At 55.8% G+C, this 115,343-nt stretch carries 99 protein-coding genes, 3 tRNA genes and 2 pseudogenes (1 of these 104 running past the window's edge); 52 read left to right on the top strand and 52 right to left on the bottom strand.

The window, feature by feature from the left end:
• Positions 1-1,022 carry the 5' portion of an alpha-hydroxy acid oxidase gene (locus HF327_RS10840; protein WP_198460466.1) on the bottom strand. 157 nt of this gene lie to the left of the window's left edge, so 1,022 of the gene's 1,179 nt are visible here — the first part of the coding sequence; the start codon lies at positions 1,020-1,022; its stop codon lies beyond the left edge, outside the window.
• Positions 1,023-1,220: 198 nt separating this feature from the next.
• Here HF327_RS10840 and HF327_RS10835 point away from each other — a divergent pair, with 198 nt between their 5' ends.
• The 4 genes from HF327_RS10835 to lldD all read left to right on the top strand — a co-directional run bounded on the left by HF327_RS10835 (position 1,221) and on the right by lldD (position 6,849).
• Positions 1,221-2,879 carry an L-lactate permease gene (locus tag HF327_RS10835; protein WP_169108239.1) on the top strand — a complete coding sequence of 553 codons (1,659 nt, stop codon included), beginning with the start codon at positions 1,221-1,223 and terminating at the stop codon, positions 2,877-2,879.
• A 387-nt stretch (positions 2,880-3,266) separates the two neighbouring features.
• Positions 3,267-4,931 (top strand): L-lactate permease, encoded by a 1,665-nt coding sequence (gene lldP / locus HF327_RS10830; protein WP_169108238.1) that lies wholly within the window; start codon positions 3,267-3,269, stop codon positions 4,929-4,931.
• 17 nt (positions 4,932-4,948) lie between these two features.
• Positions 4,949-5,719, top strand: coding sequence for a transcriptional regulator LldR (gene lldR / locus HF327_RS10825; protein WP_169108237.1), 771 nt, complete (start codon positions 4,949-4,951; stop codon positions 5,717-5,719).
• Positions 5,716-6,849 carry an FMN-dependent L-lactate dehydrogenase LldD gene (gene lldD / locus HF327_RS10820; RefSeq protein WP_169108236.1) on the top strand — a complete coding sequence of 378 codons (1,134 nt, stop codon included), beginning with the start codon at positions 5,716-5,718 and terminating at the stop codon, positions 6,847-6,849. The genes lldR and lldD overlap by 4 nt, the downstream gene beginning before the upstream one ends.
• A gap of 63 nt (positions 6,850-6,912) precedes the next feature.
• Here lldD and pbpC read toward each other — a convergent pair whose 3' ends face one another.
• From pbpC to argH, 8 genes are all read right to left on the bottom strand, one after another.
• Entirely contained in the window at positions 6,913-9,339 is a 2,427-nt protein-coding gene (gene pbpC, locus HF327_RS10815; protein ID WP_169108235.1) for a penicillin-binding protein 1C, read from the bottom strand.
• 123 nt (positions 9,340-9,462) lie between these two features.
• Positions 9,463-10,023: an HdeD family acid-resistance protein gene (locus tag HF327_RS10810; protein WP_169108234.1), complete on the bottom strand. Its 561-nt coding sequence runs from the start codon at positions 10,021-10,023 to the stop codon at positions 9,463-9,465.
• 83 nt (positions 10,024-10,106) lie between these two features.
• On the bottom strand, positions 10,107-10,988 hold the full coding sequence (locus HF327_RS10805) for an endonuclease/exonuclease/phosphatase family protein (protein ID WP_169108233.1): 882 nt from the start codon (positions 10,986-10,988) through the stop codon (positions 10,107-10,109).
• Positions 10,989-11,067: 79 nt separating this feature from the next.
• A complete protein-coding gene (locus HF327_RS10800) occupies positions 11,068-11,463 on the bottom strand; it encodes a VOC family protein (RefSeq protein ID WP_169108232.1) in 396 nt (131 codons plus the stop codon).
• 110 nt (positions 11,464-11,573) lie between these two features.
• On the bottom strand, positions 11,574-13,619 hold the full coding sequence (locus HF327_RS10795; protein WP_236024149.1) for a BCCT family transporter: 2,046 nt from the start codon (positions 13,617-13,619) through the stop codon (positions 11,574-11,576).
• A 493-nt stretch (positions 13,620-14,112) separates the two neighbouring features.
• Positions 14,113-20,127, bottom strand: coding sequence for an alpha-2-macroglobulin family protein (locus HF327_RS10790; RefSeq protein ID WP_169108230.1), 6,015 nt, complete (start codon positions 20,125-20,127; stop codon positions 14,113-14,115).
• 151 nt (positions 20,128-20,278) lie between these two features.
• Positions 20,279-21,259 carry a Bug family tripartite tricarboxylate transporter substrate binding protein gene (locus tag HF327_RS10785; protein WP_169108229.1) on the bottom strand — a complete coding sequence of 327 codons (981 nt, stop codon included), beginning with the start codon at positions 21,257-21,259 and terminating at the stop codon, positions 20,279-20,281.
• Positions 21,260-21,357: 98 nt separating this feature from the next.
• Entirely contained in the window at positions 21,358-22,824 is a 1,467-nt protein-coding gene (gene argH / locus HF327_RS10780; RefSeq protein ID WP_169108228.1) for an argininosuccinate lyase, read from the bottom strand.
• Between the two features lie 339 nt (positions 22,825-23,163).
• Between argH and HF327_RS10775 the strand changes: the two genes are divergently transcribed.
• From HF327_RS10775 to HF327_RS10765, 3 genes are all read left to right on the top strand, one after another.
• On the top strand, positions 23,164-24,120 hold the full coding sequence (locus HF327_RS10775; protein ID WP_169108227.1) for a DMT family transporter: 957 nt from the start codon (positions 23,164-23,166) through the stop codon (positions 24,118-24,120).
• A gap of 129 nt (positions 24,121-24,249) precedes the next feature.
• Entirely contained in the window at positions 24,250-25,278 is a 1,029-nt protein-coding gene (locus HF327_RS10770) for a sensor histidine kinase (protein WP_169108226.1), read from the top strand.
• Positions 25,279-25,296: 18 nt separating this feature from the next.
• A complete protein-coding gene (locus HF327_RS10765; protein WP_169108225.1) occupies positions 25,297-26,034 on the top strand; it encodes a LytR/AlgR family response regulator transcription factor in 738 nt (245 codons plus the stop codon).
• 68 nt (positions 26,035-26,102) lie between these two features.
• Here the strand turns inward: HF327_RS10765 and HF327_RS10760 are convergent, their stop codons facing one another.
• The 5 genes from HF327_RS10760 to polA all read right to left on the bottom strand — a co-directional run bounded on the left by HF327_RS10760 (position 26,103) and on the right by polA (position 32,167).
• Positions 26,103-27,014 carry a ZIP family metal transporter gene (locus HF327_RS10760; RefSeq protein WP_169108224.1) on the bottom strand — a complete coding sequence of 304 codons (912 nt, stop codon included), beginning with the start codon at positions 27,012-27,014 and terminating at the stop codon, positions 26,103-26,105.
• A 183-nt stretch (positions 27,015-27,197) separates the two neighbouring features.
• Positions 27,198-28,103: a dienelactone hydrolase family protein gene (locus tag HF327_RS10755; RefSeq protein ID WP_169108223.1), complete on the bottom strand. Its 906-nt coding sequence runs from the start codon at positions 28,101-28,103 to the stop codon at positions 27,198-27,200.
• Between the two features lie 85 nt (positions 28,104-28,188).
• The gene (locus HF327_RS10750; protein WP_198460464.1) at positions 28,189-28,512 is read right to left on the bottom strand and encodes an AzlD domain-containing protein; all 324 of its coding nucleotides are present in this window, start codon (positions 28,510-28,512) and stop codon (positions 28,189-28,191) included.
• Positions 28,509-29,171 carry an AzlC family ABC transporter permease gene (locus HF327_RS10745; RefSeq protein WP_169108222.1) on the bottom strand — a complete coding sequence of 221 codons (663 nt, stop codon included), beginning with the start codon at positions 29,169-29,171 and terminating at the stop codon, positions 28,509-28,511. The genes HF327_RS10750 and HF327_RS10745 overlap by 4 nt, the downstream gene beginning before the upstream one ends.
• Positions 29,172-29,344: 173 nt before the next feature.
• Positions 29,345-32,167, bottom strand: coding sequence for a DNA polymerase I (gene polA / locus HF327_RS10740; protein ID WP_169108221.1), 2,823 nt, complete (start codon positions 32,165-32,167; stop codon positions 29,345-29,347).
• Between the two features lie 100 nt (positions 32,168-32,267).
• Between polA and HF327_RS10735 the strand changes: the two genes are divergently transcribed.
• The 4 genes from HF327_RS10735 to HF327_RS10720 all read left to right on the top strand — a co-directional run bounded on the left by HF327_RS10735 (position 32,268) and on the right by HF327_RS10720 (position 36,900).
• Positions 32,268-32,630 carry a hypothetical protein gene (locus HF327_RS10735; protein ID WP_169108220.1) on the top strand — a complete coding sequence of 121 codons (363 nt, stop codon included), beginning with the start codon at positions 32,268-32,270 and terminating at the stop codon, positions 32,628-32,630.
• 117 nt (positions 32,631-32,747) lie between these two features.
• Positions 32,748-33,704 carry a homoserine kinase gene (locus HF327_RS10730; RefSeq protein ID WP_169108219.1) on the top strand — a complete coding sequence of 319 codons (957 nt, stop codon included), beginning with the start codon at positions 32,748-32,750 and terminating at the stop codon, positions 33,702-33,704.
• A 124-nt stretch (positions 33,705-33,828) separates the two neighbouring features.
• The gene (locus HF327_RS10725; protein ID WP_169108218.1) at positions 33,829-34,656 is read left to right on the top strand and encodes a BPSS1780 family membrane protein; all 828 of its coding nucleotides are present in this window, start codon (positions 33,829-33,831) and stop codon (positions 34,654-34,656) included.
• Between the two features lie 240 nt (positions 34,657-34,896).
• Positions 34,897-36,900: a PhoX family protein gene (locus HF327_RS10720; RefSeq protein ID WP_169108217.1), complete on the top strand. Its 2,004-nt coding sequence runs from the start codon at positions 34,897-34,899 to the stop codon at positions 36,898-36,900.
• Positions 36,901-36,976: 76 nt separating this feature from the next.
• Here the strand turns inward: HF327_RS10720 and HF327_RS10715 are convergent, their stop codons facing one another.
• The 5 genes from HF327_RS10715 to HF327_RS22460 all read right to left on the bottom strand — a co-directional run bounded on the left by HF327_RS10715 (position 36,977) and on the right by HF327_RS22460 (position 43,943).
• A complete protein-coding gene (locus tag HF327_RS10715; RefSeq protein ID WP_169108216.1) occupies positions 36,977-39,460 on the bottom strand; it encodes a UvrD-helicase domain-containing protein in 2,484 nt (827 codons plus the stop codon).
• A gap of 170 nt (positions 39,461-39,630) precedes the next feature.
• Positions 39,631-41,157: a DHA2 family efflux MFS transporter permease subunit gene (locus HF327_RS10710; RefSeq protein WP_198460471.1), complete on the bottom strand. Its 1,527-nt coding sequence runs from the start codon at positions 41,155-41,157 to the stop codon at positions 39,631-39,633.
• Positions 41,158-41,242: 85 nt separating this feature from the next.
• Complete coding sequence (locus tag HF327_RS10705; RefSeq protein ID WP_169108214.1) at positions 41,243-42,409, bottom strand: HlyD family secretion protein; 1,167 nt, start codon at positions 42,407-42,409, stop codon at positions 41,243-41,245.
• A gap of 35 nt (positions 42,410-42,444) precedes the next feature.
• Positions 42,445-43,017 carry a TolC family protein gene (locus tag HF327_RS22465; protein WP_328701771.1) on the bottom strand — a complete coding sequence of 191 codons (573 nt, stop codon included), beginning with the start codon at positions 43,015-43,017 and terminating at the stop codon, positions 42,445-42,447.
• Complete coding sequence (locus tag HF327_RS22460) at positions 42,975-43,943, bottom strand: TolC family protein (RefSeq protein WP_236024140.1); 969 nt, start codon at positions 43,941-43,943, stop codon at positions 42,975-42,977. Before HF327_RS22460 ends, HF327_RS22465 begins: the two co-directional genes overlap by 43 nt.
• Before the next feature lie 107 nt (positions 43,944-44,050).
• Here HF327_RS22460 and HF327_RS10695 point away from each other — a divergent pair, with 107 nt between their 5' ends.
• The 7 genes from HF327_RS10695 (at position 44,051) to HF327_RS10665 (ending at position 48,763) form a co-directional block, all read left to right on the top strand.
• Entirely contained in the window at positions 44,051-44,653 is a 603-nt protein-coding gene (locus HF327_RS10695) for a TetR/AcrR family transcriptional regulator (protein WP_169108213.1), read from the top strand.
• A 242-nt stretch (positions 44,654-44,895) separates the two neighbouring features.
• Positions 44,896-45,873, top strand: coding sequence for a GMP reductase (locus tag HF327_RS10690; RefSeq protein WP_169108212.1), 978 nt, complete (start codon positions 44,896-44,898; stop codon positions 45,871-45,873).
• Between the two features lie 184 nt (positions 45,874-46,057).
• Positions 46,058-46,936 (top strand): NAD(P)-dependent oxidoreductase, encoded by an 879-nt coding sequence (locus HF327_RS10685; RefSeq protein WP_169108211.1) that lies wholly within the window; start codon positions 46,058-46,060, stop codon positions 46,934-46,936.
• A 79-nt stretch (positions 46,937-47,015) separates the two neighbouring features.
• Positions 47,016-47,091: transfer RNA gene (locus HF327_RS10680), tRNA-Lys, on the top strand.
• Positions 47,092-47,143: 52 nt separating this feature from the next.
• Positions 47,144-47,219 (top strand) — tRNA-Lys (locus tag HF327_RS10675).
• A 50-nt stretch (positions 47,220-47,269) separates the two neighbouring features.
• Positions 47,270-47,345: transfer RNA gene (locus HF327_RS10670), tRNA-Lys, on the top strand.
• A 185-nt stretch (positions 47,346-47,530) separates the two neighbouring features.
• The gene (locus HF327_RS10665; RefSeq protein WP_169108210.1) at positions 47,531-48,763 is read left to right on the top strand and encodes a multidrug effflux MFS transporter; all 1,233 of its coding nucleotides are present in this window, start codon (positions 47,531-47,533) and stop codon (positions 48,761-48,763) included.
• Between the two features lie 168 nt (positions 48,764-48,931).
• Here HF327_RS10665 and HF327_RS10660 read toward each other — a convergent pair whose 3' ends face one another.
• Positions 48,932-51,040 carry a DEAD/DEAH box helicase gene (locus tag HF327_RS10660; RefSeq protein WP_169108209.1) on the bottom strand — a complete coding sequence of 703 codons (2,109 nt, stop codon included), beginning with the start codon at positions 51,038-51,040 and terminating at the stop codon, positions 48,932-48,934.
• A 305-nt stretch (positions 51,041-51,345) separates the two neighbouring features.
• Entirely contained in the window at positions 51,346-51,954 is a 609-nt protein-coding gene (orn, locus tag HF327_RS10655; protein WP_169108208.1) for an oligoribonuclease, read from the bottom strand.
• Between the two features lie 30 nt (positions 51,955-51,984).
• Between orn and HF327_RS10650 the strand changes: the two genes are divergently transcribed.
• The 3 genes from HF327_RS10650 to rsgA are packed head-to-tail and all read left to right on the top strand — an operon-like array spanning position 51,985 to position 54,638.
• Positions 51,985-53,286, top strand: coding sequence for a M48 family metallopeptidase (locus tag HF327_RS10650; RefSeq protein ID WP_169108207.1), 1,302 nt, complete (start codon positions 51,985-51,987; stop codon positions 53,284-53,286).
• A gap of 18 nt (positions 53,287-53,304) precedes the next feature.
• A complete protein-coding gene (locus HF327_RS10645; RefSeq protein WP_169108206.1) occupies positions 53,305-53,649 on the top strand; it encodes a 4a-hydroxytetrahydrobiopterin dehydratase in 345 nt (114 codons plus the stop codon).
• A 5-nt stretch (positions 53,650-53,654) separates the two neighbouring features.
• Positions 53,655-54,638 (top strand): ribosome small subunit-dependent GTPase A, encoded by a 984-nt coding sequence (gene rsgA, locus HF327_RS10640; protein WP_169108205.1) that lies wholly within the window; start codon positions 53,655-53,657, stop codon positions 54,636-54,638.
• Positions 54,639-54,729: 91 nt separating this feature from the next.
• Here the strand turns inward: rsgA and HF327_RS10635 are convergent, their stop codons facing one another.
• The 6 genes from HF327_RS10635 to rpsP all read right to left on the bottom strand — a co-directional run bounded on the left by HF327_RS10635 (position 54,730) and on the right by rpsP (position 58,867).
• Positions 54,730-55,716 carry a CobD/CbiB family protein gene (locus HF327_RS10635; protein ID WP_169108204.1) on the bottom strand — a complete coding sequence of 329 codons (987 nt, stop codon included), beginning with the start codon at positions 55,714-55,716 and terminating at the stop codon, positions 54,730-54,732.
• 47 nt (positions 55,717-55,763) lie between these two features.
• Positions 55,764-56,462, bottom strand: a complete 699-nt coding sequence (locus HF327_RS10630) for a CoA pyrophosphatase (RefSeq protein ID WP_169108203.1) — start codon at positions 56,460-56,462, stop codon at positions 55,764-55,766.
• A 112-nt stretch (positions 56,463-56,574) separates the two neighbouring features.
• Positions 56,575-56,961 carry a 50S ribosomal protein L19 gene (gene rplS / locus HF327_RS10625; RefSeq protein WP_099738331.1) on the bottom strand — a complete coding sequence of 129 codons (387 nt, stop codon included), beginning with the start codon at positions 56,959-56,961 and terminating at the stop codon, positions 56,575-56,577.
• Between the two features lie 139 nt (positions 56,962-57,100).
• The gene (trmD, locus tag HF327_RS10620; protein ID WP_169108202.1) at positions 57,101-57,880 is read right to left on the bottom strand and encodes a tRNA (guanosine(37)-N1)-methyltransferase TrmD; all 780 of its coding nucleotides are present in this window, start codon (positions 57,878-57,880) and stop codon (positions 57,101-57,103) included.
• A 51-nt stretch (positions 57,881-57,931) separates the two neighbouring features.
• Positions 57,932-58,501, bottom strand: a complete 570-nt coding sequence (rimM, locus tag HF327_RS10615; protein ID WP_169108201.1) for a ribosome maturation factor RimM — start codon at positions 58,499-58,501, stop codon at positions 57,932-57,934.
• Between the two features lie 111 nt (positions 58,502-58,612).
• Positions 58,613-58,867, bottom strand: a complete 255-nt coding sequence (gene rpsP / locus HF327_RS10610) for a 30S ribosomal protein S16 (RefSeq protein ID WP_169108200.1) — start codon at positions 58,865-58,867, stop codon at positions 58,613-58,615.
• Between the two features lie 281 nt (positions 58,868-59,148).
• Between rpsP and HF327_RS10605 the strand changes: the two genes are divergently transcribed.
• Both HF327_RS10605 and HF327_RS10600 read left to right on the top strand, forming a co-directional pair.
• Positions 59,149-59,634 carry an NINE protein gene (locus HF327_RS10605; protein ID WP_169108324.1) on the top strand — a complete coding sequence of 162 codons (486 nt, stop codon included), beginning with the start codon at positions 59,149-59,151 and terminating at the stop codon, positions 59,632-59,634.
• Between the two features lie 225 nt (positions 59,635-59,859).
• Positions 59,860-61,644, top strand: coding sequence for a putative bifunctional diguanylate cyclase/phosphodiesterase (locus tag HF327_RS10600; protein ID WP_169108199.1), 1,785 nt, complete (start codon positions 59,860-59,862; stop codon positions 61,642-61,644).
• A gap of 99 nt (positions 61,645-61,743) precedes the next feature.
• On the opposite strand, the gene HF327_RS10595 is transcribed toward HF327_RS10600, so the two are convergent.
• The 7 genes and pseudogenes from HF327_RS10595 to HF327_RS10565 form a co-directional block, all read right to left on the bottom strand.
• A complete protein-coding gene (locus HF327_RS10595) occupies positions 61,744-62,754 on the bottom strand; it encodes an inorganic phosphate transporter (protein WP_169108198.1) in 1,011 nt (336 codons plus the stop codon).
• 19 nt (positions 62,755-62,773) lie between these two features.
• Positions 62,774-63,421, bottom strand: a complete 648-nt coding sequence (locus tag HF327_RS10590) for a DUF47 domain-containing protein (protein ID WP_099738344.1) — start codon at positions 63,419-63,421, stop codon at positions 62,774-62,776.
• 501 nt (positions 63,422-63,922) lie between these two features.
• Positions 63,923-64,681, bottom strand: a complete 759-nt coding sequence (locus HF327_RS10585) for an ABC transporter ATP-binding protein (RefSeq protein WP_407927036.1) — start codon at positions 64,679-64,681, stop codon at positions 63,923-63,925.
• 2 nt (positions 64,682-64,683) lie between these two features.
• The gene (locus HF327_RS10580; protein ID WP_169108197.1) at positions 64,684-65,466 is read right to left on the bottom strand and encodes an ABC transporter ATP-binding protein; all 783 of its coding nucleotides are present in this window, start codon (positions 65,464-65,466) and stop codon (positions 64,684-64,686) included.
• A gap of 30 nt (positions 65,467-65,496) precedes the next feature.
• The gene (locus HF327_RS10575; protein ID WP_099738349.1) at positions 65,497-66,576 is read right to left on the bottom strand and encodes an ABC transporter permease subunit; all 1,080 of its coding nucleotides are present in this window, start codon (positions 66,574-66,576) and stop codon (positions 65,497-65,499) included.
• A gap of 9 nt (positions 66,577-66,585) precedes the next feature.
• Positions 66,586-67,515, bottom strand: coding sequence for a branched-chain amino acid ABC transporter permease (locus tag HF327_RS10570; RefSeq protein WP_099738351.1), 930 nt, complete (start codon positions 67,513-67,515; stop codon positions 66,586-66,588).
• Positions 67,516-67,885: 370 nt separating this feature from the next.
• Positions 67,886-68,875: pseudogene (locus tag HF327_RS10565) on the bottom strand (replication-associated recombination protein A); the annotation flags it as partial.
• A 184-nt stretch (positions 68,876-69,059) separates the two neighbouring features.
• Between HF327_RS10565 and HF327_RS22360 the strand changes: the two are divergent.
• The 7 genes from HF327_RS22360 to HF327_RS10530 all read left to right on the top strand — a co-directional run bounded on the left by HF327_RS22360 (position 69,060) and on the right by HF327_RS10530 (position 76,022).
• A complete protein-coding gene (locus HF327_RS22360; RefSeq protein ID WP_169108196.1) occupies positions 69,060-70,340 on the top strand; it encodes a tyrosine-type recombinase/integrase in 1,281 nt (426 codons plus the stop codon).
• Positions 70,341-70,503: 163 nt separating this feature from the next.
• On the top strand, positions 70,504-70,974 hold the full coding sequence (locus tag HF327_RS10555) for an H-NS histone family protein (protein WP_169108195.1): 471 nt from the start codon (positions 70,504-70,506) through the stop codon (positions 70,972-70,974).
• 98 nt (positions 70,975-71,072) lie between these two features.
• On the top strand, positions 71,073-72,170 hold the full coding sequence (locus HF327_RS10550; protein WP_169108194.1) for a DUF3800 domain-containing protein: 1,098 nt from the start codon (positions 71,073-71,075) through the stop codon (positions 72,168-72,170).
• 263 nt (positions 72,171-72,433) lie between these two features.
• Positions 72,434-73,414 carry a replication initiation protein gene (locus HF327_RS10545; RefSeq protein WP_169108193.1) on the top strand — a complete coding sequence of 327 codons (981 nt, stop codon included), beginning with the start codon at positions 72,434-72,436 and terminating at the stop codon, positions 73,412-73,414.
• Between the two features lie 326 nt (positions 73,415-73,740).
• Positions 73,741-74,766, top strand: coding sequence for a hypothetical protein (locus tag HF327_RS10540; protein WP_169108192.1), 1,026 nt, complete (start codon positions 73,741-73,743; stop codon positions 74,764-74,766).
• Entirely contained in the window at positions 74,759-75,439 is a 681-nt protein-coding gene (locus tag HF327_RS10535; RefSeq protein WP_169108191.1) for a hypothetical protein, read from the top strand. Before HF327_RS10540 ends, HF327_RS10535 begins: the two co-directional genes overlap by 8 nt.
• A gap of 73 nt (positions 75,440-75,512) precedes the next feature.
• A complete protein-coding gene (locus HF327_RS10530; protein ID WP_169108190.1) occupies positions 75,513-76,022 on the top strand; it encodes a hypothetical protein in 510 nt (169 codons plus the stop codon).
• 65 nt (positions 76,023-76,087) lie between these two features.
• On the opposite strand, the gene HF327_RS10525 is transcribed toward HF327_RS10530, so the two are convergent.
• Complete coding sequence (locus tag HF327_RS10525; RefSeq protein ID WP_169108189.1) at positions 76,088-76,612, bottom strand: hypothetical protein; 525 nt, start codon at positions 76,610-76,612, stop codon at positions 76,088-76,090.
• Between the two features lie 610 nt (positions 76,613-77,222).
• On the opposite strand from HF327_RS10525, the gene HF327_RS10520 reads away from it, so the two are divergent.
• On the top strand, positions 77,223-77,435 hold the full coding sequence (locus tag HF327_RS10520) for a hypothetical protein (protein ID WP_169108188.1): 213 nt from the start codon (positions 77,223-77,225) through the stop codon (positions 77,433-77,435).
• 172 nt (positions 77,436-77,607) lie between these two features.
• Here HF327_RS10520 and HF327_RS10515 read toward each other — a convergent pair whose 3' ends face one another.
• A complete protein-coding gene (locus HF327_RS10515; protein ID WP_169108187.1) occupies positions 77,608-78,177 on the bottom strand; it encodes a hypothetical protein in 570 nt (189 codons plus the stop codon).
• 321 nt (positions 78,178-78,498) lie between these two features.
• Between HF327_RS10515 and HF327_RS10510 the strand changes: the two genes are divergently transcribed.
• From HF327_RS10510 to HF327_RS10485, 6 genes are all read left to right on the top strand, one after another.
• Positions 78,499-78,834, top strand: a complete 336-nt coding sequence (locus HF327_RS10510) for a hypothetical protein (RefSeq protein WP_169108186.1) — start codon at positions 78,499-78,501, stop codon at positions 78,832-78,834.
• 135 nt (positions 78,835-78,969) lie between these two features.
• Positions 78,970-79,809 (top strand): DNA-methyltransferase, encoded by an 840-nt coding sequence (locus tag HF327_RS10505; RefSeq protein ID WP_169108185.1) that lies wholly within the window; start codon positions 78,970-78,972, stop codon positions 79,807-79,809.
• Between the two features lie 11 nt (positions 79,810-79,820).
• Positions 79,821-80,177: a hypothetical protein gene (locus HF327_RS10500; protein WP_169108184.1), complete on the top strand. Its 357-nt coding sequence runs from the start codon at positions 79,821-79,823 to the stop codon at positions 80,175-80,177.
• A gap of 81 nt (positions 80,178-80,258) precedes the next feature.
• Positions 80,259-80,651 (top strand): hypothetical protein, encoded by a 393-nt coding sequence (locus HF327_RS10495; RefSeq protein WP_169108183.1) that lies wholly within the window; start codon positions 80,259-80,261, stop codon positions 80,649-80,651.
• A gap of 540 nt (positions 80,652-81,191) precedes the next feature.
• Entirely contained in the window at positions 81,192-81,554 is a 363-nt protein-coding gene (locus HF327_RS10490) for a helix-turn-helix domain-containing protein (protein WP_268904681.1), read from the top strand.
• Positions 81,551-82,405, top strand: coding sequence for a hypothetical protein (locus tag HF327_RS10485; protein ID WP_169108181.1), 855 nt, complete (start codon positions 81,551-81,553; stop codon positions 82,403-82,405). The genes HF327_RS10490 and HF327_RS10485 overlap by 4 nt, the downstream gene beginning before the upstream one ends.
• Positions 82,406-82,600: 195 nt before the next feature.
• On the opposite strand, the gene HF327_RS10480 is transcribed toward HF327_RS10485, so the two are convergent.
• The 3 genes from HF327_RS10480 to HF327_RS10470 are packed head-to-tail and all read right to left on the bottom strand — an operon-like array spanning position 82,601 to position 83,379.
• Positions 82,601-82,792 carry a hypothetical protein gene (locus HF327_RS10480; RefSeq protein WP_169108180.1) on the bottom strand — a complete coding sequence of 64 codons (192 nt, stop codon included), beginning with the start codon at positions 82,790-82,792 and terminating at the stop codon, positions 82,601-82,603.
• Between the two features lies 1 nt (position 82,793).
• Positions 82,794-83,066, bottom strand: coding sequence for a hypothetical protein (locus HF327_RS10475; protein WP_169108179.1), 273 nt, complete (start codon positions 83,064-83,066; stop codon positions 82,794-82,796).
• A complete protein-coding gene (locus HF327_RS10470; RefSeq protein ID WP_169108178.1) occupies positions 83,059-83,379 on the bottom strand; it encodes a hypothetical protein in 321 nt (106 codons plus the stop codon). The genes HF327_RS10475 and HF327_RS10470 overlap by 8 nt, the downstream gene beginning before the upstream one ends.
• 470 nt (positions 83,380-83,849) lie before the next feature.
• Between HF327_RS10470 and HF327_RS10465 the strand changes: the two genes are divergently transcribed.
• The 5 genes from HF327_RS10465 to HF327_RS10445 all read left to right on the top strand — a co-directional run bounded on the left by HF327_RS10465 (position 83,850) and on the right by HF327_RS10445 (position 87,276).
• Positions 83,850-84,266: a plasmid mobilization protein gene (locus HF327_RS10465; RefSeq protein WP_169108177.1), complete on the top strand. Its 417-nt coding sequence runs from the start codon at positions 83,850-83,852 to the stop codon at positions 84,264-84,266.
• A complete protein-coding gene (locus HF327_RS10460) occupies positions 84,263-85,633 on the top strand; it encodes a relaxase family protein (RefSeq protein WP_169108176.1) in 1,371 nt (456 codons plus the stop codon). Before HF327_RS10465 ends, HF327_RS10460 begins: the two co-directional genes overlap by 4 nt.
• A gap of 109 nt (positions 85,634-85,742) precedes the next feature.
• Positions 85,743-86,438: a hypothetical protein gene (locus HF327_RS10455; protein ID WP_169108175.1), complete on the top strand. Its 696-nt coding sequence runs from the start codon at positions 85,743-85,745 to the stop codon at positions 86,436-86,438.
• A 32-nt stretch (positions 86,439-86,470) separates the two neighbouring features.
• On the top strand, positions 86,471-86,860 hold the full coding sequence (locus HF327_RS10450) for a hypothetical protein (RefSeq protein WP_169108174.1): 390 nt from the start codon (positions 86,471-86,473) through the stop codon (positions 86,858-86,860).
• Entirely contained in the window at positions 86,842-87,276 is a 435-nt protein-coding gene (locus tag HF327_RS10445; RefSeq protein ID WP_169108173.1) for a hypothetical protein, read from the top strand. Before HF327_RS10450 ends, HF327_RS10445 begins: the two co-directional genes overlap by 19 nt.
• A 79-nt stretch (positions 87,277-87,355) precedes the next feature.
• Here HF327_RS10445 and HF327_RS10440 read toward each other — a convergent pair whose 3' ends face one another.
• From HF327_RS10440 to HF327_RS10415, 6 genes and pseudogenes are all read right to left on the bottom strand, one after another.
• Positions 87,356-88,792: a UvrD-helicase domain-containing protein gene (locus HF327_RS10440; protein ID WP_169108172.1), complete on the bottom strand. Its 1,437-nt coding sequence runs from the start codon at positions 88,790-88,792 to the stop codon at positions 87,356-87,358.
• A complete protein-coding gene (locus tag HF327_RS10435) occupies positions 88,785-90,491 on the bottom strand; it encodes an ATP-dependent nuclease (RefSeq protein ID WP_169108171.1) in 1,707 nt (568 codons plus the stop codon). The genes HF327_RS10440 and HF327_RS10435 overlap by 8 nt, the downstream gene beginning before the upstream one ends.
• A 148-nt stretch (positions 90,492-90,639) precedes the next feature.
• A complete protein-coding gene (locus tag HF327_RS10430) occupies positions 90,640-93,351 on the bottom strand; it encodes a DEAD/DEAH box helicase (RefSeq protein WP_169108170.1) in 2,712 nt (903 codons plus the stop codon).
• 15 nt (positions 93,352-93,366) lie between these two features.
• Positions 93,367-95,064, bottom strand: coding sequence for a site-specific DNA-methyltransferase (locus HF327_RS10425; protein WP_169108169.1), 1,698 nt, complete (start codon positions 95,062-95,064; stop codon positions 93,367-93,369).
• Between the two features lie 69 nt (positions 95,065-95,133).
• Positions 95,134-96,435 (bottom strand): replication-associated recombination protein A, encoded by a 1,302-nt coding sequence (locus HF327_RS10420; protein ID WP_169108168.1) that lies wholly within the window; start codon positions 96,433-96,435, stop codon positions 95,134-95,136.
• Positions 96,436-96,466: 31 nt separating this feature from the next.
• A pseudogene (locus tag HF327_RS10415) lies at positions 96,467-96,889 on the bottom strand (AAA family ATPase); the annotation flags it as partial.
• Positions 96,890-97,295: 406 nt separating this feature from the next.
• Here HF327_RS10415 and brnQ point away from each other — a divergent pair.
• Complete coding sequence (gene brnQ / locus HF327_RS10410) at positions 97,296-98,621, top strand: branched-chain amino acid transport system II carrier protein (protein WP_169108166.1); 1,326 nt, start codon at positions 97,296-97,298, stop codon at positions 98,619-98,621.
• 144 nt (positions 98,622-98,765) lie between these two features.
• Here the strand turns inward: brnQ and lolA are convergent, their stop codons facing one another.
• A complete protein-coding gene (gene lolA, locus HF327_RS10405) occupies positions 98,766-99,401 on the bottom strand; it encodes an outer membrane lipoprotein chaperone LolA (protein ID WP_169108165.1) in 636 nt (211 codons plus the stop codon).
• A 108-nt stretch (positions 99,402-99,509) separates the two neighbouring features.
• Positions 99,510-101,873 (bottom strand): DNA translocase FtsK, encoded by a 2,364-nt coding sequence (locus HF327_RS10400; RefSeq protein WP_169108164.1) that lies wholly within the window; start codon positions 101,871-101,873, stop codon positions 99,510-99,512.
• Positions 101,874-102,131: 258 nt separating this feature from the next.
• Here HF327_RS10400 and trxB point away from each other — a divergent pair, with 258 nt between their 5' ends.
• From trxB to HF327_RS10380, 4 genes are all read left to right on the top strand, one after another.
• Positions 102,132-103,085 carry a thioredoxin-disulfide reductase gene (gene trxB, locus HF327_RS10395; RefSeq protein WP_169108163.1) on the top strand — a complete coding sequence of 318 codons (954 nt, stop codon included), beginning with the start codon at positions 102,132-102,134 and terminating at the stop codon, positions 103,083-103,085.
• Positions 103,086-103,368: 283 nt separating this feature from the next.
• Positions 103,369-103,602: a 50S ribosomal protein L28 gene (gene rpmB, locus HF327_RS10390; RefSeq protein ID WP_066539714.1), complete on the top strand. Its 234-nt coding sequence runs from the start codon at positions 103,369-103,371 to the stop codon at positions 103,600-103,602.
• 22 nt (positions 103,603-103,624) lie between these two features.
• Positions 103,625-103,795 carry a 50S ribosomal protein L33 gene (gene rpmG / locus HF327_RS10385; protein WP_054067538.1) on the top strand — a complete coding sequence of 57 codons (171 nt, stop codon included), beginning with the start codon at positions 103,625-103,627 and terminating at the stop codon, positions 103,793-103,795.
• A gap of 128 nt (positions 103,796-103,923) precedes the next feature.
• Positions 103,924-104,682: a hypothetical protein gene (locus tag HF327_RS10380; RefSeq protein ID WP_169108162.1), complete on the top strand. Its 759-nt coding sequence runs from the start codon at positions 103,924-103,926 to the stop codon at positions 104,680-104,682.
• A 15-nt stretch (positions 104,683-104,697) separates the two neighbouring features.
• On the opposite strand, the gene HF327_RS10375 is transcribed toward HF327_RS10380, so the two are convergent.
• From HF327_RS10375 to HF327_RS10365, 3 genes are all read right to left on the bottom strand, one after another.
• Positions 104,698-106,230 carry an aminotransferase-like domain-containing protein gene (locus HF327_RS10375; RefSeq protein ID WP_407927038.1) on the bottom strand — a complete coding sequence of 511 codons (1,533 nt, stop codon included), beginning with the start codon at positions 106,228-106,230 and terminating at the stop codon, positions 104,698-104,700.
• A 597-nt stretch (positions 106,231-106,827) separates the two neighbouring features.
• Positions 106,828-108,051, bottom strand: a complete 1,224-nt coding sequence (locus HF327_RS10370; protein WP_169108160.1) for a DesA family fatty acid desaturase — start codon at positions 108,049-108,051, stop codon at positions 106,828-106,830.
• A 125-nt stretch (positions 108,052-108,176) separates the two neighbouring features.
• Positions 108,177-109,508 (bottom strand): RsmB/NOP family class I SAM-dependent RNA methyltransferase, encoded by a 1,332-nt coding sequence (locus HF327_RS10365; RefSeq protein ID WP_169108159.1) that lies wholly within the window; start codon positions 109,506-109,508, stop codon positions 108,177-108,179.
• 138 nt (positions 109,509-109,646) lie between these two features.
• Here HF327_RS10365 and HF327_RS10360 point away from each other — a divergent pair, with 138 nt between their 5' ends.
• A complete protein-coding gene (locus HF327_RS10360) occupies positions 109,647-109,904 on the top strand; it encodes a DUF1653 domain-containing protein (protein WP_169108158.1) in 258 nt (85 codons plus the stop codon).
• A gap of 51 nt (positions 109,905-109,955) precedes the next feature.
• Here the strand turns inward: HF327_RS10360 and purN are convergent, their stop codons facing one another.
• Positions 109,956-110,534 (bottom strand): phosphoribosylglycinamide formyltransferase, encoded by a 579-nt coding sequence (gene purN, locus HF327_RS10355; RefSeq protein WP_169108157.1) that lies wholly within the window; start codon positions 110,532-110,534, stop codon positions 109,956-109,958.
• An 85-nt stretch (positions 110,535-110,619) separates the two neighbouring features.
• On the opposite strand from purN, the gene HF327_RS10350 reads away from it, so the two are divergent.
• The 4 genes from HF327_RS10350 to HF327_RS10335 all read left to right on the top strand — a co-directional run bounded on the left by HF327_RS10350 (position 110,620) and on the right by HF327_RS10335 (position 114,642).
• Positions 110,620-111,321, top strand: a complete 702-nt coding sequence (locus tag HF327_RS10350; RefSeq protein ID WP_169108156.1) for a YceH family protein — start codon at positions 110,620-110,622, stop codon at positions 111,319-111,321.
• 242 nt (positions 111,322-111,563) lie between these two features.
• Positions 111,564-112,745: an acyl-CoA dehydrogenase family protein gene (locus tag HF327_RS10345; RefSeq protein WP_169108155.1), complete on the top strand. Its 1,182-nt coding sequence runs from the start codon at positions 111,564-111,566 to the stop codon at positions 112,743-112,745.
• A 127-nt stretch (positions 112,746-112,872) separates the two neighbouring features.
• The gene (locus HF327_RS10340) at positions 112,873-113,988 is read left to right on the top strand and encodes an acyl-CoA dehydrogenase family protein (protein ID WP_169108154.1); all 1,116 of its coding nucleotides are present in this window, start codon (positions 112,873-112,875) and stop codon (positions 113,986-113,988) included.
• Positions 113,989-114,147: 159 nt separating this feature from the next.
• Positions 114,148-114,642, top strand: coding sequence for a nucleoside deaminase (locus HF327_RS10335; protein WP_169108153.1), 495 nt, complete (start codon positions 114,148-114,150; stop codon positions 114,640-114,642).
• A gap of 81 nt (positions 114,643-114,723) precedes the next feature.
• On the opposite strand, the gene HF327_RS10330 is transcribed toward HF327_RS10335, so the two are convergent.
• On the bottom strand, positions 114,724-115,343 hold a 620-nt coding region (locus HF327_RS10330; protein WP_169108152.1), incomplete at its 5' end, for a bestrophin family protein.

Here is a 115,343-nt window from a genome sequence, read left to right as displayed (position 1 = left end):
AGACCATAGAGAAAGCTGCGGCCGATCATCGTGCCTTGCGCACCCAGCGCGCGGGCCTTGAGCACGTCCTGGCCGCTGCGAATGCCGCCATCCATCCAGACTTCGATGTCCTTGCCTGCAGCTTCGACAATCGAGGGCAGGGCCGCAATCGACGAAGGCGCACCATCGAGCTGGCGACCACCGTGATTGCTGACGATCAGCGCATCAGCCCCGCTTTGCGCGGCCAGTCGCGCGTCTTCAGCATCCATCACACCCTTCAAAATGATCTTTCCGCCCCAGAGCTTCTTGATCCATTCCACATCGCTCCAGTTGAGCGAGGGGTCGAACTGATCGGCCGTCCAGGACGACAGCGAAGACACATCGCCCACGCCATCCACATGGCCGACGATGTTGCCAAAAGTGCGGCGCTTGGTGCCCAGCATGCCCATGCACCAGTGAGGCTTGGTGGCTAGATTGATCAGGTTGGCAATCGTGGGTTTGGGCGGGGTGGAAAGGCCATTCTTGATGTCCTTGTGACGCTGACCCAGAATCTGCAAGTCCAGCGTGACCACCAGTGCCGAGCAGTTAGCCGCTTTGGCGCGCTGGATCAGCCGCTCCATGAAGGCCTTGTCTCGCATCACATAGAGCTGGAACCAGAAGGGGTGGCGATCTGTGTGTTCGGCAATATCTTCCAGCGAGCAAATGCTCATGGTCGACAGCGTGAACGGCACGCCAAAGGCCTTGGCCGCCTTGGCCCCCAGAATCTCACCATCGGCATGCTGCATGCCGGTCAGGCCTGTGGGCGCAATCGCCACCGGCATGGCCACATCCTCACCAATCATGGTCGAGCGTGTGCTGCGCCCTTCCATATTCACCGCCACGCGCTGGCGCAACTTGATCTTCTGGAAGTCGTCCTCATTGGAGCGATAAGTGCCCTGGGTGTAGGAGCCCGAATCTGCATAGTCATAAAACATGCGCGGCACGCGGCGCTTGGCCACCACACGCAGGTCTTCAATACAGGTGATTTTGGAGAGATCGCTCACGATTTCTAGCCTTGTTATTGGAACTGGCCTCGATGGTAGCTTTCATCACTGCCACGCGAACAGCTCTTTGGGTTGAAGTGATTTATGCCGGTATTGAAATTTTCTACAGCGGCGTTCAATCAAGGGCTAATGCTAGGTCTATAAGCCCGGTCGCACAGCCACCATCCTCGTCACCCATACAACAAGGAGACAAAGGCAATGGTTTGGCAACAGGTCTACGACCCCCTCTCGAATATGTGGCTATCCACATTGCTGGCGGCCATTCCGGTCGTGGTGATGCTGGTGGGCCTGGGCTTTTTACACATGAAGGCCCACCTGGCCGCAGGAGCCGGGTTGATTGCCGCGCTGGTGATTGCCGTGTTCGTTTACAACATGCCTGCCGAAATGGCTGGCCGGGCTGCCTTGTTTGGCGGCTTCACCGGCCTGCTGCCCATTGGCTGGATCGTGCTGACCATCATCTTTTTGCATCAACTCACTGAGCAAAACGGCAGCTTCAAGGTACTGCAGGATTCGCTGTCGGGCATCACCCCTGACCGACGCATCCAGCTCTTGCTGATTGCCTTTGCCTTCGGTGCCTTCTTCGAAGGTGCAGCAGGCTTTGGCACACCCGTCGCCGTGACGGCCGCCATCCTGATCGGATTGGGCTTCTCTCCTCTGGCCGCTTCGGGGCTGTCCCTGATCGCCAACACCGCACCTGTGGCTTTTGGTGCACTGGGCACGCCAGTGATCACCCTGGCCAAAGTGCATGGTTACGACCTGATGGAAGTGACAGCCATGATTGGCCGCCAACTGCCCTTCTTCTCGGTACTTGTGCCCTTCTGGCTGATCTGGGCTTTTGCCGGACGCAAGGGCATGATGGAAATCTGGCCCGCCATTTTGGTCACCGGCCTGTCGTTTGCCATTCCTCAGTATCTGGTCTCCAACTTCATCGGTCCCGAGCTGGTGGACATCATTGCTGCCATCGTCTCCATGGTCAGCCTGGTGCTGTTCCTGCGCGTCTGGCAACCCAAGAAAATCTGGACCTCGGCCTCGCTGCGTGGCAAGGATGTCAGCGCTGCTGAAGCCAAACCACCCCAGCCCGTGGTCAAGCACAGCCGCTCGGCCCTGATTGCAGCCTGGATGCCCTGGCTGATTCTGTCGGTCTTCGTGTTCATCTGGGGCCTGCCTCCATTCAAGGCATGGCTCAACAGCCTCTTTGCCCCGGCCTTCCCCATGACCGGCCTGCACAATTTGATCGAGAAAATGCCACCTGTAGTGCCCCAGCCCACCAAGGAAGGCGCGGTCTATACGCTGAACCTGCTGTCGGCCACCGGCACCGGCATTTTGCTGTCGGCCGTCGTCAGTGCCCTAATCATGAAGTACAGCCCGGTGGCGATTGTGCGCACCTTCTTCAAGACCATCTGGCTGGTTCGCTACTCACTGCTGACCATTGTGCTGATGCTGGCTCTGGGCACGCTGACCCGTTACTCGGGCACCGACACTACCCTGGGTCTGGCTTTTGCCAATACCGGCATGTTCTACCCCTTCTTCGGCACCTTGATGGGCTGGTTGGGCGTGGCGCTCACGGGCTCGGACACGGCATCCAATGTGCTGTTCGGCGGCATGCAAAAAGTGGCGGCCGAGCAATTGGGCCTGTCGCCCAACCTCATGGGCGCAGCCAATAGTTCGGGCGGCGTGATGGGCAAGATGATCGATGCGCAGTCCATCGTCGTGGCCTCCACCGCCACCCGCTGGTTCAACCACGAAGGCGACATCCTGCGCTACGTGTTCTTTCACTCGATTGCGCTGGCCTGCCTGATGGGTCTGTATGTCACATTGCAGGCCTATGTCTGGCCCTTCCATCTGATGGTCAATTAATCGCTCACTGAGCCATAGCAACGGCCGCAAGCCCTATCAAGGCTTGCGGCTTTTTGCACCCAATTTCTGGCCTGCTGCACCCATTTTTCACGACTTCATCGCCTGCAGCAATATCTCGAAAAAGCTTCACATCACCTCAATTGGTATTACCAATAAATCCAATTTATCAAGGGAAAACCACTAATTTATTCTTTAAAACCAATTTCTATAATGCAATCCACTCGAATTCACCAAAATTGGTCATACCAATATACACCAAAGCACAAGCCACCCAGTACCGGGAATGGCACAGCCTGCTTGCTGCACGGTGTTATTAAAAATTGACGGGAAGACTTCTGGACAGTCAGGAGGCTTGCCCTTCGCGCGCATATTCAGGAGATCAAGGCAATGCAAGAAATCTGGTCGCAGAACTACGACCCCGCAGGCAATGTGTGGGTGTCAGCGCTGGTGGCGCTCATACCCATACTGTTTTTCTTTCTCGCGCTGACCAAGCTGCGACTGAAAGGTTATGTGGCGGGCACCATCACGGTGGTCCTGTCGCTGGCCGTGGCCCTGCTCTTCTATCGCATGCCGGTCGCCAATGCTCTGGCAGCGGGCGTCTATGGCTTCTTCTATGGTCTGTGGCCCATCGCCTGGATCATTGTCGCGGCGGTGTTTCTCTACAAAGTTTCGGTCAAAACCGGGCAGTTCGACATCATCCGCTCCTCGATTTTGTCGGTCACGGAAGATCAGCGCCTGCAGCTGATTCTGGTGGGCTTTTGCTTCGGCGCCTTCCTTGAAGGTGCGGCCGGCTTTGGCGCGCCCGTGGCCATCACGGCAGCGTTGCTGGTAGGCCTGGGCTTCAAGCCCCTGTATGCCGCGGGCCTGTGCCTGATCGGCAACACCGCACCGGTCGCTTTTGGCGCCATGGGCATTCCTGTCATCGTGGCTGGCCAAGTCTCGGGCATCGACCCCATGGCCATCAGCCAGATGGCGGGCCGACAGTTGCCCTTCATGACCATCATCGTGCTGTTTTGGCTCATGGCCATCATGGACGGCTGGCGCGGCGTCAAGGAAACCTGGCCTGCGGTGCTGGTCGGTGGCGGCAGCTTCGCGCTGACCCAGTTCCTGACCGCCAACTACATCGGCCCCGAGTTACCCGACATCACCTCGGCCATCGTCGCCCTGGTGGCGCTGACGACCTTTCTCAAATTCTGGCAACCCAAGCGCATCTTTCGCTTCGAGCCTGAGCCCGGCAGCGTGATCGCCCATACGACAAGCCCCACAAAGCTGACGGCCGGTGTGGTGTTCAAGGCCTGGTCTCCCTTCATCATCCTCACGGCCATGGTGACGATCTGGAGCCTGAAACCCTTCAAGGCGCTGTTCGCCGCAGGCGGCGCACTGTCCAGCACGGTGTTCAACATTCCCGTGCCCCTGCTGCACAACCTGGTGCAGAAGATGGCTCCCGTCGTGGCCACGCCCACGCCCTACGGCGCGGTGTACTCCTTCAACTGGCTGTCGGCCACCGGCACGGCTATCGTGATTGCTGCCGTTCTGTCCATTCTTTATTTGCGCCTCAAGCCTGCGGTCGCGCTCAAGACGCTGGGTGAGACCTTCAAGGAACTGGCCCTGCCGATTTACTCCATCGGCATGGTGCTGGCCTTTGCCTTTATTGCCAACTACTCCGGCCTGTCCACCACGCTGGCCATGGCGCTGGCCCATACGGGCAAGGCTTTTGCCTTCTTCTCGCCCTTCCTGGGCTGGATCGGTGTGTTCCTTACGGGCTCGGACACCTCGGCCAATGCCCTCTTCGGTGCCCTGCAGGCCACGACCGCCGCACAACTGGGCCTGCCCGAAGTGCTGGCCGTGACCGCCAACACCACAGGCGGCGTGACCGGCAAGATGATTTCACCCCAGTCCATCGCCATCGCCTGTGCGGCCGTGGGCCTGGCGGGCAAGGAATCTGACCTGTTCCGCTTTACCGTCAAGCACAGTCTGGCCTTTCTGGTGCTGATAGGCATCATCTGCACGCTGCAGGCCTATGTGTTTCCGTGGATGATTCCCACCACGTAAAACTCCCGGTAGATTCCATGCCCGCCCCACGCCTGTCCGACCGCGTTGCCCAGCAATTGCAGGAGCTGATCCAGAGCACCCATCTCCAAAGCGGCGACAAGCTGCCCACCGAGCGGGCACTGGCCGAACAGCTGGGCGTGTCGCGCACGGCTTTGCGTGAGGCCATTCAAAAGCTCTCCAGCCGGGGCCTGCTCGAGAGCCGTGTCGGTGCCGGCACCTTTGTCTGCGCGCGCGTGCCGCTATGGCATCAGCAGGCTGTCGCACCGCTGGAGCCGCTGCTGCTCGACGATCCGCAGTACCGCTACGATGTGCTTGAAGCCCGCCAGGCGCTGGAACTCAGCACCGCCTGGTATGCGGCACAGCGCGCTACGGCCAAGGACAGGGATCGCATCCGCCACTGCTTTGACGACATGTTGCTCCACCAGCAGGCGCGCGATGCGGCAAGCGCAGCCCGCTCGGATGCCCAGTTCCATCTGGCCATTGCCGAAGCCTCGCACAACGCCGTTCTCGTGCAGCTGATGGGCAGTCTCTTCGAGCTGGTGCTGGGCACCGTGGCCCAGAACCGCCGCCTGATGTTCGTCCACGACGATCCATCGACGCTGGAGCACCTGACCGCCCAGCACCAGAACCTGATGCAAGCCATTCTCGACGGCGAGCCCGAGCAGGCCAGAAGCGCCATCGGTCAGCATCTGGGCTATGTGCACGACAAGCTTTTCGAGTCCGATGCGGACGCCGCCCGGCGCAAGCGACTGGACAGACTCTCATCCAGCACAGGCTTTTTCTCATGATCATCTCCTCCACCACTGACTACCGTGCGGCCGCACAAAAGCGCCTGCCGCCCTTTCTGTTCCACTACATCGACGGCGGTGCCTACGCCGAAAAAACGCTGGCCCGAAACGTCGATGATCTGACCGACGTGGCCCTGCGCCAGCGCGTGCTCAAAGACATGAGCCAGCTCGACACCAGCATCGAGCTGTTCGGCGAAAAACTCTCTCTTCCCGTGGCGCTCTCGCCCGTGGGCCTGACCGGCATGTACGCACGCCGCGGCGAAGTGCAGGCCGCCATGGCGGCCGACCAAAAAGGCATTCCCTTTACCCTGTCCACCGTCTCGGTCTGCCCCATCGAGGAAGTCGCGCCCAGGCTCAGCCGCCCGATGTGGTTCCAGCTTTATGTGCTCAAGGACCGGGGCTTCATGAAGAATGCGCTGGAGCGCGCTCAGGCCGCCGGCGTCTCCACCCTGGTGTTCACCGTGGACATGCCGGTACCCGGCGCACGCTACCGCGATGCGCATTCGGGCATGAGCGGCCCTAACGCAGCCATGCGCCGCTATCTGCAGGCCGTGACGCATCCGCACTGGGCCATGGACGTGGGCCTGATGGGCCGCCCCCACACGCTGGGCAATATCTCGACCTACCTGGGCAAAAACGTCAGCCTCGAAGACTATATGGGCTACCTGGGAGCCAACTTCGACCCCTCGATTTCCTGGTCGGACCTGGAGTGGATCCGTGACTTCTGGAAGGGTCCCATGGTCATCAAGGGCATTCTCGACCCTGAAGACGCCAGGGATGCCGTGCGCTTTGGTGCCGACGGCATCATCGTCTCCAACCACGGCGGTCGCCAGCTAGACGGCGCGCTGTCGTCGGCGCGTGCACTGCCTGCCATTGCCGACGCCGTCAAAGGGCAGATCAAGATTCTGGCCGACTCGGGCATACGCAACGGCCTGGACATCGTACGCATGCTGGCCCTGGGTGCCGACTGCACCATGATTGGCCGCGCCTTCATCTATGCCTTGGCGGCCGAAGGCGGTGCGGGAGTGAGCAATTTGCTGAGCTTGCTCGAGAAGGAAATGCGCGTGGCCATGACGCTGACCAGCGTCAAGAATGTGTCGGAGATCACCGGCGACCTGCTGGTGCGCTGATCATCGCCTGAGTACTGCGCTCATGCTTGAAACCGCGGGTCTTGACCAGCGGTTTTTTCATGCCTATCTTTTTTTCTTGATGTCTTCGGGGCCTGCGACCAGCGCGCCAGCGCCGCGCACTTCGATATAGACACTGTCCAGCAGCTTGCCCGATGCATCGAGCAGCTCCAGTTGATGCCGCCCCGGCCATGGTAACCAACCCACCTGGCTGCCGCGCCCCAATTCTCGGCGCACTTCGCGCATCACAGGTTTGGTGTTGGAGGGCGATCCAGCCGGTGGTGCCGAGTATTGCCGTGTCACCAGCTGCCAGCGCAGGCTGTTGTCATGCCAGGCCTGCTCTGAAGCCATACCGGCCTGCCGCGCAACCAGTTGCACGCGCTGGCTGTCGGGTGGAATGTCTGGGTCCAGCGCCAGAATGGTTCCACTCGCCGGGCGCAAGATACTGGCGGCTTCTTTTATCGGCACGGGGTTTGTTGCAGACTTTGAGTCTTTTCGCCCTCTAGCCTTTGAATGATCAGCGCTAGCAGCTATGGAGTCCATAGCAAACAGCGACTGCTGCGTGCCAGTCACAAACCATTCGCTGCGGGTACTTTCAATTGGCATGTTGCCATTGCTGGCAAGGCCAAACGTCACTTGCTGATTCAGCACTCCGGCCGGTGCCTTGGGTGGCCTGCTGGGGGTGTTACGGTGCAAAAACCCCATCACCTCCGCCCAGATGGGTGCTGCACCGCTGGTGCCGCTGACGGAATGCATGGCCTCGCCTCCCGCATTGCCCACCCACACGCCCACCGTGTAGCGCTCAGACCAGCCCACGGCCCAGTTGTCGCGCATATCTTTGCTGGTGCCGGTTTTCACCGCCGACCAGAAGCGCGTGGCCAGCACACTATCGGTACCAAACGTGGGCGCGCGCGCCATGTTGTCGGAGAGGATGTCGCCCACGATGAAAGCGGCCTGGGCATCCAGCGCCTGCACGGGCTTGTCTTCCGACGAATCACTGGGTTTGCCACCGGCCTTGCGGCTGCCTGCAGGCACCGCCCAGTTCACCGGCTGATAAACGCCGCCATTGCCCAACGCGCGGTAAGCGTTGGTCAGTTGCAGCAGCGGCACCTCGCTGCTGCCCAGCGCCAGACTGAAGCCGTAGTAGCCGCCGCTTTCGCGCAGCGGCAGGCCCAAATTTTTGAGCTGGGTAAAGAATGCATCGGGCGTGACCATCACCAGTGTGCGCACCGCAGGCACGTTAAGCGATGAAGCCAACGCCGTACGGGCCGACACCCAGCCCTTGAAGCGGCGGTCGTAATTCTGTGGAATGTAGAGGCCGTTTTGCGTATTGATCTGGGCCGAAGAATCTTCAATCAGCGATGCCGCCGTGATGCGCTTTTCAGCAATCGCCTGCGCATACAAAAAGGGTTTGAGCGTGGAGCCTGGCTGGCGCATGGCCGTCACGCCATCGACTTCCGCAGCCTGACTCATCGCACCCGATGAGCCCACCCAGGCGAGTATTTCTCCCGTGCGGTTGTCCAGCACCACCAGCGCACCATCTTCCACATTGCGGCCTTGCAGCTCACGCAGATGCTGCTGCAAGCTGCCAACGGCAAAACGCTGCAAAGGCGCACTCAGGGTAGAGCGTACTTGCGCCTGCCCTTTGTTTTGCGGCTGCGCCAGCCAGCGGCGTGCAAAGTGCGGCGCTACGCCTTCACTGGCCAGCCATTGGCGACGCTGCAGCACGCTGGCGGTATAGAGCTGCAGCGCAGAGCCTGTCTCAGCGCAATTGCGCGCCGCCACATCATCAGGAATCATGATCTGCAACACGCCACAGGCACGCTGAGCCACGCGCTCCACCGAGGCATTGGGCGCTCGCACCAGAGCCGCAGCAATTGCAGACTCACGCGCATCCAGCCCATGCGCGGCCTTGCCGTACAGGCTTTGCGACAGGGCATCGATGCCAACGATCTCGCCCCGGAAGGGCACCGTATTCAGATAGGCCTCCAGAATCTGATCCTTGCGCCAGCGTCTGTCCAGCACTTGCGCAGCCACCGCCTGCCCTACCTTCTGCACCACACTGCGCCCGCCCGGCCCCTGGCGCCAGTCGCCATCCAGCAAGCCGGCCAGCTGCATGGTGATCGTGCTGGCACCCCGGGTGCGCGTGTTCCACAAATTGCCCCAGGCCGCAGAGGTGACAGCCGCCCAGTCCACACCGCTGTGTTCATAAAAGCGTTTGTCTTCGCTCAGCACCAGCGCGGTCCGCAAAGCCGGAGACACATCGGCCAGCGGCACCCAGGGGCCGCGGCGCACCGTGCTGTCGGTACGCTGGCGCTGCAGCACCTCACCTTCCCGCGAGAGCAGCAGTGTCTCCGACGATCGATGCTCGCGGCGCACCTCCTCAAAACTGAGGACCGCATGGCTGGCCGCCGCAAGACCGAGCAAGCCCGCCATCACAGCCAAAGAACGCCAGGTCTCTCCCGGCTTCAGGGTCTTGAAATACCGCCACATGCCTTGTTCCATGTCTGTTGTGCACCGTTTGAATTCAGCAAGCATTGTCCCAAAGATGCAGCAGCAGCGACGGGATAAAAAAAGCGGCTCCGGGGAGCCGCTGATGGAACGCGTGTTTCGCTTTTAGATAGCGGTGACCTTTTTGATCTTGAAGGCCAGGATCACCATCAACACGCCAAAGATCACCGCATAGGTTGCCAGAACCCACAGCATGGCCATCAGACCAGCGCCGGGTTGGGCCAGCACAAAAATGCCAAACAGTACCGAGAGCAGACCGCCAAGCACCAATATCCATTCGCCGTCGATTTCCTTGCGCAGACGCAATGCCGCCACGATTTGCAGCACGCCGGTAATCAAAGCCCAGACGCCAATATAAATGGTCAGCACCAGCGCGGTGACTGCCGGATTGATGGCAGTGAGCACGCCCACAATCACGCCCGTCAATCCCCAGATCAGCACCAACCACCAGTGGCGTGACTGCTTGCGGCTCTTGATGGCGGTATAGATGCCCAGCAACCCATCAACAAACACATAGGCCCCGAACACCAGTACCAAGGCCGCTGCGGAAGCCACGGGCTGCATCCAGGTCAGCACACCAAAAATGATGGCCGCCGCACCACGCAACAAGAGCACCCACCAGCTGCGGTGCAACATGATGGACATGGATGGAATTTCTACAGGCATGAAAACTCCTCTCGTAAAGGGTTCAACAACATTGCAGCTTGCGCTGCAGCTCGTCTATTTCAAGCTCGACCATAACGGCTAGTTCAAGCCAGCGTCAACATCACAGGCTGGTGGTCGGACGACTGCGTAGAGCTATCCACCCGCCAAGCTTGCACATATTCACTTAGGCTCTCGCTGACCCAAATCAAGTCACAGGCTCCGGGTTCCGCTCCCCAGGTTCTGTCCAGCAGCCTGAAGGTGGGCGGCTGCGGCGCGTCACCATGCAGCACGCTCCAGCTGTTGAGCCACTGACCGGGCTGCAGACTGCCCTGCTCGCTGGCCGACCAAGGTGCCGACAAGGCCGCATATTCAGTCTCATGCGGCTCAAAGTTGAAATCCCCGCACAACACGGCATGGCGGGTATGTGGCTTGGTCTGATAAGGCGTGCCATCGCTGGCAGGCTGCGGCGGCGCATCGGCCAGCGCGCAAGCCTGTATCTGCAAATCACGCAAAGCCATGGCTTGTTCCATGCGCTGGCGTTTAGAGAAATATTCAAGATGAGTCGTCATGATGCGAACCGGCCCCAGCGCCGTATCCCTCACGGTTACCACCGAGCACATGCGCTGCATGCAGCGCATGTTGGCATCGGCAGGCATGGGCAGCGGGTAGTGCTGAACCTGCAGCACCGGTAGCCGCGTAGCAATCACATTGCCAAACCGCTGATGCCCCTGGGCAGTGAACTCATCAATGGGTGAGCCCAGAAAGACCTGCCAGCCGGGTAGCAGCGCCTGCAGTTCGCTCAACTGGTCGCCGGGCCTGCCCTGAAGACCGGGATAATTGACGGCAATCTCCTGCAGGCACAGCACATCGAGACCACCAGCATCGCCTTGCTCACCCATCTGCAACGCGTGTTGCACGATACGCGCCACACTGACCTTCCCATCCATGCCACAGCACCATTGCGTGTTCCAGGTCAGTATGTTCATCTCTTCGCTTTCTTATGCATTAAAAATGGCTGAGTCGCTTATTTTTAAAGCGCTAGAAGCTATTATTTTTACGCACTGGCTATTGATCTGCGGACAGCTTCTCGCGCAGCTGGAACACATTGCCTTCGCAATCCATGGCGTTACAGGCAGCAAAACCGGGGCCTTGCCAGCGCTCGTCAAACACCTGCCCGCCAAGCTCCTCTGCCGCTATTGCGGCCTCGGCAATCGCAGGCACGGTGATGAAGAACTTAAGGGCCACATCGGCTCGGCGCTGCGGTGGTGTGTCGATGTGAACCTGCGTTGCAATCTCGGCAGGTATGGCGTGAATCACCAACTGCAGCGCGGCGGACTCGAGCACGATGATGTGCTCATCTGCATGCAAGCGCTGCATGTGCAGAACCTGCTCATAGAAGCGAGCCAGACGATGAAAATCCTTGGCATAAATCAGCACACCAGCAGCAGCGGGACCGGCCATCTTCAACTCCTTGAACAAAGCACTGACTATAGACCCGCCCTTTGGCGCACGCGTGAATGAGGCGCTGCACTGAAGCGGCAAACACCTCTCTTTTCACGCGTTGCGCCTGCTCAGCTATGCCCAGGCGCGCGATTGAGCAGCTGTGTGCGCTGATCTGCACTGAGCGACAGATAGCGTTCGTAGTGACGCAGTATGTCGGCAATGATCTCTTCGGATCGCAGGTACTGAATGTCGTAGCCCTGGCGACCATCCTCGAAGAAGGTCATGGGCTCGTAGACATGGCGACGCGTGCTTTCGCTGGCCGCATCCCGCACCATGAAGGTAGGCACGGAACGACGTGTGCTGCGCACGCCATAGACAAAATCACGCAGCGCCGGATTGGGAATCGTCAGGCGCAATTCCCCGTCGGCCACAGACTCCTCGCTGACAACGGCCTGCACGCCCCGCTTTTGCATTTCGACCGCCACCTCTCGCATGGCGGGAAGTACCACGCTCGCAAGAAATTTGCGCACATCCGCACTCGATGGCTGATGCACGATCTGCTCCAGACGTTTGCGCCAGTGCAGGCCGCTCCAGAAACTGGTGGCCGGTGCCAAATCCTGCGTGAAATGCGCACGGTCAGCCAGCAGCCCCTTCCATAACCCATAGCACAGCGCCAGCATGATCATGGTCACAGGCACGGCCGCTACCAAGGTCATCGCTTGCAAGGCCTTGAGGCCTCCCGCCAGCAGCAGCACCAGAGCCGTCAAACCGAGCACCACGGCCCAGAACAGGCGCTGCCAGACCGGCGAGTGCGGGTGACCGCGCGAGGCGATGGTGTCCACCACAAAGGCGCCCGAGTCCGCCGAGGTGACGAAGAACACGGCGATCAGCAAGATGGCAAGCCAGGCCACCACCTTGAACCAGGGCAGATACTCAAAGAAACGAAACAGCAAGGCATCGACATTGCCCACTGTCTGGCCCAGCGCTCCCTGTGCCACATGCGTATCAATCCAGATGGCGCTATTGCCGAAAGCTGTCATCCACACCAGATTAAAGGCCGTAGGCACCAGCAGCACGCCGATGACGAACTGGCGAATGGTGCGCCCGCGCGAGATACGCGCGATGAACATGCCCACAAAGGGGGACCAGGAAATCCACCAGGCCCAGTAAAGAATGGTCCAGCCGCCAAACCAGGCCGGGTCGTTTGCCGGTTCATAGGCAAAGGTGCGCAGCGACAGACGCACCAGATCAGAAAGGTAGTTGCCAATATTCTCACTGAGTGCCTGAAACAGGAACACCGTTGGGCCGGCGACGAGCACAAACCCAAGCAACAGAAAGGACAGCGACAAATTGAATTCACTCAGACGCCTCACGCCCTTGTCCAGCCCCGATACGGCCGAGATACCCGCCAGCACCACCACGATGACGATGACCCCGGCACGAAACCCCATCGTTGACGTGTCCCAGCCCGTCAATGTGTGCAAGCCCGCAGCCAGTTGCAGCGCGCCATAGCCTAAGGTTGTGGCGATCCCCGCGATCGTCCCTACCAGGGCAAAGGCATCGACACCATGACCTATCGGACCATTAATGCGCTCCTTGAGCAGTGGATACAGGCCTGAGCGCATGGTCAGTGGCAGGTTGTAGCGAAAACCAAAATAGGCCAGCACCAGCCCCATGGTTCCGTAGACAGCCCAGGCATGAAATCCCCAGTGAAAGAACGTTGACTGCAAGGCCTCACGCGCAGCAGCTGGCGTTCCTCCCGCAGCGGTAGGCGGTTTCAAATAATGCTGCAGCGGCTCACCAACGCCGAAATACATGAGACCGATACCCATGCCCGCAGCAAACAACATGGATGTCCAGGAGAGAAAACTGAACTCTGGCACGGCATCGTCAGGACCCAGTCGGATATCGCCAAAACGGCTGGCCGCCACTAGCACAAGAAACACCAGAAACAGCGTGACAGAGACTGTGTAGAACCAGTCCAGATGCCCTACCACCCATGCCTGGACACCAGAGAACAAAGCATCGGCACGCTGCGGCATGAGTCCGCAAAACAGGAGCAGAACACCCAGCGCCAATAGCGCAGGAACGACCACCGGCGCGGCGAAGGTAGTGCGCGGAACAGCCTCCTCACCAGCGCCCGCAGACGAAGGCGGAGAGGCAGCAGACGGCATGGAGGTTTCCGTCGCTTTATCACTGGCTTCAGGCATGGATTTCTCCCTTGGCAGGTGCTCCATGATCCAGGTGTCAGATGCCCACCGGCATAGCGGACAAAAGGTCTTGGCGCATTGGGTTGCAGAAGGTCACATTGTGTATGTGCACTACCATAACGAAATGCGTGGGACGGCGGCCAGAAATATCTGACGGCAACATTTTTTTGCGAAGCCGTCTGACTCTCAAGCTAGGACCGATGCGTGCAGGCTGTTCTGGATTCACCCCCTGTGTCGCATGCGTTGCTGGATCTTGGTCTACCCCACAGCAGGGGCATAAATTAAATAGCTCCAGTGCGTGCTCCAGGTCAGCAGATTCATTGCCTTGCTTCTTCTGTATCAAAAAGGCCTGTAGCGCTTATTCATTAATCGTTAGTAGCTCATATTTTTACAGCATCACATAAAAAGCCCCGGCCAGCTTGCGCCAACCGGGGCCTGTCGTCATGACTGCCTGTTTTTACTTGGGCATCACCACCTTGATCTTGGCATTGGGACTCTCGCCAAACATCTCGGGCGCATACAGCGCTTCGGCACGTGTGGGCGGCAGGGCAAATTCACCGGCGTTGTTCAGGCGCACGGTGTATTCGACCTTGGTTGTACCTGCAGGCAGGTACTGGTAGTAAGCGCGGTAGGCCTCGAAGCTTCGCTCTTCATAGGCCAGCCAGCCAGCGCCTTCCTTCTGCTCGCCCTTGGTCGCGATTTCCGAGTCACGGCCCAGGCCACCACCCAGAATAGTCGCACCCGTGGGCACAGGATCAGTAATCGCCACCCAGGTCATATCCGTCTTGGCCTGCACTTCCAGCGTCACGCGCAGCACATCGCCGCGTGAGTACTGGCCGCCACCAAACATGCCCTTGTCCGCCTGATCCACCGGCGTAATGGTCTTCTTGATGGTGTAGCCCGCGCTGAACGGGGCCTTGAGAGCCACGGCCGCCACGGACTGCACGGTCAGCCAGGGCTTGCCTGTGCCTTGCTGAGTCACGCTGAGCTGACCCTTTCCGGCCTTGGCCCAGGGCATGAACATGCTGTTGTTCAGCAAGCCACCTGCACGCACGGGCTCGCCAAAGACGCTGGTGGCATGGGCTGCGCCCTGTACATCTTCAGATGTCGCGCGCTTCACATCGGCCCAGTTCACCTTGGCTTCGTTGCCGTTCATGGTGGCGACTGTCGTACCAGCCACAGCCTCGGACTCAAACTTCTGCGAGAAACGGCGCAGCGCCAGCGCCCCCCAGAGGTTGGCCGTGGTCGTGCTCCAGGCTCCGGCCTGCTGACGGGCAATAAAGCCGCTGACCAGACGAGGCATGTCCTCTGCCCAGGCGGGATCATTGATCGTCACCAGCATCAGGCGTGCGAGGTTCACGTCGGGTCCCTGCATCAGCCACCACCAGCTGTCGTCCTGATCGGTCGAGAAGCCGGCACGTGTGCCGTTGAAAGTCAGGCGCGCACGCAAAATTTGCATGGCCTGTGCCAGGCGTTCATCCCGCTGAGGCGCATCGCTCATGCGCTGCAGCAGCATCACCCAGTCAATGACCGCATGCGTAGGCCACTGGTTGGGCGTGGCGTTGATGCTGTCAAGCATGCGCGGCGTGGCCTTGCCAGACTGCGCCAGCGCAGCAATGGCTGCCAGCTTGCGCATGTCCAGATCCTTGCGCGGGCTCCAGAAGTTGCGCTGAATACGACCTTCCACAAAGGCAATCAGGCCGTCTTCCATGTGCGCACGTTCAGCCGCCGGCAGCACAAAGCGCTTGTCAACGCCCTGCGCCAAGGCAGACAGATTGATCAGGTGCGCCGTCAGCGTATCGCTGCCGCGATTCACGCCCCCACCCATCGATGGGAAGTAGTTGGCCAGACCGTCGCTGTCCAGATAGTTGGGCAGCTGCGCCATGGTGCTAGCCCACAGCTCGGCGTTGTTCATGCCAACGGCCTTGCTGGTGGTCTGCTCCAGGCACGAGTAGGGATAGCGAGCCCACCAGTCACGCACGCCTGGCAGACCTTCGGTCAGCTTGGGCACCAGCGACATCTGCAGGCCACCACGGCCGGGCAACGCATCAGCGGGCGGGTTCACGGGCACGGTGTAGGTGCCGTTCACCTGCACCAGCGTGGCCTGCTGCACCGTCAATGGCACGGCGGGCACAATGCGCTGGCTGATTTTCAGGGCATCCTGCGCAGCGTCTGCACCACCGCTGGTGTCACGCGCGGCGATCTCCCAGATCAGGGCCTCGGCACGCGTGCCTGATAGCTGGGCCGGAGCCTTGACATTCCATGTCACTTCACGCGCTTCACCTGCGGGAATTTCCACGGTCTGTGGCTTGAGTTCCAGCATGGTGGCGCGCGGCGTCACTTCCACCTTCATGGCCTTGGCCGAGGTATTGCGCAGCGTGACCTGGGCAAGGAACTGGTCATCCTCGCGCACCAGAGGCGGCAGGCCGCTGATGATCTGCAGATCCTGCGTGGTACGAATTGCCGTCTGGCCGGTACCAAACAGGCTCACGCCCGCATCGGCTACGGCCACCACCTGGAAAGTGGTCAGCGCATCGTTGAGCGGCACATCGATCAAAGCCATACCGTTGTCATCGAGCACCACATTGGGAGCCCACAGCAACAAGGTGTTCAGCAGCTCGCGCGTGGGGCTGCGGCCACCGCCACCGCCCGCAGGCACGGCCTTCTTGCCATAGTGTCGTCGGCCAATCACCTCCATCTGCGCGGTAGATGTCTGCACACCCCATTCGCGGCGCGTCAGCATGGCGTCCAGCAGGTTCCAGCTGGTGTTGGGCATCAGCTCCAGCAGGGCCTGATCCACAGCGGCCAGCGCCACATGGGCACCTGCCGCCGGCTTGCCGTCAGGCAGCGTGGCCTTGATAGTGACCTTGGCCGTGCCACGCACCTTGTAGCTGGACTTGTCCGAAGTCACCTTCACATCCAGCGTGTGGTTCTTCAGACCCACGCGAATTTCAGACATGCCGAAACGGAAGGCGGGCTTGGAGAGGTCAACCATCGACGTAGGTGCAATGAACTCCTTGCCATCGTTCCAGAACGCACGCCACCACTCCACCGGCGACTTGAAGCCCCAGGTGAAGAAACTGTACCAAGGCACTTCCATCAGGCGACCACGCAGCGCCAGCACGCTGACATAAACATTGGGCCCCCAATTCTCTTCAATCTTGACGTCTACCGTCGGGTTGTCACCCGTCAGCTCAACGACCTGCGTGCTCACCACACCTTCGCGCTCCACTGCCACCAACGCGGTTGCGCGGCGGAAGGGCATGCGCACTTGAAAGCGTGCAGTCTCGCCGGGCTCATAGCTCTTGCGCTCGGACAGCACATCCATGCGGTCATGGTCTTCGCCACCGAACCAGATTTCACCCTTGCCCGTCACCCAGACCGATGCAGCGGCCTGACTGCTGCGGCCTTCTTTGTCAGAGGCCTTGACGATCAGCTCCACCTCACCGGGCTGAGACAGCTGCGCCTCGCACTGCAACAGGCCGTGGCTGTCGCTGGTGCCAGAGCAAATAGTGCCCAAAGGTTTGAGCGTGGTCTGGTTGTCATAACTGTAAAAGCCGCCGACCAGTCGTTTGCGGCTGGAAGTAGTAATGCGCGCAACAGCTTCGACCTTCACAGGCACACCAGCTTGCGGCTTGCCTGCCGTATCCAGTGTCAGCGCCTGAAAGCTGAGCTTGCGATCCACCGAAATCCAGTTTTCGGAACGCACGCCTGCCACCACGGCCGCAGGCCAGATGGTACGAGTGCCGCGCAGCGTCTGCACCTCGCCATTGGGGTCGGCATAAGTCGCTTCCATCAGCAGCTCGCGCGGCTCGGTGGACTTGGGCAGCTTGTCGATGGTGACCTTGCCCAGACCATTCTTGTCCAACGTCACGGGCAGCTTGTCTGCAACCACCTTGGTGTCATCGCTGGCAGTGCTCTCCTCATCATCACTGCTGCCCACATCCTGCGCGCTGCGCGGCGGATTGAAGCTGAAGCCATCCCAGCCAGAAAAGTCTGGCGACTTGGAGCGCAGCAGCGCCGACACCTTGACGGGCAGGTTAGAAGCCGCGCCACCGGAGACATAGTTGATCTGCACTTCAGCAGGAACGCTGCTCGCGCCATACAGCGCATCTTTGCTGGCCGGGCCCACGCGGCCCTCCATCACAGGCAGGCGAAACTCCTCAACGCGGAAAATACCGGTGCTGAAGCTAGAGCGGCGACCGCTGTTGTTGCCATTCTCATAGCCGAGTTCAACCGAATACTCACCCAGCTTCGCCGCCTTGGAGATAGGGAACTCGCTGATCGCGCTGCCATTGGCAGACCAGCTCAAAGCCTGCGTAAAGCGCTGGCCGCTGCCCAGATGGGTAATGGTCAGGCGGTCGGGCTTTTCTGGGGTCTGATCAAAGCCCTTGGAGTTCTTGCCGGCGCCGGTCAATGCACGCAGGTAATGCTTCATGGACACGGTTTCGCCCGCACGGAACAGCATGCGGTCAAACACCGTATGCGCCACTTCGTCGCGCTTGCTGCTGGAGCTGGTCGGCACATTGAAGCGCCAGGACTCAATGCCCTTGTTCCAGTTGCTCCAGACAAAAGCCAGTTCCTCGCCCGCATCGGTCTTGGCGCGGGCACTCACAAAATAAGAAGCACTGCGGTAGTCACCATCATTGCGGCAGTCGGGCGGACTGGGGTTCAGACCGTTGAAGGTCACCACGCCCTGTTCATTGCTCACAGCCGAGGCAATGGCCTGACCACTGCAGTCCGAAACCTGAACCGTGGCACCAGACACGGCCTTGCCCTTGTCCAGCGTCGTCACCCAGGCCACGGAATTTTCACGGCCCAGCTTGAAGTGCACAGCCAGATTGGTCACCAGTACCGAAGTACGTACATACATGGTGCGACCCGCACCATAACCCTCGTCGAGCAGCGACTGCCCCAGCATGGGCGAGGCGATCTCGACGACCTGGAAGCCGGGATTCAGCGGAATGCCCACCACTTCAAACGGACGCGGGTCATTCTTGGCCGCCTTGGGCAACTCCAGCGTCTGCGTCTGGCTTTGCCCGTCCAGCAGCGACAGCATGCGTGTCTGCACCCAGTTCTTTTCGTCATTGATGACCGGAGGCAAAACCTTCACATCGCGGGCAGCGCGCTTACGCTCCACGCTATAGTTGTCATAGCGTTCGACCTTCTTGAGCCAGGCGATGATGTCCGCATCAGAGCCCCCCTTTTTGGTGCGCACCACGCTGGCATCCAGCGACTTGCCAGTCAACTGCGGCTCCACATTGCGCAGCGTCACGGGCAGCAGCGCCGGGCCATTGGGACCTTCGGCAAAGCGCTCCACAATGCCGAAGGGCGAAGCGGCAAACTTCACCAGCGGCGGCATATTGCCCGTGGCCGTGGCCAACGGGAACATGTTGGCGTTGCTCAGCGTGCGACCCGCAGCGTCTTTGAACTGCGGGGGCAGCTCCACCACATACTTGGTGCTGGCCGTCATGGTGGCCGGGAAGGTCACGCTGTCCACCAGTGAGTCTTCGGCCAGCTTGTCGCCATTTTGCTCAATGATGGGAGCGACCGCCGAGGCACCACTCTTCAGGCGAATGCCCTCAATCAGCTTGCGCGGCACAGGCGCACTGAAGGACAGGCGCATGGGGCGAATGGGCAGGCAGGCGGCATTGGCGTTTTCACGCTCGCAGCTGAAATCGGCCGTGAACGGCTGGCGCACCTGATACTGATAACGCTGCTCATCCTTGCTGGCCAGGCCATTGGTCATGACCACACCCTTGCCATAGACCAGGGTCATCTTGCTACCCGAAGTCAGGCGGCGATTACAGGCCAGCACGGCATAGTTCTGCGGGTGCTTGGCAGCATCCTTGTCCCAGTGCCGCTGCTTGAGAACGGCATCGCGATCCTTGCCGTCAATCAGTTGCACAGGAATGCGCTCGCCCACGCCTTCAGACGTACACCAGACACGCTGCTTGAGGCTGTCTGCCGTGGCAGCGCCCGTCAGGCGCAGTGCAAAGTACTGCTGCTCATCCACCTCTTCATAGGTATCCGGCGCGATATCAGCAACCTGCGGGCCACCTGTCTGAAATTGATAGCTGGCAGCGCCCGTCAGCGCTTTGCCATCGACAGCCTTGAACTGAGGGTTGAGCGTAGCCGTGCAGCGCACGCCAGCGGGCAGATTCTGGGTCAAGTCAAACACCCATTCCTTTTCGCTGTTCCAACGGCCTTGCCCCTTGGCCGCCTGAGCATCACTGCACTGCAAGTTGACGGGAGCGGCGGCCTTGGGGTCGCCAAAGCGTACGGCCGCTGCATCAAACTGCACGACCACCTGCCCCACCTTACTCACATCACCCTGCGGACTGAACTGGCGCACACCGGCTGCATGTGCAACCACGGCGCTCAGGCCCCACAGCAAACTCGCATTCAGCAGCATGCGCCAGCGCGGTGCATGCCCCTCCGTTCCGCCCGTCTTTGCATACGGCTTGGTCATACAGTCATCCTTTTTAAAAGCAGGCCCAAGACCTGCTCTGGCTGTTTGAATCTGGAGTCTGGAATCCATCAAGGCAGCACGGCAAGTGCAGCAACAAAAAAGCCCTGCCTCACAAGTGAGCAGGGCTTTGAGCATGTACTGCAAGCGCAAATTACTGCGGCTGGAACCCACTGCGCTGAATGATACCGGTCCAAACGCGGGTATAGGCGGTCTCTCTGGCCGCCAGCTGTGCGGGATTCATATATCCCACTGTAAGACCCAAGGCCGTCAGTTGCGCGTAAACGTCACGCTGCTTAAGCACGTTGCCTACGGCGGCCGAAAAACGATCCACAAACGCCTGCGGCACACCCTTGGGCGCAAAGATGCCGTAGTAAGGCAGCTCTTCAAAACCCTTGATGCCCTGCTCCAGCAGCGTGGGCACATCGGGCATCGATGCCTGACGCTTGGCCCCCAGCACGCTGATCACGCGCAGCTTGCCGGCCTTGTGGTTCTCCATGAAGTCAGGCACCGATGCGATGCCTGCCGGAATCTGATTGCCCAGCATGTCTCCCAGCAGCGGGGCACTGCCGCGGTACGGAGCAGCCACCAGATCGAGCTTGTAGTGGTCCGTCAGAATTTTGACCAGGAACTCTGGCGTGGAGGCCGGAGCTGGTATACCAATCGTGCCGCGCTTGGGGTTGGCCTTGAGCCATGCCACGTACTCGGCCAAATTCTTGCCTGGCGTGTTGCTGGAAACCGCCAGCGCATTCACAAACGTGGCAATGCCTGCCACGGGAATAAAGTCCTGCTGCGGATCGAAGCCGGGCTTCTTCACAACCTGGGGCAGGATGGAAATGGTGTGGTCATGCGTGAGAAACAGCGTATGACCATCGGCAGGCGCGGCCTTGAGCAACTGCGCCGCAATCTGGCCGCCAGCGCCGGGGCGGTTGTCCACGACCACCGTCACACCGCCCAGTTCATCCTTGAGCTTTTCAGCCAGCAGACGTGCAATCGCATCCGATCCGCCACCGGGCGGAAAGCCCACCAGAATGCGAATGGGCTGCCCCGACGAAGCCCAGGCCACCGAACCCAGAGCCGATGCTGCAGCAGCCCCCACACCGGCCTTGAGCAGTTGACGACGAGATTGCGTCATGTGTTTTCTCCTTGTATTTTTTGAGCCTAACCAAAACAAAAGCGCCCGGCAAAGGGCGCTTTCAAGGCGTTATCGTTACGCCACAGTGCGGCGAGTCATCAAGCCAAACGAGCCTGATGCTTGGCCAGCTGGATACGCACCTGAGCCGGAGCCGTGCCGCCCAGCGTATTGCGGGCATTCAGCGAACCTTCAAGGCTCAACGCCTCGAACACATCGGCTTCGATGTTGGGGTTAAAGGCCTGCAGCTCTGCCAGCGGCAGCTCGGTCAGGTCCACGCCCTTCATGGTGGCCAGCTTCACGGCGTGGGCCACGGTTTCGTGGGCGTCACGGAAAGGCAAACCTTTCTTGACCAGATAGTCGGCCAGATCGGTGGCGGTGGCGTAGCCCTTCAAGGCGGCAGCGCGCATGTTCTCGGCATTGACGGTGATACCGCCTTCCTTGGTGCCGGTGGCAGGGTTGAGCTGACCGCCAATCATCTCGGCAAAGATGCGCAGCGTGTCCTTGAGCGTATCGACGGTGTCGAACAGCGGCTCCTTGTCTTCCTGGTTGTCCTTGTTGTAGGCCAAGGGCTGGCCCTTCATCAGGGTGATCAGGCCCATCAGGTGACCGACCACACGGCCGGTCTTGCCGCGTGCCAGCTCGGGCACATCGGGGTTCTTCTTCTGGGGCATGATGGACGAGCCGGTGGTGAAGCGGTCGGCAATCTTGATGAAGCCAAAGTTCTGGCTCATCCAGATGATCAGCTCTTCCGACAGACGGCTCACGTGCACCATGCACAGCGAGGCGGCGGCGGTGAATTCAATGGCGAAGTCCCGGTCAGACACGCCATCCAGCGAGTTTTGCGACACGCAGGCTTCGCCTTGGTCATTCACCATGCCCAATGTCTTGGCCACGCGTTCGCGGTCCAGCGGGTAGGTGGTGCCGGCCAGAGCGGCCGAGCCCAACGGCAGCACATTCACACGCTTGCGCACGTCCAGCATGCGCTCGGCGTCACGCTTGAACATCTCGACATAAGCCAGCATGTGGTGGCCAAAACTCACGGGCTGGGCCACTTGCAGGTGGGTGAAACCGGGCAGGATCACATCCACATTCTTGGCTGCCACTTCCACCAGCGACAGTTGCAGCTCTTTGAGCAGGCCTTCAATCAGGTCGATTTCGCCGCGCAGCCACAGGCGCACGTCGGTTGCGACCTGGTCGTTACGGCTGCGACCGGTATGCAAGCGCTTGCCCGCATCACCCACCAGCGCGGTCAGGCGCGCTTCGATGTTCAGGTGCACGTCTTCCAGATCCAGCTTCCATTCGAAGCTGCCAGCTTCGATTTCCGAAGTGATCTGCGCCATGCCCTTCTGGATCGAGGCAAAGTCGTCAGTGCCAATGATCTTCTGGGCCGAAAGCATTTCGGCATGGGCCAGAGAGCCCTGAATGTCGGCCTGCCACATGCGCTTATCAAAGAACACGCTGGAGGTGTAGCGCTTGACCAGGTCGCTCATGGGTTCAGAGAACAGGGCAGACCAGGCCTCGGCCTTGGTGTCGAGCTGGTTGTGCGAAGGAGCAGATGTAGACATGTAAGGACAGCAATCCCGTAAAACCACAGGCCGTCAATTCAGAAGATGAGTGCGGCAGCTGTGCAAAGCAGAAACAGGGATTTTATCGGCCTGACTCGCCCGCAGTGCCAGACAAGCCCAGAGCCATTGCCTTCAACTGCGACAAAGCAGCTTTCACCACGCAATTCCTCATATTTCAATAGCTTCAATCGCTTTATACATAAGCGTTACAAGGCAATTCAACCTAAATCCTGTGAATCTGGCTGCTGTGCTCTGGTTTTTGACTTGCGCAGAAAATCGCGCCGTCTTCGCTTTCTTTCTCACTGGCCGCAGCCTTCAAGGACTGTGCGCCGCCCCAGCATGCACTCCCGTTCCTCCCTGATTTCTGGCTTTGGCTTTGCGCTGGCCGCCTGCGCGCTCTGGGGCGCTATTTTTCTGGTTCCGGCCATGCTGCCGGAGTTCTCTCCGCTGCAGATCACCTTTGGCCGCTTCGTGCTGTATGGCGTGGTGGCCCTGTTTATTTTTTTGCCTCAGGCGGCTCAACTGCTGCCCAAGCTGAAAAAAGCCGACATCTGGCACCTGATCTGGCTGGCCCTGACCGGCAACGTGGTGTATTTCGCACTCGTCGCCACCTCGGTGCAGTGGATTGGCATGGCCGTCACATCGCTGATCGTGGGGCTGGTGCCTGTCACCGTGCCACTACTGGGCCGCAACACCAGCGGTGCGATTCCGCTGCGCCGCATGCTGGCACCCATAGCACTGATTCTGGCCGGCATTGTGCTCATCAACGCCCACGCATTGACTGCGGTGCCTGAGGGCAGCCAGAGCCGCTATCTGCTGGGCGTGCTGCTGGCAGTTCTGGCCGTGATCTGCTGGAGCCGCTATGCGCTGGACAACACCCGCTATCTGGCGCAAAGCCAGTTCAATGGCACGCAATGGTCCACGCTGTGGGGATTGGTGGTGGGCCTGATCAGCGCCCTGCTCTGGGCCTTGCTGTGGCTGATGTCGCCCGAGACCGATGCCCACGCCGATGTACCCACCATTGCACCCGCGCGCTGGCAGATGTTCTGGCTGCTGAATCTGGCTGTAGCCATCTTTTCGTCATGGCTGGGCAACTGGATGTGGAATGCCGCCAGCGAGCGCCTGCCCATCACCTTTGTCGGTCAGTTGCTGGTGTTTGAGACGCTATTTGCACTGGCCTACCACTACCTGTATGAGCAACGCCTGCCGCAGGCCAGCGAGCTGGCGCCTATAGCTCTGATTCTGGCTGGCGTGGTCTGGTCGCTCAAACGCTTCAAGGCCGTGAAAACCGCTTAACCAAGTACTGCGGCAGCGCAAGGGCTGATGCAACAAACCGACACATATCGGGCTGACAAGGGTCTGATTGCGCCTGCACGCAAGGCTATCGGCCAATAATCCAAGGCATCATCCCGCTTCAAACAGCCTGTGCCCATTTCCCCTGTCACCGCTCACCCCCTCTCGCCACGCAGCGCGCTGGTGTTTGATGCCTGCAATGCCGGCGTGGTGCTGCGTGCCGTGCTGTTTGTGCAAGTTGTGGTGGCCACCGTCGCTATTTACGGTGCGGATTCAATCTGGGAGTGGTTTTCCTCCGCCGCCCTGCTCACCGGTGCCTGCCTGCCCGGCACCCTGGTCTGGCTGATTACGGCCTGCAGCCTCAAGCACCAGTTGCAGCGGCTGGGCACACGCGGCCAATATCTGGCAGGGGTTCTGCTGGGCGCGCTTGCCGGGCTTTATGCCTGCGCAATGCTGGAGTTTGTCGGCATTGGAAAAGCCCCCTGGCTGGCCAGCGCAGTCACCGGCGGCCTGCTGGCCGCCTTGCTGGTGACAGCGCTGGTACTACGCGCTCGCGGCAACACGCCCGCGCAGACACAGGCCCGCCTGACCGAGCTGCAATCGCGCATACGCCCGCACTTTCTGTTCAACACCCTCAACAGCGCCATCGCTCTGGTGCGCGCCGAACCAGCCAAGGCCGAGGCGCTGCTGGAAGATTTGAGCGACCTGTTTCGCTACGCGCTGGCCGAGCCCAATCTCACCACCACGCTGGCGCAAGAGATTGAGCTGGCCCAGCGCTACCTGTCCATAGAGCAGGTGCGCTTTGGCGAGCGCCTGCAAATTCAGTGGCAACTGGACGAAAACGTGCACAGTGCACTGCTGCCACCGCTGCTGCTGCAACCCCTGGTTGAAAACGCCATTCGCCACGGCGTGGAGCCCAACCCGCGTGGCGGCAAGCTGCAGGTGCGCACGGAAAAGCGGGGCAACGAGGCCTTGATTCAAATCATCAACACCATACCGCCCACGCCGTCGGCCTCTTCGACCTCAGGCAACGGCATTGCGCTGGATAACGTCAGGGCCAGACTGTCGCTGCTGCACGATCTGCAAGGCAGCTTCAGCGCCCGCGCGCGCGACGGGCTGTATGTGGTGCGCCTGAGCGTGCCTTTGCCGCAGACCGCTTAAACCCGGGAGAATCGCGCCATGCACATTCTGATTGTTGATGACGAAGCTCTGGCCCGGGGAAGGCTACGTACTCTGCTGAGCGACTGCGCCCATGGCCCGCATCCGGTGCAAGAAGCAGCCGATGCCCAGCAAGCCCTGCGCCTTTTGCAAGCTGCACAGCCCACGCACGTGCAGCTGGTGCTGCTGGATATTCACATGCCCGGCCAGGACGGCCTGCAGTTTGCGCAGACGCTGAGCAGCATGCCCAACCCGCCCGCCATTGTGTTTGTGACGGCCCACGCCAACCACGCCGTGCAAGCCTTTGAGCTCGATGCCGTGGACTACCTGACCAAGCCTGTGCGACTGGAGCGCCTGCAGCAATCCCTGCAAAAAGCAGAGCGCGCGCTCAGCACCCGAAGCGTGGTGGAAAGCGGCCCCGTACTGCTGATTCAAGAGCGCGGCGGCACGCTGCGGCTGCCGCTGTCTGAAGTGCGCTACCTCAAGGCCGAGCAAAAATACATCACCGTGCGCACCGTGCAGCGCAACTACATTCTGGATGGCGCGCTGGCCGATCTCGAAACCCGCCACTGCGAGCAGTTTCTGCGCATTCACCGCAACGCACTGGTGCTGCGTGCCGCCCTGCGCGGGCTGGAAAAATATGACGACCCCGAGGAAGGCGAAGGCTGGGGCCTGCGCCTGCAAGGCATACCAGAACTGCTGCCCGTCTCGCGCCGCCAGCTGGCGCTCGTCAAGATCGAACTCAAAGACGGGGCTTGACCCGCTTCTCCCCCCAATAAAAAACCGGCCTCATCGAGCCGGTTTTTTATTGGGGGTGGGACGCGCTATCAATGCGTGTGTTTTTTCTCGGCATCGTGTGAATGCACGGCCTCTGGTACGCCTTCATGTGCATGGTCATGTTCGTGATCATGCGCATGATTGTGGGCCGCACCACTCATCACCGTCACCACCACAATGCCCACCAGCAGCCAGAAGACTTGCGCAGCCGTTTCTTTGGCACTCAACCGTTTTTGCAGCTGAGGAATCAAGTCAGCCAGGGCCACATAGATAAAGCTGCTCGATGCAATCGTCAGAAAGTACGGCAGCAAATCATGCAGCTGGCCGATAAGGAAGTAGCCCGCCACACCGCCCAGCGTGGTCACGGCCCCGGCCATGGACACTTTGATCAAGGCCACGCGGCGGTTGCTGCTGGACTGGCGCAGCACCACGATGTCACCCATGTGGTGAGGCACTTCGTGAGCCAGTACCGACAAAGCGGCAATCAGACCCAGACGAATATCCGCCATGAAGGCCGATGCAATCAGCACCCCATCGCCAAAGCAATGCACGCTGTCGCCCGTCAGAATGGCCCAGCCGCCCTTGGTATGCGCGTGACCATGAGACTCGTGGTGATCATGCGAATGATCGCCCTGCTCATGCGCATCCACATGTCCGTGGTCATGACCATGCGAATGCTCATGGCCGTGGTGCCACAACTCGGCCTTGGACAGCAGAAAGAAAAACACCAGCCCGACCAACAGCACCACAAACAGGTCGTGCGCCTTGCCGTGGCTTTCAAACGCTTCGGGCAACAAATGCATGAAGGCCGTAGCCAGCAATGCGCCCGCAGCAAGGCTGAGCAGGCGCTGAGGCATGACCCCGGGCGTGCGACCTCCTCCGAGGCTCATTAACAACGCGGCCACCCAGACACTGCCGATACCAGCAGCCAGGGTGGCCAGAATAATTGCTACCAATGTCATAGCTTTATGTGGCTTAACTGCAACCTTTACAGGCGAAACACGGGGATTTTCGCAGAATGTGACAGCCTGAGCGGCTCCATCTGACTATCCCCATACCGTCAGCCCCGGTTGCGCATCATGCATGGATCACGCCCCGGGACTTCTTTCACCTTAGCAAAGCTGTCAACCCCCCCGATCACAAAATCAGGCCACGCCTTGCTTCTGGAACCAGCTCAGCATGTGCGCCCATCCGTCCTGCGCCGCCTGCTCACGGTAGCTGGGACGGTAATCCGCATGAAAAGCATGGGGCGCATCGGGGTAGATCACAAACTCAGAAGCCTTGGCCGCCGCAGATCCGCTCTTGAGTGCGGCCTTCATCGCATCGACCGACTCTTGCGGAATGCCCGTGTCCTTGCCGCCATACAGACCCAGCACCGGGGCCTTGAGCTTCGCAACCAGATCAATCGGATACGTGGGCTGCAGCTCATTCTTGTTACCCTGCAGACGCCCATACCAGGCCACGGCCGCCTTGACCGGGCCATGCGCGGCATACAGCCAGGTAATGCGTCCACCCCAGCAAAAACCGGTAATGGCCAGTTTGCTCACATCGCCTCCATTGGCACTGGCCCATTGCACCGCCGCATCCAGATCACCCATCGCCTGCGCATCAGGCACCTTGGCAATCACCTCGCTCATCAGCTTGGCCATCTCGCCATAGGCCATGGGGTCGCCCTGGCGTACAAACAAATCTGGCGCAATCGCCATATAGCCTGCGCGTGCCAGTCGGCGGCAGGTATCTGCAATGTATTCATGCACCCCAAAGATTTCAGAAATCACCAGCACCACCGGCAGATTCTTTTTGCCCGCAGGCGCGGCGCGATAGGCTGGCAGCTTGAAGCCGTGGACATCAATACTCACCTCGCCCGCCGTCAGGCCCTCGGCAGAGGTCTTGATCGCCGTCTGTGCCATCACCGGCCCGGCCACGCTGGCATAACCCACGCCAAGTCCCGCGCCCAGCGCGGCCCTCAACGCAGCGCGGCGACTGGGTGGAGCGTCGGCATGGGCGCCAAGCAGGCCCTTCATATCCTGAGCGATGTCTTCGTACTTCATGAATCCTCCTCTGGTTGATGGAATCTCAAGCCACGGCAGCGCAATCAGCCAGCCGCCTGCGCCCTGCAGTCTAAAGCCTGCTCATTCAAGCCAGCCAGCGCAGCAGCGCCGAAGCTGCAGCCCCCAGCACCACAACCAGCAAGAATGGGGCGCGCAACCACAGTGCCATCGCAGCCACCAGCAAGGCGCCCAGACGGGCATCCAGCGCCAGCTGCGTGCCACTGGCCACGGTATTCATCACCGTCAGCGCAGCCAGCAGCGCCACCGTCAAGCTGGCCGCTACCTGAGCCATGCGCGGGTTGCGCATCCAGCGCTCCGGCAAGCTGTAGCCCAGCAGCTTGGTCACAAAAGCCAGCGCGCAGGCCAGCAAAATCCATTGCCATAACGACAAAGTTAGAGGCAGCGTCATTGCTCTGCCTCCGAGGGTCTGACCCAGCCCCAGAGGGCCCCCACGGCGGCAGCCAGCAAAATGGGCACACCTGCCGGCACCACAGGAATGGCAATCGCCGTCACCAGCCCGCAAGCCAGCGCCAGAGCCACCGGTTCGCGCGCATTCAGGCGCGGCCAGAGCAAACCCAGAAAGGCGGCCACCGCCGCACCATCCAGTCCAAAGCGACGCGTATCGCCCAGCGCATTGCCCATCAGCGCGCCCAGCAAGGTAAACAGGTTCCACAGTAAAAACACACCCGCACCAGCCACCCAGAAACCACGACGCTGCTCACCCAGCTCATCCTGCCCGGATGCGGTTGCCGCAGACTCATCAATCGTCCAGTGCGCAGCCAGCCAGCGCGGCAGCCCTTTAACGCTCAGCAAGCGGCTCATCTGCATGCCGTAAATCGCATTGCGCACACCCAGCAACGTGGCGGCCCCCACGGCCGCCAGACCACTGCCACCACCAGCGATCACGCCGATAAATGCGAACTGCGAGCCGCCCGTGAACATCAATGCGCTCAACGCCATGGTCTGCCAGATATTGAGCCCCGCCGCCACGGACAATGCGCCAAAAGAAATGCCGTACAAGCCGGTAGCTACCGAAATGGATAGCCCCATGCGTACGGCGGGTGTCATTGCAAAGTCTTTGAACAAAGAATCCTCAAATCATTTCAGTAGCTGCCAGCGCATGTAAATAAGGCACTTCAGACATGAAATCATCTGAAGTGCCCTGTTTTCTTGCACTAAAAGCTCACTATTTAAAAGCGCTTTGGCGTGAAAGGCTCAGTGAGCCTGTAGTGAAAAGCGCATCAATGCGCTTTTTCCCAGTTCTCGCCAAAGCCGATCTCGGCCAGCAGCGGCACGGCCAGATCGGCCACGCCGGCCATGATGGCGGGGATTTCGGCCTTCACCCAGTCCCTGGCCGACTCGGGCAGCTCGAACACCAGTTCGTCATGCACCTGCATGATGACCAGCACCTCGGGCTTTTCCGCATCCAGCCGGGCTTGTACGGCGACCATGGCCTTCTTGATCAAGTCCGCCGCTGTACCTTGCATGGGGGCGTTGATGGCCGCTCGTTCTGCCGCTTTCTTGCGCGGGCCGTTGCCGCCGTTGATTTCAGGCAGTACCAGGCGGCGACCGAAAACGGTCTCGACATAGCCTTGGGCATGGGCCAGCTCCACGGTCTGGTCCATATAGCGTTTCACGCCGGGGTAGCGCTGAAAGTATTTGTCGATGTATGCAGCGGCGGCCTTGGTCTCTATACCCAGATTCTTGGCCAGGCCAAAGCTGCTCATGCCGTAGATCAGGCCAAAGTTGATGACCTTGGCGTAGCGGCGCTGCTCGCTGCTGACTTCGTCCACCGTCACGCCAAACACTTCGGCGGCCGTGGCGCGGTGCACGTCCAGCCCGTTTTTGAAGGCATTGAGCAAGGCCTCGTCGCCCGAGAGGTGGGCCATGATGCGCAGCTCGATCTGTGAGTAATCTGCGCTGGCAATCAGCTTGCCCTCAGGCGCGACAAAGGCTTCGCGCACGCGGCGACCTTCGGGGGTGCGCACGGGAATATTCTGCAAATTCGGATCGTTGCTGGACAAGCGCCCGGTCACCGCCACAGCCTGCGCATAGTGGGTGTGGACACGGCCGTCGGTGGGCAAGGCCATCTGCGCCAGCTTGTCGGTGTAAGTGCCCTTGAGCTTGGACAGGCTGCGGTGCTCCAGCAGCTTGGCGGGCAGCGGGTAGTCCTCCGCCAACTTTTCCAACACTTCTTCGTCGGTGCTGCGCGCGCCAGTGGCGGTTTTCTTCACCACGGGCATGCCCAGCTTGTCGAAGAAGATTTCGCCCAGTTGCTTGGGGCTGGCCAGATTGAAGGGCTGGCCCGCAATTTCGTAGGCCTCTTCTTCCAACTTCAAGATGCGCGCACCCAGATCATTGCTCTGGCGTGCCAGCTCGCCCGCATCAATGCGCACGCCGTTGCGCTCAATGCGAAACAGCGCTTCGCTGGTCTGCATTTCCAGCTCATAAATATGCAGCAGTCCGGCATTGGCCTGAATCTGCGGCCACAGCACTTGATGCACGTTCAGTGTCTGGTCCGAATCTTCACAGCTATAAGCCGCCGCCTTGTCGACCGGCACCTGCGCAAACGGAATCTGGCCCTTGCCCTTGCCGCACAGGTCTTCGTAACTGATGCCGGTGCGGCCGGTGTGGCGCAGCGCCAGACTGGTCAGGTTGTGGGGGCGATCGGCTTCCAGCACATAGCTTTGCAGCATGGTGTCGTGCGCATAGCCGCGCACGGTGATGCCATGGTTGGCAAACACATGCTGGTCGTATTTGACATGCTGGCCCAGCTTCTTTTTGCTGCCGTCTTCCAGCCAGGGCTTGAGCTTGGCCAGCACGCTGTTCATGTCCAGCTGCTCGGGCACGTCCATGCCTTCGTGGCGCAGCGGAATGTAAGCGGCTTCGCCAATGGCCACGCTGAAGCTGATGCCGACGATCTGCGCCCGCATTTCATCCAGCGAATCGGTTTCGGTGTCGATGGCGGTCAGCTCGGCGGCGTGGATCTTGGCCAGCCATTCATCCAGTTGCGCTTCCGTCAAGATGGTGGTGTAGACCACGTCGCGCTGTTGGGCGGCCACAGCCACTTCAGTGGCTTGTGCGTCATCCACGTCGAACAGGCCGCCCTGGGCAGTGTCAACCTTGCTGGTCTTGGCAGGCTTGGCGGCTTTTGCGGGAAGTGCTTCAGAAGCCCTAGCACCCAGCGCACGCGCCAGGCTCTTGAAGCCATATTTTTCATAAAACGGCACCAGCGCCGCATTGTCAGGCTCGGCCAGGACCACGTCGTCCAGCTGGGGCAGGCCGCCGATGTAGTCGGCCAGATCACAGTCGGTCTTCATGGTCACCAGCTGGCGACTCAGTGCCAGCTGGCCGCTGGCAATCGCATCACGCAGGTTTTGGCCTGCAACACCTTTGATGCCTGCGGCATTAGCTATCAAATTTTCTAGTGTGCCGTGCTCTTCCAGCCATTTGGCAGCGGTCTTCGGGCCGACCTTGGTGACACCGGGAACGTTGTCCACGGTATCGCCCACCAGCGCCTGAAAGTCGACCATCAACGACGGGGGCACGCCAAACTCGGCGGTCACCCCGGCCACGTCGCGCTTTTTGCCGTTCATGGTGTCGATGATGGTGACGTGTTCGTTGACCAGTTGGCTCAGGTCCTTGTCTCCGCTGGAGACGATGACATTGATGCCCTGGGCCGCCGCCATCTGCGCCAGCGTGGCGATCACGTCGTCGGCTTCGACGCCGGGCACAGCCACCACTTTCCAGCCCAGCAGCTTCACCACTTCGTGGATGGGCTCGATCTGGCTGCGCAGATCGTCGGGCATGGGCGAGCGCGTGGCCTTGTACTGGTCGTACATGGCATCGCGGAAGGTAGGGCCTGAGGTATCAAACACGCACACCGCATAGTCGCCCTGCACATCCTTCCTCAGCGCCTGCATCATGTTCACCATGCCGCGAATGGCGCCCGTGGCGGGGCTGGCCGGGTCGCCGGGAATGGCCCGCAGGTCAGGCATGGCATGGTAGGCGCGGTAAAGGTAGCTGGAGCCGTCCACCAGCACCAGGGTCTTGGAATTACTCATACCCCGAATTGTGCACGCGTGCCCGCTTGCGCAGGGCCCGGCTGCAAAGACGGACAGAGCATAGTGGGAGAATTCGAAGTCGCCCTACAATCGAACCATCATGCGCGCTGCACCACTTTTCATCATTCTGAGCCTGGCTGCCGGATCTGTTCTGGCCCAGACCTCCACTTCTGAACCTGCCCAAGCCGTGGCAGCTCCTGCGCCTCAAGGCCAGCAGGACAACTCCGCGGCCACCGGCAAGCACAACCAGCGGATTGAACATATCCGCGTGGAAGACGCAGGCAGCCGTGTTGATGAGACCCGTGTGGGCGGCCAGACCCAGAGCATTACCGTGCAGCCCAAGGTGGGCTCCATGCCCGAGTACGAGGTGCAGTCCAACGACGGCGCCCGCGCTGCCCGCAACCGCGACAACAACAGCGGCGACACCACAGGCACCCGCGTCTGGAATTTCCTCAAATTCTGAAGCGCCGCGCGCTTTTCCCCCATTCATGACAGGGCAGTGCCGCACCGCACTGCCCTGTTGCGTATAGAACCCATCACCTGTTAGCTCGGCCGACTGTCACAGGCCGGCGCATTCACCATGGCTGTTTTCACCGAAGTTTCCGATAAAGATGCGCGCGACCTGCTGCGCCGCCTGTCCCTTGGCTCGTTCAAAGAATTGCGCGGCATTCAGGGCGGCATTGAAAACACCAACTACTTTCTGACAACGGATCAGGGGGAGTACGTGCTGACTTTGTTCGAGCGTCTGAGCTTTGAGCAGTTGCCGTTTTACCTGTACCTGATGAAGCATCTGGCGCAGGCCGGCATCCCCGTGCCAGACCCGCAAGGCGAAACACGCAGCGGCGACATTCTGCTCAAGGTCTGCGGCAAGCCCGCCGCCATCGTCAACCGCCTGGCTGGCAAGAGCCAGCTGACTCCCCAGCCCGTGCACTGCGCCGCTGTAGGCGACATGCTGGCGCGCATGCATCTGGCTGGTCAGAACTATGAACGCAACCAGCCCAATCTGCGCGGCCTGCCCTGGTGGAATGAGACCGTGCCTGTGGTCCTGCCGCATCTGGACGAGCAAAAAGCGGGCCTGCTGCGTGCAGAGCTGGCCTATCAGAACCACATTGCCGCATCGGCGGCCTATGCGGCCCTGCCGCGCGGCCCCATCCACGCCGATCTGTTCCGCGACAACGTGATGTTTGAAGGCGACAAGCTGACCGGCTTTTTCGACTTCTACTTCGCGGGCGTGGACACCTGGCTCTTCGATCTGGCCGTCTGCCTGAACGACTGGTGTATCGATCACGCAACAGGTGCACACGATGCCGCGCGCGCCAAAGCCATGCTCGCGGCCTACCAGGCCGTACGCCCATTGTCGGCTGCCGAGCGTGAACTGCTCAACGCCCAGCTGCGTGCTGGCGCGCTGCGCTTCTGGATCTCTCGCCTCTGGGACTTCTATCTGCCGCGTGAAGCGGCCTTGCTCCAGCCCCATGACCCCACGCACTTCGAGCGCGTGCTGAGCCAGCGCATTGCCCACCCACTGACGCTGGACTAAGCGCCGAGCCCTACTCCCAAGCTGCAAAGTGCTACGGGGCTATTAATGGCCCCGTAAAGCCGTCTCGGGTACAGTGCAAGAAGCGACTTTTGCACGCTCTCGCAAAAGTATTTCAGCCTCTTCCATGAAACTTCAAATCGTTCCCGCCCGCACTGGTCTTCAGTGGGTGCTCCAAGGTCTGCGCACGTTCAAAAGCCAGCCTCTGGCTTTGGCCGCCCTGTTCTTTCTCGGCATGGCCAGCATGTCGCTGATCTCGGCCCTGCCGCTGATCGGCCCTGTTCTCGCTCTGGCACTGCTGCCCTGCATCTCGCTGACCATGATGGTTGCGGCCTCCGAAGCCGCCCACGGCCGCAAGCCCACGCCCGCATTGCTGCTGGTGTCGTTTCGCTCCGGCAGCCAGCACCTGCATTCCATGTTGATGCTGGGCGGTATGTACGCCGCAGGCTTTCTGCTCATCATCGGTGCCTCCACCATTGTGGATGGCGGCAACTTCGCCAGCGTCTATCTAGGGCAGACCCCCATGACCCGCGAGCTGGCCGAAGAGCCCGAGTTCCAGTCCGCCATGTGGCTGAGCATGTGCCTTTACCTGCCTCTGTCGCTGGCTTTCTGGCATGCCCCTGCCCTCATTCACTGGCATGGCATCAGCCCCGTCAAATCGCTGTTTTTCAGCTTTGTCGGCTGCATCCGCAATATCGGCGCGTACTTTGTCTTTGGCGTGTGCTGGGTCGGCGTCTTCATCGCAACCGGCATGGTGTTGGCCATCGTCACCGGCATTCTGGCTGCGCTCATCGGCAGCATTGCAGGCGGGCTGATGGTGGCGACGGCGCTGGCCCTGGCTGCAGTGTTTTTCACCTCCATCGTGTTTTCCTTCCGCGACAGTTTCAGCCCACCCGATGCCGACCCGTCTCTGATCGACTCCACGTCCAACGCAGCGCCGCCTTCCGATCTGTAAACATCTGGCGCATTAGCCATCACCAGCCTCGGCCAAAAGCCGGGGCTTTTTTCATGGCCTCGGCACCCGCGTCGCCTCGCCACAGGGCATTCATCAGAGCGTCATCAAGCAGCCATTCCACTGTCATATTTGTTTCCTAGGATTCGCAGGACTGACCAAAGCGCGCATCTCATGCCTTGGCATTCATCCAATTAAGCGCGGCCCACAAGTCTGCGCTCCACCCCACACTGCGAAACTCTCATGGCACAAAATCTGCTCAGCCGTCGTAAGGCCCTGCAACTGTTTACCGGCGCTCCTCTGCTCCCCCTGGGCTCGGCCATTTCGGCTTCCAGCCTGCTGGCCGCTTGTGGTGGTGGCGATGATGACAGCACGACGCCGATCACTCCGCCGGTCACCAAGAACTATGTCTCGGCAACTTTTACCAGCATGGCTGCCCCCACGCTGACCACGCCGGCCAATATGGCCACCATGTATGTCGCATCGCAGCTAAAAGTCACTTTTGACGACAAGAGCGAGCAAGCCTACGACCTGGGTTACCAGCCCTTCTTCGTGACTGGCGACGAGGTCTCTGACGGCAAGGGCGGCAAGATTCTCTCCGGTGGCTATTTCGACATCTTCAACAACAAGATCATCGACAGAACCGTCTCCGGCAAAGAGCGCCAGTTCTTCTCCGATTCGCCCGACGGCACCTCGCTGCTGACCGTACCCAACGCCAAGGTAGATGGCGTCAAGGGCCAGCCCGTGTTTGCCGTGGTGCAGTTCGAATACACCACACTGGCCCAGGACAGCAAGACCGATATGTACGGCAAGCTGCCCTCGCCCATCGCCGTGGTGACACTGGACCAGGACCAGACCACCGGCAAACTGAGCCTGGTGAAATACCATAACGTGGACACCTCCAAGGTCCATGGTCTGTGGATCACCTGCGGCGCCAGCCTCTCTCCCTGGGGTACACACCTGTCCTCGGAAGAGTACGAGCCTGATGCCTTCAGCATCGCCAGCAACGCCATGTTCCAGGCCTACAGCCAGAACCTCTATGGCGATGCGAACAAGGCCAACCCCTATCACTACGGCCACATGCCCGAAGTGATCGTCAACGTCGACGGCACCGCCACGATCAAAAAGCATTTCTGCATGGGCCGCATCTCGCACGAACTCGTGCAGGTCATGCCCGACCAGCGCACCGCACTCATGGGTGATGACGCCACCAACAGCGGTTACTTCGTGTTTGTGGCTGACAAGGAAAAGGATCTGTCCTCGGGCTCGCTGTATGTCGCCAAGGTTGGTGCCGGTTTCTCCATCGATCCCGCCGCCAAGAGCACGGCAGCTCTGACCTGGATCAAGCTGGGATCGGCGACCAGCGCCGAAATCGAGAACCTGGCCAACACGCTCAAGCCCACGGACATCATGACCGTGGCCAAGACCGACCCCAGCGACTCCAGCTACACCAAGATCGTGGCCAACGGCAAGACCGAGTGGATCAAGATCAACCCCGGCATGGACAAGGCCGCCGCCTTCCTCGAAACCCACCGCTATGCCGCCTTCAAGGGCGCCAGTCTGGGCTTCACCAAGATGGAAGGCACGACCGTCAATGCCAAGGACAAGATTGCCTACTCTGCGCTGCAGAACGTGCAGTCCTCCATGGTGGCTGGCAACGCTGCCAACGTGCCCGGCAATGGCGTCTCCGTACCCAAGCAACTGGTGGCTGGCGTGGTGATGGCGCTGAACCTCAAGGGTGCCCAGAAGGACACCGACGGCGCAGCCATCAACAGCGAATGGATGCCTGTGGACACCGCCCCTCTGCTGGCCGGCGAAGATCTGCTGGACAGCGATGGCAAAACCCTCAAGGGCGACGCTCTGGGCAACACCGCCAACCCGAACAAGATTGCCAACCCCGACAACCTCAAGTTCTCGGAAAAAATGCGCACTCTGTTCATCGGCGAGGACAGCAGCCAGCACGTCAACAATTTCATGTGGGCCTACAACGTGGACACCAAGCAGCTGTCGCGCGTGCTGTCCGTGCCCGCGGGCGGTGAATCCACCGGTCTGCATGCCGTGGACGAGATCAACGGCTGGACCTACATCATGAGCAACTTCCAGCACGCTGGCGACTGGGGCAGCATCCATGCCACCGTCAAGACCCAGCTCGACCCGCTGCTCAAGAGCAACTACAAGGACAAGTTCGGTGCCGCTGTGGGTTACATCACGGCCTCGCCCGCACAGATGAAGCTCAGCGCCAAATAAGCGCCCAAGCCTCAAAGAAAAAGCCGCAGCCTTGCAAAAAGGCGGCGGCTTTTTCATGCCTGAAGACTTCAGAGACTCAATCCACAATCGTCAGCTTGGCAATCGACAACGCCAGCCACTTGGTGCCGTGACGGCCAAAGCTGACCTGGGCGCGCGCATCGTCGCCCTGGCCCTCGACAGCCAGGACCTTGCCCTCACCGAACTTGTTGTGGAACACCGCAATGCCCGCCTTCATGCCATGCGACGGCTCGGCCTTTTGCTTGGGCACGGGCGGGCTGGCGAAAACGTCTGTCTGTTTGCTGCCCCAGTTGGAGCCAAACTGGCCTCCAGCCCTTGATCCATAAGAGCCACCTGCACCCGAATTAGGAGTAAAACTGCCAAAGCCGCTTTGCTTGGGCGTGATCCATTTCAGAGCTTCCTCTGGCAATTCGTCAAAGAAGCGGCTCTTGGTGTTATAGCGCGTCTGGCCATGCAACATGCGTGTCTGCGAATGGCTCAGGTACAGACGCTTGCGGGCACGGGTGATGGCCACATAAGCCAGGCGGCGTTCTTCTTCGATACCGCCACGGTCCATCATGGCGTTCTCGTGAGGAAACAGGCCTTCCTCCACGCCGCCAATGAACACGGCATCAAACTCCAGGCCCTTGGAGGCATGCACCGTCATCAACTGCACCGCGTCCTGCCCGGCCTGGGCCTGGTTGTCACCGGCTTCCAGCGAAGCATGGGAAAGAAAAGCTGCCAACGGCGACATGGTCTCGCCCGTGTCTTCATTAACCATGGATGCCGCCGTGCCAGCGGGTGCCTTCAAGGCTTCATCCAGCAGCGGAGCATTCGGGTCAAGCCCCTGGCTCGCCGGACTTTGCGACAGGTTGGCACCGGGCAGAATCTCCTGCGCATCCACCGGCAAGGCCACGGCATCGCGGCCAAAGCCTTCTTGCGTGACAAAGCTCTCGGCAGCCGTCACCAGTTCCTGCAAGTTTTCGATGCGGTCGGCACCTTCTTTTTCATTGCGGTAATGCTCGATCAGGCCGCTTTGCTCTTGCACCGTTTCGATGATTTCGCGCAGCGTCTTGCCCTGCGTCTGCTCGCGCAGCACATCAAGCTTGGCCACAAAGCCCTGCAGCTTGGTACCGGCTGAGCCCCCTACGGCCGTCACCGCATCATTCAAGGAGCAACCGCTGCCGCGCGCCGTGTCCTGCAGGACCTCGATCGTGCGCGCACCAATGCCGCGTGCGGGGAAGTTCACCACGCGCAAGAAACTGGTCTCGTCGTGCGGGTTCTCCAGCAAGCGCAGATACGCCAGCGCGTGCTTGATTTCCGCGCGCTCAAAAAAGCGCAGACCGCCGTACACGCGGTAGGGAATGGAGGCGTTGAACAGCGCCGACTCAATCACCCGGCTTTGCGCATTGCTGCGGTAAAGCACGGCAATTTCCTGGCGCTTGAAGCCGTCGTTTTTGACCAGCTGCTTGATCTCGTCAACCATCCACGCCGCTTCGGCGAGGTCGCTGGGGGACTCGTAAATGCGCACCGGCTCGCCCGGCCCCTGCGTGGTGCGCAGGTTCTTGCCCAAGCGGTTGCTGTTGTGGCTAATCAGCGCATTGGCGCAGTCCAGGATATTGCTGTAACTGCGGTAGTTCTGCTCCAGCTTGATCTGGTTTTTGACACCAAACTCGCGAATGAAGTCGGCCATATTGCCCACGCGCGCACCGCGAAAGGCGTAGATGCTCTGGTCATCGTCGCCCACGGCAATCACGCTGGATTGCGAGACATAGCGGCCGCCATCGGCCTCGCCCGCCAGTTGCTTGAGCCACTGGTATTGCAGCTTGTTGGTGTCCTGAAACTCGTCGACCAAGATGTGCTGAAAGCGGCGCTGGTAGTGCTGGCGCAGATGCACATCGTCACGCAGCAACTCGAAGCTGCGCAGCATCAGCTCGCCAAAATCCACCACGCCTTCGCGCTGGCATTGCTCTTCGTAGAGCTGGTACAACTCCACCTTTTTGCGCGTATCGGGGTCGGTGGCCACCACATCGGCGGGGCGCATGCCTTCCTCCTTGCAGCCCGCGATGAAGTACATCAGCTGCTTGGGCGGAAAGCGCTCGTCATCCACATTGAACTGTTTGCACAGGCGCTTGATGGCCGAGAGCTGGTCTTGCGTATCCAGAATCTGAAACGCCTGCGGCAGCTTGGCGGCCTGATAGTGGGCGCGCAGCATACGGTTGCACAGACCGTGGAAGGTGCCAATCCACATGCCGCGCACGTTGTAAGGCAGCATGCTCGACAGGCGCAGCAGCATCTCTTTGGCGGCCTTGTTCGTAAAGGTCACGGCCAGGATGGAGCCGGGCGTGGCCTGCCCGGTCTGCAGCAGCCAGGCAATGCGCGTGGTGAGCACGCGGGTCTTGCCCGAGCCAGCGCCCGCCAAGATCAGCGCATGGCCCGCAGGCAGCGTTACAGCCGCCAGTTGCTCATCGTTGAGGCCCGCCAGCAGGGGCGAGTTGGATGCGGGGTTGGTGCCAGAATTTGCATCTTCTGGCGCGGAGTCAAGCAGGTCGATCGGGAACATAGAGCGCCATTGTAGAAATGCTGGCGACTCCCTGCGATTTACTGCTCCATTACGCTATAAAAAGAAAAGCTGCTTGCGATTGATTTGTATGGGTTTTAAGCCTCTTAAGGCCTGAAACCGATGTCAATCAAGCGCAAGCAGCTATCAATTCAACGAGCACTAAAAAGCACTTAGTGCCCTCCGGCTCCCGGTTCCACGACGCGTGTCGGCTTGGGTGCCAGCCAGATCGCACAGGCCGCCAGAATAAATCCACCAGCAATGATGAACATGATCTGATTGGTGGCCAGCATCACGCTCTGGCTGGTGATGAGGTGATCGAAGGCCGAGAGCGACGCATCCGGGCTCATGCCCGACTGCTGCAGGCCCTGCAATACCTCGCCACTGCGGTCGCTCAGGCCCACCAGTTCGGCATGGTTGCGCGTGGTGCCGTTCTCCCATGCGGTGTTGACCACCGACACTGCCGCAGCGCCCGACAGGGTGCGCAGAAAGTTCATCAGCCCGGCCGCGTTATCCATCTCATGCGGCTCCACGCTGGCCAGCGCCAGCCCGGTGGTAGGGATGAAGAAGAACGGCAGGCCAAAGCCCATGAACATCAGCGGCAGGGCAATGTCCCAGTAGCCCATGTCAGTGGTCGCAAACGCGCGCCAGCAGGTGATGACACCCATCCAGAACACACCACCGAAGATCAGCTTGCGCGGGTCCATCTTGGCGGACAGCCCTGCGGCGGCAGGTGCGACAAACAGCGCAAACAGCCCCGTCCAGGCCGTCACCATGCCCGCCAGCGTGGCGGTGTAGCCCATGAAGCTTTGCAGCCACAGCGGCGTGAGCACGTTGACCGCAAAAAAGGCCGCAAACGCCAGACTGATGGTGAGCACCGCCATGGAGAAGCCTCTGTGCCTGAACACCCGCAAATCCACAATCGGGTGCTCGGCATGCAGCTCCCAGATCATGAAGGCGGCAAAGCCCACCACGGCGACCACGGCCAGTGCCACGATCATGGGCGAGGCAAACCAGTCCAGGTTCTTGCCCTCATCCAGCATCAGCTGCAATGACCCCACCCAGACGATGAGCAGCAGCAGGCCCACGGTGTCTATGGGGTTCTTGAGCAGTGGCTGCTCATAGCGCCGCACCAGGTGCCACACGGCAAAAGCACAGACCAGCGCCACCGGGATGTTGATCAGAAAGATCCAGTGCCAGGTGTATTCATCGCAAATCCAGCCGCCCACGATGGGGCCAAGAACGGGCGCAATCAACGTGGTCATGGACCACAGGCCAATGGCCGCCGGAGCCATGCGCGGCGGGAAGATGCGCAGCAGCAGTGACTGAGACAGCGGCATCAGCGGGCCACCGGCCAGACCCTGCAAAATGCGCGCAAACACCAGCATGCCCAGCGAATTGGCCATGCCGCACAGCAGCGATGCCAGACCAAACAACGCCATGGAAGTGGCAAACACGCGCACCGCGCCAAAGCGCGAGGCCAGCCAGCCGGTGAGAGGCACAGTAATCGCTTCAGCCACGGCGTAGCTGGTGATGACCCAGGTCCCTTGGCTGGTCGTGGCCCCCAGATTGCCCGCAATGCTGGGCACGGAGACATTGGCCACCGTCATGTCCAGCACGGCCATGAAGTTGGCCGCCGCCAGCACCAGCGCGGCCAGCCAGAGCGTGCCGTCTGTCAGCGGCACCATGCCGGGTGCCATGGGCACGGCAGGGGCATCAGCCCCTGCTGCTGGCACAGGGCTGGCCTGCACAGAATTTCCGTGGTGATCGCTCATAACAACAAGCTCACTGAGCGGCCGCCACGCCAGCGCCATCGGCAGGGCCGGTGCGTGTATCCACCGTCACATGCATGGACAGGCCTACGCGCAACGGGTTCTTTTGCAGCTCAGCCGGCTCCAACTGAATGCGCACCGGCAGACGCTGCACCACCTTGATCCAGTTGCCTGTGGCGTTCTGCGCGGGAATGGCGGCAAAGGCCGAGCCAGAGCCACCGCTGAAGCCCACGATCGTGCCCTTGTACTTCACGTCGCTGCTGTACAGATCCGCCTGCAACTCCACCTGCTGGCCCACGCGCACCTTGCCCAGCTGACCTTCCTTGAAGTTGGCATCGACATAAATTTGCTGCACAGGCACCACAGCCATCAGCGCTGCACCGGCCTGCACGCGCTGACCAATCTGCACGCTGCGCTTGGCCACCACGCCATCGACGGGAGCAAGCACCGTGGTGCGATCCAGATCAACCTGAGCTTGATCACGGCGGGCCTGCGCCAGCAGCACCTCGGGATTGCTCTCGCCATCTGCGCCTTCAATCAGCGTGGCGTTGACCTGCTTGGCGCCAATGGCGGCTTCGCGGTTGGCCTTGGCCTGCGCCTGCGCTGCCACCGCCGATGCCTGCTGCGCCTTGGCGGCGGCAAAGGCGTTCTGCGCCTGTGTCAATTCCTCACCAGAGACCGAGCCACTCTGGGCCAGCGCTTCACGGCGCTTCAAATCAATGGTGGCGCGCTCCATATCCGCCTGCGCGGCCAGCAACTGGGCAGCGGCGCGTTTTTCATCCGCTTCGCGTGCTGTAACCTGCGCTTTCAGCCCGCCATCATTGGCCACATAGCCTTTCACACGGCGTGTGGCACGGGCCAGTTCTGCTTCGGCTTGCGCCAGTGCCAGCTTGGCGTCTGTGGGGTCGATGCGCACCAGCACATCGCCTTTTCTCACCGCCTGCGTGTCCTTGACCAGCACCTCCAACACCGTGCCGCCCACCGATGGAGTGACCTGCGCCACCTCGGCCGCCGCATAGGCATTGTCGGTAGAGACAAAGTGGGAGGAATGCAGCCACCAATAGGCACCCGCAGCAATGCCCGCGACGATGACCACAGCGGCCAGACCACCAAGCAGCTTGTTACGGCGCTGCACGCGGACAGCAGAATTTTCGCTCACGGAAGAAGCGTTTTCAGTCATACAAAACCTTGGAATTATTCAGTTCTAGAAATCGATCAGGCCTGGGGCTGCTCAGCCGCCTTTTGCGCGCTGGCGTCTTCGCTCCAGCCGCCGCCCAGTGCACGGTGCAGAGCAATGTCCAGCGTCAATGCACGCGACTGCACATCGACCAGCTGGCGCACGCTGGCCAGCAACTGGTCTTCCGCCGACAGAACATCGAGGTAACGCGCCAGCCCGCCTTCATAGCGGTTTCTAGCCACGCGTTGCGCTTCAGTCGCTGCTTCTACGGCTTGCTCCATGGCCGTCAATTGCTGCTGCAATGCGCGCTGGCTGGTGGCGTTGTCTGCCACTTCCTGCAAGGCACGGTTGAGCGTGCTGTGGTACTGCGCTGCGGCTTCGTCATAACGGGCACGGGCCGCGCCCAGTTCAGAACGCAAACGGCCGCCGTTGAAGATGGGCAGGCTGATAGCCGGGCCAATGCTGGCAATGCTGGAGCCGCTCTTGGTCAACATGTCCAGCCCCAGCGACTGCACGCCGATAAAGGCGCTCAAGTTCACATCGGGATAAAACTCGGCCTGCTGCGCAGCTACGCGCGATTCCAGCGACTGCGCCTGCAGCCGTGCCGCCACCACACGGGCCGACGGCCCAGCAAGTTCGCGGACAGTTGCTCTGGCAAGGCCCAGCGTTGCTGCCACAGTGACTGCAGGCGCTGAGTGTCAATCTGAATATGGGCACCACGGTCAGGCGCAGCGCCCATCAAAGCAGCAATGCTGTTGCGCTGCAGAGCCACCTGCTCCTGCATTTGCGACAGCTCAGCACGGGCGGCTGCCAGTCTTGCATTCGCACTGTGTACGCTGCCCTTGTTTTCCAGCCCATTGGCATAGCGTTCAGCAAACAGGTTGGCCGTGGCCTGACGCACTTTGATGGACTGCTCCAGCGTCTGCTCATTCGCAGCCAGACGCAGCAACTGCGCATAGGCACTGGCCACGTTGCTGGACAACAGCAGGCGAGCCTGCGCGGCATCGGCCTCGCGGGCAGCCAGCTCACCGACAGCAGCTGCAACTGCTGCACGCTGCTTGCCCCACAAATCCAGCGACCAGCTCAAATCCAGCGTGGCGCGACCATAGTCATTCATGCCACGCGGCGTAAAGGCATCTGGGCTCAGGTGGTTGTAGCTGAGCTTGTCTTCACTGGCCGATGCGCGGGCCGACAGCTGCGGCGCGCTGGCCGATTCGCGCACGCCCAGCATGGCCTTGGCCTGTCGCACGCGGGCTGCGGCAGCGGCCATGTCTGGTGCGGTTTCCAGGGCTTCCGCAATCAACTGGTCAAGCTGTGCATCGCCATAGCGTTGCCACCATTGCTGCGTCGGCCAGTCCATGCGCGGGGTATTGCGCGCAGCCTGCAAAGCATCTGGCACAGGCTGAGTCAGCGATGCTTTTCCACTCCATTCAGGAACCTGAGCGCAGGCGGCCAGCAAGATGGGCAAGCCCAGGATCAGCCAGCCCTGGCGGATGCGCGGGTGACCCTCCAGCGCCGGTGCGATGCGTGTTGTCATTGAAATACTTTAATAATGAACTGTACGGTACAGTATATGTTTTAGAGTATTTCAATCGCAAGCGATACACTGAAAGACATCACATCAACCCAAGGACATTTCTCCTCATGCGTACCAAAACGGAGGAAAAGCGACAAGCCATCATTGATGTCGCCGCAGCCACCTTTGGCGAGCTGGGCTTTGAGCGCACGTCGATGTCCGAGATCTGCACGCGGCTGGGCGGCTCCAAGGCCACGCTGTACAACTATTTCCCGTCGAAAGAAGCGCTGTTTCTGGAGGTGATGTTTCAGGCCTCTGAAGCCGACTTTCAGAACACCATGCTGGCGCTGCAAACGCCCGGCGACGATGCGGCGCAGACGCTGCGAGACTTTGGTCAGCGTTTTCTGGGCCTGCTGTATTCGCCCAATGTGATGGCTGTGCGCCGCCTGCTGGTCTCAGAAGGCGGACGCTCCAATATCGGCCAGCGCTGCTGGGAAATGGGGCCTGCGAGGGGAAATGCAGCCATCAAGGATTTTCTGCAACTGGGCATTGAGCGCCAACTGCTGCGCGCGGCCGATCCCGAAATCATGATGCACCAGCTGCTGGCCTTGCTTGAAGCCGAGCTTTTGCCGCGCTTTGTGTTTCAGCATCTGCCTGCCCCGACGCCCGAAGAGATCATCCAGATCAGCGAACGGGCGGTTGAAACCTTCATGCGCGCCTATGGCCCATAGGCTTAAAAACTCCGAGACAGGTTCTATACGAAATTGCATATAACCCTCATAAGTTTATGTGAACATCCGCTTTTGATCAGCTCCATATAGAATCAATCACCGGGCCCAAGCTTCTTGTGGTCCGGTTTTTTTTGCCTGCTGCATGCCAGCACTGCCAAAAACCGGGCTCCAAGCCAAGCGCCTATCCTTGAAAATTGAGGTGGGTGAGATTCCCACCGTGACCTTTTCCGGAGCTTGGAACCATGGAAATCTTCGACTACGACAACATTCTTCTGCTTCCCCGCATGTGCCGCGTGGAAAGCCGTTCGGAATGTGACACCAGCGTGGTGCTGGGCAACCGCAGTTTCAAACTGCCCGTGGTGCCTGCCAACATGAAAACGGTGGTGGACGAGAAGATCTGCACTTATCTGGCACAAAACGGTTTCTTCTATGTGATGCACCGTTTTGACATCGACAACGTGGCCTTCACCAAGGACATGCAGTCCAAGGGTCTGTTCGCCTCGATCTCTCTGGGCGTCAAGCAACCCGACTACGACACGGTCGACAGCTTTGTCGCAGACGGCATCTGCCCCGAATACATCACTATCGACATTGCCCACGGCCATGCCGAGAGCGTGAAGAACATGATCCAGTACATCAAGGCCAAGATCCCCGCGGCCTTTGTGATTGCTGGCAACGTGGCAACACCCGAAGCCGTGATCGACCTGGAAAATTGGGGTGCCGATGCCACCAAGGTGGGTGTAGGCCCCGGCAAGGTGTGTATCACCAAGCTCAAGACCGGCTTTGGCACGGGCGGCTGGCAGCTATCGGCGCTCAAGTGGTGCGCCCGCGTGGCGACCAAGCCCATCATTGCCGACGGCGGCATCCGCAGCCATGGCGACATTGCCAAGAGCATCCGTTTCGGAGCCACCATGATCATGATTGGCTCGCTGTTTGCAGGCCATGAAGAATCGCCAGGCAAAACCGTGGAAGTGGATGGCAAGCTGTTCAAGGAATATTACGGCTCGGCCTCTGACTTCAACAAGGGCGAGTACAAGCACGTTGAAGGCAAGCGCATTCTGGAACCCGTCAAGGGTCCGCTGATGAATACGCTGATCGAAATGCAGCAGGACACTCAGTCCTCCATCAGCTACTCGGGCGGCACCAAGCTCATGGACATCCGCAAGGTCAACTATGTCATTCTCGGCGGCGACAACGCTGGCGAGCATCTACTGATGTAAGCGCGTAAGCGCAACTCACCAGCGCGAAGGTGAACCTCCAAAAAAAGCATCAAGGGCAGCTTCGGCTGCCCTTGTTGTTTCTGCGCTCAGTGCACACAACTGATCTGTGCTCACCCCAGCCATTGCCAGAGCGCTCAGGGCTTAGCATGTGGGTATTCATAAAAAACTCCAAGGAAACAACGCAATGAGCACTTTGAAGATCGCCGTTCTGGGCATAGGAATGATGGGCCTGCCCATGGCGCGCCGCCTTGCTCAGGCCGGCCATGAAGTCCACGCCTGGAACCGCACCCGCGCCAAGGCTGATCAGCTGGTCGCTGACGGAGTGACCATTCACGACAACGCCGCAGACGCCGTACTCGGTGTGGACTTTGCCGTGAGCCTGCTGGAGAGCGGTGCCATCGTCGGCGAAGTGCTGTTCAATCTGGGCGTGGCCGACGCCATGCCCAAAGGCTCACTCTTTATCGACATGGCCTCCATCCAGCCACGTGAAGCGCGTGAACATGCCAGCAAACTCAACGCCTTGGGCGTGCAGCACCTTGATGCCCCCGTCTCCGGCGGCACACTAGGCGCAGAAGCTGGCACACTGGCCATCATGGCTGGTGGTGATGCCACAGATTTTGAACGTGCCCTGCCCGTCTTTGCGGCACTGGGCCGTGCCACCCATGTGGGCCCGCATGGCGCAGGCCAGCTGGCAAAATTAGCCAACCAAATGATTGTGGGCATCACCATTGGCGCTGTGGCCGAAGCCTTGCTGCTGGCCGAACGCGGTGGAGCCGACCCTGCCAAGGTGCGTGAAGCGATCTCGGGCGGTTTTGCCGACAGCCGTATTCTGCAGGTGCATGGCGAACGCATGGTCAACCACGACTTTGCACCGCGCGGCCGCATGACAGTTCAGCTCAAAGACATGCGCAACGCCACGGCCACCGCCGATGAAATCGGCTTTGACGCCCCCATTACTGGCTTGCTAGAACAGCTCTATGCCGAGGGCGTAAAGAACGGCCTGGGTGATCTCGATCAAGCCGGCCTGTATGTGGAATTGCAAAGACGCAATGCGCTGGATTGAAAAAAACCGCGGGTTTTCCTGCGAGCCCTCCAGAAATAGCGCATAATTGCGGTCTTGCTTGCAGTGCAGGCGAGATGTGGGGCTCTTAGCTCAGCTGGTAGAGCAGCGGACTCTTAATCCGTTGGTCGAGTGTTCGAATCACTCAGGGCCCACCAAAATTCTTCAGTCTGGTTTCGCATCAGATTGATCCTCCGGATTTACTCCGGCGGGCTCTTAGCTCAGTTGGTAGAGCAGCGGACTCTTAATCCGTTGGTCGAGTGTTCGAATCACTCAGGGCCCACCAAAATTTATTCGATCTGTTTCTCGCAGATCAAACCTCCGGTTTACTCCGGCGGGCTCTTAGCTCAGTTGGTAGAGCAGCGGACTCTTAATCCGTTGGTCGAGTGTTCGAATCACTCAGGGCCCACCAAATATTCAAAAGCCAAAGTTCTCACGAGCTTTGGCTTTTTTGTTTGGCACTTCGGCACTCTCACCCCCCCTACCGGCCCCATCAAAGCGTGAGTTCTGTCACGGCTGCAGCGGGTATCTCAGGCATCATGCAGGCATATCGGCCGCCAAGCCGGCGCACAACCGTGCAAGCCTTCAAGATTCACTATGCAAAATAATCTCTCCACCTTCTGGCGCGGACCGCGCTGGACTCTGGCCATGCTGCTTGCCATCCTCGGCATGCTCGGCCCGTTCTCGGTAGACACCTATATTCCGGCGTTCTCGGGTATCGCCAAAGCCCTGGGCGCAACCCCTATCGAGATGCAGCAGACGCTGTCTGCCTATCTTTTTGGCTTCGCCTTCATGAACCTGTTCCATGGCGCACTGGCCGATAGCTTTGGTCGCCGCCCCGTCATCCTCTGGGGACTGGTGATGTTCACACTGGCATCCGCCGGCTGCGCCCTGTCCCAGAACATTACCCAGCTGGTGATCTTTCGCACCCTGCAAGGCCTGTCCACGGGCGCTGGCATTGTGGTGTCACGCGCGATTGTTCGAGATATTTTCCCACCCGCTCAGGCCCAAGGTCTGATGGCACAAATCACCATCTTCTTCGGCATTGCCCCGGCGCTGGCGCCCGTGATGGGCGGCTGGCTGTTTGTGCATCTGGGCTGGCAATCCGTGTTCTGGTTTCTGACGCTGATTGGCATTCTGCTCTGGTCTATCAACGTGAAGTTTTTGCCAGAATCCCTGCCCGCAGAAAAACGCCAGCCCTTTGAGTTCAAGCCGCTGATGCAGGGCTACAAAATTCTGCTGACGGACCCACGCTTTCTGCTGCTGGCACTGGCCAGCGGCATACCGTTCAACGGCATGTTTCTGTACTTGCTATCCGCACCAGCCTTTCTTGGCGATATTTTGCAGCTGGAGCCGACTCAGTTTTTCTGGTTTTTCGTCTCCACCATTGGCGGCATCATGGCCGGCAGCTGGACCAGCGGAAGGCTTGCCGGGCGCATTGCGCCGAAGCGGCAGATTCGCCACGGCTTTCTGATCATGTTCGTGACCTCCATCATCAATCTGGCGGCCAATCTGATCTGGCCCGCGCATGTGAGCTGGGCGCTGATTCCCATCTGCCTGTTCGCCTACGGCTGGGCACTGATGGTGCCCGTGGTCACATTGCTGGTGCTGGATGTTCACCCCGAGCGACGCGGCCTTGCCTCATCCCTGCAGGCCGTTGTGGGCTCTGTCGCCAACGGCATTGTGGCCGGGGTGATTGCGCCGCTGGTCATGCACTCAGCCGTGCTGCTGGCCATAGGATCGATTTGCATGATGCTGGTTGGCCTGATTGCCTGGATGTATCTGCACCGCCACTGGCCTGAGATTGGCCGCACAGCTTCAGAGCTTTGAAATAACAAGAGCTACCAGCGCCTGACAAATAAGGAGTTCAGACTCATTCATAGCTGAAATTCCTATTAATCAAGCGCAAGCAGCTCCTCTTTTTGATAAAGCGCACAACAAAAAGCCGGCTACAAGAGCCGGCTTTTTTATGGTTCAAGCGCAAGCCTGAATCAGCGATTAACGCTCGTCACGACGGGGAGCGCGGGGCTTGCGGTCAAAGCCGCGATCGCCACCACGGTCTCCGTGAGGCTGGTAAGGCTTGCCTGCACCTTGGCCAAAGGCTGGACGACGATCGCCGCCACCACCAAAGCCACGCGATTCGCCACCGCGGAAGCCACCTTCACGAGCGCCACCGGCATGGGCGCCATCACGAGGACCACCAAAGCTCTTACGGGCTTCGCCGCCTTCGCTGCGACCAGCAAAACCGCCACGGTCACCACCGCGATCGCCGCCGAAGCCACCACGGCTAGGAGCACGATCACCGCCGCCGAAGCCGCGCTGGTCGTCACGAGGACGGTCACCGCCAAAGCTAGGACGGCCGCCGCCGAAGCCACGATCGCCACCACGGTCACCGCCGCGATCCGCAAAACGGTCACCGCGAGGTGCGCCAAAGCCTGGACGATCGCCACCACGGTCATTACCGCGATCGCCACCGAAGCCACCACGATCACCGCCGCGGTCGTTACCACGAGCGCCGCCGCCGAAGCTGCCAAAGCCGGGCTTGCGGCCATAGCCGTCGCCATCACGACGAGCACCACCACCGAAACCACGGCCACCACCGCCACCACCACGACGGCCATCACGGTCGCCGCCTGCGGGGGCGCGCTGTACGGGTTCCAGACCAGGAATCACTTCAGCCTTGAATTGCTGACGTGTGTAGGCTTCGATATCGAACACACGGCGACGGTCACGGAATTCCGCAAACGTCACAGCAGTACCTTCGCGACCAGCGCGACCGGTACGACCGATACGGTGGGTGTAGTCTTCAGCCTTCATGGGAAGGCCGTAGTTGAAGACGTGGGTGATGGTGGGCACGTCGATACCGCGTGCGGCCACATCCGTTGCCACCAGAATTTGCACTTGACCGTTGCGCAGAGCCATCAGGCGGCGGTTACGCAGACCTTGGCTCAGAGCACCGTGCAGAGCCACGGCGGAGAAGCCGTCTTGCTGCAGGTCGGTAGCCAGGCCGTCACATTCCACTTGTGTGGATGCAAACACGATGGCCTGGTTAATGCTGCTGTCACGCAGCCAGTGGTCCAGCATCTTGCGCTTGTGCTGAGCGTTGTCAGCCCAGAACAACACTTGCTTGATGCTGGCGTGCTTTTCCTGAGGCGAATCAATCGTCAGCTTCTTCACGCCGGAACCGTTGTCGTGCATCACACGCATGGCCAGCTGTTGCACGCGAGGTGCAAACGTAGCGCTGAACATCATGGTTTGCTTGCGCTGGGCAGTCATCACATTGACTTCAGCCAGATCGTCGGAGAAGCCCAGGTCCAGCATGCGGTCGGCTTCGTCAACCACCAGGAACTGTACCTTGTCCAGCTTGATCTGCATAGAGCGCTGCAGATCCAGCAGACGGCCAGGAGTGGCCACCACCAGGTCAGCGTTTTGCAGCTTGGCGATTTGCAGCTGGTAAGGAATACCACCCACCACGTTGGCAACACGAATGCCGCGGCAGTGCTTGACCAGCTCGATGGCGTCATGCGCAACTTGCTGAGCCAGCTCACGTGTGGGGCACAGAATGAGGGCGCCAGGAGTAGCAGCCTTGAAATTGCGGTTGTTGGTGGGGTCCTTGCGCTTGGCACGCTTAGGAGCAGGTTCACCATTGGCTGCGGCTTCAGCGCACAGACGCTCGAACTCAGCCTTGGATTCAACTTCAGCTTGAGCGCGTTGTTGAATCAGGGTGTGCAGCACGGGCAGCAGGAAGGCAGCAGTCTTGCCGGAGCCAGTCTGGCTGGAGACCATCAGGTCGATGAAACCGTTGGCATCAGCGCCTTCACCCATGGCCAGAGGAATGGCCTTGACCTGCACTTGTGTGGGCTGGGTGTAACCCAGATCAGCCACGGCCTGAACCAGCTCAGGGGCCAGACCCAGTTCTACGAAGCCGTTAGGAACTTCTTCAGCCACTTCTTCAGCGGCAACCTCTTCAGAGGAAATTTCTTCAGCAGCAGCGTCTTCTGCGTCCATGTCGGCCAGCATGGCGTCCAGACGGGAATCGATTTCAGGCGAAGACAAAGCAATATCAGCAGCGGCCACTTGGCCCTGCTCTAGGGAGTTTTCTGTCATGAATAGCTCACGAAAAAAGCGACGCAGTCAGCGTGCTGCTCGCTTCTTTTGACGGTTGGTTATCAACATCCACCGTCAAACTTTGACTGGCCCGTTCGCAAAACGGGGCAGATGGGTGTTATGTCTTGGCGTATCGGCTGTATGCAGGCCGTTGTACGCAAGTAAGAACCCGTGTGTGATGGAGATGCGCAAAAATTACCCATTGATCGGGTAAGCAACGCATTGTCTCACACACCGGGTTTTCCCGCAAGTAGAAAAGTTGTATCTACCCTGCTGCGAGCATGACTACCCGCAGCAAACCACCCTCAGGCGCTGAGCAACTCCTTGCGGTAATGCTGCAGCTCGTCGATGGATTCATGCACATCAGCCATGGCGGTGTGACGCTGCGCCTTCTTGAAAGAGGTATAGGCCGTAGGCTTCCAGCGCTTGGCCAGCTCTTTCAATGTGCTCACATCGATGTTGCGATAGTGAAAGAAGTTGTTGAGCTTGGGCATATAGCGTTCCATGAAGCGCCTGTCCTGGCCAATGCTGTTGCCACACAGCGGTGTCTTGCCCTTGGGCACGTATTTACTCAAAAAGGCAATCAGCGCAGCTTCAGCTTCGGCTTCGGTAATGACAGAGGCCTTTACCTTGTCGATCAAGCCGCTTTTGCCGTGCGTGCCCTTGTTCCAGGCATCCATGCCGTTGAGCAGTTCATCGGACTGGTGAATCGCAAAAACAGGGCCTTCAACACGCGTTTGCAGGTCGGAGCTGCTGACCACCACCGCAATTTCGATGATGCGATCGTGGTCCGGGTTCAGCCCCGTCATTTCGCAGTCCAGCCACACCATATTGAGGTCGGATTTGGGCAGCACAACAGGGGTCGCCGCCACGGGCGCAGCACTGGCGGAATTCGTACAGGAAGCTTCAGACATGGCGCAAATTGTCGCCTACACTGCCAATACATGGCTTCCAACCTAGATTTTTCTCTGCCGCTTTCGCTGCTATTTGCAGCCGCAGTGGCCCTTCAATGGCTGCTGCGTGTATGGCTCATCTCTCGCCAGGTGCGCCATGTGGCCCAGCACCGCCCGGCAGTGCCCGCCGCCTTTGCTCACCGCATTAGCCTGACCGCACACCAAAAGGCGGCGGACTACACCTTGGCCAAAGCCAAGGTCTCGCTGATTGACATCACCCTGTCTGCCGCTGTGCTGCTGTGCTGGACGTTACTGGGCGGGCTGGACTGGCTCAACCGCGAGCTGCTTGAATTCATCAACCCCGGTCTGTGGCAGCAACTGGCCCTGCTGGCCTGCTTTGCACTGATTTCTGCCGTCATCGAGCTGCCGCTGTCGATCTACCAGACCTTCAAGCTGGAGCAGCGATTTGGCTTCAACCAGATGACGCCGGGTCTGTGGCTGGGCGACCTGCTCAAGTCCACGCTGGTCGGTGCCATCATCGGCCTGCCGCTGGCAGCACTGATCCTGTGGCTGATGGGCTCAACCGGCCCACTGTGGTGGCTGTGGGCATGGGCCGCGTGGACGGCCTTCAATCTGCTGCTAATGTGGATCTTCCCCAGCTTTATCGCGCCGCTGTTCAACAAGTTTGAGCCGCTGGCCGATGAAAGCCTCAAAGCCCGCGTCACCCACTTAATGGAGCGCTGCGGCTTTGCAGCCAAGGGCTTGTTCGTGATGGATGGCAGTCGCCGCTCGGCCCACGCCAACGCTTATTTCACGGGCTTTGGCAACTCCAAGCGCGTGGTGTTTTTCGACACCCTGCTTAAGCAACTGAGCCCAGGCGAGGTAGAAGCCGTGCTGGCCCACGAACTGGGCCACTTTAAGCACAAGCACATCACCAAGCGCATGGTGATGATGTTTGGCGTGTCGCTGATGGGCTTTGCGCTACTGGGCTGGATCAGCCAGCAGCCTTGGTTTTACTCAGGGCTGGGCGTGCCGCTTCTGGAGAGCAAGCACCTCGGCGTGCCTGCAGAAAACAATGCCATTGCTCTGCTGCTATTCATGCTGACCGTGCCTGTGTTCAGCTTCTTCATCACGCCGCTGATGTCTGCCATGTCACGCCGAGACGAGTTTGAAGCCGATGCCTATGCCATGCAGCAAACCGATGGTGCTCAACTGGCTTCAGCACTGCTAAAGCTTTACGAGGACAATGCCTCAACCCTCACGCCAGACCCTTGGTATGTGAGCTTTTACTACTCACACCCTCCCGCAGTGGATCGACTGGCTCGCATGCCGGCCCCCAGCGGCAGTTTGTAACTCCACACGAGCTTTCTCATGAGCACCTCAACCCTGCAACAAAAAGACTGGTCCCAGCTCAAGCGCAGCGCCCTCAGCGCCGAGCATGTGCGCGCGCAGCTCACCGCCCTTGAAGACTGGGTACTAGTGGGTAGCGATACCAGCCCCGCCATCAGCAAGACCTACCGCTTTGCCAATTTCTACGAAACCATGGCCTTTGTGAACGCGCTGGCCCTGATTGCCCACCAGCAAGACCACCACCCCGACCTGGAAGTGGGCTACAACCGCTGCAAGGTGAGCCTGAACACGCACGACGTGGGCGGCATCTCTGAAACCGATATCGACTGCGCTCGCCGCATCGAAGCACTGCTGAAGCTGGCCTGATTTCTATGGCAAAACAAGGACAGCGACCCCGCACCCAAGCAACCGCTGATACTCAGGCAGGCTTGGTGGTTGCCAGCTATGGTCGCCACTGCGTGGTCGAAACACCGGACGGCGAGCGCCGCATCTGCCACCCGCGTGGCAAAAAAAGCCAGGCAGTTGTGGGCGATTATGTGCTGTGGCTGGCGCCCCCACCTGGTCAGGGCGATGAAGGCACGATCGAGAAAGTACTCGAGCGCCGCAATGTCTTCTACCGTCAAGATGACATTCGCACCAAAACTTTTGCCGCCAATCTCGACCAGCTCCTGATTCTGATAGCGGCCGAACCTGTGTTCAGTGAAGTGCAACTCGCCCGCGCCTTGATTGCCGCCGAAGCGGCTCACATCACGCCCATCATTGCGCTGAACAAGATGGATCTGGAAGAGCCTTTCTTGCGCGCCTGGGAGCGGCTGGCCCCCTACCGCAGCATGCGTGATTCCGTGGAAGACCCACCCCATTACATGGTGCTCCCCCTATCGCTGGAAGATGCCGACGAAGAGGACCGCGATGCCATCATTGGCCTGCTGCAAGGCAAGACGACCCTGGTGCTTGGGCCTTCGGGCGTAGGCAAAAGCACTTTAATCAACCTGCTGCTACCAGACGCCAAGGTTGCGACCAAAGAAATTTCGCAGGCTCTGAACACCGGCAAGCACACAACCACCAGCACTACCTTGTATTGGGTGGATGAGGCGCGTACTACGGCCATCATGGACTCACCGGGATTCCAGGAATTTGGCCTCTATCACATCGCCCCCACGCAGTTGCCCGCCTGTATGCCAGACATTGGTGCCCATGCCAAGAACTGCAAGTTCTACAACTGCACCCATTTGCATGAGCCGGGCTGCGGAGTGATTGATGTAGTGAAAAATGGCTCTGACGATTTACCGATCAGCGATAACCGCTACCGTATTTATAGCGAACTGTTCGATGAGCTGAGCCAAGTGGGATACTGAATCGGCGCTGCGATCACGGTCATCGCAGACGTTCGCTAAATCCATAGCAGGTAACGCTTAACCCATAAGCGCTAGCTGCTTTTTTAACGGATTACCCAAGCAGGCGAGCAAACGTCAGCAGAGCCAGCAACAGCAGCCAGACCACTACCGAGCGCCAGACCAAGCCCACCACGCTGCGTAAATGGGACATTTCAGGCTCGCGCCCCGGGGTGGAGTCGCTGCCACTCTCCCACTGCGCATCAGCCCCCTCTTCGCCGTAACCCGCATCGCGCCGGCGCAAGGCCTCACCGCCCAAGCGTACATTGATGGCACCGGCAGTGGCGGCCAAAATTACGCCATCGTTGTCATTGGGGAAGCGCTGGGCGTAAACCCGCCAGTTATCGATAGCCTCTTCAAAGCTACCCACCATGGCAAAGGAAAGCGCCGTCAGCCGCGCAGGCAGCCAGTCAATCACATACCAAGCCTTGGCTGCGGCAGACTGCAGGCGCTCACTGGTCGGGGCCTGCAAGCCTTCAGCGCCCTTGCGTGACCAGGCCCGCGACAGATATTCCGCCATGCGGTACAGAATCGCGCCCAGCGGGCCCAGCCCCAATGCCGAGAAAATCGAAAACCAGAACAACACGCCAAACACATGGCGGTGCGCGGCCAGTACCGAATATTCGATGACATGGCGCACCACCTCACTGCGCGGCACCTCGCTGGCGTCCACCTGCTGCCAGTCGGCCAGCGCCTGGCGAGCGGCAAATTCATCTCCTGAATCCAGCGCATCACGAATGTGGGTGAAGTGATGGCTGAACTGGCGAAACCCCAGCGTGACATAAAGCACAGCCACGTTCCAGAGCATGGCAGCAGGCCAGCCAATCAGTTGCAGCAAGGCCCAGAAGATACCGAGCACGATGGCGCAGGGCAGCAAGACCGCCATAGTCCAGGCCAGCCAGCCGTGGTGCGCCTTGCCAGCATCAAAGTTGCTGCGAACGGTCACAGTCCAGGCGCGATAGCCCGCCTGCACCAGGTTAGACCGGGCCAGCGGGCGCGCCTGCTCCAGCAGCAAGGCGATCAAGATGGCAAAGAAACTCATTGCTTCATCATAGCGGGGCTGTTTGTCAGCTTGTTACAACTAACGTCTCAAGCCGCCAAAAAACGGTAAAGATTGCGCAACATGCCTGCCGTCGCACCCCAGATGTAGCGCTGCCGCTCGCCATCCTGATAGGGCATGGCGAACCACTCTCGATCTACACCCTGCCACTGCATGGCATGGCGCTCGTGGTGAGCAGGATTGAGCAAAAAGGACAAAGGAACTTCAAACAAATCAGCCACTTCGCCCGGATTCGGAAAGTAGCTGGGCTGCGGGTGCACCAGCGCCACCACAGGCGTGATATTGAATGCCGTCCCCGTCACATAGACAGGCAGACGCCCCAGCACCTCCACATTCTTGGGGGCCAACCCCACCTCTTCATGCGCCTCGCGCAGCGCTGTGGCCTCGGCCGATACATCCTGCGGATCGCGCTTGCCACCCGGAAAAGCCACCTGCCCAGAGTGCGTGGACAGCTTTGCCGAGCGCACGGTCAGCAGCACTGTCGGCTGCTCACGCAGCACGATGGGCACCAGCACGGCGGCATCCGAAGGCTCGCGAGTGGTAAAGCGCTTTTCTGACATGTACTCAGGGGACCACTGCGGCGGCTGTGCGAAGCGTGTGCGCAGGGCTTGAACGGTCTGAGCGCCCAAGGGAACCGGGGGCAGCCCATGGTCAATGCCCAGCAATCGCGCCAACCTGGGGTCTGCGATGCCAGTAGAGAGAGTAGAGGATTGATCAGATGCAGGCATGTATTCAGCCCAAACAGGAGCAAAAGCAAGAACAGCAAAAACACGACAGCCATAAAAAAAGCCGCCACAGCGAACTGTAGCGGCTTTTACGGAATCACTTCCGACGCGCGTATTACTGAGCAGCAGCTGCAGTCTTAACGCGGCGCTGAGGCAGCTTTTCCTTGATACGAGCAGACTTGCCGCTACGTTCACGCAGATAGTACAGCTTGGCACGGCGCACATCACCGCGACGCTTGACTTCAATGCCAGCGATCAGAGGGGAGTAAGTCTGGAACGTACGTTCCACGCCTTCACCGCTGGAGATCTTGCGCACTGTGAAGCCGCTGTTCAGGCCACGATTACGCTTAGCAATCACAACGCCTTCGTAAGCTTGAACGCGCTTACGAGCACCTTCAACCACGTTCACGCTCACGATGACGGTGTCACCAGGAGCGAATTCGGGGATAGTCTTGTTCAGGCGAGCAATTTCTTCTTGCTCGAGAGTCTGGATCAGATTCATGATGTAAATCCACTTGGATCTTGTCCGCGCCAGAATTGGCAAGCACCGGGATTGGTGCCATTGCTGCATTACAGGAACTGCTCGAAAGCAGATCCGTTATTCCTTGCAGCGGCCGGATAGAGGATCAAAGAGCCTAAGATTATAGCTTGGGAGCTGTTTTTGCCAAAAACCCTTCGTCTTTGGCATTGAGAAGCCCCTGTTTCCGAGCTTGCTCAATCAGCTCCGGGCGGTGCTGCGTCGTAATGCGCAGGCGCTGGTCACGGCGCCAGCGCTCGATGTTGGCGTGGTGTCCAGACAACAGCTCAGGCGGCACATCCTGCCCATTCCAGACTTCGGGGCGGGTGTAATGCGGACAGTCCAGCAAACCATCCAGTGCAGGGTTGAAGCTGTCTTGCTGAAAGCTGCCTTCGTCGTTGAGCACACCCGGCTGCAATCGCGCCAGAGAGTCCAGCAGCACCATGGCCGCCAGTTCTCCGCCGGAGAGCACAAAGTCTCCCAGACTCAGCTGATGCGTAACGTGGGTATCGATAAAGCGCTGGTCAATACCTTCATAGCGACCGCAAAGCAGTACCGCGCCACGGCTTTCGGCCCACTCCGCCACCACCGCATGCTTGAGCGTGGTGCCAATGGGCGAAAACAAAACTACAGGTGCGGGCTCGGACTGCTCTTGCGCATCCGCCTCGATGCGGGCTGCGCGAATCGCATTCAGACACAGCTGCAAGGGCTCGGCCATCATCACCATGCCGGGGCCGCCGCCAAAGGGGCGGTCATCGACGCGACGGTAGTTGCCTTCGGCCCAGTCACGCGGGTTCCACAAGTGCACTGCGACCTGGCCAGAGCTGTAAGCGCGGCGAGTCACCCCACTTTCCAGAAACGGGGCAAATAACTCAGGGAACAGGGTAATGATGTCGAAACGCATGATCTACAAGCGTAAGCAGCTATTTAATTAATAGTGCTTACGCATTCACATTCAATAATCAGGCTGCCAGTCGGCGACGATGAGCTTGGTGGCCAGATCAACCGAGTCCACATAGGCGTCAACAAAAGGAATCAGGCGCTCCTGCTCCTTGCCTTCAACTTCATAGCCCAGCACCAGCACGGTCTGTGGGCCAGTCGACATCAGATCCGTGACAACGCCCAGAGCCACACCTTCTCGGTTGACTACAGACAAGCCCAGCAGATCGACCCAGTAAAACTCGCCGTCATCGGTCTTGGGAAAATGCTCACGCGCTACAAAGATGCGAGCACCGCGCAAGGCTTCAGCCGCGTTGCGGTCCGCCACTTCAGGGGAGGTAGCCACCACAGTATCGGAATGAAAACGCGCCTGTTTGACGGGCAAAACTACAGTCCCTGTGAACTGCTTGGCACCCTTTTCCGAAGGCAGCAAGAACCAGTTCTTGGCAGCAAACAGTGCATCAGGGGCGCTGCTGAACGCCTGGACTTTGAACCAGCCCTTGATTCCCCAGGCATCGGCAATGCGACCGACTTCAACGGCATCAGCAGGCAAGCTCGTAGCTTGAAGAAGAGGCATGTGGCTCATGGGGATCAGCGAAAGAGAGATTTCAGAAATTCAATAAAAAACGGGTCCCGTCAGGCAAGCCAACGGAACCCGCTTTGATAAGGCGCTTAAAAAAGCCGCCACCTAATAAAATTAGGCAGCAACCTTCTTGGTAGCTTCCTTGATCAGGCGTTCAGCCGTATCAGAAGCTTGAGCACCAACGCTCTTCCAGTAAGCAACGCGGTCCAGAGCCAGACGCAGGCCTTCTTCGGCGCCACGGGCGCTAGGGTTGTAGAAACCCAGACGCTCGATGAATGCACCGTCGCGACGAACGCGCTTGTCAGCAACAACTACGTTGTAGAAAGGACGAGCTTTAGAGCCGCCGCGGGAGAGACGAATAACAACCATGATGTTTCCTTCGGGTGGTTACAGCCAGTGCCATCAAAAATTTGACCAGCTGCGCAGGTTTTCTTACAGCGTTTGAGACACGCGACATGACCACCCGGCCAGCGACACGCCGTAAAACAGGAAATTATATCGATTTCTGTCCACGATGCCTACAGCTCGAAAAATGAACAGCTGCAGTGCAAAGGTCTATCACCAGTTAGACCGCACTTGCCCTGTGCCAGAAGACCCGCATGACGGGAATAATGGACTGGTCTTATCGCTTTCAGCTTCTGCTCCCTGCCATGAACCCTATTGCGCCCGCTACGGCCCCCACCTCTCGCGCCAAGAACAAGACTGTCGCCGCCTGGCTGGCATTTCTGGGTGGCCCACTGGGCTTGCACCGCTTCTACCTCTACGGCCTGGGTGACTGGTTGGGCTGGCTTTTACCTATCCCTACCGCTCTGGGTATTTACGGAATTGAGCGAGTCCAGCAGCTTGGTCAGGACGACCAACTGAGCTGGATTCTCATCCCCATGCTGGGCTTCACCATCGCCGGGTGCGCACTGCGCGCCATTCTTTATGGGCTAATGGACAAGCAGGCCTGGAATGCCCACTTCAACCCCGGCGCAGCTTCTGATGCACCTGCGGGCGGAACACGATGGACCACGATTTTCGCCATTGCACTATCGCTGATGTTTGGTGCCACCGTGCTGATGGCCAGCATTGCCTATAGCTTTCAGCATTATTTTGAATATCAGGTGCAAGAGGCGCGAAAAATATCGCAATAAAACAGATTCAGAGTCTTTGATCCAAGGGATGAGCCTGATAAAACTTATTTTCAACATGCATTTTTTGTAAGTAAAAGTCTAATTTGAGATTTAAGCGCTTTAAAACGCTTCCCTATCAACCGACAGAACCCACAATGCCAATCTGAAGAACATCTTGCAACGACTTCGCCTCTCTCAGACTCTGGATCCTTAGGCGTTCTCGCTGCACTTGCCTGACGAGGTTTTATGTCCGTACCTGCCGACAAGTCTGTCAAATCCGAAGTACATGGGCAAAGCCCCTTCCCGGCAGCCACCAGCCTGGTGGGCGTGTACGGAGAGCAGCTTTTCCGCATTCTTGAACAGACCAGCAGCGGCTATGTGCTGCTGGATGCGCAAAACCGGGCTCAGCGCTGGAATGATGGTTACCTGCGCCTCTTTCCCTGGCTTGTACCGACTCTCAAGGTTGGCGCAACACTGCAGACGGTTCTGCAATCTGCTGCGGCATCTGCACCAACCACATCTGCGCCAACCCTGAACAGCATTGCCGAGAGCCAGCTGTCCCTGATCACGCGCCAGCAGACCAGCATCCAGATACAACTACCCAATAGGCGCAAGGTCAGCCTGTCGGCTCACGCTCTTTCGGCCAATTACACCGTGCTGGCCTGCAAGGAGCTGGTTGCCAGTGAAGGCGACGCGGAAAGCCTGGCATTCTTTGATGCCCTGACCAACCTGCCCAACCGCCGCCTACTGCTGGATCGTCTGTCGCAATCCATGATCCAGTCTGAGCGTACCGGCTGGCGTGGAGCTCTGCTAACCATCGACATGGAGCCCGCCAAGGGCTTTACCCACCTGAACGCCGATGAGGCCAGTACCTACCTCGCGTCAGATATTGCACAGCGCCTGCTCAGCTGCGTGCGCGCCTGCGATACCGTGGCTCGCATGGATGCCAAGCACTTTGTCATCATGGTGTCTGATCTTTCCCCAGATATTGAACTGGCCAACCTGTTGGTCGAGCGGCTTGGGGAGAGACTTCAGGAAAGCCTGAACACCAGCTACCAGCTCAACAATCAGACTGTGAAGCTCGAGGCGAATATCGGTGCCACCTTGTTCGGCCCTCACTCCCGCTCGGCCACCGAGTTGCTGCAGCAGGCTGAAACCGCCATGTACCGTCTGCGCGACGAGGAAGCGCCGGGTCTGCATTTCTTCAGCCCCGAGCAGAAAATTCAGCCCGTAGACCGATCCCGCATGGAACATGGTCTGCGTGAAGCACTGCGTCTGGGTCAGTTTGAACTGCATTACCAGCCCCAGTACTCCACCCGCGGCGACGTGAGTGGACTCGAAGCCTTGCTGCGCTGGCGCCACCCTAGCCGTGGTCTGGTGCCACCCAGCATCTTTTTGTCGGTTGCAGAAGAAACCGACATCATTGTTCCACTGGGCCGCTGGAGCATTCAGGCCGCCTGCGAGCAACTGGCTCAATGGAAGAATGATCCACAACTGAGCCATCAGGCCGTGTGCGTCAACATCAGCGCCAAGCAACTGCAGCATTCGGATCTGGCTGAGCAAGTTGAGAGCATCATTGCGCAAACGGGTGCCAACCCCGCCCTGCTCGTGCTGGAGCTTTCAACCAAAACCCTGAACCCCGTCAATGCCGACATCATTCACGCCTTGAGCCGCCTGAGCGCCATTGGTCTGCGACTGTCGCTGGATGACTTTGGCAGCGGCTCCAGTACATCCGAGGTGCTGCGTCAATTGCCTTTGTGCCAGCTCAAGCTCGCACATTCACTGGTTCAGCGCCTTGGCCCCAACAATGCCAGCGAAGCTGCGGTTCAAGCCGCGATTGCGCTAGCTGGCCGTCACAAAATCACCGTGGTCGGCGCAGGTGTTGAAACCCTTGAGCAACGTGCACTGCTGGCGCAGCATGGTTGCGAGCACTTCATGGGTTATCTATTCAGCGCCCCGGTGCCGGTTGGCCAAATCAAGTCACTGCTGCAAAACCCGGCATTGTTTGGACTGCAGAAACACGTCGACTGATCCCGGATTCAGGCATAAAAAAGGCTTCGCAATGCGAAGCCTTTTTTTTCATCAATCCCTTGACTCATATGCGATAGAAGCTATGAATCCAGTAGCAGATTAATACAGCTGCAAGCTGACCCAATAGGCAATAGAAGCCACAAAGGCGCTCGCTGGAATCGTCAAAACCCAGGCCCAGACGATGTTGCCAGCAACACCCCAGCGCACTGCGCTGGCTCGCTGGGTAGAACCTACGCCCACAATTGCGCCGGTGATGGTGTGTGTGGTCGACACAGGTACGCCCAGGAAGGTTGCGAAGAACAGTGTCAAAGCGCCACCCGATTCAGCACAGAAGCCGCCAACGGGCTTGAGCTTGGTGATCTTCTGACCCATGGTCTTCACGATGCGCCAGCCACCAAACATAGTGCCCATGCCAATCGCTAGGTAGCAGCTCACAATAGTCCACGTCGGTGGTGCTGAGTCAGCTGCATTGGTGTAGCCCGTCGCAATCAGCAGCAACCAGATGATACCGATGGTCTTTTGAGCATCGTTACCACCGTGACCCAGGCTGTAAGCGCCGGCAGAAACCAGCTGCAGACGACGAAACCACTTATCCACGCGATTGGGGCTTGCGCGGCGGAAAATCCAAGCCACCAGCACCATCATCAGGGAACCCAGCAGGAAGCCCAGCACGGGAGACACAAAGATGAAGGCCACTGTCTTCCAGATACCGCTGGCAATCAGCGCGCCAGCGCCAGCCTTGGCCATCACCGCACCCACAATGCCACCGATCAAGGCGTGCGAAGAGCTACTGGGAATACCGTAGATCCAGGTGATGACGTTCCAGGTAATGGCACCCACCAAGGCACCGAACACGACGTGCGTATCCACAATACCCGGCTGAACAATGCCCTTGCCCACCGTGGCCGCCACGCTCAGATGGAAGACAAAAATCGCCACCACGTTGAAGAACGCAGCAAATATCACCGCATGAGCGGGCTTGAGCACCCCCGTAGAGACTACGGTGGCGATGGAATTGGCAGCGTCGTGAAAGCCGTTCATAAAGTCGAACAGCAACGCAAGCGCCACCAGCAAAATCACAACCCAGAGGGCTGCCTGTACCGGTTCCATGATCGGGCTCCAGCGAGAATCAGGAATTCTCGAGGACGATGCCCTCGATCAGATTGGCTACGTCTTCGCAGCGATCTGTAACGGTTTCCAGCAGCTCATAGATAGCCTTGAGCTTGATCACTTCACGAACATCGGGCTCTTCACGGAAGAGCTTGCTCATGGCAGCTCGCATCACGCGGTCAGCATCGCTTTCCAGACGATCAATCTCATCGCAGGTCTTGCTCGTGGCGTCCACGATGGAGGGATCCGAAAGGCGATCCAGCAACTTGACGGCATCACGCACCCGTTCACAGCAACGCACACACAGGTCGGTCAGACGTGTGATTTCTTCCGTCATGTGACGCACGTCGTACAAAGCCATGGTCTCGGCCGAGTCCTGAATCAGGTCAGCCACGTCATCCATGGTATTGATCAACGAGTGAATGTGCTCACGATCCAGAGGGGTGATGAACGTCTTGTGTAGCAGCTTGGTTACATCATGGGTGATGCGGTCAGCGGCGCGCTCGGCGTTATCGACGTCTGCGTTGTATTTTTCGCGCAGATGGGGGTCGTTGTAATTTGCAACGAGTTGCGAGAAAGCATGAGCTGCTTCAACAATGCGGTCTGCATGCTGATTGAACATCTCGAAAAAATTGCCTTCTCGCGGCAATAGCTTGCCAAATAGCATGAATGCTCCTTACCGGGGAAAAGAAACCAGGCGACTCACAGCAAAAGAGCATGGTTCCCGGCTTAAACGGGGCGAAGTTTACTCTTGAGTCCTTGTGCGTTTCAGCGCGCAAACAAGACAGCCCTTCAAGGGCCACGAAAAATAAAACACACCGTGTTCTTCCCACAAAATCCTGATAAGACGGCTGCAGCTCATGCAGAGAAAGAGATTTCTCTCAATGAAAATTGCGTAAAGTATCTGGTGTGAAATGACAGTAAAAAATCACGCGAATAAGTTCTAAAAATTTCTTTTTGTAATAAGCAAATTCTTTCAAAGCATTGAAAGGAATTTAAAAGAATCAAAAAGAAATTAAAAAAACATTCAAAAACCCAAAAAAAACGTCATTTATTTGTCATATTCTTCAGTTTACGGGGATTTCTGCAGGAAATTGAGACTCCAGAGCATGCTCAAAATGAGCCGCCCCAGAGCCAGCTGCAACCTCTCGAATACCCGAATGAAGGTCTACTCGCCCAAATAGGCTGCGCGCACACGAGGATCCTTGAGCAAAGTCTGCCCCGGACCCATCATGGTGATGATTCCAGACTCCATCACATAGCCCCTGTCAGCCAGCGCCAGTGCACGACTGGCGTTTTGCTCCACCAGCATCATGGTGACGCCCAGAGCATAAACATCGCTGACCACCTCAAAAATCTTGTCCACCATGATAGGGGACAGGCCCATGGATGGCTCATCCAGCAGCAGCACCTTGGGCTGGCTCATCAAGGCACGCGCCATGGCCAGCATTTGCTGCTCACCACCCGACATCGTTCCCGCCAACTGATCTTTGCGCTCTCTAAGGCGAGGAAAGATACCAAACATGCGCTCAATGTCGGCCTGAATACCGGCCTTGTCATTGCGCGTGTAAGCACCCATGAGCAGGTTTTCGGTGATCGTCATGCGTGCGAACACGCCGCGCCCTTCTGGCACCATGACCAGACCTTCGGCTACCAGATCCCAGGCTCCTTTGCCCTTGATGCTTTTGCCCAGATACAGAATTTCTCCATCTGCAATAGGCAAGCCGCGAGTAACGGCTTTCATGGTGGTGGTTTTGCCCGCACCATTGGAGCCAATCAGCGACACCAGTTCGCCCTGATGCACGACAAAATCCACCCCTTTGACGGCCTGAATTCCGCCGTAGCCCACCTTGAGCCCACGCACCTCCAGCAGCACCGGCGCTGCGGAGCTGGCCATCCGGGCTTGTTCCAGCACTTGTTCCTGCATATTCAATGGCCTCCGGTGCCCAGATAGGCTTCAATCACTTTTTCGTTCTTTTGCACTTCGGCAGGCGTGCCTTCGGCAATGGGTTTGCCGTAGTCCAGCACTGTCACGCGATCGCAGAGCCCCATGACCAGCTTGACATCGTGCTCAATCAGCAAAATGGTGCGGTGGTCATTGCGGATGCGGTCAATCAGTTCACGCAGTTGCACCTTCTCCGTCGCATTCATGCCAGCGGCAGGTTCATCCAGAGCGATCAACTGCGGATCGGTGGCCAGCGCGCGGGCAATTTCCAGCCGGCGCTGATCGCCATAGGACAGCGTGCGGGCCTTGAAATCGGCATATTTCCCAATGCCCACATAGTCGAGTAGCTCTCGTGCCCGCTGGCGAATCGCAGCTTCCTCTGCCTTGAAGCCCTTGGTGCGAAACACCGCGCCCAGCAAGCCCGAATGCGTGCGCACATGGCGACCCACCATCACGTTCTCAAGCGCCGTCATTTCGGCAAACAGGCGAATGTTCTGGAAGGTTCGGGCAATTCCCGCTCTTGCCACCTTGTGCACGGCCGTAGGTTCGTAGGGCTTGCCAGCCAGCTCAAACTTGCCGGTATCTGGCGTATACAGACCAGTGATGACGTTGAAAAAAGTCGTCTTACCGGCGCCATTAGGGCCAATCAGGCCATAGACCTGCCCCCGCTCTATCTTCATGTTGACGTCGGACAGTGCCTGCAAGCCGCCAAAGCGCTTGGAGATGTCCGAGACGTTGAGGACCGTGGAAGTCGTGTTCTCTGCCATATCAGTTCACATTCCTTGTCTTCACTGTCATCAGGACACATGGTCCAGGTTTTTGGCACGCTCTGGCGTGGGCCACAGACCGCGCGGGCGCATGAGCATGATGACGATCATGGCCAGCGCAATCAGCAACTGGCGCAGGATGGAGGCGTCTAGCCGCCCGCCCGTCATCTCCTGCAGCGGGCCCGCCACATAGCGCAGCGCCTCGGGTAAGGCCGACAGCAGAACCGCCCCCAGAATCACGCCGGGTATATGACCCAGACCACCGAGAACCACCATGGCGACGATCATGACGGACTCCATGAGACTGAACGACTCTGGCGAAACGAAGCCCTGAAAAGCAGCGAACATGGCCCCGGACACACCGCCAAACGATGCGCCCATGCCAAAGGCAAGCAGCTTCATGTTGCGCACATTGATGCCCATGGCCTTGGCGGCGATTTCATCTTCACGAATCGCCATCCAGGCACGGCCAATGCGCGAGTCCTGCAGGCGGTAGCAAATCAGCACAGTGAACAGCACCAGCACCAGGAACAAGTAGTAGTACATCGTGACCGATGCGACATCAAAACCAAAAAACTCATGGCGCTTGGCCAGGTCAAAGCCAAAAACCTTGACCGAGTCGATCTGACCAATGCCTTTGGGACCATTGGTGATGTTGACGGGCTGGTCCAGGTTGTTCACAAAGATGCGGATGATCTCGCCAAAGCCCAGCGTCACGATGGCCAGATAGTCCCCGCGCAGCCGCAGTACGGGAAGCCCCAGCAACACCCCCGCACATGCCGCTATCAGCATGCCCAGCGGAATCACCAGCCAGATAGAGGTGTGCAGCCCGTCCGGGAACATGGCCGCAAACCCCTCAAAAGTCTCAGCCAGATGAGGCGACGCCATCAGCGCAAACATATAAGCGCCCACGGCATAGAAGGCCACATAGCCCAAGTCCAGCAGACCGGCATAGCCCACCACGATATTCAGGCCCAGCGCCAGCATGACGTAAAGCAGGGCCAAGTCGGCAATGCGCACCCATGCGTTGCCGAAGTACTGCAGGATAAACGGCAGCACCAGCAGGCCAATGCCGCCTAAAACCCAGGAAAGTATCTTTTTGTTTTTCATGGGTAATCCTCAGGCTCGATCGGCCACACGCTCACCCAGCAGGCCCGAAGGGCGCAGCGTCAGGATGATGATGAGCACGACGAAGGCAAAGATGTCGGTGTACTGGCTACCCAGCACCCCGCCCGTCAGATCGCCGATATAACCCGAGCCTATGGACTCGATCAGTCCCAGCAGCAGGCCACCAACCACCGCGCCGGCCAAGTTGCCAATGCCGCCAAACACCGCAGCCGTAAACGCCTTCAAGCCCGGCAGAAAGCCCATGGTGTGGTGCGCCGTGCCGTAGTTGGAGGCATACAAAATACCAGCAATGGCCGCCAGCACGGCACCGATGATGAAGGTGGCAGAGATCACCATGTCAGGCTTCACGCCCATCAGCGAAGCCACACGCGGGTTCTCGGCCGTGGCACGCATAGCGCGGCCCAGCTTGGTGTAGTTCACCAGGTACATCAGCGTCGCCAGTGCCAGTGCCGTGACCACCAGCACCAGAATCTGTGTGGGCGTAATCACCGCTGTGCCAATTTCATAAGGCGTGCTGGACAGCAGCGTGGGGTACGCCTTGTAGTTAGGCTTCCAGATGATCATGGCCAGCGTCTGCAGCAGGATGGAGACGCCAATAGCCGTAATCAGCGGCGCAAGACGCGGGCTGCTGCGCAGCGGGCGATAGGCCACTTTTTCGATCACAAAGTTCAGCGATGCAGCCACCACGCAGGCAATGATGGCGGATATCAAAAGCATGAGCCAGCCCGGCAGATAGGGCATGGCTTCCTGCATCAGACCGATGCAGCTCCAACTGGTTAAAGCCCCCACCATCAGCACTTCGCCGTGGGCAAAGTTAATCAGCTGAATGATGCCGTACACCATGGTGTAGCCCAAGGCTATCAAGGCGTACATGCTGCCCAACACCAGACCATTGATGATCTGTTGCAGCAAGATATCCATAAGCGCGCTCCCCTTCTCTCGACCCAAGACGGAGACACAGCGAGCCTCTCATCCCGAACGACGGAGCCAGCGATGCCATGGTTCCTCTTTTGCAGTCCGCCGCTTTGTGAGCCGCTTGTCGCAAAAGAGTGAATCGATTCTAGGGAGCAGTTTTCATGCCAGAGGGCGGGGGTTTCCCGTGGCAGAGGCGGGTTGATGCTGCAGCGCAAAAAATTATCGGCCGTGCAAGCTCAATAAATTCAGGCACTTAGTCAGGAGCAAGCGCCACAAATAGCGATAAACACTAAAAGTACCAGCAAGAACGCCGCATTCCCACTAGTACCTGTCTTGCAACACTGAGCAAATGGCCTGCGCGCAGCGCTTGACGCAATTACGGCTCAGGCTCCGATTCCTGCTGCGGCTTGCCAGCACGTGCCGCCTCGTTTAGTTCGCGCAGTTGTTCCAGCTTCTGGCCAATCTTGATTTCCAGCCCACGCGGTACCGGCTGGTAAAATCCCGGGTCTTCCATGCCATCGGGCAGATAGCTCTCACCCGCGGCAAAGCCGCCCTCTTCACTGTGCGCGTAGCGATAGTCTTTGCCATAGTCCAGCTGCTTCATGAGTTGGGTCGGTGCGTTGCGCAAATGCAGGGGCACAGGGCGCGTGGCGTCGGCCTTCACAAAGGCCTTGGCTTTGTTGTAGGCCATGTAGCCCGCGTTGCTCTTGGGAGCCACAGCCAGATAGATCACGGCCTGCGCCAGCGCCAGTTCGCCCTCGGGGCTGCCAAGGCGTTCATAGGTGGCCGCTGCGTCATTGCACATCTGCATGGCTCGCGGGTCGGCCAAACCAATATCTTCCCAGGCCATGCGCACAATGCGGCGCGCCAGATAGCGTGGGTCTGCACCGCCATCCAGCATGCGAGTGAACCAATACAGTGCGGCATCCGGGTCAGAGCCACGCACGGATTTGTGCAGTGCGCTGATGGTGTCGTAGAACTGCTCGCCACCTTTGTCGTACCGGCGCATGCGCTCGCCCAGCACCTTGAGCAGCCATTCATCGGTAATGGTTGCCACCCTGGCCTGCTCAGCCGTGATGGACAGGGTCTCCAGCGTGTTCAGCAAGCGGCGTGCGTCACCGTCGGCATAGGCGATCAGGCGTTCAATCGCTTCATTTTCTATAGCTGGTAGCGCTTTTATGGTCTGGGCTTTGGCTACTATTTGCTTTAAATCGGCTTGCGTCAGCGACTCCAGCACGTAGACCGCCGCACGCGAGAGCAACGCCGAGTTGACTTCAAACGACGGGTTCTCCGTCGTCGCACCGATAAAGGTGAACAGCCCGCTTTCCACATGCGGCAAAAATGCATCCTGCTGGCTTTTATTGAAGACAGGTACGATCCTTTGCACTCGTTTTAAATCAACGACTTGGAGTGCATTAGAGCGGCCAATTTGCACAAAACACCGCTTTTGATGCACAATTTTTCGCACCACAGATTTTGATTGTGCAAATTGGGTAGTGATCCAGCTTGCACCACCCCTCAAGGGACTCAAAGAACAGGAAGGATTCATAGTGTCTGTCTACGCATTCAAGTACAAGGTTCTGAACAGGGAAACAGGCCGCAAGGTATCTGTCACCCGCTGGCGCGTTCAAATTCGCAAAGGTGGCGAGAACATCAACAAGGTGTTTGACGATGAGGCTCTTGCCAGGTCATGGGAAGACCAAGAGCTTCATAGGATCAACACCGGGGTTCCCCAGAACCTCATTTTTGACATGAAGTATCAACTTGAGATGCCCAACATGAAGGCACTTCTCCGGGAATACTTCGACCAGTTCATGAGCAAGCAAGCGGCCAGTTCGCTCAAAACGAACCAGAATCGTTGCCTTCGTGCTATCCCCTCAATCCCTATCTATCTCAAAGACTTGGGTTCTAAGATTGACAACTACCGCTATCAAAGCACAGTGGTTGATGCAATGTTGGGCAGGACCTACGCCAAGGACTACATTGAATTTGGCCAGTTCAAGATTGACACAGTAGATTTCTGGCTCTTGATTGCCTATATGGATTCAAGAAGGAAAACAGGCATCAAGAACAACACCATTCTTCGTGAAATTTCCACTATCAGTTCAGCTTTTGAGAAGGTCTACAAGCTCTATCCTGAGAAGTTCCCTAACGGCCTCATGAATCCCGTGAAGATGCTTCCACGTGGAGAAAAGCCAAAAGCCTATCTCGGACGCAAGCGGGTTCTTTCCGAAGATGAAGCCGTTCAGATTGCAGAGTGGATGAAGCTCAAAGCCAATCAAGAACCTTACTATTTGTTTGTCACTTGTCTTGAATCTGGAGCCCGAAAAAGTGAAGTGCTAGGTGCGCAATGGGAGAACGTGAATCTTCAGCTTTGGTCTATTCACATTCCAAAAACCAAGAATGGAAAGCCAAGGGACATCATGATCCCAGAGGATGAAGATTTTCGGGAATGGCTCAAAGCAAACCGTTTGGCAAAAGGCCCTATCTTCAAACTGACAGCTTGGAACTTTAGGCAATACTGGGTTGATGCATTGAGGGCACTTGGCCTGTATGACGACCCAGACACTCGCCTTCACTTCCACGATACCCGCCGTACTGCACTGACTAAGTTGATTCGTCAAAAGAAGTCCAACAACTTCCAGATTGCAAAAGAGATGGGTGTTTCACCGCAGACTGTTGAGCAGACCATTCAGAACATGCCTGATCGATTGGCAGAAGTATTTGCCAAGCTTCGTTCAGGTCAATCACTGAATGAGAATGAGATCATGCTTCTTGCTGGTCATAGCTCTTCTTCAATGACCAACGCCTATTTTGGTGACAGGAACTAGGAAAGCTCAAATTTATATCTTAATTTATTAAGATCAAGCGCAATCTAGTTGACGATCCTTGCTCTCGAACATACAGTACATTTATCAACAAGCAAAAGCACTGTAGTAGCTTGTTGAACACCTCAAGCAACTACAGTCTTACTTTCACTACTGGAGAATTTATATGGCAGAAGCCAAGAAGCTGACACTCGCTGACATCCTCGCCAAGCGCAAAGAGTTTGATGACATGGTCGCTGCTCAACTGAAAGCAGAACGCCCTGCTGCTCTTACTGAAGTGTTGGAACAGATCAAGATGTTCGACTTCACCGCTGACGAACTGGGTTTTAAGGCTGGTTCTACCGCCAAGGCTTCAACTGGTGCCAAAACTGCTGGCACTCGCACCATGAGCAAGCCACTGAAGTCCACCAAGGGTGACGACACTGGTGTGTGGCTGGCCCACCCTCCCAAGTTCTTGGAAGCTGAAGGTGCATTCACAACCTACAAGGCGGGCAAGTCAGTTGATGCATGGTTGGTCACTCCGACAGAAAAGAAGGCCAAGAAAAACTTCTTGAAGAAGCTCGCCAGTCATCAAAGCAAGGCTCCCACCAAGGAGCAGTTGGGTGAAATCACAGAAGCCGAGTTCAAAGCAGAATAAGCTTTCTCCAAACTAATGAACAAAAGCACCCAATTGGGTGCTTTCTTATTAATGACACACTATCGGCAACGATCTCTATATAAATCACCAAGGCCTCCATGGACTACTATCTTGATGAAAGTGGAAACACTGGCGATCTGAGTCGCACAAATGCAGAGCTTACCTTTGGTGGTCAACCTGTTTTTAGCCTTGCAGCTATTGGCATTGACGACGAGCTAAAGCTGACAACAGAACTAGAGTCTCTTCGAAAAAAACATAACGTCAAAGCAGAAGAACTTAAACTCAGTCAAATTTTGAAGAAAAAGCCGGAATTTGCACTTGACGCCGTTGAATTAATAGCCAAAAACAAGCACCCCTTTTTCATAGAAATTGTAGACAAGAAATATCAGTTAGCCATAAGCATCACAAATGCTCTGGTCATGCCTTCTGTCTTCGCACCAACACAAGACGAGAAATCCGTTTATGTGATGAACGTTTTCGCTGATTACATTTACCACAACTTCCCCGACGACATCATATTTTCGTTTGTTCAAACGATGGATGGACCATCCAATGAAAGAACCGATCTTCTCTTTGATAAACTAATTTCCTACACCAAGAATTTGAGGGATGAAGTTGGCAAAGCATTGGCAACGATGCTCATCGAAAGCAAAGATGACTTAAAGACGGCAAGCGAGATGGAGGGAGCAATAGCATATAAACACTTTCTACCCATTCCAGATATTGGGAAACGCGACCAGGAGGTATGGATTCTTCCAAACTTTGGTTCCTTCACTAATATCTATGCTCGTATAAATTTGCAGTCCAAAGGCAAGCTTGATGACAGTAAGTTTATTCATGATACGCAAGCGCATTTTGACGAAATTACTGAACACGCCAAATCTCAGATGGAGGGGCTCGACGCAGACAGGATGGGCTACCACCCACCCTACTCTGACTACAACCTCACTGAGAACGCCAACCTATTCTTCAGGAAATCTCACGAGAGCACAGGTGTTCAGTTGGCCGACATCATGGCCGGCTTATCTATGCGCTGGTATCTTTCTCATCTAGATAAAGATCGCCCAGACACTTTCGTCTTGGACGAGGCAATACGCATGTTATACAACTGTAGCGATGCCCGTATCGGAACAGGCATAAACCTAGTTGCCCCTCATTCAAAGGCTATTGAACTGTTCGGTGCAGACGGCTATTAAACTGCGCCCACCTCAAAAACGATAAGTAAAAGCACCCATCCGGGTGCTTTTTTCTTGTCAATTTGACTTTCACGAATAAATTTCGTAAAACATTAGCAGAAATGAAAAATGCCCAAGCGGTTAACTTGAGCATTTTAGAAATTCAGGGACTTGAAGAAGCTTGGCGGCTTGACCTGATGTAAATATTAAAACGTATTTAAAATCAATTGTCAATATCTAACTAGAAAACATTCCTGAATTTCATAAGAAATAAAGGAATTTCCATGTTAACTAGTTTTATTGAGGCATTGCCAGAAAAAGTCAGAAGTGCCGAATACAAGGATGAAGGCACAAGATTCAGAAGAAAAGAAAAGGCCCTTGCATATCGCTATGTGGAGTTAAATCAACTCTATAAGAAGTTCATTGCACTGGACATTGATATTCCAGGATCTGCCTTTTTTTGGGATGAACGAGGACTTCCCCCACCTTCAATCATTGTTATCAACCCAGAGAACGCCCACTGTCAATATTTCTATGAGTTGAAGACGCCGGTCTACTACACAGAGGAAGCACGAAGAGCACCCCAGAAGTTCTATGAGGCAACAGACATTGCTTTGACCCACATGCTAGGTGCGGATCTGGGATTCACTGGCCACCTTGTCAAGAACCCCATTCACCCATATTGGCACACGATCTGCCATAACAACAAGGTCGATCTTGAGGACTTCCAGGACTATGGTGTTGATCTCAGGGCATACAAACGCAAGCTGGCCCTGCGCGAATCAGGAATTGGTCGAAACACCACCTTGTTTGACACCCTTAGACACTGGGCATATGTAGAGGTCAAAAAATACCCTTCCCTTGCTGCTTTTCAAGCTTCTGTAGATACCAAGGCACTGACTATCAACGGGCATTTCATAGACCATTTAAACAGTGTTCTACCAGCGAAAGAAGTGCTATCAACAGCGAAGTCAGTAGGCAAGTGGACTTGGAAGCATAGAAACCGTATTGGGAACCAGAAGAACAGGGGTGTTCTTGAGCTTCCAGAAGATATGCCAATCAAGGATAAGCAGGCTCAAGGTGCAGCCTATACCAACGTTGTTCGCACAGAAGCAATTGACGACACCATCAAGTTAGCTATCCATACCTGCAAGCAACGAGGATTAAAAATTAACTCAGGCAATCTTGGGAAATGTGGCCTAAGCATGAGCACTTATTACAAACATAAAGATGCTGTTTCCAATTGGATTAGATTGCTCTCATAACTATCAAAATAGTTCCACTACGGTGTATATCAGATAGTTACCCCATCTATTGGGGTGATGGGCAAAAATAATTCCGAAGCACTTTTATTCAAAAATCATGACCCCGATAGGGAATCCATCTAAAACTTAATCTCCGAAGGACAAGCTTCAATAGAAGCAAAAAAATTGGCGAAATTCCATAAGCACCCATCGAGGTGCTTTTTTTTCTCAATATCTTATTGACAAAAGTGGATATCTTTGTAGGTTGATTATTGTATTGCAATGATTAATCCATTTCATAAAATTAATATAAGGAGCAATACCTAGAAGAAAAATAACAGGAATCTATGAGAGACAATAACAATAAGAAACTACATGGTCAATTTTACACAACAGTCAATCCATTTCATAATGAACTATTTATGCAATGGTTTGAAAGAATTGAGAACAGAACAAGCAAAATTATCATTGAGCCATTTGCTGGATCAAACAACATTGTCAAGATGGTCAATGAGTTCTATAGCAGCAAGTGGGCATGTTTTGACATTGATCCTTGCCACGAACTCAATAGTGCATGCCAATTCCCAATCAGTAAAAATGATTCTTTGAAGAACTTCCCTACAGGGTTCAGCATTGCCATCACAAACCCACCTTATCTTGCACGCAATAGTGCAACTAGAGATGGATTGGCCTTTCCAGACACCCAGCATGATGACCTCTACAAGCACGCTATTGATGTGATGTTAAGAAACGTTGAATATGTTGCAGCCATCATTCCCGATTCATTTAGAACACAGAATCTGTTTCATGACAGACTATTTGGAATTGCCTCATTGAACTGCAAAATGTTTGATGACACCGAATGCCCTGTATGCCTAGCCTTGTTCATTCCATTCCAAGACAAAAAGCTTCACGGCCTCCAAGGAAATGACTTCCACTATTACAAGGGCAACGTCCCACTAGGCTTCCACAGTGAGATTCAAGCCAAGCTCGATCAGTATGCCCAAGGCGAGCAGGCTGCAAATTGGAAGTTCAACGTTCCTGACGGTGAAATTGGCTTGTATGCCATTGACTCTGCAAAGGAGAAGTCCATTCGCTTTGTTGAGGGTGAGGCTATCGCACAGGAACGAGTAAAGCACTCCAGCAGAGGTGTGACCCGCATCGCGGGCCTACCAGGTGGCATGGCTGCAAGCGAGGTGATCGCGCAGGCCAACATCATCCTTGGCGATTTCAGAGACGACACCTCCGATTTGTTCCTAACCTCATTCAGAGGCTTGAGAGAGGATGGGGACTACAGACGCCGCCTTGACTACAACCTAGCCAAGATGATTCTCAATCGCTCTGTTGATCGTTTGGGAGGCATTCATGCTTGATTACAGAGCCGAAGAACTGAGACATCGAAAGCTCAACACTAAATCATTTAGGGAAAAACTTGCAGAAAATCGTTTGGACAAAGCCTTGATTGAGAAGATCAATTCCTTCTGTGAAAGACATGATCTCAGTTTCAACTTGGTCAAGTACAAAATTCTGCATGACGATTTATTCTGCCTTTACTTCATCAAAGATCCCGGAAGGCAAGGAATTCACCAGGCTATCGCCGCAGAGTTCATTAAGAGCATAAGTTGCATCGAAAGTTTCCGTGTACTTCCCGCCAGTGGCAAGGATTCCCTTTATGGCATAAACGGTATGGTGGTCAGTGAGGCACAGAAAAAGAACAGCAGTGAAGGAGTCAAATCCATTGATTTTGAGTGGGCCTTCCCAAACGCTATTGGCGAAAAAATCAAGTGCTACGCCTCACACAAATATACACATCAGGACGGCGGTGCGCAGAGGCAGCAGTTCATTGAACAGATGAAGTTCATGGAGCATGCACAGCGTCATAAACAGAACTTGTTCTTCTATGCAATTTGCGATGGGAGCTACTACCGCTCACCGTATGAGGATTCACTAGACAAGATTGACTATCTCAACAAAAACTATGGCGGCCCAAGATGTCGCGCCATTTCTCTAGAGAAGCTTGAGCAGCACATTAAGAGCAATCTATAAAAAAACAAGATTCAAGTTCAAAAACTTGACATTAATATTATTTTTTATAAAATTATTTATAAAGGAGTAGAATATGAAAACAAAAAATACAATAACCAAAATAAGCTCAATCATTGCTGTATTATTTTGCACAAATGCCAATGCTGGTACAGGCATGGGAATGGACTCAACAAGCATCATTCCATTGTCAGAATTAGCAATGAAACCAATATCAAATGCAAATAAATACATCGCGCCAACGCATACAGCGCCTCCACCTCAAGTTAATGGTAAATGTGGGAGCGACAATAGCGTTACCGTCTATGTAACTCCAACTGGATTATGTTCTGTTGGCGTTGCAAGTGCAGTAATAATCAGTGGATCTACTTATAGTTGGGTTTGCAGTGGATGGTCAGGCGGTACGAGTGCAAGTTGTTCAGCAAATCAATATATAGCACCACCTCCACCACCTCCACCAACATGCCAGAAAGACTTTAATGGGCCATTGCCACCTTGTCCATTTTTCACACCAGCACCTCTATTATGTACAGCTTCTGGATATAACATTCAATGGTTTGATGGTTACTGTGGATACAAGCCTTAAAAAATTCAAATGAAGAAGCCCCGTTAAGGGGCTTTTATTTAAAATTCCGTATTGACTTTTTGTGGTTATTCTACATTTCGCATTACTACTGGTCCAATAATCACTGGAGATGTATTTCCTACTGGCCCGATAACCACTGAAGATGTATTTGCCACTGGTCCAATAATTACTGAAGGTTTATTTTCTACTGGCCCAATAGTCACTGAAGGTGTATTTACAATTGGTCCAATAACCACTGAAGATGTATTTGCTACTGGCCCGATAGTCACACTTGTAGATTGCACAGGTGCTGCTTTTACAGCGAGAATGAGAGCATGAATTTTTGAGTTTTGCTGTGCTTGAATTGATTCAGGTCCAACAACAGTAGCATTACCAACTTGACCTGTTACTCCAGATACAGTATTTGAATCTATGGTTTTCATTGTAGAACTTGGGCCAACGACAACATTTGGACTAGCTGTAGGTCCAACCGTTACTTTGCACATATTAAAGACAGTTTGATTTTGCTGTTGTTTTTGACAATCTACACTTTGACCAAAAGCCAAAGAGGTAAGCATTGATAACGCAATCGGTGCATATTTTATTTTCATAATATTTCCTTTTTTGTTTTAATTATGAAATATTTGAAACGAATGTCAACGCCGACTGTACTTTTTCAATTCAGCAAATTATTTATCCTCTATTAAAAAAGTAATATATTCTCAAATAACACTCAGCCAAAAGACCCATGACATTCACAACCGGGATCATTAGTTCTTGAATAAATTTGAGAATTTCCACGCCCATCCAGTAAAACAATTTTTTATATCTCCCCATAAATACCAACTCCATTTTTATTCAATGAAAGCAGATACAAGGCAATAGTCAAGTTGAAGTCTTGCAAAAGATTGCAGAACGATTGAATCCACAGGCAGAAGAAGCTTACGGATTTATGGACGATATGCTTTGCATAACGGCATGCTTACCGTGGACAACTCTACGAGTTCCCCACCGCGCATACCTTCGCCCACAAGCTCCACAGCCACCGACTATATTTTTGATTTTTTATATCGAAGAAAAAGGCCAAGAAGAAGATGCATAAAGGCAAAAATCTTGTAGCGCATCTTTACGATCTTTCTTGGTGATTTTCATGATGTGGAGCACAAACGCTTGACGCTGAAGGCTGTACCCTTATAGTGGACGTGACTAAAGAGAAAATTTATGTTTTCACACCTCACCTCCGACGCCACACCAAGCAATCATGCCCACCAGGCAGAGCAGATGTTTCTGTCTCAATGGATCGTTGCCCAACCTGCCTACAAGGCAACAGCACCCAACCTTGGAAATACTGGAGATGCCCCCTTCTCACCTGACCAAATTGACGCGATCATTGCCATTCGCAAACGCATCGCAGCCCAGCAATCCCATGACTGAACAGTCACCCTTGTCAAATGACGAGGATATTTGGGACAAGCTTTTACAGTCCGAGGCCAGCCAAAGGTTCTTGGAAGAACAAGTCAAGAAGGCTGAAGAGCTTTTAAGACAAGAACAAAAATAAAGCACCTTCGGGTGCTTTTTCTTTTTGTGGCTGGCATGTCAATCTCAGCTACCACCTGATTTTGATTCCAGAATTACCCTCTCCTTCGATGTACTTCTTTCTCATAGCCAATATTTTATTTTCGACAGCTTTCACAGGTCTGTCATAGGCACTTCTTACATCAACCACTTTCTTCTTTTTGAACGGTTGATGGTGAAGATTGAACTCTTCTTCGGAGAGCTGTACTGCACGGTTGTACCACTCCCTTGTACCGTCACACCCTTCAACAGCAGGGCCATCCTCACGGTGTAGCTCACCTGTTTGATACCAAGCTCTGGCACCACTGGTGGCTTCTATGGCAGGACCATCTACACGGTGCAAGCTGCCCCTCAGATACCAGCGACAGCTACCGTCCGCGTTGACAACAGCAGGGCCACTTTCATGGTGTCTCTCACCATTGACCCACCACTCTTCACCGCCCATCTCCCCAGATAACAGCAGGCCCGTCCACACGGTGTAGTTGTCCGTGGACGTACCACGATTGAGTGCCGTCCTCTTCAGTGCAAGCCGGTCCATCCTCACGATGAAGCTCATCGTTGAAGTACCACAAATCAAGTCCGTCTTCTTGGTAGCGTCCATTTTTCATATACGCCCCTCCTATGTATCTTGCTATTAACCTAGCAAAATAGAAAAGATAAACAAGTGGACTCGGTTATCGGATCTTAAGCACCAATAGGTGCTTTTTTTACGACCCTACGTTTTCCTTTGTGTCACCAAGAACCAGTTCATAGATCTTTTTTCTTGAGAAGCGTACAGTTCGTTTTATTGATTAGCGACATTAAAAAATCAATCAAATAAAGCGATCACCCAGCAATTCAGCGACCACCCACTTCATACCTACTATGTAGATAGGCTACATAGAAAGGAGGGATTAAACATGCTTACATAAAGGAAATCAACATGAAACAGCTTAACCTTACCGCAGTTCCCAACGGCGCTCTTACTCTTGAAGAAGCCCTTCAAAATCCAATCCTTAAAGATCTTGTTCAACAGGTTCAATCTGCTGAAGGGTCAGAGATTTCAAAAATCAAAACGTTTCTTTCCGTTTATCAAATGATTGATGCTTTGGCCCAAATGCGAATTCAGGGCATGGATATGAGTCAAGTCAACTACGAAGGTTTGAAAGACTCAATGATCATGTCCATTGAAGTTGCATACGACTCAATCATGAGGACTTTTAGTAACCACGAACGAAAGAAACTTCATGAAATGTTTGGTGACGCTCCAGCGCACTAATCTAACTTAATCCAAACACCTACGGGTGTTTTCTACAGCGATCACCCACTTCATACCTACCACTTGAAATGATTCAAGTGGAAAGGAGGGTTCTAAATATGACTTAAAAAACCAACTTAAAGAAAGGGTTCCACCATGAACCAAGCAGAACAAAAATACTTCGGCATTAATGCCCTTCACAATCTTGATGGTCAAGCTGGTCTTGCCACCGTTCCAAGCAACTTCGTTGACTTGGTGTTGACCGACCCTCCATACGGCATTGCGGACAGTTCAAAGCTCACCAAGAAAGGTAGCAAGATTGTCACCACTAGCCAGGCATGGGGTTCAGACTTCCAGGATCAGTGGGCAACCATTGACGACTACTATCAATGGCTAAAGCCTTTCATTGCTGAATTCGTTCGTGTTCTCAAAGACAACGGCTCAATGATTCTCTTCCTTGATAGGAAGTACACCGGACTCATTGTTCATTGCCTTGAGCAAGACTTTGAATTGAATTTCAAGAACAAGATTTACTTCAAGAAGAAGAATCCTGTCCCTAGCATTCGTAAGAACAACTACCGCAGCACCATTGAGGAAGCTGTGTGGTTCACCAAGGGCAAGCAGTACACTTTCAACTTCGGTGCTCAGTCCGAGATGTTGCAGGTCTACGAGGGTCCTATTGGCAAGAAGAAGACAGCCCACCCAACCGAAAAATACGGCTGGATGATTGAGCCACTTATCAGGAATCACTCCAAGCCCGGTGACATCGTGCTTGACGCTTTCGCAGGGTCTGCCACCACCTTGGTAGTGGCGAAGCAGCATGACCGTCATGCCATTGGCTTTGAGAAGAGTCCAGCCATGTATGAGATGGCCAAGGCCAGGATCGAGGCAGAGCAGCTTGCCTTTGACTTCTATGCACCTGATGACGAACCCGCCATCGTGCGCGAGTTGGACAGGCTCATGGATACCGAGTTTGCCAATTTGGTAGCAGCATAAGGAGAGCAGACATGAAAAACACAACATGCCTCCAATACTGCATCAATGGAATGAGTGACAAGATTTTCAACTTCGCCAAGACTCAGGATGGCAAGAAGTTGATCCACATCTTCAAGAAATGGGGATCAACTAACGACGAGCGGATTAAGGAACTTTTGATTGGCTACAACAGCTATTTCATAGTTCAAGCAGGAATGCAACTTAATGGCATGCCAAAGCACCCACTATCAGTGATTGAATTCATGAGTTCTGAAGACTTCACAGCATTGCATGACGAACTGACAAAAACAGTTCAGAACAACTATCCTGTTCTAATGTCTTGCTTGGATAGGAAACAGAAGCGAAAACTTGAAGCACTCTTCGCATAAAACAAAAGCACCCAATGGGTGCTTTTTCTATTGTTGACTATCAAACGGTTTTTGCTATAAATAATATAAACAGGAGAAGCAATGAACGGAAAAGCAACAATAAAATTTGAATCAATCCAACGAATCTACTTTGAGGTAAAGACAGGGATTGCTACACCAGCACTCAGACAATCATTATACGCCTCAGCTACAGAAGATCCATTCTTTGAACATAAAACCGCCGACGAACTCGGTGTAAGCATCGATTTCGCCGCTACAGAAGATCCATTCTTTGAACATGAAACCGCCTTTGGCGATCTTCTAGATTTAGCCATCAAGGGAAACACAGTGTTCAATGGCACTATCAGACCAGAAGACAGGAAGTATCTTTTAGATGGTTTTGAGGCTTTACAGAAAATCATCAACGAAAAGAAAAATCAGGTTGAAGCGATACCGGACTTCAATGCGGTCAAGAAGATTAAGTTCAAGCCGTAAAAAAAGCACCGAGGGTGCTATTTCTATTCGCCCTGTTTCACATCCTTTGGATGGATATAGCAAGCGATCTCTTCTAAGACATCCAGCAGCCGCCCAAAGCGGTCATACACGTACATGAGTGTCCTGCCGTTCTCAATATGCATCTCAGTGAAAGTATCTCCATTGAGCGCCTTAATCCGAAATCCATTATTCACCGCTTGCTCCAAAGCTGAACCACCTTTCTATTCCTAACAATTTCATCTATTTCAGGTGTTAGGGTCCTGTGAAGCTCCAACATAGCCGCACTCACTAGACAGCCTTCAAACCAGTATTCTTCTAACCGATTCTCACCACTACCTTTGATGACAGCAGGCCCATCCTCACGGTGAAGCAATCCATTCTTCTTCCAGGTCTTCACAGTGTTGTCGACCACACACTTCAATTCTGGCTTCATTCCATGACTCCCAAACAGGATGGGTTCAGTCTAGCGTGCTCGTCCACGGTTGATCTAGGCCCCTATGTCAGTCAAAATCATATGAATTTAACTAGACACGGCACAACATGAGCAGGCAACTTCAACTTAGACACATCGTAGGACAGCGGATCAAGCAGAAGCGCATGGAGGCAAAGCTTGTGCAACGGATAGTGGCGGAAGGGTTAAATATGACCACTGAAGGCTATGCCCGTTATGAGCGTGGCGATAGTTCCCCAGATGTGGAGTTGCTAGGCAAGCTCGCCAAAATTTTTGGATGCTCAGTTGCAGAACTTGTGACTGAAACCAGCACAGCTTTGAATGCTCAGGCCCAGCACATTGCCAACCTCATGGATGGTCTAGGCAGCAGCGATAGAGATGAATTGCTGAAGATCGTTGAAGGTGTATGCGCCATTGCCCATAAGAAGTACAAGAAGAGCCTCAAACCGTGAGACAGATCGGCTTTGACAGAAAGTTTGGTCTTCTTGCTCAAGAAGCACACCTCACCAAGAACACCCTGCTATCAGGTTTTGACCTTCTTCTGAAGGCCAATTTTTTCCAGGACAAGGATGGTTATTTCTACTCAGCCTTCTTCCACATTTCCATAGGCATGGAGCGAGTGTTGAAGCTGGCAGTAGTCACGCACTACATGCTGACCAACAGTTACCAGACCCCCACTATCAAGCAACTCAAGAACCAGTTTGGGCATGACATAGCCACCCTCTACAGTGAGTGTGTGAAGCTCATGCCGACCTACCGCAATCCACAAGCAACCCTACCGGTTTTGAGTGAAGAGGATCAGGCATTGGTGGACTTCTTCACTGAGTATGGTGTTGGGTCACGCTACTTCAATCTCAATGAAATCTGCGAAGCCAAGATGGACAGAAGCCCACTCTACAAGTGGCTCGATCTCGCCAGAACCACCTATGAGGACTACACACCCGGCCAGGTGCGCGAGAGGTCAGCATTGAATCTCATTTATCGCATGGATAGAGAGGGGCCGCCAAACGTCTTCACTAGCCACCTCGATGAGCACGGACACCCCATGACGGTGTTTGACTGCCTACACCGCCAATATGTCATTGAGAAGAGCGCTCCATTAGTCATCTGGAGAATCATTGAGGTGCTGCAACCCATTTACTTCCTGCTGGAAGGCATGTCTCACAAGGCGAGTGAATACGAAGCAGCCAATGGAATTTCCGCTATGGTGATTCCCCATTATGAAGACTTCTTTCCCTTCCTGCTGGCTGATAGAGCAACTATCAAACGTAGGAAGAAGTGGCTGGACATCTTCAACAGTTAACATCCCCTGCCGGGAGCACCTACTTCATTTTCAAGGCTGGATCAGCCCCAAAAATAAAGCAGGTCGATGAAAGACAAAGCACCCAACGCGGGTGCTTTTTTTGTTCTGCAACTAGGTCACGTCAGTGAGAACGCTTCGTCGTTCCTTAACTACGTGAGGCCGGGGCCGCCTCAAGGCGTGTGCGATACAGGTAGATCACCCTACGCTTAAAGCACCTATCTTAAGTCCATTCTTCCTCACGATAGATTCAAGCACCATTTGAAGCTCTTGATGCCTTTGGTCTTCAATGGGAATGCTGAAAGCTTGAATCAAATCCCTCAAGTCTGCCACCGACACTTGCAATTCAGATTGAGTGGTCAATATTTTCTTGTCATAGTTAAAGTCCATCTCACACTCTTCGTCTTGCGCTCAGTTCAAGTAGCATTTTATAGATGGCCTTTTCTTCCTCTGGCAATTCCTTGAACCAATCACGGCTCATCATTTTTTTCAGATCCGCACTAATTAATTTTTGAACTCTTTCGCCAATGCTTGTGCCCTGCATTGAGTAAAGTTGTTTTGCAGCTAAATGAAGTTCAAAAGGCATTTTGGCGCTGATCTTCACTTCTTTCGGCTGGAAGCAGTTTTCATATTCATCACTCATTCTTTCATATTCATCACTCATTCTCACCTCCGTTCTTGTTTGGGTCGTTCAAATTAAAGCCACTATCTTCTTCGGATTGAGAATCATTTTTTGAATTACCAACCGCCTTTTTCAATTTCTCAAAATACTGCCCCTCTTTTCCAGAAGTTGAATTGAGAAACCACTTCTGCTTCATCTGATAGTCCAGATCCCTTTCCACTAACTCTTCAAGTTGATCTTCAAAGTTGACACCTTTAACACCATAAACATATTTCGCAAGTTGATAAAGACCTCTAGACATTCGAGGCCCAATCCTTACTGTTGTTCTTTCATTTTTTATGCTTTTCTTAGTCATTACGAAAATTTCTCCATATCGTTCATGACTCATTGAAACGTATTTTTTTATGAAGTCAACAACAATGACAAATTGAGTTCATGTCGCATGGCTACATATATGATGAATTTGTCTTATGTCGCATGAACACATATATGATGAATCTGCCCTATGTCTCATGGCGACGTCATCTTCCATTGATTTTATTGAAGATGACACAGTCCGTTTTTTATTCATACAAATTTTCGACCATAAAACATCTGCTCATACTACTGATGATCGTTGACTTCGATTTTGATCTTGCTAAGGTATTAATAAGCACCGTTACTCTAACCCCCTACAAATTCAAAAAAATGGGGAAAAGGAGTTTAAGCAAGGTCAATCAATCCTACGTTATCCCTTTCGGGCTATCTTTAGGTTGAATATCGTGGGTTTCACCCACACCCGCTGCTGCGCGAGGCTCGATAAAAACAAGAACAAAGGAGGCCCCTATGGGATACCCACAAAAAGAAAAAGACCCGACTCTCAAAAGAAGAGCGGGTCAAGCAGGTGTAGAAGTCAACAAAAAAATTCGCAACAAGCGTTTTGAAATCAGATTCACACCAGAAGAATGGATCGCTCTTCAAGAAAGATCCGCTGAAGCAGGTGCTTCTTCAACAGCAATCTTTGCACGTGCTGTGCTGCTTCCTTCAAATCACCAAGCCGATCAAGAAACCAAAGCAGAGCACAAATTGCGTGTTCAGCTTTTGGCTTCCCTTGGCAAGATCGGAAGCAACATAAATCAAATCGCACGATCACTGAACCGAATGAAAGTTTGGAACTCAACAACAGAAGGAATGTTCCAAGAACTCACCAAGATTCAGGAAGGAGTTAGCACTATTGCAGAACTATTCAGAGGGAAAAAATGAACATCACCATTTTTCCAACTGGCAAAGGAGGTTCTGAATCAGCCGTTAAATATCTACTCAGTGACATCGATCACGAGAAGAAAAAGCGCTCTGTCCTTCCTGAAATTCTGTTTGGTGATCCCAACACTTTCACCGAGATAGCCAACTCCACCAAAAGGCAACACAAGTACACCTCTGGTGTCATCGCCTTTCGTGATGGCCTTGAATCCCAATCTGTCACTCCAGAGCAAATCACTACTCTGATTGAGACATTCCGCTCAACCTTCCTGCCATGTCTGAAGGTTGATGAGAACTTCGCTGACTTCTGGGTCATGCATCGTGATAAAGGAAATCTTGAGCTTCACTTCCTTGTTGCAAATTCCGAGCTTTCCAGTGGTGGCCAGCAACTAAACATTCATCCGCCCGGCGAAAAGAACATTCAATTCTTCAATGCGTTTTCTGCTGTCATAAATGACAACCTTGGGTTCGCGCAAGTTGTTCCCGATCCACTCAAGATCGCACTCAAACCATTTGAGGCGAAGTCACCCAATGGGAAGAAGGACAAGAAGGCAAAGAATGACTTTGCCCAGGTGCTTCATAGCGAGATTGTCAATGGCACCATCAGCAATCGCAATCAGTTGATTGGCTACATGAAACGCCACGGCCTGGATGTGCAGGTTGTTGGCAGTGAGTTCATCACCGTGCGTCTGCCTGGTGCCAGTAGGAACACCCGTCTGAAGGGACAACTGTTCACCAAGGGCAGCGATTACAAGCAGCTTGTGGCCGAGCACCACCAGTCCAAGATTCCGAAGTTCCTCACCCCGGTAGAGGCCAAGGAACAGAAGGACAAGCTCATTGCTGGCATCGAGGCCAGAACCGCTTTCAATCAGCGCCGCTACCTCACCCCTAAGCCTGGTGCGAAACGCACTCCCAGAGCCGCCAAGCTACCTACTGCCAATCTTCCACACCGAGTAGCACGCCGCAAGGACGAACAAGATCAGATGGTCAAGCCAGTGCCTTCCAAAGAGATTCGCAGCACTCTGAGGGAGCAGCTTACCCAGTTGAAGGAGCAGGCCGATCCCGCCACCAAGCTTCCGACTGCCGACCTTCCACACCAAGTGGCCCGCCGCCAAGATGAGCAGGATCGTGATGGCCCGTTGGGTAGTGGCATGGGTGCGGCCGCCGTAGGTGGATTGGAAGCACAAATTGGTGGTCTATCTATGCAGTACCACAGCTTGCTTCTTCAGCTTGCCAGTGCCAAAGGCCGAAGAGCTTCACAGATCAAAAGCCAGCTTATGGCATTGGAGCAAAAGCTGATTGCTCTAAATCTTGAGCTTGAGAAAAAGAAGCTTCAAACCAAAGACTCATCAAAGCCAACAATCATATAAAGCATCTTCAGGTGCTTTTTTATTGTCTGCCTTAGTCAGTTAAATTCATATGAATTTAAATTGACAACTTAATTTATCCTGCTAGATGTACAGCACGCAGGAGAGTTAATTGATTAAGAAGAAAAACAACACCTACAGACTGATAAAGGCGAACATTGCCAAGCTAGTCATCATCCAGCAGACCACAGACATCTCCCCAAGTCGTCTGGTTTCTCTATTTCTGAAAAACCTTACCACAGACGATCTTCTTCTCCAGAAGAAGACAAAGAATGGTCATTGGGATTGGAAACTAGATGACAACACAGCTTACAAATACTTCAAGAAAGAACTGGCTGTTTATCAAAAAATGAGTCTGAACGATCCATGCTCTATCACTATGCAGGAGCACTTCAAATCCAACTACCTAACCAAAGAATACTTTGGAGATAACTATGAGTCTTTGGCTGAAAACTACTATGCACAAGAACAGCCGCTAAAGGACTTTGTGAGAGAAGGCTTCATTGCAGTACACCCAATCACCCCTGACATGTCTCCCAAAGAGGTAGCCATCAGAAATCAGAGACTTGGGAAGATTTCGGTGAAACATTGGATTGGCGACATCACCAATTGTGACTACTTCAGCCAAGCACCAGGTTTCATGATGAAGAATGTTCAAGAGGCTCTTCAGTACATTGACCTTTACATCATAAATATTTTGAATGAAAAACAGCTTGATTTTGAACTTATGAATCTATCCATTAGCCAGAGGCTTGAGGTCAAGCTTGTGCCGAAAGAACAAACAAAGACCAGGGTCAAGAAAATCTAAGCAAATCAACTCAATAAACACAAGGAGAAAATATGAAAGAAATAGAGCAAAAAATCGAAGCAACCTTCCCTACTGGCGATGTCAGGAGGGGAATTATTCTTGTAGATGAGCAAGAAATAGAAGCGATGGACCAAATGTTGCAGGCCATTATTGATGGCAATCTAAAACGAATATATGAGATTGAAACTTTCGGAATAGATATTACTCAAAATTTTTTAGTGAAATTAGCCATCAAATATGAACAATTACTTGTCGTTTGCCACCAAGTTCATAAAGGTGCAAACATTGATACTGTCATTGGATATGCGGAAGACTACGATACAGGAACAATTTGGCAATGGGCCAAGTCATGGAAAAAATTACATTTCACACCAAAATCAAACAACCAACCCAAGGAGACAATATGGAAAGAAAAGAACTAGATGAGAAAGTTTTAGCCGCAATAACCAAACTAAATAATGAAGGAAAAAACCTCACTGTCATCAATATAGAAAAGATCACTGGCTTGTTGAAGTATCAAATTTATTCCTCCAAGTATAAAAGTCAGCTAGAAATCAGAGGCAGGAAAGCCAGAGCCATTCATAAAGCTAGAGCAATTCAGCGTGCAACAGAGACACTTTCTGTCGCTAAGGATTCAGACGAAGCTCTAGCCGTAACTGTCCGAGGGCAAAAAAAGGTTGTTAACCTTAATCTCTCATACAAACTTTTAGAGTCAGCTCTCGAAATCGATATGAAGGAAGCAACTGCCGACGACATAGATGCAGCCATTGAAACTTTGACCTTCTTATTCAAAAAATCAATTAAAAGGCTAGAGCTTGAAAAATCAAGACTGCAATAACAAAAAAGCACCCCATTGGGTGCTTTCTTCTTTGTGTCAGTCAAAATCATATGAATTTAACTGTCAGTGCTTTTCTTGATCATATAGTTGGCAGAGGTTTGCCCGCGCATATGATCGTAAGTGACTTTGCGCCACGAGTCATAGCAACATAAAGGTCTTTTGAATCAAGACTGTCCGCGTCCAGAATAACGGCATGGTCGTATTCCAAACCTTTGACAAGCAAAGTGGTTCCTACGAGTTTGGTATGACGAATTGGGCGTCCGGTATGTCTCATGTCACGTTGATAAATCTTTACCGATTCAGCAAGTGTATTTCCCTCACCGTCTATGTGTATTTTGAGAGTATTCAAAAACCGATAAAAAAGATCTCTTCGGAATAAGGATGTGTCCGGGTTAGCCTTCAACTCCAGAAAGAAGGCTTTGAGATTCTTCGGGGATGGGTCACCAAGATAGAGATTGGCTGCATGCAGCATTAACGGGTGCTTCGTCGTTTTAATCTGCTTGGCAACTTCACCCTTCTTCGTTCCTGCTGCAAGGGCACCATCCACTCCAGTGAAACACTTCTTGGCAAAATCAAGTGCATGCAGAAAAGCCGATTTCGCAGTCTTCGCCGCCGTAATTTTCTTAATGATCGAATGAAGTGCTTTTCCCTCAACCTCTTCAATAGATGAAAACTTGCCGCCCAACATTCGGGCTAAAGCGTGAGTTTTTTCTTTTAACTTTTGATCACCGCCATGAAGCCCAATAACGGAACCATCTTTATTTAGTAACTTCAACAACGTTAAATACTGCTGTTGTGAAAGAAATTCCTCTTTCGTATAGATGCGTTCAACGCAAGCTGGCACCCCATGAACTAGATCTAGTTTCTGGCCCTTTTCAAGCCTTTCTCTAGACACTTTTAGCCAAGCGCCAAGCTCAGGTGCTTGGGCATTCTCCCAACGCCACGGCTTCTCCAGCTTTCCAAGACACTCAAAATGAGGATAGATCTTTGTATGCCAATCAACAGGCTTTTGAGCATCTTCAAAGTCAAAGATTGCTTGCATCGGATCACCTAGCACGCGACATGGCAGGACTTCAGCTAACGCACACACGAGTTCATGCTGAAGGTCTGAACAGTCTTGATACTCATCGACGTAGACGCCTGAATAGCTGCATAACACTATGTGCCGTATGAACGCTTTCGCAAGCAAACCAGAGCAGGATGCGTAGAGCTTGTCCCACTGCTTACCAGAAGGATGGTCAGCTTTCCAGCCCGAAGTTTTCGGGTACGCCAGACACAGCCGAAGTGACCAACTTGCTATTGTGTCAACCTGGTACTGCGAGGCTGGCACCTTCAAGGCCGTCATCTTGGCTTTAATTGAATTCACACCCGCAAAGGTGTGCGTCAAAATCAACTGTCTGTTTGTAGAGGCTTTTGCAGCCAATGCAATAAGGTGAGTTTTGCCATAACCCGCAGGTGCGATTACATACCCCTTGGCTACGCAATTGACCAGCTTGATGGCCAATTCGTCAGACATCAGATGCCCATGTCCAAAGCGAGGCAAGCTTTACTGCTGTGTCCTTCTTTGAAAACTCCGGATCTGCAAACGCTGGGCTTATGGTAGCAAACCACTTGTCGCCACGTGTTATGTCTTTGAACCATCCGCTATCTTTAGCAGCACGACCAATTGCAGTTTTAAGCTCTGGGCTTTCAATCCATTTATTTAAATCCTTGTCCAAGTCTTTTTGAAGCTTGGAACGCACATTGTCATAAACAGGAAACTTCAGATCGTCTTGCGCCAGCTTTAGGCTTGTCACTACACTGGGCCAAGGCAAATCTTGAAAAGCTCGTTCTTCCAACGAGAGCATGTCACTCCACGCGTAGACATTAACCTTGAGCTTTTTAAGTTCTTCTTCGTCCACAGGTGAAAATAGTTTAGGTGCATCTGCGTCGGCTAACACCGCCACGTCATAACACAAACCCTTGAACGCTTTGGCAAGTCCTTTGACATTACCAGCACCCCCAGCATTCAAAAGGGCGACACCGTGATAAGAAAATGGATCGCCACCCTTCCCAACCTGGTGGTCATCAAATCCTCTCAAAAAACCAACTTCAGTGGCACCTTCACAGACGACGACTTTTTTGGCTAAGAATGCTTCAGCACTCGATCGAATCTTTCCTTGGACTTCGTGCTCTTTCAGGCTATCACTTGAGGCAGCAATGATTTGGACATTTCCAGCCTTGCTATGAACAACATAAAGTTCGTTGATCGTCAGTTCTCGCAACACGACCGGCGAATGCGTGGTCAAGAAATATTGACCACGTTTGTCTTCGCGCACATGCTTAATCAATCTTGATATGCGATGAGGCTCAAGCCCAAACTCAACTTCGTCAAACAGGGTGATATGCCCTTCGTCCAACCCTACTTGCTGAATTCCGCACAGCAGCATGCGACGAGATCCCAATCCCAACTGACGCAGTGGCATGTCGCCGTCATGCAGTGCCAGCCCACCAGCTTTCAGATTGATTGAGTTCAAATCCAAATGTGCTTGATATGAAGTAGTCACCGGGACACCCAACAGTTTGGCGATCCCCTCCGACTTCACAGCAGCCGCGTCAAAATTCTTGAGTGTGACAAGGCGATCAGCATCTAACGACGTCCGGGCAGTCCTAGAAGCTGTCGCGAGAAGTTCGTTCAAGCTCTGCGCTTCGGTCAGCTTGGCTAATGCTGTTCCAGCGGCCCAAGATAACTGCTTTTCACTGAACGCACCAATTAAGCCAACACTTACCTTGGCTCTGTCAGCTTGCTTGAATAGCACACCTTCAGGCGTCCGATCAGTAACGACGATCCACTTGGGCTCCAATTCCTTGCCGATAGTTAGGCGAACCGTCAGGACAGATTCAAGGTGGTCATCTGATTCATCAGTGAGCTTCTGGGTGGCTTTATCCCACCCACGTTGATGATGGCCATACTTTTGATCGGAACAAAACTCAGGAGTCAAATCACCAAGGGTGACTTCGATGACTATGCCGTTATCCACCTTACACTGATAAAAATCAGCATCAGTAAATATTGGGTTCCACTGAGGATAGAAGGCGTAGCGAAGCGCCTCCAAAATTGTGGATTTGGACGAATCACCTTTGCCAATTAGGCAGAAAATTTCGGCGGCTGGCAAACTCCAATCAAGCTCTTTAATACCTCGAAAATTTTTGATCGAAATTTTTCTGATTTTCATTTGTAAAAATTCCCGAAATTGAGTTGCTTGATTTGGAGTTAGAGACTCAATCTCTTGGCTTCAATGCCTCGCCTAAAAAGACAATAATGAGCGGCAGGTCGGCCAAAAGCAGCATCTTTGCCATACCCATTTATTGACTTTCTTCACTTTACAATGCCTCAATTAGCTTCAGCACATCACCAGTGGTATGAGCCCCGTCAATCGGGTTGCTCTCAAATACCATCATGTAGTGATAGCGGTAGCCGGTTTCATGCGCAATCTGGTTAGCCTGAGACTCCCAAATTTTGCCAAGCTTCAGCTTGTCCTTGGAGTCAGAGTTATCCCTATCATCACCCTTGGTTTCCACCACAATGATGTTCTTGCTCTCAGTGAGAACAATGAAGTCAGGGTAGTGATTAAGGAAACCATTCAGCAAGAACCCCTTGCCACGCTCAAGGTTTCTGTGCCACCAGACAATGTTTTCCAGTTCTGCAACACCCCGGATAACCTTGCTTTCTAAGTTGTTCACACTACCTTCAGTGACATAAAGGCTCTTGCTGATAGCAGGAGCATTTTCACTTGGTGCAATCGTTGCAGGCAACGAGAAAGACGGACGAAGTTTGATTTTCTGAGTGGTCAGCCAATTGCCAAATTCCTTAGCAGCATACTCATTGGCAAGGCTCTGAATCTTATCTTTGATGAGCTTGACATACGCATAGTCACGCTCAAGGCAATCAGCGCGCAGATCAGCACTCATGGCCTCAACAATTCGTTTGAGGTAGTGCTTAACATCGTTGTCTTCAATTGGGTAGAAACTGTTCTTACCAATTAGGCTGAAAAGCCGACCAACGATAGAAGTGATTTGACCTGAAGTCGGCTGACTCTTGATGATGCTGTTGAGCTTTTCTTTTTCTGCCTTCTTCACTACAGTGAAAGATGGAGCACTTTCACCATTACCAATCTCTTCGGCATCTACCTTATAGACATCAGATTCAATGGCTGTGAAGTTAATAGTGGCATCGAGGTTTGCCAACACAAAGTTAGACAGCAAGTTTTCTTTAGCCAACTTGTGCCACTCATCACCACTGTCAAAGAACCCACCATCAGAGGGCAACTTGATGAAGAACTGGGGTAGCTGAATTGCCTTTGCAGACTCTTCAAACTTTTGCTTCATCTTATGCTCGTTCATATGGGCCTTCAGTTCTTCTGGAACAGATTCACCACTCGTAGCATTGGCCTGTTCTTCAAATTCTTTAGCTTGTTCAGCAGCCTGATTCTTGATTGCTTCAACACCTGTTGCATCACTGCCAGTTGAGGCAGGCTGATCGCCATTTGGGGCTATAGCAGCTTGCTCCACAGCTTGTTGTTCCCAGTCAGGATTGAGCTTGCTCTTCTCAATTTCAAGATCCTGGCCATCACTCGCTTCAGCAGGCTTGTCCCCACCAGTTGGAGGCGTAAGGTTTAATTGTTCCTGAGTTGGTGATGGTGTAGCACCCGGCTCTGGCTCAATCGCAGACAGGTCAAATTCTCTGTAGTCGCGCTTTGAGAAACCAGCCTTGTTCAAACCCGCAACCACCTGACTCAACGTGTTCTGGAAGTGGCTGGACGAGGTAAAAACATAGCTCAAGTTCAGTAGCTCAATGCTGTGCTTTCTGGTGTAAGGCATACGCAGCACACGACCCAAAATTTGAGTCACATCCACCACAGAAGACTTGTTTGCCAGTGTCGCAAGCACATAAGCGAACGGGCAATCCCACCCCTCTTTCAGCGCATTGACCGTGATGATGTATCGCACTTGGCAATCACGGCTCATCAAATCAACATTCTTCAGTTCGTTGATATTGGCAGTCTTGATGGCAATATGTTCTTTTGGAATATTCAGTTCAAGCAGAATTTCCCGCACCTTCTCAAAGGTGGTGGTGTCGTCCTTGTTCTTCGGTTCAGCCTGGAACAGCACGATAGGGCGAATGTAGCCACCGCCCTTTTCTTCAGCCTTCTTAGCGAACTCTTCCAATTGCCGCCGCATGTTCAAAGCCGCCATGATCACATCTTCTTGGCTTCGTTGATTGGCAACAATCACAGGAAGCTTGACCATGTTTTGCTTCTTGAGTCGCAAGGCATCAACATAGCTGATGATGTTGCTGTTATCTCGTGGAGTAGCGGTCAGGTCAAAAATGAAACTTGGGTTGAGATTGCGAAGCATGTCCACGGACAAAGTGCTTTCAGCATTGTGGCTTTCATCCACAACCACAATCGGCTTGAGGGTCCGCATGACATTGATGAGCGCGGAAGGATCAGTTCCTTCCAGTGGCTCAACAACTTCACTGTCATCATTCAAAAACGAAGCGAGATAGCCGTTTTCTTGAAACGCTTTACGGTTCTCTTTGTTGGTTGCCTTGAGTGAGTCAAACGACATCACAACCACCGATAGCTGCTCCTTCACAGTGTCCGCATTGAACCCTGCACCCTGAAGGACATCAGCCTTCTCGTAAATCTGCACACGACCATTGAACAGGTCATTCAATCGCTGACGATATGGGTGATCGATGTTGGACAGATTCTTAACCGTTTGCTCAAGGATGGTCAGTGAAGGAACCAGCCACACCACGAACTTAGGGCGTGTGGGGTTGTACTCTGCAAAGGCAGAAAAAATTCTGTCCAAGGCATTCACTGCAATGAAAGTCTTGCCACCAGCAGTGGGGACCTTCACGCATACATGAGGCACTTCTTTGATGTTGTTCTTGTATGCCTGATTGAGAACACCACGATCTTTCCAATACTTGATAAAAGCATTGGGAAGATGCCCCTTGCACTCAAGCAGTGTTTCTAAATATTTACTGAGGTCCGTTAGAACGTCAGCTTGATAGTCTTTGAGTTCCATGTGTTTTTCTTCTTCTTAGAATCGTGTGATGTCACGAGGAATGCGCTTGAATGTGATTCCGTGTTTGTAGAGGAAGTCTTTATCCAAAGCACACTTGTCAGCGTAAATCACAAACTGTTCAGGCCTGGACTGTAGATCCTTGATTTTCAGTTGTCCAAGAAAATCAATATCAAGTGCAGTGACCCGATCGCGTTCATAGAAAAAGACACATAGCGAAGTTTCTGTTGCACCTAAAGCATAGGGACTCACAGAATTTCCAGCGTCCAACCTTTTCCCAGTTGGAATTTTTTCTGTGTAGGCTACATAGTCTCTGATGGCTTCTGCTCCAACTTCTTCATTGAGATTCTTGTCATCTTTGAAGAGAGCTGTGCCAACTGAATAGAAGTCAAATCCGCCTCCCAATCCTGCTACAGCCTTCTTTCCTTCACCATAGCCATTGATGACACGGCGAACCCGTTCAGCCGTAATCGTTTCAGCATAGTCCAACGTTTCACACAAAATGAAACGACGATTGCCATCATCTTGAGCATTCAATTTCAAAACAGCATGCGCTGTTGTTCCGCTACCAGCAAAGGAGTCTAGAACAACACTATTCGGCTTCATTACAAAACCAAGTAATTCTTCAAGCAAGACTGAAGGCTTAGGGTAGTCGAACGGCTTAGATCTATCTGAAAAAATATTCTTGATTTCGTTTGTTCCAGTTCGACCATCCAATTCAATGAGTGAAGCAAGCTTTGCTTTGTAGTCTTTTACATAAAGCTTTAGCTCAATGAGCTTAGATTCGTCCTCGCCAAACAGAATGCGATCTTCATCTAAAAGCTTTTGCATTGTCTCTGGCGGAAACCTATAACCCATCAATGGTTGCTTGCATGCCTTCTTAGTCTCAGGATGAAAAACATCATAGCGATAACCCTCTTTTCCAGGGTTATGGACACTACGGCTTCCTGTGTAAATTCCATCATGATCTATGAACTTGTAGTCTTGGAACGGCCACAACTCTGATTTGTGTTCACGATACCATTCAGCATATGAAGACTTTAGTTCACCCAAGTCTTCATGTTTTTCAGCCAATTTTTCACCAAGCTCAATTAGCTTCGTTTTGACCTCCAAATATGGGGAGGACCAAATTGGACTAATCAGATTCTTGGATTTTGCGTAGCACAAGATGTACTCATGCTCTAAGCTAATGTTCGTTGGGTTGTTATCAGTAACATTTCGCCAAACAATTTCCCCAACCCAGTTTCCTGCACCAAATATTTCTTCAAGCAACAACTTGAATGTTGCCATTTCATTGCGATCCAGACTAACGAAGAAAATGCCATCATCTGCTAACAAACGATGAAGCAACTTCAAGCGCGGATACATCATGCAAAGCCACTTATCGTGCCTGCTTAAATCTTCGCCTTCCTTACCTACAACTTGACCCAGCCACTTCTTGATCTTTGGGTCATTGACGTTGTCGTTGTACTTCCACTCTTCATTGCCAGTGTTGTAAGGTGGATCAATGTAAATACAATTCACTTTACCTTCATATTCTGGAAGAAGGCTTTTCAACGACTCTAGATTGTCACCATGAATGATGCGATTGTTCATGGAGTTGATTGGGGCACCCTCGTTGGCTTTGAAGCTGTATTGCTTATCTAGCAAACGGAATGGCACATCATGATGGTGGTTGACCACCTTGTTTTTTCCGACCCAGTGCAGTGTTGGCATAAATCTATCTTTTTATAAGCTACTGGCACGCTTGCACCAGTGCATGTTTATCGGAATTCGTTTGAATTTCTATTCCCCAGCTTCCTCATCCCACTTCCGCAGGAGAGCAAGCTTTTCAGCAATTTTGACTTCAAGTCCTCTTGGCACCGGTTGATACCAACCCGGTTCTTCTATGCCTTCAGGAAGATAGGTTTCACCAGCAGCATAGGCATTGGGTTCATCATGAGCATATCGGTACTCATGCCCATAGCCCAGTTCCTTCATGAGCTTCGTTGGAGCATTTCGAAGATGAACAGGAACCTCCCGGCTCTTGTCCTGTTTCACGAATGCTTTAGCTTGGTTGTAGGCGTTGTAGCCAGCATTGCTTTTGGCAGCTATGGCCAAATAGATGACAGCTTGCCCCAAGGCTAACTCACCTTCAGGACTACCCAACCGTTCATAGGTCAATGCAGCGTCGTTGGCTATCTGCATAGCCCTTGGATCAGCAAGTCCGATGTCTTCCCATGCCATGCGAACAATGCGCCGCGCCAGATACCTTGCATCAGCACCACCGTCCAACATACGGGTCAGCCAGTAAAGGGCAGCATCAGGATGGGAGCCACGCACCGATTTGTGCAAGGCTGAAATCTGGTCATAGAAGTTGTCCCCACCCTTGTCAAAGCGACGACTGTTCAGGGTCAAAGCATTCTGCAAGAAGTCAGCATTGATTGCTGTGATCCCAGAAGCCTTAGCTGCTGTACTGGTCTGCTCCAACAGGTTCAAGAACCTTCTGGCGTCCCCATCTGCATAGCCAATGATCGTGTCTCTAGCCAGGTCATCAAACTGAAGATGTCCAACGGCGAGGTCTTGGGCACGAACAAGCAAAAGCTTTAGTTCCTCGTCTGTCAAAGACTTCAAGACATAGACTTGAGCACGCGACAACAAAGCCGAATTCACTTCAAAAGAAGGGTTCTCAGTAGTGGCGCCAATGAAGGTGACTAGCCCACTTTCGGCATAGGGAAGAAGTGCATCTTGTTGGGACTTATTGAACCTGTGAATTTCATCTACGAACAAGATTGTGTGCTTGCCCATAGAGAGGTTCTGCTGTGCTTGCTCCATTGCAGCGCGAATGTCTTTGACACCAGAGAAAACTGCAGACAAGGCAATGAACTCGCACTTGAAGGCTGTAGCTGTGAGGCGTGCCAAAGTGGTTTTGCCAACACCCGGCGGCCCCCAGAAGATCATGGAGTGGGGTTTGCCTGACTGGAAGGCAAGTCTTAAAGGCTTACCTTCTCCCAACAAGTGCGACTGTCCGACCACCTCGTCCAAGGTCTTTGGACGAAGTGCTTCAGCCAGTGGTGCAGAGGGCTCTTGTGCGAACAAATCAGCCATGCTTCACCCCCATTGAACAATGGGGAAGCACAAGGAATTGCACAAACGCATTCCTAAGTTGTTGATTTATATATGACTTGACAGCTTTGTTGAAGCGATGCACCTCATCCACAAACACGATAGTGCGCTGCTGCATCAGCCCATCGCGCGCCAGCTGCGCCTGCTCCACGGCTTCACGAATGTCCTTGACACCGCCCAGCACAGCGCTGATGGAGATGAATTGTGCATCAAACGCATCGGCCATCAGGCGCGCAATCGTGGTTTTGCCCACGCCGGGCGGGCCCCAGAGAATGCAGCTGTGCGGGCGGCCCGACTCAAACGCCAGGCGCAGCGGCATGCCCTCGCCCAGCACTTGTTGCTGGCCGACCACCTCCCCCAGCGTGCGTGGGCGCAGACGTTCTGCCAGAGGCTGATGGGACACTGCCGAGGAATGAGAGTTGTTGTGCATGACCATGACCCCTCAAGTATCCAACGCGCCAGCCCTGCACGCATCCAAAGGGGCAGAGCGGTTTGGCCTAGCCCCTTTGTAGCCAGCACTCACCTGCGTTAACCCTTATTTCCTATCAGAATTCTTGATAATGGAGAATAGCGTTTTAACGGATTAAATCTCTCCATTAACGAGGCCACCCCTCGCCTTCATGGAAGTACTGCCCCTGTTCTGCCTGCCAAAAGCCAGGTCAGCCTTGCGTGGCAGCGCGTTTAGATTCATTGCCTGCTGCCCACCTTGGGCAGGCAATGCCTGAGACTGATACGGCTACCGCCTGTCAGCCAGCACTCAATCGAAAGCATCCGCAACTTTCCTTGATTCCAACTGACTCTGAGCGCGCTGCTGCAAGCACCGTGCGCCAGATCCTATGCGTATGAAAAAACTCAAGACGTGGGACATTTTTGCCCTCGGCTTCATGACTTTTGCCCTGTTCCTCGGGGCAGGCAACATCATCTTCCCCCCCATGGTGGGCATGGCTGCGGGTGAAAACCTGCTGGGCGCATCGGCCGGCTTTTTGCTGACCGGCGTGGGCCTGCCCCTGCTGGGCGTGATCGCCCTGGCCCGCGTGGGCGGTGGTCTGGACACTTTGACCCACCCCATTGGCCGCATTGCCGGTCTGGTTCTCGCGGTTGCCATCTATCTCACCATAGGCCCTCTGTTCGCCACGCCGCGCACCGCTACAGTCTCGTTCGAGATGGGTCTGGCACCGTTTGTGGGCAACACGCCTGGCATGCTGCTGGCCTTCACCATCACCTATTTTGTAATGGTGGCGCTGCTGTCGCTGTTCCCCGGCAAGCTGATGGACAACGTGGGCAAGATCATCACCCCCGTGCTGATTGTGGCTCTGGCTGTACTCGGCGGCTCTGCCGTGCTGGCCCCTGTGGGCGGCTACAGCGTCAGCACCACAGCCTATGCCACGCAGGCTGCAGCCTTCTCCGAAGGCTTTTTGCAGGGCTACCAGACCATGGATGCATTGGCATCGCTGATCTTCGGCATCGTCATCGTCAACGCCATCAAGGCCGCTGGCGTGCACGACACCAAACTGCACACCCGCTACTGCATCTACGCCGGCATCATTGCCGCCGTCTGTCTGGGTCTGGTCTATGCATCGCTGATGTATCTGGGAGCCACCAACAGCAATCTGGCAGCCAACGCCACCACCGGCGTGCAGATCCTCACGGCCTTTGTGCAGCAGACCTTTGGTCCCGCAGGCCTGTGGCTGCTGGCCATCGTCATCATGCTGGCCTGCCTGACGACCGGGATCGGCCTGATTACGGCCTGCAGCAGCTTCTTCAGCGACCTGACAGGCATCAATTACCGCACCATGGTCATCGGCCTGTCTGTCTTCAGCGCCGTCGTCGCCAACCAGGGCCTGGCCCAGCTGATTGCCGTGGCCGTGCCTGTGCTCGTGGGTCTTTACCCTCTGGCCATCGCCCTGATCGCCCTGAGCCTGCTGCACCGCTGGAACCAGCCATCACGCGTCTACATCCCCGTCATGGCCGTCGCCTTGGTCTTTGGCCTGTTCGACGCAGCCAAGGCGGCCACGTTTGATTCACTGGTCCCCGCATGGCTGGACAGCCTGCCCGGTGCCGCCCTCGGTATGGGCTGGGTCACACCCGTAGTCTGCGTACTGGTGATTGCGGGCCTGCTGGACTTTGCAACCGGCAGCAAGCAAGCCATGAGCGCCAAGCGCGCCTGATGACGTCATCTTGAACCGGCTCAGCCACTATCAAAAGCGCAGCGCTTTGCACTTGATAAGTAAGGTCTAGAGCCTGATTCAACAGTAAAAAAGGCCTGCGGAAATTCATCCGCAGGCCTTTTTTACGCGTCCGGGCTATCCGGTTTACTGCTTGAGCACATCCGCCCCCTTAGGCGCTTTGAACTGGAAAGTCGATGCTGGCAAAGAAGCCTGCGTCTGCAAAGACTGGAACTTCATCAGCGAATGCTGGCCAAAGCTGTCTTCAATGCTCAGCGCCGCCAGTTGCCCTTCGGGCGTAAAGCCAATGCGCACGCTTTTAAGCTGACCGCCTTTTTGCTTGGGGCTGGCCAGCACCCATTCCAGGCCATCGCCATTGTGCTCGTTGCTCAGCTCAAAGTCCGCCTTCAGCGCCTTCAGATCCGTGGCCGAAGTCAAAATGGCCGCCGGCGTGCTGCCCAGCGCCTGCGCCTGTGCGCGCTCTGTAACTTGATTCAGGTCGGCGTCATACAGCCACAGCGTCTTGCCATCCGCCACGATCAGCTGCTCAAACGGCTTGACGTAGTTGAAGCGGAACTTGCCGGGGCGCTGAAATTCAAAGCTGCCACTGGAAACCTTGGTGCGCACCTCCTGTCCCTGCTTGGGAGGAGCCGTCACTGCCTGCGTGAACTCCGCCTTGCCTGCACGGACGTTCTTCATGAAAGATTCAAGGCTTTTCAGACCATCCGCCATTGCTGTGCTTGCGCCAGCAGCTATCAAAATTGCAGTCAAAAGACGTTTCATCTTTTCTCCAAAAATTTATCCATTGAGGCAGTGGCTTAGCGAGGGAAACCAAGCAAGAGCCGCCTCCGGGCAAAGGCATCACCCCTCAGAGGAAAGCCACAATGCGGCTCAGGAGGCATCCCGGTTCGGCACCAGCACATCACGCTGCCCACTGGAGGTCAGCGAGCTGACCAGCCCGGCCTGCTCCATCTGCTCCAGCAGATTGGCCGAGCGGTTATAGCCAATGCGCAGTTTGCGCTGAACGTAGGAAATACTGGCCTTGCGGTCTTTCAGCACAATTTCCACGGCCTGGTCGTAAAGCTCGTCTTTCTCGCCACCACCGCTTTCGCCGCCAGCATCGCCCTCGCTATCGACGGTCCCGCCTTCCAGAATGCCTTCGATATAGTCAGGCTCACCCTGCTCTTTGAGGTAGTTGACCACGCGGTGCACTTCGTCGTCGGACACAAAAGCGCCGTGCACACGAATCGGCTGACCAGTGCCACTGGCCATGTAGAGCATATCGCCCATGCCCAGCAAGGCTTCGGCGCCCATCTGATCCAGAATGGTGCGACTGTCAATCTTGGAGCCCACCGAAAACGCAATTCGCGTAGGAATGTTGGCCTTGATCAGACCCGTGATCACATCCACGCTGGGGCGCTGGGTGGCCAGAATCAGGTGAATGCCAGCCGCACGCGCTTTTTGCGCCAGACGAGCAATCAACTCTTCAATTTTTTTGCCCACCACCATCATCAGGTCGGCCAGCTCGTCAATCACCACCACGATATGCGGCAGGCGCTGCAGCGGCTCGGGCTCTTCAGGCGTCAGGCTGAAGGGGTTGGGAATGGATTCCTCGCGTGCCTTGGCATCATCAATCTTGGTGTTGTAGCCCGCCAGATTGCGCACGCCCATCTTGCTCATCAGTTTGTAGCGGCGCTCCATCTCGGCCACGCACCAGTTCAGACCGTTGGCGGCCTGCTTCATATCCGTCACCACGGGGCACAACAGGTGGGGAATGCCTTCGTAGACCGACATTTCCAGCATCTTGGGGTCGATCATCAACAGGCGAACATCGCGTGCCTCAGCCTTGTAGAGCAGAGACAAAATCATGGCATTGATACCCACGGACTTGCCGGAGCCGGTGGTACCCGCCACCAGCACGTGGGGCATCTTGGCCAGATCGGCCACCACGGGGTTGCCCACAATGTCCTTGCCCAGGCCCATGGTCAGCATGCTCTTGGCATCGTGATAGACCTGCGAGCCCAGTACTTCAGACAGGCGAATCGAATGGCGCTTGGCGTTGGGCAGCTCCAGCGCCATGAAATTTTTGCCGGGAATCGTCTCGATCACGCGAATCGATACCAGAGACAGTGAACGCGCCAGATCCTTGGCCAGATTGACGATCTGCGAGCCCTTGACGCCGGTGGCAGGCTCTATCTCATAGCGCGTAATGACGGGGCCAGGCATGGCAGCGACCACCCGCACCTCCACGCCAAAGTCCTTCAAACGCTTTTCAATCAGCCGGCTGGTCATTTCCAGCGTCTCGGCAGAGACCGATTCCTGTCGCTGAGGCGCCTCGTCCAGCAAGTCGACCTGCGGCAGCTTGCTGTCGGGGTGGTCCGTGAACAGCGGCTTCTGGCGCTCCTTCACCACACGGGCGCTAGGCTGGGCCGTTTCTTGCAACACGGGTTCAATAATCTGCACCGGCTGATGCACAGGGACGCGGATTTCGCCCTCCGTGCGGTCAAACACGACTTCCTCGCGCTCACGTGCCGCTCTTTTGCCGACAGAAACATCCTTGGCAATCTCGCGGCGCTCGCGGCCAAATTGCACCAGACCATCCAGGCGTGCGCCCAGACCTTCGGCCAAAGAGCCCCACGAAAAGCCAAAGACCATGGCTGCGCCCAGCACGAAAAGGCAGATGCCAATCAGGCCAGAGCCTGCAAAGCCCAGCCATTTGAGGCTATTGAAGCCCATCATGTATCCGAATACACCACCAGCCGGGCCAGGCAGCAGGCTTTCAAAGCGGTAAAGACGGGTCCATTCCAGCGCGCAGCTGGCTACCATCAAGACAGCCAGACCGCCCCAGAACAGAAAGCGGCGACGCCATAGCGGCATCAGCGCTATTGGGGAACCATCTTTGTTCACGCCGCCACGCATCCAGCGCACCAGCGATGTAATCCAGGTCTGCGCAGAGGCCAGCACCAGCCACCAGACGGACATGCCAAAGCCGAAATAACAGGCATCGGCCAGCCAGGCACCAACGCGGCCCATCCAGTTTTGAACAAACGGCCTTTGCCCGGCACCAGATGTGGACCAGGCAGCATCCTGCGGGGAGTAGGTCAGCATGGCGGTGAGCCAGAAGACCAGAGCCAGCAGGCCAATAAGCAGCAAAACTTCCTGACTGAAGCGAATCACTCCGTAGCGCGGAGTGGTTGCCCGGGCTTTGGATTTGCTGGAAGAAGACGCCTTCGAAGCGTTCAATGTGTATGTCATACGCAGGCGCAAGCTTACCTTAGCCCTTTATCCAAGCGGTGATTCAGCCAGCACGATTTTCCAGCCTAATGCAAGCACATGCAACAAAGCTGCCAGTCAGCTCAAATAAACGCTTATTCACTATCATTTTTAACAATTGCAGTGATTAAAAACAGCTGAGCGCAGAGTCCTTGATACGGAGCGATACTCCCATACCTCTCCAATGCTTTCATGACTGCGCGCCGGTTGTCGGCCTGCTTATTTTCAGAGTCACGCTTCATGTCCTCCACCAAACACGCACAAGTTCTCATCCTGGGCTCCGGCCCTGCCGGCTACACGGCAGCCGTGTACGCCGCCCGCGCCAACCTTAACCCGCTGCTGATCACCGGCATGGCTCAGGGCGGCCAGCTGATGACCACCACCGAGGTGGACAACTGGCCAGCCGATGTGATGGGCGTGCAGGGCCCCGAGCTGATGCAGCGCTTTCAGGAGCATGCCGAGCGCTTCAAGACTGAAATCGTGTTCGATCACATCAACAAGGTCGACTTCTCCAAGCGCCCCTTCACACTGACTGGCGACAACGGCACTTACACCTGCGACTCCCTGATTCTTGCCACCGGTGCCTCGGCCAAGTATCTGGGCCTGCCTTCTGAAGAAGCCTTCATGGGCCGCGGCGTTTCGGCCTGCGCCACCTGCGACGGTTTCTTCTACCGTGAACAGCCCGTTTGCGTGATCGGCGGCGGCAACACTGCAGTGGAAGAAGCGCTGTACCTATCCAACATCGCCAGCAAGGTCACACTGGTGCACCGCCGCGACAAGTTCAAGGCCGAGCCCATTCTGGTGGACAAGCTGATGGCCAAGGTGAAAGAAGGCAAGATCGAGCTCAAGACCCACTTCACGCTGGATGAAGTGCTGGGCGACCAGAGCGGCGTGACCGGCATCCGCATCAAGAGCACGCAAGACGGCCACACAGAAGAAGTGAAGCTGCAAGGTGCCTTCATTGCCATCGGCCACCATCCCAACACCGACATCTTCCAGGGCCAACTGGAGCTGGAAAATGGCTACATCGTCACCCAAGGCGGCCTCAAGGGCTTTGCCACACAGACCAGCGTGCCCGGTGTGTTTGCCGCTGGCGACTGTCAGGACCACGTATACCGTCAAGCCATCACCAGCGCCGGCACGGGCTGCATGGCAGCCCTTGATGCACAGCGCTTCCTCGAGCAAGAGTCCTGATCGGCAGCGAGCACCGTATTAACGGTGCTCACACAATACAAAAGCCCTTGAGCTTGGCCTTCTTTGGCCCGCCTCAAGGGCTTTTTGCTTAAAACGCTATAATCGCAGACTTTGCTGAATTCAAGGTAGTACAGACCGAGTGCTTTATGCACTTTGTGCCATCGGGACTTCCGCAATCGGGCTACCGCCACCCATTACAAACTGGCGAGGTGAGGTTGTCGGCACCTTCTGCGCAATGCAGGATGGCAGCGCTGGCAGCCGATTCAACTATCGGAGTGTCCAAATGGCACGCGTATGTGAAGTTACGGGCAAGAAGCCCATGGTGGGCAACAACGTTTCCCACGCCAACAACAAGACCAAGCGTCGTTTCCTGCCTAACCTGCAGTACCGTCGTTTCTGGGTCGAAACAGAAAACCGTTGGGTGCGCCTGCGCGTTTCCAGCGCTGCTCTGCGTTTGATCGACAAGAACGGCATCGACTCCGTGCTCGCAGATATGCGCGCCCGTGGCCAAGCTTAATTTCCACTAAAGGAGAATCAACATGGCTTCCAAAGGCGGACGCGAAAAGATCAAGCTGGCTTCTACTGCTGGCACCGGTCACTTCTACACCACAACCAAGAACAAGAAGACGATGCCTGAAAAGATGTCGATCATCAAGTTCGACCCCAAGGCTCGCAAGCACGTCGAGTACAAGGAAACCAAGCTGAAGTAATTCAGCCTGTTTCTTGAAAAACCGCCTCACGCAAGTGCAGGCGGTTTTTTTATACCGGCTGCGGTGCAAGAGCTCGGGCCAGGACCCTCCCTATACTGGACGCTTTGCAACGCACAGGGATGGATCACATGAATCACAAGATGCTGAGCACCTTGCTTTTTTCGCTTGCCGTGTCACCAGCCGTCTTCAGTCAGACCTTCATCTGCCCCACGGGCCCAGGTCCCGGCCAACGCCAGGTCGGCATGACAGGCGGCTCACCAGGCCTGGCTTCCGTGCCTGTCTGCGAACAGTTCAGCACAGCGCCAGCAGCCACCCAACGCGCCGAGCCATCCCCAGCAGATGCCCTTGGCGGCTTGGTACGGAGTCAGATCGAGCTGCTGCGTGAGGGGCAGGAGCTGATCAAGGAAGGTCAGAAAATTGCACAGGACCCGCAGTATCAGAAGCTGCGCAAAGGCTACTGGATGTTTTCGCATGACGAGAAAAACCCGCGCTCGGGTCTTGAATGTGCGGCGATTTTTGGCAGCATGTCCGGCGCTGTTCAGCTTTCCGGCCCCACAGCCAAGCACAACGGTGCCCTGCTGACCTTTCTGGGCATGGACATTCCCCAACCCGCCAGCCCGCGCAAGATCAGAACCACGCTGACCCAGAACCAGGACAAGCCCCAAGAGGTTGATGCCATCAACTACACCATGTCCAACGGCAAATGGGGAGCCATCGTCTATGCGCTTGGTGGATCCGAAGCGCTGGTCAAAGAACTTGGGGAAGAGGAAGAATCCCGCTTCAAGGTCTCGATCGAGGGCAAGGAAGTTATCAGCACCTTCTACAAAGAGGGTGCCAAGGCCCGCGAGTTCCTGCGCCAATGCATGGCCGGTCAGCTGACGAAATAAAGACGCAGGGCCGCTCTAGCTACGCAGACCCCGCCCCAGTTGCCAGCAAGCCATCGCCCCAAGATCCTGCATTGCCTGCTCCATCAAAGAATCGACGGTATGGGTGCAGGCCAAGCGCATGCAGTGCTCATAGCGGCCCGAATTGGAAAACATGCTGCCCGGCGCAATCCTGATGCCCTTGCCCAGGGCCGCAGTGAACAACTCCGAGGTGCGCATTTCTGCAGGAAATTCCAGCCACAGACACAGCCCCCCGGCAGGCAGGCTCATGCGCGTGCCCAAGGGAAAAAATCGGGCTACCAGCTTGGCCATGGATTCACGCTGTTTCTTCAACTGTTGCTTGAGCTTTTCCAGACTGCGCTGATGCGTGGGCGAGCCCAGCACCTCGGCCACCACCAGTTGCCCCAGCGTCTGGGTATTGCGGCTTTGTGCGAATTTGAGCATCTGCACCCGACCATGCCACTGGCCGCCATTCATCCAACCCTGGCGCAGGCCCGGTGCCAGACTCTTGTTGAAAGCCTGACAGTAGATCACATGGCCCGAGACACTGTCCCAGGCCTTGAGCGGCTTGACAGCCTGTTGCCCCTCCACGAACAGTCCGTAGGAGTCATCCTCAATCAGCGCAGCGCCATGTGCGGCACACAGAGCCACCAGCCTGGCTTTGTTATCGTCGGGCATGCGGGCACCCAGCGGCATCTGCAATTCCGGCACCACCACCACGGCCTTTAGCCTTGGCTGGGTCTGAAATGCCAGCTCCAGCGCCTCGATGGACATGCCTGTGCGTGGACTGCAGGGAATCTCCAAGGTTTGCAGCTGCAGCGACTCCACCACCTGCAGCAGCCCGTAATAAGTGGGTGACTCGACCGCCACCAGGTCGCCTGGCGAGGCCACGGCCGCCAGCGCCAGACTCACAGCTTCTGAATTACCCGTCGTAGCCAGCACATCCACCGGAGCCACGCGTATGCCAGCGGCCAGCGCCCTGCGCGCCATGGCCTGCTGAAACAGGGGATGATTGCCCTGATTGGCCAACAAAGACCGACCTTGCGATAGCAGAGTCGGGTGCTCGCGCAACAACCGTGTCACGGTCTTGTTCAGGTAATGGTGGTCGAACAACGCGGCAGGGGGCGTGCAGCCGCCGATATCCATATACACATCGGCCTGACGCCCACGCTCCAGCAGCAGCGAAATATGTTCGTTGATGCCCACAAAATGCGCATAGGGGTTGGGCTGTACGGGCTGGCTCAGATCTGGCTCGCTGGTCAGAGGCAGTGCGGAAACAGCACCCGTTTCGCGCACGAAATAGCCCACGCGAGGCCGAGCGTCCAGATAGCCGCTCTCCTCCAGATAGCGCAGCACCTGCAAAGCCGTGGACAGACTGACCTGATGCCGCACCATCAGCTCTCGCACCGAGGGCATGCGCTCGCCGGGTTTCAAGGTTCCCAGCGCCATGGCTGTGCTGTAGTTGGCAGCCAGCCGCTGGTAGAGCGGCAATACCGGGCTATTGGCCTGACTACTGGCGGATGACGAATCAAGAGTGGCGGGAATCAGCATGGTGACGGTGTGAGCTGCTGGGCCTGCATCATGCCAGCAAGACCTGTTCTGCAACAGATACAGATTCATAGCAAACCAGGCAAAACAGAGCAGCGTCGATCTGTACTGATACGCCTTGGCAATAGCTGCGCTGTACCTGTTGCGAAATTCGCGTCAAAACTACGCTTGAGGCCTAGAACACTTCTGAGCAGGATCCCATGCATTGCCCTCAAAGCACACACTCACAGTACCAGCTTCGCACTGGTCAGGCCTTGTCACTGCATCTGCCGCAAGGTCACGAACTGTTCTGCCAGCAAGGAGCGTTACACCTGATGATCGGCCCCTTGAGCTTTACCGACAACCATTTCGGCCAGCTCATGGTACTGCACACAGGCCAGAGCTGGCGCTCACCCTCAAACACCTGGGTACAACTGAGTACCCGGCAAGCAGGCCATGCACTGGTTCAGGTTCATCAACCCCAGATGCAGCAAAGCTGTACTACCTCCATCGAAAAAGCAGTACAGCTTGTCAAAAATGAGCCGCCTCAGGGCATGAACGACACACCGGCCAAAACCTGGCGAAGGGTACTGAGCTTGCGCAGTCTCAGATGGAGCAGCTTCAGGCGCGGGCAGCGCGCAGCTTGACCGAGAAGTCTTTGAGCGCAGCAATACCACTGGCCTCGGCGCGCAAGCACCAGGCCTGCAGCTGATTGGTCAGTTGTTCGCGGCTCAGCGTGGTATTCAGCCACAGCTGGCGCAGCTCTTCACGCATGGTCAGCATCTGATCAATCACCGGGTGGGCAGCCCGCGCCTGCGCCAGCTGGCCTTGTGCGCGCTCGGGCACTTTTTCTGCATCGCGGTGCAGCCAGCGCTGAACGCCCTTGAGCAAAGACACATCTGATTTTTGCGCCTGCTTCTGCTTGAGCAAGTCCAGCTCTTGCTGAACAGCAGAACGCACGCCGCGCGCATAGCGGGCCATGACTTCGTAGCGATTGGCGATGATGGCTTCCAGCGTCAGCTCATCAGCGACCGGCTTGACCGCCCCCATGCGCAGGCGCGGCGGCGTCTTCTTGACCTTGGCCCAGCCCAGCTTTTGCAGGATGCTGATATAGAGCCAGCCAATATCAAACTCGTAGGGCTTGACGGAAAACTTGGCCGACGTTGGGTAGGTATGGTGGTTGTTGTGCAGCTCTTCGCCACCAATGATGATGCCCCAGGGCGACAGGTTGGTGGAGGCGTCCATTGCCTCGTAATTGCGATAGCCCCAGAAATGGCCTATGCCATTGACCACGCCAGCGGCCCAGAAGGGAATCCAGACCATCTGCATAGCCCAGATGCTCATGCCAATGACGCCGAACAGCGCCACATTGAGGATCAACATCAGCGTGGGACCCCAGACCGAATGTTTGGCGTACAGATTGCGCTCCAGCCAGTCATCGGGCGTGCCGTGGCCGAACTTCTTGATCGTTTCCGTATTCTTGGCTTCGCTGCGATACAGCTCAGCGCCTTCGCGCATGACTTTGCTCAGGCCACGCGTCTGCGGGCTGTGAGGGTCGTCAACGGTTTCGCACTTGGCGTGGTGCTTGCGGTGAATGGCAACCCATTCCTTGGTCACCATACCCGTACCCAGCCACAGCCAGAAACGGAAGAAATGAGAAGGTACAGGCCCCAGATCCAGAGCCCGGTGCGCCTGACTGCGGTGCAGAAAAATCGTGACACCCGCAATCGTGAAATGGGTGGTGACCAAGGTGTACAGCAGCAACTGCCACCATGACAGATCCCACAGACCGTTGGCCATCCATTCCACGACTGCATTCCAGAGCAAGCCAATATCCAGCGACATAAATAACAAAGCCTTTGGCAAAAAACCATGCCTCACCTCATAAAGCACGGTCGTGCAATTTTAGGTGAGCTGCTTACAAGCCTACTGCTGATACCCTGACAGCTGATACCGGATTTGCACGGAAGTTACGCCTTCTTCACCCAAGCAGCGGCGAAAAATCCGTCAGTTTCGTGCTGGTGCGGCCACAGACGCAGGTACAGCTTGCCATCCTCACCACCGCTGCACAACTTTTCGCCATCAACAACCTTGATCTGCTCCAGCACATCAGCAGCATTCAGCGGTTCAAACTCGGGGTGAGCCGCGCTGAAGGCTTCGGCAATGGCTTCGTTTTCCTGCGGCAGGATGGAGCAAGTCGCGTAGATCAGGCGGCCACCGGCCTTGACCAGACGGGCGCTGCTTTCCAGAATCGCGGCTTGTTTGACGGTCAGCTCTTCCACCGCCTTGGGGCTTTGGCGCCACTTCAGATCGGGGTTGCGACGCAAGGTCCCCAAACCCGAGCAAGGCGCATCCACCAGCACGCGGTCAATCTTGCCAGCCAGGCGCTTGACACGTTCATCACGCTCATGGGCAATGGCTGCGGGGTGCACATTGGACAGACCCGAGCGCGCCAGACGTGGCTTGAGTGCATCCAAGCGATGGCCCGAGACGTCGAACGCATACAGGCGGCCGGTATTGCGCATGGAAGCGCCAATGGCCAGCGTCTTGCCACCGGCACCGGCGCAAAAGTCCACCACCATCTCGCCGCGCTTGGCATCCAGCATCAGGGCCAGCAGTTGCGAGCCTTCGTCCTGCACTTCAATCGCACCGCGATTGAAGGCATCGACCTTGGCCAGCGCAGGCTTGCCATCGACACGCAGACCCAGTGGCGAGAACGGTGTGGGCTTGGCCTTGATGCCCGCTTTTTCCAGTTCTTTGCGCACTTCAGCGGGCTTGTCATTCAGGGCGTTGACGCGCAAGTCCAGTGGCGCGGCCTTTTCCATGCTCGCAGCCAAGGCCCAAAACTCATCACCCACTTGTGCCTTGAGTGGCTCAACCAGCCACTCGGGCAGGTTGTGGCGGTGGGATTCCATGAGCTCTTCAGGCTTGATGTTGTCGCAAGCGTCCAGCCACTTGAGTTCCTGAGGCGTCAGCGCAGCCTTGATAAAGGTCTCGCTGTCCTGGCCGTCCTTGTTCTTGACGTTGCCTTGCTTCTTGCCCTGCTCACGCAGGACAGCAGCAAAGCCGAGAATGGCCAGACGGCGCTCACGCGGGCCGCTACCGGAATGTGCCAGGCCTTCAAACAACAGCTTCTTGCGCAGCACGGTGTAAGTGGTTTCGGCCAGAGTGGCGCGCTCACGCGGGCCGAGGTAACGGTTTTCGCGGAAGAAGTAAGACACCACGGAATCGGCCGCGTGTTCAAAAGTCATGGCGCGCTTGACGAGTTCAGCGCAAGCGTCGAGAAGCTGTTTGGGATGCATAACCCCAATTGTCCCACTGTCACCCTGGCCTTGGCTTGCGCCAGAAATCTATGGCCCCCATGCGTCGGCGAAGATTCATAGTAAAAACAGGCTCTAGCCCTTTTAGAGCATGCTCTAACCGCTCATTTTTTAAACACCATGTCCGACCACAACCTGCCGCCCCTCATCACCACCCCGCCCGGCCTGTACGAACATTACAAAGGCATGCCCTACGAAGTGATTGATACCGTGCGCCACAGCGAAACGCTTGAGCCTATGACGCTGTACCGCGCCCTGTATGGCGAGCGTGGCTTGTGGGTGCGCCCCGCTGCCATGTTCAATGAAACCGTGGTGATTGATGGCATGGAACAACCACGCTTTCGCCGCCTGCCTGAAGATCAGCAACAATCTTCATAAAACAAGGCTCTAGCGCTTATTCAACAAGCGCTAGCAGCTATTCAATCTGATTCAGCCCTTGATCAGATTAAGCACAGCACGCGGATAAATAGCGTGCTCTTGCACCAGCACGCGCGCGGCCAGCAGATCGGCCGTATCGCCGGGCAGCACAGGCACCACGGCCTGTTCCAGAATCGGGCCCACATCCAGCTCGGCCGTCACGCGGTGCACAGTGCAGCCCGCAAACTTGCAACCTGCATCAATGGCGCGCTGATGGGTGTGCAGGCCCGTAAAGGCGGGCAGCAGCGAGGGGTGGATGTTGATGAGGCGACCCTCGTAGTGCGCCACAAAACCGGGCGTCAGAATACGCATAAAGCCAGCCAGCACCACCAGATCAGGTGCATGGCGGTCAATCACCTGCATCAGCTCGACATCAAAGGCCTCGCGGCTATCAAACTGCTTGTGATCCAGCACTTCGGTGGCAATGCCGTTATCGCGCGCAAAGACCAATCCTTTGGCGTCAGCCTTGTTGCTGACCACGGCCGCGACCCGGGCGTTGTACTGCTTTGCCCAGTTCTGCTGCTGGGAAGCACGCACAATGGCGGCCATGTTCGAGCCGCCGCCCGAGATCAGGATCACGATGTTTTTCATGGGCGGCGATTGTCGCATTGACGGGCTAACCCTTGGTGGCTCGCAGCCGTTCCCTTGCGCCGTTCCAGACTTTTGAGGAGACCACATGCCTTTTGACCCACGCAATATCCCCCTCACGCCCGTTGAGGCCCGCGTTCTGGCCACGCTGATGGAAAAAGCCCGCACCGTGCCGGACAGCTATCCGCTCACGCTCAACAGCCTCATCACCGGCTGCAACCAGAAGTCCAGCCGCGACCCGGTGATGGAAATCAGCGAAGGCGAAGCCCAGGAAGCGCTGGACAGCCTGCGCATGAAAACGCTCGCCGTGCAGATCAGCGGCTCCCGATCCACCCGCTGGGAGCACAACTTTCCCCGCGGCATCGGCGTGCCCGACCAATCCGCCGTGCTGCTGGCCCTCTTGATGCTGCGCGGCCCCCAGACGGCGGGCGAGCTGCGTATCAACTCCGAACGCTGGCACCGCTTTGCCGACATTTCCTCAGTCGAGGCCTTTCTCGACGAACTGCGCGAGCGCAGTGAGGAAAAAGGCGGCCCGCTGGTCGTACTGCTGCCCCGTGCACCCGGCGCCCGCGAATCGCGCTGGGCCCATCTGCTCTGCGGCCCGGTCGATGTAGCTGCCCTGCAAAGCGCAGCCAGCGCCAGCGGTGGCGCAGGCGGCAATGCATCCGCCCTGCAGCAACGCGTGGATACGCTGGAAGCGGAAGTGGCCCAGTTGCGCGCCACCGTGCAGATGCTGTGCGAATCACTGGGCGTGGAGCCACCTGCCATCCAGGCAGCGCCAACCGAGTAAACCAGCGCATTGAAATTGATAGCTTCTAGCGCTTGATGAATAAGCGCTAGAGGCATATTTCAATCAACCGCCCAAAACGCCCCCTCCACGCCAAGGGCATCAAGGCTGCCATCCCCTTAAGGAAAAGCGCAAAGCGCCCTAGGGGATCAAGAACCTCGGGGGAACCCTGCCTTGTCACGACCCGGACAGGAAGAAAAAGAACGTGCGTGCTACAAAACATCCAGATTTTCTGGAGACACCGCATGGACTTGGCATTCACCCCTGAAGAACAGGCTTTTCGCGATGAAATCCGCACCTGGGTGCGGGCAAACCTGCCCGAGGATATTGCGCACAAAGTGCGCAACGATCTGCACCTGACGCGTGACGACTTGCAGCGCTGGGCCAAAATTCTGGGCAAAAAAGGCTGGCTTGGTTACGGCTGGCCCACTGAATTTGGCGGCCCCGGCTGGTCGGCCGTGCAAAAGCACTTGTTCGAGGAAGAATGCGCACTGGCCTGCACGCCGCGCATCGTTCCCTTTGGCCCGGTGATGGTGGCCCCCGTCATCATGGCCTATGGCACGCCCGAGCAGCACAAGCGCTTTCTGCCCGGCATTGCCAGCGGCGAAGCCTGGTGGAGCCAGGGCTACTCCGAGCCCGGCTCCGGCTCTGACCTGGCCAGCGTCAAAACCCGTGCCGAGCGCGTGGGTGACAAATACATCGTCAACGGCCAGAAGACCTGGACCACGCTCGGCCAGTATGGCGAGTGGATCTTCTGCCTGGTGCGCACCAGCAACGAGGGCAAGCCCCAGACCGGCATCAGCTTCTTGCTGATCGACATGAAATCCCCCGGAGTGACCGTTCGGCCCATCAAGCTGCTGGATGGCAGCCATGAAGTGAACGAAGTCTTCTTCGACAACGTGGAAGTCCCCGCCGACCAGCTGATCGGCGAAGAAAACAAGGGCTGGACCTACGCCAAACACCTGCTGAGCCACGAGCGCACCAATATTGCGGACGTGAACCGCGCCAAGCGCGAGTTGGAGCGCGTCAAGCGCATTGCCAAGGCCGAAGGCGTGTGGGAAGACACGCGCTTTCGCGACCAGATCGCCCTGCTGGAGATTGATGTGATCGCGCTGGAGATGCTGGTGCTGCGCGTACTCTCGGCCATGAAGTCGGGCAAAAATCCACTGGACATTGCCGGCCTGCTCAAGATCAAGGGCAGCGAGATTCAGCAGCGCTATTCCGAGCTGATGATGCTGGCCGCCGGCCCCTACTCCCTGCCCTATGTGCAGGAAGCCATGGAGGCAGGCTACCAGGGCGACTTCCCCGGCGGCGCGCTCAGCAACGCACCTCTGGCCGCCACCTATTTCAATATGCGCAAGACGACCATTTACGGCGGCTCGAACGAGGTGCAACGAAACATCGTGGCTCAGACAGTGTTGGGCTAAAGCCCAGCACTGTCTGCATTTTGCACGTACGGCTCCCCCGTGCCCCCTCCGGGAGGGGGTTCTTGCTAGAGCTTCGCTGAATGTGATGGTGCGCAAAGCGCACTCACTTCGGCAGCAGGAGACAAATATGGATTTCGATTTTTCCGACGACCAGCAACAACTGCGTGATGCCGTGGCCCGCTGGGTCGACAAGGGCTATACCTTCGAGCGCCGCCAGAGCATTGCCAAACAAGGTGGCTTCTCGCGCGAGGTCTGGAACGAGCTGGCCGAGCTGGGCCTGACGGCTCTCACAGTGCCCGAGCAATACGGTGGCCTGGGTCAGGGCGCAGTCGATGTGATGGTGGTGATGGAAGAGCTGGGCCGCGGCCTGGTGATGGAGCCGCTGACGCAGGCTTTTGTGGCCAGCGCCCTGCTCAGCCAGTTTGGCAGCGAGGCCATCAAGCAAAGCTGGCTGCCCCAGATTGCAGCGGGCGAGAAACTGGTGGTGCTCGCATCTCAGGAGCGCAAAGCGCGCTACCGCATTGATGTTTGTGATGCAAAGGCAATTAAAACTGGCAATGGCTATACGGTAGACGCTACAAAGAACATCGTTCTTTCCGGTGACAAAGCCGACGCCTTCATCGTGCCTGCCCAGCTGGACGGCAAAATTGCACTCTTCCTCGTCGAAAAAGACGCAACTGGGATCACCACCATCGGCTACGCCACGCAAGATGAAGCCCGCGCCGCCGATCTGGTCTGCAAGGCAGCGCCCGCCACGCTCATCACCAGCAACGGACTCGCCGCACTGACGCTGGCGCAGGACGTGGCCAACGCCGCCCTGTGCGCCGAAGGGGTGGGCGTGATGGAGCAAACGCTCAAGCTCACCACCGAGTACATGAACCAGCGCAAGCAGTTCGGTGTGCCCATCTCCAGTTTTCAGGCGCTGCGCCACCGCGTGGCCGACATGAAGATGCAGCTGGAGCTGGCCCGGTCCATGAGCTATTACGGCACGCTCAAGCTCAGCGCACCGGCGGAAGAGCGCCATTTGGCCATTGCCCGCGCCAAGGTGCAGCTGGGCCAGTCCATGCGCTATGTGGGCCAGCAGTCCGTGCAACTGCATGGCGGCATTGGTGTGACCGATGAATATGTGGGCAGCCACTACTTCAAGCGCCTGACGCAGATGGAAATGACGGGCGGCGACACCCTGCACCACCTGGGCACCGTGTCTGCGCACATGCAAGATAGCGCTGGCGTCTTTGCCTAAAAGCGGCAGAAATACACAGCAAATTACGGCAACGGCATTCAACATAAAAGCAAAAGTCAACAGCACGCTACGGCGTGCTGTTTTGCTTTTGGCATGCTCTATGCACAGCCCTGCGCTTCCTATGATCTTTGCGCCATTCACAAGATCAAGGAGACACGCATGAGCACGCAAGACACCGAAAAGTACCTGCTGGAGTCCATTCGCCTGGCCATGGGCAATGTCAAAGGCCGCGAACGCGCCACCTGGCCCTTTGGCGCCGTTCTGGTGCGTGACGGCCAGGTGCTGGCCCGCGCCGTCAATCAGGTCGATGAGCTGTGCGACCCTTCAGCCCACGCCGAGATGCAGGCCCTGCGTATTGCCGCCAAGGAGCAAGGCAGCACCGATCTGTCCGGCTCGGTGATGTATGCCAGCGGCTACCCCTGCACCATGTGCCACACGGCCATGCTGCTGGCCGGCGTGAAGAAGGTCTTTGTCGCCTACTCCAACGAAGAGGGCGAACCCTATGACCTGTCCGCCTCCCGTGGCTACGATGAACTGGCTCGTCCTGAAGACAAGCGCGAGATGCCCGTCATCAACCACCGCGTGCGTGATGCCGGTGAGGACCTGTACGAAGCATGGCAAAAAGCCGTGGATGAAGATCGCGCCACTGTCTAAGCAGCGCAAGCGCTAAGCGCTATCAAAAACAAAGCCCTGAAGGATGAGTTCAGGGCTTTGTTGTTTCCAGCACAGCTGGTTTCAGGTCAGCAGATAGTCCACCGGCTTGAGGGGTGGCGGCACCTGCGGGTCGCCCAGCGACTGGCTCAGGCTGATCTCAATGCCACGGCACATGGAGTCCAGCGCCAGATCGTTGCTTTCCATGCCAAAAGGCTCTTCCAGCTCATCGCCCAGCGCATCAAGACCGTAGAAGGTATAGGCCACGATGCCCACCACAAACGGCGTCATGAAGCCCGTGATATCCACCAGACCAAAGGGCAGCAAGAAGCAGTAAAGATGCGCCGTGCGGTGCAGCAGCAAGGTGTAAGAAAAGGGAATTGGCGTGTTCTGAATGCGCTCGCAAGATGCCGCCGCCGAGGTGAACCCGCTAAGTGTCCTGTCAACCGAGACCGCCAGACAAGGATCGATGCGCTTGTCCTTCAGGCATTGCCCCAGGTCCTGCCCCATGGCCAGAACAATTGCATCTGTGCGCTGGCCCAGCGGCAATTGCTCCAGACGCAGCCATTCGTCATCGGTCAGCCATTGCTGGGCCGCCGTATCCTCTTTCAGGCCGCGTAACTGGGCGCGCAGCGCGTGGGCAAAGGCCACGGCGCGGTGCACCATGCGCACGCGCACATCGTTAGCACGCTGGCGCGGGTCAA

The organism is Comamonas suwonensis, from assembly GCF_012844455.2.
In the GTDB taxonomy this organism is placed as follows: Bacteria; Pseudomonadota; Gammaproteobacteria; order Burkholderiales; family Burkholderiaceae_C; genus Comamonas; species Comamonas suwonensis.
Note: the sequence above shows the minus strand (reverse complement) of the source record. Positions and strands in the feature narration are given on the sequence as shown.

What these genes read in the sequence shown, in the direction of transcription:
- HF327_RS10795 (WP_236024149.1), bottom strand. Translation starts at nt 13,619, where the DNA reads ATGCCGTCTGCTGCCTCTCCGCCTTCGTCTGCGGGCGCTGGTGAGGAG.
- HF327_RS10375 (WP_407927038.1), bottom strand. Translation starts at nt 106,230, where the DNA reads ATGCTGATTCCCGCCACTCTTGATTCGTCATCCGCCAGTAGTCAGGCC.
- HF327_RS10550 (WP_169108194.1), top strand. Translation starts at nt 71,073, where the DNA reads ATGGACTACTATCTTGATGAAAGTGGAAACACTGGCGATCTGAGTCGC.
- HF327_RS10450 (WP_169108174.1), top strand. Translation starts at nt 86,471, where the DNA reads ATGAAAGAAATAGAGCAAAAAATCGAAGCAACCTTCCCTACTGGCGAT.
- HF327_RS10520 (WP_169108188.1), top strand. Translation starts at nt 77,223, where the DNA reads ATGTTTTCACACCTCACCTCCGACGCCACACCAAGCAATCATGCCCAC.
- HF327_RS10505 (WP_169108185.1), top strand. Translation starts at nt 78,970, where the DNA reads ATGAACCAAGCAGAACAAAAATACTTCGGCATTAATGCCCTTCACAAT.
- HF327_RS10805 (WP_169108233.1), bottom strand. Translation starts at nt 10,988, where the DNA reads ATGAACATACTGACCTGGAACACGCAATGGTGCTGTGGCATGGATGGG.
- HF327_RS10730 (WP_169108219.1), top strand. Translation starts at nt 32,748, where the DNA reads ATGGCTGTTTTCACCGAAGTTTCCGATAAAGATGCGCGCGACCTGCTG.
- lldP (WP_169108238.1), top strand. Translation starts at nt 3,267, where the DNA reads ATGCAAGAAATCTGGTCGCAGAACTACGACCCCGCAGGCAATGTGTGG.
- HF327_RS10535 (WP_169108191.1), top strand. Translation starts at nt 74,759, where the DNA reads ATGCTTGATTACAGAGCCGAAGAACTGAGACATCGAAAGCTCAACACT.
- HF327_RS10575 (WP_099738349.1), bottom strand. Translation starts at nt 66,576, where the DNA reads ATGAAAAACAAAAAGATACTTTCCTGGGTTTTAGGCGGCATTGGCCTG.
- HF327_RS10555 (WP_169108195.1), top strand. Translation starts at nt 70,504, where the DNA reads ATGGCAGAAGCCAAGAAGCTGACACTCGCTGACATCCTCGCCAAGCGC.
- HF327_RS10585 (WP_407927036.1), bottom strand. Translation starts at nt 64,681, where the DNA reads ATGCAGGAACAAGTGCTGGAACAAGCCCGGATGGCCAGCTCCGCAGCG.
- HF327_RS10650 (WP_169108207.1), top strand. Translation starts at nt 51,985, where the DNA reads ATGGCTTCCAACCTAGATTTTTCTCTGCCGCTTTCGCTGCTATTTGCA.
- rpmB (WP_066539714.1), top strand. Translation starts at nt 103,369, where the DNA reads ATGGCACGCGTATGTGAAGTTACGGGCAAGAAGCCCATGGTGGGCAAC.
- HF327_RS10635 (WP_169108204.1), bottom strand. Translation starts at nt 55,716, where the DNA reads ATGAGTTTCTTTGCCATCTTGATCGCCTTGCTGCTGGAGCAGGCGCGC.
- rplS (WP_099738331.1), bottom strand. Translation starts at nt 56,961, where the DNA reads ATGAATCTGATCCAGACTCTCGAGCAAGAAGAAATTGCTCGCCTGAAC.
- HF327_RS10460 (WP_169108176.1), top strand. Translation starts at nt 84,263, where the DNA reads ATGAACATCACCATTTTTCCAACTGGCAAAGGAGGTTCTGAATCAGCC.
- HF327_RS10765 (WP_169108225.1), top strand. Translation starts at nt 25,297, where the DNA reads ATGCACATTCTGATTGTTGATGACGAAGCTCTGGCCCGGGGAAGGCTA.
- HF327_RS10465 (WP_169108177.1), top strand. Translation starts at nt 83,850, where the DNA reads ATGGGATACCCACAAAAAGAAAAAGACCCGACTCTCAAAAGAAGAGCG.
- brnQ (WP_169108166.1), top strand. Translation starts at nt 97,296, where the DNA reads ATGAAAAAACTCAAGACGTGGGACATTTTTGCCCTCGGCTTCATGACT.
- rpsP (WP_169108200.1), bottom strand. Translation starts at nt 58,867, where the DNA reads ATGGTTGTTATTCGTCTCTCCCGCGGCGGCTCTAAAGCTCGTCCTTTC.
- HF327_RS10705 (WP_169108214.1), bottom strand. Translation starts at nt 42,409, where the DNA reads ATGACTGAAAACGCTTCTTCCGTGAGCGAAAATTCTGCTGTCCGCGTG.
- HF327_RS10695 (WP_169108213.1), top strand. Translation starts at nt 44,051, where the DNA reads ATGCGTACCAAAACGGAGGAAAAGCGACAAGCCATCATTGATGTCGCC.
- HF327_RS10690 (WP_169108212.1), top strand. Translation starts at nt 44,896, where the DNA reads ATGGAAATCTTCGACTACGACAACATTCTTCTGCTTCCCCGCATGTGC.
- HF327_RS10595 (WP_169108198.1), bottom strand. Translation starts at nt 62,754, where the DNA reads ATGGAACCGGTACAGGCAGCCCTCTGGGTTGTGATTTTGCTGGTGGCG.
- HF327_RS10785 (WP_169108229.1), bottom strand. Translation starts at nt 21,259, where the DNA reads ATGACGCAATCTCGTCGTCAACTGCTCAAGGCCGGTGTGGGGGCTGCT.
- HF327_RS10340 (WP_169108154.1), top strand. Translation starts at nt 112,873, where the DNA reads ATGGATTTCGATTTTTCCGACGACCAGCAACAACTGCGTGATGCCGTG.
- HF327_RS10715 (WP_169108216.1), bottom strand. Translation starts at nt 39,460, where the DNA reads ATGTTCCCGATCGACCTGCTTGACTCCGCGCCAGAAGATGCAAATTCT.
- HF327_RS10735 (WP_169108220.1), top strand. Translation starts at nt 32,268, where the DNA reads ATGCGCGCTGCACCACTTTTCATCATTCTGAGCCTGGCTGCCGGATCT.
- HF327_RS10380 (WP_169108162.1), top strand. Translation starts at nt 103,924, where the DNA reads ATGAATCACAAGATGCTGAGCACCTTGCTTTTTTCGCTTGCCGTGTCA.
- HF327_RS10835 (WP_169108239.1), top strand. Translation starts at nt 1,221, where the DNA reads ATGGTTTGGCAACAGGTCTACGACCCCCTCTCGAATATGTGGCTATCC.
- HF327_RS10370 (WP_169108160.1), bottom strand. Translation starts at nt 108,051, where the DNA reads ATGTCGCTGGATATTGGCTTGCTCTGGAATGCAGTCGTGGAATGGATG.
- rsgA (WP_169108205.1), top strand. Translation starts at nt 53,655, where the DNA reads ATGGCAAAACAAGGACAGCGACCCCGCACCCAAGCAACCGCTGATACT.
- rimM (WP_169108201.1), bottom strand. Translation starts at nt 58,501, where the DNA reads ATGAGCCACATGCCTCTTCTTCAAGCTACGAGCTTGCCTGCTGATGCC.
- HF327_RS10540 (WP_169108192.1), top strand. Translation starts at nt 73,741, where the DNA reads ATGAGAGACAATAACAATAAGAAACTACATGGTCAATTTTACACAACA.
- HF327_RS10720 (WP_169108217.1), top strand. Translation starts at nt 34,897, where the DNA reads ATGGCACAAAATCTGCTCAGCCGTCGTAAGGCCCTGCAACTGTTTACC.
- HF327_RS10490 (WP_268904681.1), top strand. Translation starts at nt 81,192, where the DNA reads ATGAGCAGGCAACTTCAACTTAGACACATCGTAGGACAGCGGATCAAG.
- HF327_RS10800 (WP_169108232.1), bottom strand. Translation starts at nt 11,463, where the DNA reads ATGGCCGGTCCCGCTGCTGCTGGTGTGCTGATTTATGCCAAGGATTTT.
- trmD (WP_169108202.1), bottom strand. Translation starts at nt 57,880, where the DNA reads ATGCGTTTCGACATCATTACCCTGTTCCCTGAGTTATTTGCCCCGTTT.
- HF327_RS10600 (WP_169108199.1), top strand. Translation starts at nt 59,860, where the DNA reads ATGTCCGTACCTGCCGACAAGTCTGTCAAATCCGAAGTACATGGGCAA.
- HF327_RS10790 (WP_169108230.1), bottom strand. Translation starts at nt 20,127, where the DNA reads ATGACCAAGCCGTATGCAAAGACGGGCGGAACGGAGGGGCATGCACCG.
- HF327_RS10430 (WP_169108170.1), bottom strand. Translation starts at nt 93,351, where the DNA reads ATGGAACTCAAAGACTATCAAGCTGACGTTCTAACGGACCTCAGTAAA.
- HF327_RS10360 (WP_169108158.1), top strand. Translation starts at nt 109,647, where the DNA reads ATGTCCGACCACAACCTGCCGCCCCTCATCACCACCCCGCCCGGCCTG.
- lldR (WP_169108237.1), top strand. Translation starts at nt 4,949, where the DNA reads ATGCCCGCCCCACGCCTGTCCGACCGCGTTGCCCAGCAATTGCAGGAG.
- HF327_RS10515 (WP_169108187.1), bottom strand. Translation starts at nt 78,177, where the DNA reads ATGGACGCTACCAAGAAGACGGACTTGATTTGTGGTACTTCAACGATG.
- HF327_RS10495 (WP_169108183.1), top strand. Translation starts at nt 80,259, where the DNA reads ATGAACGGAAAAGCAACAATAAAATTTGAATCAATCCAACGAATCTAC.
- HF327_RS10445 (WP_169108173.1), top strand. Translation starts at nt 86,842, where the DNA reads ATGGAAAGAAAAGAACTAGATGAGAAAGTTTTAGCCGCAATAACCAAA.
- HF327_RS10710 (WP_198460471.1), bottom strand. Translation starts at nt 41,157, where the DNA reads ATGGCACCCGGCATGGTGCCGCTGACAGACGGCACGCTCTGGCTGGCC.
- HF327_RS10630 (WP_169108203.1), bottom strand. Translation starts at nt 56,462, where the DNA reads ATGCCTGCATCTGATCAATCCTCTACTCTCTCTACTGGCATCGCAGAC.
- HF327_RS10435 (WP_169108171.1), bottom strand. Translation starts at nt 90,491, where the DNA reads ATGAAAATCAGAAAAATTTCGATCAAAAATTTTCGAGGTATTAAAGAG.
- lolA (WP_169108165.1), bottom strand. Translation starts at nt 99,401, where the DNA reads ATGAAACGTCTTTTGACTGCAATTTTGATAGCTGCTGGCGCAAGCACA.
- HF327_RS10525 (WP_169108189.1), bottom strand. Translation starts at nt 76,612, where the DNA reads ATGAAAATAAAATATGCACCGATTGCGTTATCAATGCTTACCTCTTTG.
- trxB (WP_169108163.1), top strand. Translation starts at nt 102,132, where the DNA reads ATGTCCTCCACCAAACACGCACAAGTTCTCATCCTGGGCTCCGGCCCT.
- HF327_RS10725 (WP_169108218.1), top strand. Translation starts at nt 33,829, where the DNA reads ATGAAACTTCAAATCGTTCCCGCCCGCACTGGTCTTCAGTGGGTGCTC.
- rpmG (WP_054067538.1), top strand. Translation starts at nt 103,625, where the DNA reads ATGGCTTCCAAAGGCGGACGCGAAAAGATCAAGCTGGCTTCTACTGCT.
- HF327_RS10420 (WP_169108168.1), bottom strand. Translation starts at nt 96,435, where the DNA reads ATGGCTGATTTGTTCGCACAAGAGCCCTCTGCACCACTGGCTGAAGCA.
- HF327_RS10665 (WP_169108210.1), top strand. Translation starts at nt 47,531, where the DNA reads ATGCAAAATAATCTCTCCACCTTCTGGCGCGGACCGCGCTGGACTCTG.
- HF327_RS10470 (WP_169108178.1), bottom strand. Translation starts at nt 83,379, where the DNA reads ATGACTAAGAAAAGCATAAAAAATGAAAGAACAACAGTAAGGATTGGG.
- HF327_RS10475 (WP_169108179.1), bottom strand. Translation starts at nt 83,066, where the DNA reads ATGAGTGATGAATATGAAAGAATGAGTGATGAATATGAAAACTGCTTC.
- HF327_RS10440 (WP_169108172.1), bottom strand. Translation starts at nt 88,792, where the DNA reads ATGTCTGACGAATTGGCCATCAAGCTGGTCAATTGCGTAGCCAAGGGG.
- HF327_RS10335 (WP_169108153.1), top strand. Translation starts at nt 114,148, where the DNA reads ATGAGCACGCAAGACACCGAAAAGTACCTGCTGGAGTCCATTCGCCTG.
- HF327_RS10810 (WP_169108234.1), bottom strand. Translation starts at nt 10,023, where the DNA reads ATGCCTGTAGAAATTCCATCCATGTCCATCATGTTGCACCGCAGCTGG.
- orn (WP_169108208.1), bottom strand. Translation starts at nt 51,954, where the DNA reads ATGTCTGAAGCTTCCTGTACGAATTCCGCCAGTGCTGCGCCCGTGGCG.
- HF327_RS10745 (WP_169108222.1), bottom strand. Translation starts at nt 29,171, where the DNA reads ATGACACCCGCCGTACGCATGGGGCTATCCATTTCGGTAGCTACCGGC.
- HF327_RS10365 (WP_169108159.1), bottom strand. Translation starts at nt 109,508, where the DNA reads ATGCATCCCAAACAGCTTCTCGACGCTTGCGCTGAACTCGTCAAGCGC.
- HF327_RS22460 (WP_236024140.1), bottom strand. Translation starts at nt 43,943, where the DNA reads ATGACAACACGCATCGCACCGGCGCTGGAGGGTCACCCGCGCATCCGC.
- HF327_RS10580 (WP_169108197.1), bottom strand. Translation starts at nt 65,466, where the DNA reads ATGGCAGAGAACACGACTTCCACGGTCCTCAACGTCTCGGACATCTCC.
- purN (WP_169108157.1), bottom strand. Translation starts at nt 110,534, where the DNA reads ATGAAAAACATCGTGATCCTGATCTCGGGCGGCGGCTCGAACATGGCC.
- HF327_RS10605 (WP_169108324.1), top strand. Translation starts at nt 59,149, where the DNA reads ATGAACCCTATTGCGCCCGCTACGGCCCCCACCTCTCGCGCCAAGAAC.
- argH (WP_169108228.1), bottom strand. Translation starts at nt 22,824, where the DNA reads ATGTCTACATCTGCTCCTTCGCACAACCAGCTCGACACCAAGGCCGAG.
- lldD (WP_169108236.1), top strand. Translation starts at nt 5,716, where the DNA reads ATGATCATCTCCTCCACCACTGACTACCGTGCGGCCGCACAAAAGCGC.
- polA (WP_169108221.1), bottom strand. Translation starts at nt 32,167, where the DNA reads ATGAGTAATTCCAAGACCCTGGTGCTGGTGGACGGCTCCAGCTACCTT.
- HF327_RS10500 (WP_169108184.1), top strand. Translation starts at nt 79,821, where the DNA reads ATGAAAAACACAACATGCCTCCAATACTGCATCAATGGAATGAGTGAC.
- HF327_RS10685 (WP_169108211.1), top strand. Translation starts at nt 46,058, where the DNA reads ATGAGCACTTTGAAGATCGCCGTTCTGGGCATAGGAATGATGGGCCTG.
- pbpC (WP_169108235.1), bottom strand. Translation starts at nt 9,339, where the DNA reads ATGTGGCGGTATTTCAAGACCCTGAAGCCGGGAGAGACCTGGCGTTCT.
- HF327_RS10350 (WP_169108156.1), top strand. Translation starts at nt 110,620, where the DNA reads ATGCCTTTTGACCCACGCAATATCCCCCTCACGCCCGTTGAGGCCCGC.
- HF327_RS10400 (WP_169108164.1), bottom strand. Translation starts at nt 101,873, where the DNA reads ATGACATACACATTGAACGCTTCGAAGGCGTCTTCTTCCAGCAAATCC.
- HF327_RS10545 (WP_169108193.1), top strand. Translation starts at nt 72,434, where the DNA reads ATGTTAACTAGTTTTATTGAGGCATTGCCAGAAAAAGTCAGAAGTGCC.
- HF327_RS10570 (WP_099738351.1), bottom strand. Translation starts at nt 67,515, where the DNA reads ATGGATATCTTGCTGCAACAGATCATCAATGGTCTGGTGTTGGGCAGC.
- HF327_RS10750 (WP_198460464.1), bottom strand. Translation starts at nt 28,512, where the DNA reads ATGACGCTGCCTCTAACTTTGTCGTTATGGCAATGGATTTTGCTGGCC.
- HF327_RS10510 (WP_169108186.1), top strand. Translation starts at nt 78,499, where the DNA reads ATGAAACAGCTTAACCTTACCGCAGTTCCCAACGGCGCTCTTACTCTT.
- HF327_RS10530 (WP_169108190.1), top strand. Translation starts at nt 75,513, where the DNA reads ATGAAAACAAAAAATACAATAACCAAAATAAGCTCAATCATTGCTGTA.
- HF327_RS10755 (WP_169108223.1), bottom strand. Translation starts at nt 28,103, where the DNA reads ATGAAGTACGAAGACATCGCTCAGGATATGAAGGGCCTGCTTGGCGCC.
- HF327_RS10480 (WP_169108180.1), bottom strand. Translation starts at nt 82,792, where the DNA reads ATGGACTTTAACTATGACAAGAAAATATTGACCACTCAATCTGAATTG.
- HF327_RS10345 (WP_169108155.1), top strand. Translation starts at nt 111,564, where the DNA reads ATGGACTTGGCATTCACCCCTGAAGAACAGGCTTTTCGCGATGAAATC.
- HF327_RS10590 (WP_099738344.1), bottom strand. Translation starts at nt 63,421, where the DNA reads ATGCTATTTGGCAAGCTATTGCCGCGAGAAGGCAATTTTTTCGAGATG.
- HF327_RS10760 (WP_169108224.1), bottom strand. Translation starts at nt 27,014, where the DNA reads ATGACATTGGTAGCAATTATTCTGGCCACCCTGGCTGCTGGTATCGGC.
- HF327_RS10425 (WP_169108169.1), bottom strand. Translation starts at nt 95,064, where the DNA reads ATGCCAACACTGCACTGGGTCGGAAAAAACAAGGTGGTCAACCACCAT.
- HF327_RS10660 (WP_169108209.1), bottom strand. Translation starts at nt 51,040, where the DNA reads ATGACAGAAAACTCCCTAGAGCAGGGCCAAGTGGCCGCTGCTGATATT.
- HF327_RS10775 (WP_169108227.1), top strand. Translation starts at nt 23,164, where the DNA reads ATGCACTCCCGTTCCTCCCTGATTTCTGGCTTTGGCTTTGCGCTGGCC.
- HF327_RS10645 (WP_169108206.1), top strand. Translation starts at nt 53,305, where the DNA reads ATGAGCACCTCAACCCTGCAACAAAAAGACTGGTCCCAGCTCAAGCGC.